Source organism: Streptomyces sp. AC1-42W, from assembly GCF_003248355.1.
Lineage (GTDB): Bacteria > Actinomycetota > Actinomycetes > Streptomycetales > Streptomycetaceae > Streptomyces.
The window spans coordinates 2405840-2516871 of sequence record NZ_QKWY01000001.1 but is presented as its reverse complement, the minus strand read 5'-3'; the positions used below and the strand labels follow the sequence as shown (position 1 = coordinate 2516871).

The window sequence follows — 111032 nt, the reverse complement described above, 5'->3', positions numbered from 1 at the left end:
TCGTAGAGGATGTCCTTCGCCCGCCGCATCTCCAGCAGCCGGGTCCGCAAGGGTGGCTGGGCCGCGAGGGGCTGCACGGCCCGCTCGATGAGGTCGCGCACCGCGTGCTCGGGGTCACGGCCGGCTCGCTCGGCGGCCTCCCGGACTTCCAGCTGCCGATCCGCTGAGACGGCTTCGACCATTCCACGGACGATCTTCGTCAGCTCCTGCCCGCCGCTCAGGCGCTGGATCTCGGCCCGCTCCTCGTCCGTCATCTGGATATCGAGTTTCGCGAGGCGGGCCGCGAGGGTGGAGACCTCTTCCTCCTCGATGGTGTTCGCGGCGGTTTTGCGCAGCAGCTTCTCCAAGCTGATCTGTTTGTCGCTGTGGCGTTCCAGCGGTGCCGCGTCGACCTTCGGCTTCTTCGTCACACCGACCGCGTCAACGATGACGAAGCGGGTCTTCGGGCCCACACCGGGAGTGACCTTCTCGAATTCCGTGAGGGACAGAGTCCGGGCACCGCGCCCCTTCATCTGCTCGAAATAAGCCCAGCTCTTGACGTCCCGCAGGAAAAGCAGGCATTCCAGCGGCTTGACGTCCGTACCGGTGGCGATCATGTCGACGGTGACCGCGATACGCAGATCGGGCAGATTGCGGAAGGCGGCGAGGCGCTCAGCGGCGTTGCGGGCCGCGCTGGTGATCTTCGCGCAGAAGTCGTTGCCCTTGCCGAAGACGTCGCGGACGACCTCGACGATCTCCTCCGCGTGGTTGTCGTTCTTTGCGAAGATCAGCGTCTTGGGCACGTACATCTCGTCCCAGGCCAGGGCGTCCGTGGCCGGGTCGCGTTTGGCCCGCTCGGGAAAGATCTCCGTGAACAGTCGGTCGTGGAAGGTCTGGACGACCGTACGCAACTGGTCCTTGCTGATGACTCCGACCCCGACCTGCTTCGCGCCGTACTCGATGTCCTCGTCGATGTCCTCGTAGCGCTGGCGGCGCGTGCGGCGGTCGCGGACCGGGATGGTGCCCTGTGCGATGACCCCGCCCTCGGCGGTTATCCGCGTCTCGATCTCGTAGACGGAGAAGTCGACGTTGACCCGGTCGGCCACGGCTTCCTGGTACGAGTACTCGCTGACGAGGTTGCCGTTGAAGTAGCCGAAGGTCTGGGCGACGGGGGTGGCGGTGAGACCGACGATGGGAGCGTCGAAGTATTCGAGGACGGAACGCCACTTGCCGTAGATGGAACGGTGGCACTCGTCGACGACGATCAGGTCGAATGCCTCCGGCGGGATGTCCGCGTTGTAGCCGACCTCTACGCCGCCGGGCACGTCGACGTCGTACGCGATCTCCCCGTCGCCTTGTTCGGTCCCCGGCAGACTCGCTCCCGTGAGCTCCATGTAGAGGCGCTGCACAGTGGAGATGACGACCTTGGAGGAAGCGAACATGCCTTCCGCGCCGAGCCGCTGAACGTTGTAGAGGTCGGCGAACTTCCGGTCGGTGTCCGGAGTCTTGAAGTTCTCGAATTCGGCGAATGCCTGTGCGCCGAGGTTGTTGCGGTCGACGAGGAACAGGACGCGTTCCGCGCGGGCGTCCTTGAGAAACCGGTACGAGAACGTGACAGCGGTGAAGGTCTTGCCGGCGCCGGTGGCCATCTGAACGAGGGCCCGGGACTGGCCCATGCCCTGTTGCCCTCTGCCATGGGCGAGCGACTTCTCCACTCCTCGCACGGCCGCGATCTGCGCGGGCCGCAGAGGGCGCTCGTCGAGGTCCGACATGCGGCTTCGCAACCGGGCACGGTAGCTGGGGGCCTGCTCGTCCTCCTCGGCCTGACGGACCCAGCGGGCCAGTGTGCGCGGCTGGTGGAAGGAGAAGATGCGGCGGGTCCGGGAGTCCGGGTCGAGCACGGACCGGAATCGGGTCTCGCCGCCGTCGCTGACATAACGGAAGGGAAGCGGGGTGCGCCAGGCGCTGAAGCGCTGCTGGGCGTCGGTGGGATGGTCGGCGTATCGATCCGCCTGGGCCTCCGCGGCGGACAGGTCGGCGCCCTCTCGTTTGGCCTCGATGACGCCGACGAGCTTGCGGTCGACGTACAGGGCGTAGTCCGCCCGGCCCTGAGCAGTGGTGACCTCGCGAACGGCGATGCCGTTGCCCCGCCAGTCTCCCAGAACATGAAGGTTGAGGTCGGCGCCCCCGTCCTGGACATCCCAGCCCGCCGCCACGAGCATGGCGTCGAGTCGCTTGCGAACCTGTACTTCTGTGAGGGGTTCGCGGGACGCCTGCTCCGCGTTGTCGAGGAGGCGAGCGCGCTCGGCGACTGCGGCCGATGCGGCGGCGCGGTCGGTGGCGGCGGTGTGACGGCGGTCGAGCTGGGCCGCCTCGGCCGCGGCCTGCAACTCCTTGAGCTGGTGCTGCATGGCGGCAACCGCTCGGGCCATGTCCGCGCGCTCGGCCTGGACCTGGGCCAACTCACGCTCGACGGTGCTCCGGGCGATCTGTTCCGCCTGCGCGTGGGACGCCTGGTCGTGGTAGCTGAGACGGGCTTCCTCCAGCTCTTTTCGTGCCTGTGCGACGTCCTGGAGCAGGCGCTCGTTCTCGGCGGCCGGGGTCCGGTCGGGGCTGGGCGGTACGAACGGCAGTTGCTCGCGTGAACCGGTGAGCAGCCGGTGGTACCAGGTGCCGAGACGGAAGCAGGTGCGCAGGGCACGGAAAGCGTCGTCGGCGCTGTCGAGCCCCGAGTGGTTCGCTTCGTTGCCGAGGGTGCGGACCTCGTGGAAGGCGGTTCCCACATCACCGTGGAGGTAGCCCTCACGGTCCAGGGCTCGTAGGCGGTCGAACTGGGTGGTGCCCTCCACACGAACCCTGGCCCGGCTGATCAGGTCCGCCGCCAGGGCCTCCGCGAACTGACGGGACTTGATCAAGGACGTGTTCGGGTCGCTGAAGGCATGGCTCTCGGCAGCGGTTCCATAAGCGACGAGCAGCGGAAGGTGCGGGAGCAGGAAGCCGAAGTTGCGGGACTGCTCGGCCAGGCGTACAAGTTGGGGGTCAGACGCCTGGGGCATGTCGTCGGCGCTGCTCATGGATAGGTGTGCCGCCTTTCCGAACGTACGAGGGTCGCCTCCGCTCGTACCATGTGATCACCCGTCGAGCCTAACCGGCGGCCCGGCCCTGCCGCTGGGACTTTCACCCGGGAAAAGCCGCGCCCCATCCGTTGGTGCATGATTCACTCACCCGGACCGCGCCGTGACTGTATGGGGAGGCTGCACATGGCCAATGAGATCGATCCGTCGTTCCTGGCGCTTCCGCTACGGGCCCTCGCCGACGCGGCGCTGGCGCGGGCGCGGGCCCTCGGGGCGGTGCACGCCGATTTCCGCTTCGAGCGGGTGCGCAGCGCGACCTGGCGGCTGCGGGACGCCCGGCCGGCCGGGGGCTCCGACACCACGGACCTCGGTTACGCGGTCCGGGTCGTGCACGGCGGGGCCTGGGGGTTCGCCTCCGGGGTCGATCTGACGATGGACGCGGCGGCGCGGGTGGCCTCGCAGGCCGTCGCGATGGCCAAGCTGTCGGCGAAGGTGATCGCGGCCGCGGGCTCCGACGAGCGGGTGGAGCTGGCGGAGGAGCCGTCGCACGGCGAGCGCACCTGGGTCTCGTCGTACGAGGTCGACCCCTTCGACGTACCGGCGGAGGAGAAGGCGGGGCTGCTCGCCGACTGGAGCGCCCGGCTGCTGGCGGCCGAGGGCGTGGCGCATGTGGACGCCTCGCTGATGGCCGTCCACGAGAACAAGTTCTACGCGGACACGGCGGGCACGGTGACCACGCAGCAGCGGGTCCGGCTGCACCCGCAGTTCACCGCCGTCGCGGTGGACTCGGCGACCGGCGAGTTCGACTCGATGCGCACCATCGCGCCGCCGGTGGGCCGCGGCTGGGAGTACCTGACCGGGACCGGCTGGGACTGGGACGCGGAGCTGGAGCGCATCCCCGGGCTGCTGGCCGAGAAGATGCGGGCGCCGAGCGTGGAGGCGGGGACGTACGACCTGGTCGTCGACCCGTCCAACCTGTGGCTGACCATCCACGAGTCCATCGGGCACGCCACGGAGCTGGACCGGGCCCTCGGTTACGAGGCGGCGTACGCCGGGACCTCGTTCGCCACGTTCGACCAGCTGGGCAAGCTGGCGTACGGCTCGCCGGTGATGAACGTGACGGGCGACCGCACCGCCGAGCACGGGCTGGCGACCATCGGCTACGACGACGAGGGCGTCGAGGCGCAGTCCTGGGACCTGGTGAAGGACGGGACGCTGGTGGGCTACCAGACGGACCGCCGGATCGCGAAGCTCACGGGCCTGGGCCGGTCCAACGGGTGCGCCTACGCGGACTCCCCCGGCCATGTGCCGGTGCAGCGCATGGCGAACGTGTCGTTGCAGCCGGACCCGGGCGGGCTCTCCACGGAGGACCTGATCGGCGGGGTGGAGCGCGGGATCTACGTGGTCGGGGACCGGTCGTGGTCCATCGACATGCAGCGGTACAACTTCCAGTTCACCGGGCAGCGGTTCTTCCGCATCGAGAACGGCCGGCTGGCCGGGCAGCTGCGCGATGTCGCCTACCAGGCGACGACGACGGACTTCTGGGGCTCGATGGAGAAGGTCGGCGGCCCGCAGACGTACGTGCTGGGCGGCGCCTTCAACTGCGGCAAGGCCCAGCCGGGCCAGGTCGCGGCCGTCTCCCACGGCTGCCCCTCCGCCCTGTTCCGGGGCGTGAACATTCTGAATACGACGCAGGAGGCCGGGCGATGAGCGGCGACCACGGAACCGGCTGGGGGTCCGGGGGTCGTCCCCCGGGCAGGCACAGTCTCAATACGACGCAGGAGGCCGGGCGATGAGCCGCGTCAGCAAGCCGTACGAGATCGTCGAGCGCGCGCTCGAACTGTCCACCGCCGACGGCTGTGTGGTCATCGCCGACGAGGAGTCCTCGGCCAATCTGCGCTGGGCCGGCAACGCGCTCACCACCAACGGGGTGACCCGGGGCCGGACCGTGACCGTCGTCGCCACGGTGGACGGCGCCGAGGGTGCCGCGTCCGGGGTCGTCTCCCGGGCCGCCGTCACCGCGGACGACCTGGAGCCGCTGGTCCGGGCCGCCGAGGCCGCCGCGCGCGCCGCCGGCCCCGCGGAGGACGCGCAGCCGCTGGTCACCGGGGTGCCCGCGTCGCCGGACTTCACGGACGCGCCGGCCGAGACGGACTCGGAGGTGTTCGCCGCGTTCGCCCCGGCCCTCGGGGACGCCTTCGCGCGGGCCCGTGCCGGGGGGCGCGAGCTGTACGGCTTCGCCCACCACCAGATGACGTCCAGCTACCTCGGTACGTCCACGGGGCTGCGGCTGCGCCACGACCAGCCGAACGGCACGCTGGAGCTGAACGCCAAGTCGCCCGACCGCACCCGTTCTGCCTGGGCCGGCCGCTCCACGCGTGACTTCAAGGACGTGGACCCGGCGGCGATGGACGCGGAGCTGGCGCGGCGGCTCGGCTGGGCGGAGCGCCGGATCGAGCTGCCCGCCGGGCGGTACGAGACGCTGCTGCCGCCGACCGCGGTCGCGGACCTGCTGATCTACCAGCTGTGGTCGTCCACGGCGCGGGACGCGGCCGAGGGCCGGACGGTGTTCTCCAAGCCGGGTGGCGGCACCCGGCTCGGCGAGTCGCTGTCCCCGCTGCCGCTGACCCTGCACAGCGATCCGCACGCCCCGGGTCTGGAGTCGGCCCCGTTCGTCCTCGCGCACTCCTCCGGGGACGGCGAGTCGGTGTTCGACAACGGGCTGCCGCTGTCCCGGACCGACTGGGTGGCCGACGGCCGCCTGGACCGGCTGACGACGACCCGGCACACCGCCGCCCTGACCGGGCTGCCGCTCGCCCCGGCGATCGACAACCTGATCCTGGAGGGCGGGGGCGAACGGTCGCTGGACGAGATGGTGGCCGCGACGACCGGCCGGGCGCTGCTGCTGACCTGCCTCTGGTACATCCGGGAGGTGGACCCGGCGACGCTGCTGCTGACCGGGCTGACCCGCGACGGCGTCTACCTGGTCGAGGACGGTGAGGTGGTGGGCGAGGTGAACAACTTCCGGTTCAACGAGTCCCCGGTCGACCTGCTGTCCCGCGCCACGGAGGCGGGCCGCACGGAGAAGACGCTGCCGCGCGAGTGGGGCGACTGGTTCACCCGGGCCGCGATGCCGCCGCTGCGTATCCCGGACTTCAACATGAGCTCGGTCAGCCAGGGCGTGTGACCGGCCTAGACTGGCCCGTACAACTCACTGCGTAAGGAGCACCGGAACCGTGACGGACATCGTCGACGAGCTGAAGTGGCGCGGGCTGTTCGCCCAGTCCACCGACGAGGACGCATTGCGCAAGGCTCTCGCGGACGGTCCCGTCACGTTCTATTGCGGCTACGACCCCACCGCGGCCAGTCTGCACGTCGGCCATCTGGTGCAGGTGCTCACGATGCGCCGGCTCCAGCGGGCCGGGCTGCGGCCGCTCGCCCTGGTCGGCGGGGCCACCGGTCAGATCGGTGACCCCCGCCCGACCGCCGAGCGCACGCTGAACGACCCGGAGACGGTCGCCCAGTGGGTGAACCGGCTGCGCGCGCAGATCGAGCCGTTCCTGTCCTTCGAGGGCGAGAACGCCGCGGTCATGGTCAACAACCTGGACTGGACCGCGGGCATGTCCGCGATCGAGTTCCTGCGGGACATCGGCAAGCACTTCCGGGTCAACAAGATGCTGACCAAGGAGTCGATCGCCCGCCGGCTGGAGTCCGACGAGGGCATCAGCTACACCGAGTTCAGCTACCAGCTGCTGCAGAGCATGGACTTCCTGGAGCTGTACCGGCGCTACGGCTGCACCTTCCAGCAGGGCGGCAGCGACCAGTGGGGCAACCTCACGGCCGGTCTGGACCTGATCCACCGCCTGGAGCCGGGCGCCGAGGTGCACGCGCTGGCGACCCCGCTGATGACGAAGGCGGACGGCACCAAGTTCGGCAAGTCGGAGGGCGGGGCCGTCTGGCTCGACGCCTCGATGACCACGCCGTACGCGTTCTACCAGTTCTGGCTGAACGTGGACGACCGGGACGTCTCGCGCTACATGCGCATCCTCAGCTTCCGGACCCCGGCCGAGCTGGAGGAGCTGGAGAAGGTCACCGAGGAGCGCCCGCAGGCGCGGACGGCGCAGCGCGCGCTGGCCGAGGAGCTGACGACGCTGGTGCACGGCGCGGACCAGTGCGCCGCGGTCGTCGCCGCGTCGAAGGCCCTGTTCGGCCAGGGCGAGCTGGACGAGCTGGACGAGGCGACGCTGAGCGCCGCCCTGTCCGAGGTGCCGCACGCCCGGGTGACCGAGCTGGGCCCGCTGGTCGACCTGCTGGTGGAGGTCGGTCTGGCGCCGAGCAAGTCGGGGGCGCGGCGCACGGTGAAGGAGGGCGGCGCGTACGTGAACAACGTGAAGGCCGTCGACGGCGAGGCGGCCCCGGCCCGCGAGGAGCTGCTGCACGGGCGCTGGCTGGTGCTGCGCCGGGGCAAGAAGAACCTGGCGGCGGTCGAGGTCACGGCCGGCTGAGCGGTACGCCCGCGAGGGCGGGACGCGGGACGGCGGCCGGGCACGCGGGATGCGTGCCCGGCCGCCGTCGTAGGGCCTGTGTCGAGCCCTGCTCCGGGGCGGTTCAGGTGCGCTGTCTGGTGCCCCGCAGCGAGGCCCAGAGCATGTCGCCGACCCCGACGACCACCACGGCGCCGATGAGCTGGAGCACGTGGCGTGTCCAGTCGATGCCTCGGGTGTCGTTCACGCCGATCCAGGTGGCGACGGCGTTTCCCAGGACGCTGCCGATCATGCCGAAGATGACCGTCAGCCAGAGCGGGATCTGCTGCTTGCCCGGCAGGATCGCCTTGGCGATCAGGCCCAGCACCAGGCCCACGATGATTGCCCACAACCAGCCCATGCTGCCTCCTGGAGCGACGCGGTGGCGCGCGTCTCCCGCCCAGTCTCCGTGCCGGGGCGGCCCGCCGCACGCCGGGCGGGTCCGTACGGGAGGGTGACGGAATGTACGCATACGGCCGCCCCGGTCTCGTACGCGGGGGATGCCGGGCGTAGCGTAGGGGCGGCCGGTCCGGGTCCGGGGAAGGTTGGTGGGGCGTGGTGCGCAAGCAGGGTGAGGCGGAGATCTTCCGGATCACGGGGGCCCGTCAGGGGCTCGCCGAGGACGTGCGGGGCAGACAGCGGCGCTATGTGATCTCGATGACCGTGCGCACGGTGTCCGTGGTGGCGGCGGCGCTGCTGTGGAACGTGGAGCGGCACATCGCGTTCGTGGCGCTCGGGCTCGGTGTGCTGCTGCCGTACGTCGCTGTGGTGATCGCCAACGCGGGCCGGGAGAACACTCCGGGGCTGCCTTCGACGTTCGTGGTGCCGGCCCCCGCGACCCCGGTGCTGGAGACGGCTCCGGCGGCTGGTCCGGCCTCGGGTTCACCGCAGTCCGGACGCGGTTTCCGGTCTTCGGATGGGGCGGAGCACGCTTGAGCCCCGGATGGGCCCAAGCTCAAGAAAAGCTCAGATCAATCATGACGTTCCAGTGCACTGCGGCAGGGTGTGCGTGACATACTTCGTAGGCGCTCCGCATCCCCCGTCGGAGCGACGGACCGACGCCGGGCAGCTCCCCCCGTGGCTGCCCGGCGTCGCCATGTGTCCGGACGGGTGCGCCGCGACGGCAGGGTGATGACAGGCCCTAGGGTTGAGGCGTGAACTTCCCCGAATCCGCCGTGCCGTCCGACTCCGCCGCCCCCGTCTGCTCGGCCAAGGGCTGCCGTGCCGACGCCGTATGGGTGCTGGCCTGGAACAACCCGAAGCTGCACACGCCGGAGCGGCGCAAGACGTGGCTGGCCTGCGAGGAGCACCGGGAGCATCTGTCGCAGTTCCTCGGGGTGCGGGGCTTCCTCAAGGACGTGGTGACACTGGCGGAGTGGGAGGCCCGGTCCGCCTCGGCGTGACGGGCGGGTCAGCCGCCGATCGCGGACATGGGGCGGTCCGGCTGGAGGAAGCTGGGGTCGTCAAGGCCCGAACCGGCCTTCTTGCCCCACATGGCGAGCTTCCAGACGCGGGCGATCTCCTCGTCCGGCGCGTCCGAGCGGAGGGCGCCGCGCAGGTCGGTCTCCTCGCGGGCGAACAGGCAGGTGCGCACCTGGCCGTCGGCGGTGAGCCGGGTCCGGTCGCAGGCCCGGCAGAACGGGCGGGTGACGGAGGCGATGACGCCGACGCGGTGCGGGCCGCCGTCCACGATCCAGCGTTCGGCGGGGGCGGAGCCGCGCTCGTCGCCGCCCTCGGGGGTGAGCGCGAAGCGGGTGCGCAGGGAGGCGAGGATGTCGCCCGCGGTGATCATGCCGTCGCGCTTCCAGCCGTGCTGGGCGTCGAGCGGCATCTGCTCGATGAAGCGCAGCTCGTAGTCGTACTCGACGGCCCAGGCGAGGAGGTCGGGCGCCTCGTCGTCGTTGAGGCCGGGCATGAGGACCGTGTTGACCTTGACGGGGGTGAGTCCGGCGGCGCGGGCGGCTTCGAGGCCGGCCAGCACGTCGTGGTGGCGGTCGCGGCGGGTGAGCGTCTTGAACACCTCGGGCCGCAGGGTGTCGAGCGAGACGTTGACCCGGTCGAGGCCGGCGTCCCCGAGGGCGGCGGCGGTCCGCTGGAGGCCGATGCCGTTGGTGGTGAGGGACATCCGGGGGCGGGGTTCGAGGGCCGCGCAGCGCTGGACGATGGAGACGAGGCCGGGGCGCAGCAGCGGTTCTCCGCCGGTGAAGCGGACTTCGGTGACGCCGAGGAGGGTGACGGCGATGCGGACGAGCCGGACGATCTCGTCGTCGTCGAGGAGGTCGGGTTTGGCCAGCCACCGCAGGCCCTCTTCGGGCATGCAGTACGTGCAGCGCAGGTTGCAGCGGTCGGTGAGCGAGACGCGCAGGTCGGTGGCGACCCGGCCGTAGGTGTCGATGAGCATGGTGGGCCCCCTCCCCCGGTGACTTCCCGGTCGCGGTGTCTGTCTCTTTCGAGCCTACGCGAGACCGGTTGCGGCGGAGGGGACCGTTTGGCACGAGGTGCGGCGGGGCCGCGTCGTAGGGTCCTACGACGCGGCCCCGGCGGTACGGGTCAGTGGGCGCCGATGCCGGTGAGGGACTTGACCTCCAGCTCGGCGTACTTGCCCTTGTCGGGCTCCTCCTTGGAGAGCAGGGAGCCGATCCAGCCGAGCAGGAAGCCGAGCGGGATGGAGATCAGGCCGGGGTTCTCCAGCGGGAACCAGGCGAAGTCGACGCCCTTGAACATCGACTTCTCGCTGCCGGAGACGACGGGCGAGAACAGCACCAGGAAGACCGAGGAGGCCAGGCCGCCGTAGATCGACCACATGGCGCCCTGGGTCGTGAAGCGCTTCCAGAAGAGGCTGTAGAGGATCGTCGGCAGGTTGGCGGAGGCGGCGACGGCGAAGGCCAGGGCGACGAGGCCGGCGACGTTCATGTCGCGGGCGAAGGCGCCGAGGACGATCGCGGCGGCGCCGATGAAGACGGTGGCCCAGCGGGCGGCGCGCATCTCCTCCTTCTCGGTGGCCTGTCCCTTGCGGATGACGTTGGCGTAGATGTCGTGGGCGAAGGACGAGGAGGAGGCGAGGGTGAGGCCGGCGACGACGGCGAGGATGGTGGCGAAGGCGACGGCGGAGATGACGGCGAGCATGACCGCGCCGCCGGTGGTGCCGGTCCCGCCGAGGTATTCGGCGAGCTGCGGGGCGGCCGTGTTGCCGGGCTTCTCGATGTTGTCGGGGCCGATGAGGGCGGCGGCGCCGAAGCCGAGGGCGATGGTCATCAGGTAGAACGCGCCGATGATGGCGATGGCCCAGTTGACGGACTTGCGGGCGGCCTTGGCGGTCGGGACCGTGTAGAAGCGGATCAGGATGTGCGGCAGGCCGGCGGTGCCGAGGACCAGGGCGAGACCGAGGGAGAGGAAGTCCAGCTTCGAGGTGCCGGAGCCGCCGTACTTGAGGCCGGGCTCCAGGAACGCGGCGCCGTGGCCGCTCTTCTCGGCGGCGGTGCCCAGCAGGTCGGAGACGTTGAAGTCGAACTTCCACAGCACCATGAAGGTCATCAGGAGCGCGCCGGCGATGAGCAGGACGGCCTTGACCATCTGGACCCAGGTGGTGCCCTTCATGCCGCCGATGGTGACGTAGACGATCATCAGTACGCCGACCAGCGCGACGATGAGGATCTTTCCGCTGTCGCTGCTGATGCCGAGGAGCAGGGTCACCAGGGCGCCGGCGCCCGCCATCTGGGCCAGCAGGTAGAAGATCGAGACGACGATGGTGGAGACGCCGGCCGCGGTGCGCACCGGGCGCTGGCGCATCCGGTAGGCGAGGACGTCGCCCATGGTGTAGCGGCCCGAGTTGCGCAGGGGCTCGGCGACGAGCAGCAGCGCCACCAGCCAGGCGACGAGGAAGCCGATGGAGTAGAGGAAGCCGTCGTAGCCGAAGAGGGCGATGGCGCCGGCGATGCCGAGGAAGGACGCGGCGGACATGTAGTCGCCGGAGACCGCGAGACCGTTCTGGAAGGCGGTGAACTGACGTCCGCCCGCGTAGAAGTCGGCGGCGCTGCGGGTCTGGCGGCCGGCCCAGACGGTGATGCCGAGGGTGGCGGCCACGAAGACGGCGAACAGCGTGATGATCAGGGGCCGGTGCTCACTGGTCGACGAGGCGGCCAGGGTGACGGCGGTGTGGGCGTGGTTCGCGGCGCTCATGCGTCGGCCTCCATACGGGACTTGATGGCCTCGGCCTTCGGGTCGAGCTTCGCGTTGGCGTACCGCGCGTAGAACCAGGCGATGAGGAAGGTGGTGAGGAACTGGGCGAGGCCGAAGACGAAGGCCACGTTGATGTTGCCGAAGAGCTTGGTGCCCATGAAGCCGCCCGCGTAGTTGGAGAGCAGCACGTACAGCAGGTACCAGAGGACGAAGGCGACGGTCAGCGGGAAGGCGAAGGTGCGGTGGGAGCGGCGCAGTTCGCCGAATTCCGCGCTGCCCTGCTCCGCGAGGAACGCCTCGGTGGTGGGCAGGGCAGGGGTCTTCTCCGTACTGCCCTCGGGCGGCGGTGCATCGGTAGCCACGGATTCTCCTGACGCGGGTGCGGTGGTGGGGACGATCGGTTTCACTGTCGGACCTCGTGTTCGGGGATGGTGGTGCGCTTCCCCTGACAACGGCACGCGGCGCGCGGCGAAGCGGTTCACGTCGGTTCCCCACTCCTCCTCGTCACTCGTTCGGGCGGATCGACGCGCACACGTTCACGTCCGTCGATGGAGGTGCCGGGACGAGCGGCGACCGCTTCACTCGCCGTGTACGCGACCGGGCGCGATCCGGGTCCGGTCGGTCGCGCGGACGATGTGGAGGCCCCATGGCTCATCCGGTTCCGGGACGGGCGCGCGCGCTGGCGCTGCCGGTCGGACTGGCCCTCACCGCCTCGCTCGGCGTCCTGCCGGCGGAGGTCGCCGCGGCGGTGGCGGCGGACGGTCCCGATCTGTCGTACGTCGTGAACACGCGGGTCGGTCGCCGAAGCGTCGAGCGGGTCCGCGGGGCGGTGGAGCGGGCCGGCGGCACGGTGGTGATCGCCTACGACCGGATCGGGGTCGTCGTCGTCCGCTCGAAGAACCCGGACTTCGCCGGGACGATCCGCCGCGTCCGGGGCGTCCGGTCGGCGGGCGCCACGCGTACCCGCCCGATCGTGCCCCGGGCGACCACGGACATCGGGGTCGACGTGCCCCTGACGGCCGCCCAGGAGCGGGCGGCGGCGGCGCGGGCCGCGGCGGACCAGGACCCGATGGAGCCGCTCCAGTGGGACCTACTCGCCATCAGGGCGGACGAGGCCCACCGCAGGACGCCGGGCAGCGCGTCGGTCACGGTCGCGGTCATCGACACGGGCGTGGACGACACCCATCCGGACCTGGCGCCGAACTTCGACCGCGCGTCCTCCGCGAACTGCGTCTCCGGCGCCCCGGACACCACTCCGGGCGCCTGGCGCCCGAAGCCCGGCGAGAGCGACCACGGCACCCATGTGGCCGGAACGGTCGCGGCGGCGAAGAACGGCGTCGGCATCACGGGGGTGGCGCCGGGGGTGAAGGTCTCGGGCATCAAGGTCGGCGACCCGGACGGCTTCTTCTACACCGAGGCCGTGGTCTGCGGCTTCGTCTGGGCCGCCGACCACGGGGCGGACGTCACCAACAACAGCTATTTCACCGATCCCTGGCTGTACACCTGCGCGGACGACCCCGACCAGGGCGCCCTGGTCGAGGCCGTGCACCGGGCCGCCCGGTACGCCGAGCGCAGGGGCGTGGTCAACGTCGCCTCGGCCGGCAACGCCTCCGACGACCTGTCCGCGGACACGCTCACGGACGCGACGAGCCCGGACGACGGCACGCCGGCCGACCGGACCGTGGACCCGGGACGGTGCCCGGACATCCCGGCGATGCTGCCGGGCGTGGTGACCGTCTCGGCGACGGGCGCGAAGGGCCTGAAGGCCTCGTACTCCAACTACGGGAACGGGGTCGTCGACGTGGCCGCGCCGGGCGGTGACGCGACGGCGTACCAGCAGCCGGACGCGCCGGCGACGAGCGGGCTGATCCTCTCGACGCTGCCGGGCGGCCGGTACGGCTACAAGGCCGGTACGTCGATGGCCGCACCGCATGTCGCGGGCGTGGTGGCGCTGATCAGGTCGAAGCATCCGTACGCGTCGCCCGCCGGGGTCAAGGCGCTGCTGACGCTGGGGGCCGACGCGAAGGCGTGCGGGGCGCCGTACGACATCGACGGCGACGATGCGGTCGACGCGGTCTGCGAGGGCGACGAGCGGCGCAACGGCTTCTACGGGGCCGGGACGGTGGACGCGCTGGACGCCGTCCGCCGGTGAACCGGGGCCAGCGCGCCCAGGGTGAGCAGGAGTTGAGCGGCCACGTAGGTGAGCATCACCCAGAACCCGGGGGCCGGCGGCTCGGGCCGGCCGGCGATTCCGGCGGCGATCAGCGCGTCGGACAGCAGGAACAGGGCCCCGCCCGCGGCGGCGTACCGGCCCAGGACGCGGGAGCGGTACGCCATGGCGGTCAGCAGCAGGCTGTACCCGGCCACCGGCACCCGCAGCCCGCCCGGCAGCCCGCTCCAGAGCAGCGCCACGAGGACGGCGAGCACCAGGGCGTAGCCGAGCGCGGGCAGCGCTCCGCCGGGGGCCCGGCCGAACAGGACCAGGTAGCAGACGTGGCCCACGGCGAAGCCGGCCATCCCGACGAGGAAGGCGGCGTCGGAGTCGGCGAGCAGGAACACATCACCCGCCCAGCCGCACAGCAGTGCCGCGATCAGCAGCCGGGGCCCGCGCCGGGCGGTGGCGTACCCGGCGAGCAGCGGCATCAGCAGCGGCTTGGCGGCCAGGTGCAGGGCCTCGGGGCCGGTGAGGACGCCGGCGAGGTCGACCGCGCACGCCGCGAGGAAGGCGATCAGCAGGGGCCGGGCGAACCGCTCGCGGCCCGCCGGCACCGGTGCGGCACTCACGCGGCACGCTCCGGGGCGGGCGCGGCGGCCGAGGGGGCGGCGGGAGTAGCGGCCGGTTGCCAGCCGGGGCCCCGGAAGATCCGGCCGGCCCGCTCGCCCCAGCCGCTCGCCGCGCGGACGTCACGGGCGATGGACACGTACTCGTGGGTGGCGATCCGCAGCGGGTTGTAGGTGCGGATGTTCTTGGTGAGCCCGTAGACCGGGCGCACCGTCTCGGGGGCGAACGAGCCGAACCACCGGTCCCACACGATGAGGATGCCGCCGAAGTTGCGGTCCAGGTAGCCGCCCTGCGAGGCGTGGTGCACCCGGTGGTGCGAGGGCGTGTTGAGCACGTACTCGAAGGGCCGGGGCAGCCGGTCGACGCGCTCGGTGTGCACCCAGAACTGGTAGACGAGGTTGGCCGAGGAGCAGAAGGCGAGCGCGGCCGGGTGCACTCCGCACGCGATGAGCGGCAGATAGAACGGCCAGGAGGTCAGCGAGGTCCACGGCTGGCGCAGCGCGGTGGAGAGGTTGAACTTCTCGCTGGAGTGGTGCACGACGTGGCAGGCCCACAGGATGCGGATGACGTGGTGGCCCCGGTGGGACCAGTAGGAGAAGAAGTCCTGCGCGAGCAGCATCAGGAGCACGGTCCACCACAGGACCGGCACCCGCAGCGGCGTCAGCTCGTACACGGCCGTGTAGACGGCCACGATGGGCACTTTCCACAGCAGGTCGAAGAAGAGGCTGCCCAGCCCCATGGTGATGCTGGTGGCGGCGTCCTTCGCCTCGTAACCGGCGGCGTCCTCGTCCGGGTGGAAGTGGTGGAGCGCCATCTCCACCACGGTGAGCAGGACGAAGGCCGGTATGGACCAGAGCACTACATCGGGCAGGTTCGTCGGCATGCCTGCACCGTAGGGCCGGGGCGGAGCGGGGACCAGATGTTGTTACCAACAAGTATGTGAGACCGCCTGTCAACACTCTTTGGCACCTTCCGACAGACGGCACGCCCCCGCGCTTCGCCGTTACACCCCCGCCGCTCCCAGCAGATGGCCCGCCGCGTAGGTGACCGCCATGGCCACTGCTCCGCCGCTCATGTTGCGCAGTACGGCCGGGCGGGCCGCGGCCTCGCCCAGGCGGGCGCTCCACCAGCCCGTCACGGCCAGGACCGCGAGGACGGAGAGGACGGTCACCGGCACCCGGAGGCCGGACGGGGGCAGCACGATGGCCAGCAGGGGCAGCAGGGCGCCGACGGTGAACGCGAGGAAGCTGGCGCCCGCCGCGTGCCAGGGGTTGGTGAGGTCGTCGGGGTCGATGCCCAGCTCGACCTCCGCGTGGGCGCGCAGCGCGTCGCGTTCGGTGAGCTGGACGGCGGCCTCGCGGGCGACCTCGTGGCTGAGGCCCTTGGCCTCCAGCAGGCCGGTCAGCTCGGCGAGTTCGGCCTCCGGGGTCTCCTGGAGCTCGCGCTTCTCGGTGGCGAGGGCGGCCTTCTCGGAGTCGCGCTGGGTGGAGACCGACACGTACTCGCCCGCCGCCATGGACAGCGATCCGGCGAGCAGTCCGGCCAGTCCGGCCGTCAGGAGGGCGCCCCGGTCGTCGGTGGCGCCGGCCACGCCGACCACGAGCCCGGCGGTGGAAACCACGCCGTCGTTGGCGCCGAGGACGGCCGCGCGCAGCCAGTTCAGCCGGGCGCCCAGGCCGTTGCCGTGCGGTTCGTCGTGCGCGGGAGGTCGTGTCATCCCGGAATCGTCGCACCTGCGGCGGCCCGGCCGGGGGCCGACACCGAATACCGAATGGGACCCTGTCGGACACGGCCCGTATTCTCTGTGACCATGCTCGACGACCCGCAGACCGCAGTGCCGTGGCCGACCGCCTACCCCCAGGGGTACGCGGTCGTCGACGTGGAGACCACCGGGCTCGCCCGTGACGACCGGATAGTGTCCGCGGCCGTGTACCGCCTGGACGCGCGGGGCGAGGTCGAGGACCACTGGTACACGCTGGTCAACCCGGAGCGCGATCCGGGCCCGGTGTGGATCCACGGGTTGACGAGCGACGTCCTGGCGGGGGCCCCGCTGTTCCCCGAGATCGCCGCCGAGCTGTCCGAACGGCTCGCGGACCGGGTGCTCGTGGCGCACAACGCCGCGTTCGACTGGTCGATGCTGGCGCGGGAGTACGCGCGGGCCTCGGTGGCCGCGCCGGTCCGGCAGCGGCTGTGCACCATCGCGCTCGCCAAGGAGCTGCGGCTGCCGCTGCCCAACCACAAGCTGGCGTCGCTGGCCGCGCACTTCGGCGTGGTCCAGCAGAACGCGCACCACGCGCTGGACGACGCGCGGGTGCTGGCCGAGGCGTTCCGCCCGAGCCTGCACGCGGCGGCGCGCGGCGGGGTGCGGCTGCCGCTCCTGGAGTGCCGGCCGCTGACCGAGTGGTCGCAGTCGCCGGTGACGCCGCGGACCGGGGCGCCGTCCTCGTACGGGGGACACACGACCTGGCGCGCCTCGCGCAAGCGTCCGGCCTGCCCGTATCCGAACCCGGGGCGGTACGAGAAGGAGAAGCCGCTCATGCAGGGCATGCGGGTGGCGTTCTCCGGGGACACCTCCGTCGACCGGGAGCTGCTGGAGGACCGGGCGGTGGAGGCGGGGCTGCATGTGGCGACGAGCGTGTCGCGGCTGACCAGCCTGCTCGTCACCAACGACCCGGACTCGGCGACGTCGAAGACGGTGAAGGCGAAGGCGTACGGCACCCCGATCGTGGACGAGAGCGCGTTCACCCATCTTCTGCGGGACGTCGCCCCGGCCGTCGCGAGGGTGCCGGGGCCGACGCGGTCATCGGAGTGAACCGGGGGCGACGCGCCGCCCGCCGCCGGTGCGCCGCCGCCCGCGCGTCCCACCCTGTGGCGCATGGCACGTTGTGAGGTCTGCGGAAACGATTACGGGATGTCCTTCGAGGTCCACGCCCAGGGCGCGGTCCATGTGTTCGATTGCTTCGCCTGTGCGATCCACCGCATGGCGCCCATCTGCGAGCACTGCCGGGTCCAGGTCATCGGCCAGGGGGTCGAGGTGGACGGGCACTGGTTCTGCGGCGGGCACTGCGCCCGCGCGGAGGGGAAGGTGGGCATCGTCGACAGAGTCTGAGGACACGGGGCGGCCTCCCCTTCGGCCACCCCGTGCGCGATGCGTCCCGTATGCGGTTGTACGGTCGTGGGGTGTACCGCTTCCTGATGACCCGGCAGTGGCTGTTCCTCGCCCTCCTCTCGCTCGTCCTCATCCCCACGATGGTCGAGCTGGGTTTCTGGCAGCTGCACCGGCACGAGCACAAGGTCGCGCAGAACGCCCTGATCTCGCGGAATCTCAAGGCGGACCCGGTCCCGGTGTCCCGGCTCACCTCCCCCGGCCACACCGTCCCGCGCGCCGACTACTGGCGCACCGTGACGGCCACCGGGACGTTCGACGAGAAGCACACGGTCGTCGTGCGCCGCAGGACCGCCAACGACGGCTCCATCGGCGTGCACGTCCTGGTGCCGTTCGACCTCAAGGGCGGCGGCACCGTCATGATCAACCGCGGCTGGGTGCCGTCCGCCTCCGACCAGCACGCCTTCCCCGACGTACCGGCCGCGCCGAGGGGCGAGGTCACCGTCACCGGGCGGCTGAAGGCCGACGAGACGACCGGCGCGAGCGGCATCAAGGACCTCTCGGGCCTTCCGGACCGTCAGGTGATGCTGATCAGCAGCGCGCAGCAGGCCCGGCTGCTCGGCCGCCCGGTCCTCGGCGGCTACATCGAGCTGACCGGCCCCGCCCCGTCGAACGGCTCGCCCGAGACGATCGGGGCGCCCGACGACGGCTCCATCGGCCCGCACATGGCCTACGCGGTGCAGTGGTGGCTGTTCGCCGCCGGGGTCCCGGTGGGCTTCGTGGTCCTGGCCCGGCGCGAGAAGCGCGACCGGGTCGCGGCGGCGAAGGCGGCCGCCGAGGCCGGCGCGGCACCGGAACCCGAGCCCGCGCAGGCGTGACGGCGGCTCCGCAGGGGTGACACCCGCCTCTCCTGGCACACTCCCTGCTTAACGGGGGCCCGGTTCGGGAAGACGCCTGAACGTGACCCCACGCATCGAGGACTACGCCCTCATCGGCGATCTCCAGACCGCGGCCCTCGTCGGCAAAAACGGTTCTGTCGACTGGTTGTGCCTGCCCCGCTTCGACTCGGGCGCCTGCTTCGCCGCCCTGCTCGGCGACGAGGACAACGGCCACTGGCGGATCGCGCCCAAGGGCGCGGACGTGTGCACCCGGCGCGCCTACGCGGGCGAGTCCCTGGTCCTGGAGACGTACTGGGAGACGCGCACCGGCACCGTCAAGGTCATCGACTTCATGCCGCAGCGCGACAAGGAACCGGACGTGATGCGGATCGTCGAGGGTGTCAGCGGCACCGTCGACATGTCGTCCGTGATCCGGCTGCGCTTCGACTTCGGGTCCATCGTGCCGTGGATGCGCCGCTCGGACGGCCACCGGGTCGCCGTCGCCGGGCCGGACTCGGCCTGGCTGCGCAGCGAGCCGCCGGTCAAGACCTGGGGCCAGCAGTTCTCGACCTGCTCGTCCTTCAGCGTCTCGGCGGGCGAGAAGGTGGCCTTCGTCCTGACCTGGCACCCCTCGCACTCGCCGCGCCCCAAGCGCGTCGATCCCTTCGAGGCGCTGGAGAACACCCTGTCCGACTGGGCTCGGTGGTCCTCCCGCTGCAAGTACGAGGGGCCCTACCGGGAAGCCGTGGTCCGCTCGCTGATCACGCTCAAGGCGCTCACCTTCGGCCCGACCGGCGGCATCGTGGCGGCCCCCACCACCTCGCTGCCCGAGGAGATCGGCGGCGTACGGAACTGGGACTACCGGTTCTGCTGGCTGCGCGACTCCACGCTCACCCTGGGCGCGCTGATCTCGGCCGGCTATCTGGAGGAGGCGGCCGCCTGGCGGGACTGGCTGCTGCGCGCGGTCGCCGGCGACCCGGCGGACCTCCAGATCATGTACGGGCTGGCCGGCGAGCGCAGACTCCCCGAGTCCGAACTGCACTGGCTGCGCGGCTACGAGAACTCCGCCCCGGTCCGGATCGGCAACGCGGCGGTGCGCCAGCGCCAGCTGGATGTGTACGGGGAGGTCATCGACTCGCTCCGGCTGGCCCGCGACGCCGGTCTCGACGACAAGCCGCACGCCTGGAGCCTGCAGCTCAGCCTCCTCGGGTTCCTGGAGTCCACCTGGCGCGAGCCGGACGAGGGGCTGTGGGAGATCCGGGGGCAGCGGCGCCACTTCGTGCACTCCAAGGTGATGGCCTGGGTCGCGGCGGACCGGGCGGTGCGCAGTCTGGAGGAGGACCCCACGCTGGCCGGGGACGCCGACCGCTGGCGGGCGATGCGGGACGCCGTACACCGGGAGGTCTGCGAGAAGGGCTACGACCCGGTCCGCAACACCTTCACCCAGTCCTACGGCTCGCGGGAGCTGGACGCGGCGACGCTGCTGATCGCCCGCACCGGCTTCCTGCCGCCGGACGACCCCCGGGTGATCGGCACGGTGGACGCGGTCCGCGAGGAGCTGGGCAGCGGCGGCCTGGTGCGCCGCTACAGCACCGACGGCCGCTCCATCGACGGGCTGCCGGGCGGCGAGGGCGCCTTCCTGGCCTGCTCGTTCTGGCTGGCGGACGCGCTGCGGCTGACCGGGCGCACCGAGGAGGCCACCGAGCTGTTCGAACGGCTGCTGGCGCTGCGCAACGACGTGGGGCTGCTGGCGGAGGAGTACGACACGGCGGCCGGGCGCCAGCTCGGCAACTTCCCGCAGGCGTTCAGCCACATCGGCCTGGTCGGTACGGCGGTCGCGCTGGCGGAGGCCCGGCCGGCCGAGGAGCGGGCCGCCGAGGGCGGTGCGGAGTCCGGCACGGCAGGATAGGGCCATGGATCTCGGACTGAAGGACCGTGTGTACATCGTCACCGGCGCGACGCGCGGGCTCGGCTTCGCCACCGCGCGGGCCCTGGTCGCGGACGGCGCCAAGGTGATCATCACCGGTCGCGACGAACAGCGCGCCCGCGAGGCCGCCGGGGAGCTGGGGCCGGACGCCGTGGGGCTCGCCGCGGACAACGCCGACCCGACCGCCGCCGAACGGCTGGTGGAGGCGGCCCGCGAGGGGCTCGGCCGGCTCGACGGCATCCTCATCAGCGTCGGCGGACCGCCGCCCGGCGGCATCGCGGACAACACCGACGCGCAGTGGCGGACGGGCTTCGAGTCCGTCTTCCTGGGGGCGGTACGGCTGGCCAGGGCGGCCGCCGCGGCCCTCGGCGAGGGCGGGGTCATCGGCTTCGTGCTCTCCGGCTCCGTCCATGAGCCGATCCCCGGTCTGACCATCTCCAACGGGCTGCGCCCCGGCCTGGCCGGAGTCGCCAAGTCGATGGCCGACGAGCTGGGGCCGCGCGGCATCCGGGTGGTCGGGCTGCTGCCGGCCCGGATCGACACGGACCGGGTGCGGGAGCTGGACGCGCTCTCCGGCGACGCGGAGGCGGCGCGCACCGCGAACGAGGCGAACATCCCGCTGCGCCGCTACGGCACCCCGGAGGAGTTCGGCCGCACGGCGGCGTTCCTGCTCTCCCCCGCCGCCTCGTATCTGACGGGCATCATGGTGCCGGTCGACGGCGGCCACCGGCACGGCTTCTGAGCCCGCGCGGGGCCGGGGCGCGGGGCCGCACGCCCCGCGCCCCGGCCCGTACCGTCGTCAGCTGACGCGCGCGGCCCGGTGCTTGACCGCCTTGAGCCGGACCTCGGCAGGCAGCCGGGCCAGCCCCGCGGAGTCCCGCGCGTGTGCCAGCGCCTCGTCGCCCAGCCGGCCGAGCGCCTCCTCGGGCGCGGCGTGCGCCTCCATCAGCAGCCGTACGCGGGCGGCCGGGGCCGAGCGTTTGCCGGTCAGCGTGACCTGGGCGCGGGAGACCCCGTCCAGGGCGCCCGCCTCCCCGGCGAGCACGCTCTCCAGGGCCCGGCCGCGCAGCAGGGCGCCCTCGCCGTCGCCGCTGTCCACCAGCACCTCGGAGAGGCGGGAGCGGCGCAGCTGGGCGAGCAGCCACCACAGGGCGAGGATCACCAGGACGGCGAGGACCGCGATCACGGTCGGCCACCACCAGCCCTCGCCGCGCCAGCGGTCCCGGTCGGCGTCGCTGAGCAGTACGTCGTGTTTGCCGTACCAGGGCCACCAGGACGGTACGGAAAGTCCTGCGGCGGCGGCGAGCACGCCGCCGCCCACGCAGATCAGTACCAGTCCGGCGAGCGCCAGAAGTACCCGGTTGACGGTCCTGAGCACGCCGTTCACCCCTTCTTCGCCGGCCGGCGGACATGGACCGACAGGCGCGGCCGCCTGGCGAGTCCCAGTTCCCGGATGCCCGTGGACAGCACGGTGTCCAGGTCGGCCCGTACGTCGTCGAGTTCCCGGAAGTGCGACACGGCGCGCACCCCCACGTTGGAGCGGCCCATCCGGACCCGGACCGACTGGACGCCCGCCACCTCGACGGCCCGGTCCCGCAGGACCATGGCGGCGGCCGTACGGTCGAGCGCGGCGCGCACATCGGGGTGGGTACGGCGCATCGGCAGCAGGTCGCGCAGCCCGGGGGTGAGCGCCAGGAGCAGCAGCCAGAGTCCCAGGGCCGCGGCGACGGACGCGCCGGTCAGCACCCAGACGTCGTCGAGGCGGCGGGTCGCCAGTCCGTCCGCCAGGGAGCGGCGCCACTGCATCGCGGGGTGTCCGGCGCGGACCGCCGCCACGTCGTAGAGGAGCAGGCCGCTCGCGCCGAGGACCACCGCGGCGACGAGGCCGGCGGGGATGCGGCGGGCGGACCAGAAGCGGCCCGCGCCGCCGGCGGGCCGCTCCTCGTCCGGCGCGGGTTCGTAGTCCGCCGAGGAGGCGGACTGGTCGAGCTGGAGGACGTCGCCCTGTTCCACCGGTCCGGGGCCGGCCTGCCTCCGGGTGCCGTCGTCCGGGTCGTGGGGCCGGTTCATCGCATCCTCCCCTGTGCCGCGAGGCTCGCTCCCGCGGGGTGCAGGCGCTCGACCTGTACGGCCACTTCGGGCACCTCCATCCCCGCCAACGCCTTTACCCGCTCGGCGACCCTCCGACGCACGGCACCGCACTGGTGGCCGATGTCACCGGGATATCCCAGCTCCAGGCTCACCCGTACGCGGGCGGTCTCCCGGTGCACGGTGACCGTGGCGCGCGGGGACGCGGCCTCCTTCGGTGCCGCGTCGACCGCCTCCTTCGCCGCCTGTGCGGCGATCTTCGCGACCACCCGGTCGGCGATCCTCGTCTCTCCCCGCTGCCCGGCCTCGACCGCTCCGCTCGCCCCCGACAACGCCGTCACCTCCGCCGGTCGCCGCGCTCGCGACTCCGGAAGAAGTCACCGGGTTCGAGGTCGCCGTCGAAGAAGCGGCCGGCGACGAAGCCGACCGCTCCGAGGGCGGCCACCAGCAGGAAGGCGCCGAACCCGCCGAAATACCCGGCGAAACCGAGCGCCATGCCGGCCAACAGGCCGACCACAGCCATGCTCATCGTGTGTGCTCCTCAGCTGCTGCGGACGCCTGGACCTACTGGACGCGCGACTCCGACCCGTCGTCGTCATCGTCGTCGTCGGGCAGTTTCACGTCGCTGACGGCGATGTTGACCTCGACGACCTCCAGGCCCGTCATGCGCTCGACGGCCGCGACGACGTTCTCCCGTACGTCGCGGGCGACGTCGGCGATGGACACGCCGTAGTCGACGACGATCTCCAGGTCCAGCGCGGTCTGGGACTCGCCGACCTCGGCCTTGACGCCGCGTGTGACGGACTTGGAGCCGCCGGGGACCCGGTCGCGGACCGCGCCGAAGGTGCGGGACAGGCCGCTGCCCATCGCGTGCACCCCGACGACGTCCCGTGCCGCCATTCCGGCGATCTTCTCGACGACCCCGTCGGCGATCGTCGTGCGGCCTCGGGTGCCGGGGTCGCCGCCGCCGCGCTTGGTCAGACTGCTGCCGCCCGAGGTTCCGCTGTCGGGGTTCTCGGGCCGGTTCCGCTGTGGGGTCTCGGTCATCGCCGTTCTTCCCTTCGGGGCAGGTTTGACTTCTTTGCCCACATTAAGGGCGCTTGCCCCGACTCGCGCCGTGGATACGGCAGTCTGGTGGCCATGACGACGGCTGACGGCCCGCACAGGGCCCACGCGTGGACGGCCGCGGTACGGCAACGGCTCTCGCTGGGGCGGCTGCTCCCCCTGGGCGGTCCGGCGGACGGCGCCTGGATCGCGGAACGGGCGGCGGTCGCGGTGCTGCGCCGGGCGGTGTACGACCCGGCGGCGGGTCCGGTCCTCGGGGAGCTGCGGATCGCCGTGGCCGACCCGGATTCCGCCCCCGCCGCCCAGGTGCCCCCGCCCCCGAGCGCGCTGCCGCCGGGCCCCCTACGAATCGAGGCGACGATGACCGCGACGGCCGACCGGCCCCTGCCCGCAGCCGCCGAAGCACTGCGCGCGGCCCTTCTGTCGGCCGCCGCGCGACGGCTCGGACTGGTGGTCGCCGAAGTGGACGTCCGGGTGACGGGGCTGCTCGACGGCGCGCCCGAACGGGTGGAGCCGGAGCCGGTGGAGGTGCGCCCGGCGGCCGCGGCGGACGCCGTGGGGCGCGCCGCCGCCTCGGTGACCGGGGTGGCCGCGCTGACCGGGGTGCTGGGCCCGGCGGTGCGGACGGGCGAGGACCATGTGCGCATCGAGCTGGCGACGCGGGGCGGTCACCGCGCGCTCGACGTGGCGCGGGCGGTCCGGGAGGCGGTGGCGGGCGTCCCGGAGGGCCGGGAGCCGGTCGCGGTGCTGGTCACGGCGGTGTCCGGGGAGTCCCCCGCCGGCTGACCCGGGGGCGCAGCGGCGGGCCGGCCGGTGCGCGCCCGGGTCGGCCCGGCCCGTACATCGGTCGTGGACCGGCGTACGTCAGTCGAGGGCGCCGGCCAGGTCGCGCAGGCGGCGGCCCTGCGCGGCCCGTTCGGCGGCGCGCTGCTCCTCGTACGTACGCGAGAGGGCACCGCCCAGCAGGGCCTTGGTCTCGATGACGGCGTCGCGCGGGGCGGCGAGCAGGGCGCCGGCCAGATCGCGGGCGGCGGCCTCCAGCTCCCCGGCGGGCACGACGAGGTTGGCCAGGCCGGTGCGCTCGGCCTCGTCGGCGTGGACGAAGCGGCCGGTGGCGCAGATCTCCAGCGCGCGGGCGTAGCCCACGAGGTGGACCAGGGGGTGGGTGCCGGTGAGGTCGGGGACCAGTCCGAGGCTGGTCTCGCGCATGGCGAACTTGACGTCGTCGGCGACGATGCGCAGGTCGCAGGCGAGGGCGAGCTGGAAGCCCGCGCCGATGGCGTGCCCCTGGACGGCCGCGATCGACACGAGGTCGTTGCGGCGCCACCAGGTGAACGCCTCCTGGTACCCGGCGATCAGCGCGTCCAGCTCGGCCTCCGGGCCGCGCCCCATGTCCAGGAACGACGGCTCGCCGTCGAACCCCTCGGGGGTGAACGCCTGGCGGTCGAGTCCGGCGGAGAACGACACGCCTTCGGCACGCAGCACGACGACCCGCACACTGCCGGGCAGGGCCCGTCCGGCCTCGGTCAACGCCCGCCACAGAGCGGGAGACTGGGCGTTGCGCTTGGCCGGGTTGGTGAGGGTCACCGTGGCGACCGCGTCGTCGACGGTGAGTCGTACGCCGTCCTTGTCGAGCACGGAGTCGAGCGAGGTCATACGGAGCCTCCGGATCGGGTGCAGTCAGCACATGGAGCTAAGTGACTGAACAGTAACCACCGGATCGAGCATACGATCGACCGGGTGGCCGCACCCGGACCGGGAGCCCGCCGGGGCCGTCCCGTGACGTGCCCCGTCCGCTGCCGGCCGTCAGGCCGTCGCGGCCTTCTTGCCTCGTGTGGCGCCACCGCGTCCGCGGAGCGTCACTCCGGATTCGCTGAGCATCCGGTGGACGAACCCGTAGGAGCGGCCGGTTTCCTCGGCCAGCGCCCTGATGCTCGCACCGGAGTCGTACTTCTTCTTCAGGTCTGCCGCGAGCTTGTCGCGCGCGGCGCCGGTCACCCGGCTGCCCTTCTTCAGAGTCTCGGCCACCCGTGCCTCCTCATGGGAAGTGCGCTCTGGACTCTCATGATCACCCCTCGGGCGCTTCCTGGCCACCCATTCGGCAAGGTCGGTGCGACCGGATTCACGCCCCGGTGGTGCGCCCGCGGGCCCGGAATGCCCCATGCCGACGGCACCTGCGAACCGCCCGGCCGGGGCCCGCGGAGGAACGTCCAGGTCAGGGCCCCCAAGGGCTGGGCGCCGGAAACGACGGCGCCCGGCAGCCGTCTGCCGGGCGCCGCGCCGAGGTACGAGACGTACTCACGCAGATGATGGATTCCCGCTGGGCCGAATGATCCGGTGCGGTGGATCAGGCCAGCGCGACCAGGTCCCGGTAGTCGGCGCCCCACAGGTCCTCGATGCCGTCCGGGAGCAGGATGATGCGCTCCGGCTGGAGGGCCTCGACCGCGCCCTCGTCGTGGGTGACGAGCACGACGGCGCCCTTGTACGTGCGCAGCGCGCCGAGGATCTCCTCACGGCTGGCCGGGTCCAGGTTGTTGGTGGGCTCGTCCAGCAGGAGGACGTTGGCGGAGGAGACGACCAGCGTGGCCAGGGCGAGGCGGGTCTTCTCACCGCCGGAGAGCACCCCGGCGGGCTTGTCCACGTCGTCCCCGGAGAACAGGAACGAGCCGAGCGTCTTGCGGACGGCGACGAGGTCCAGGTCGGGTGCGGCGGAGCGCATGTTCTCCAGGACCGTGCGGTCCGGGTCCAGGGTCTCGTGCTCCTGGGCGTAGTAGCCGAGCTTGAGGCCGTGGCCCTCGACGACGCGGCCGGTGTCGGGCTGCTCGGCGCCGCCGAGCAGCCGCAGCAGCGTCGTCTTGCCGGCGCCGTTGAGGCCGAGGATGACGACGCGGGAGCCCTTGTCGATCGCCAGGTCGACGTCGGTGAAGATCTCCAGCGAGCCGTAGGACTTGGACAGGCCCTCCGCCATCAGGGGCGTCCTGCCGCAGGGCGAGGGGTCGGGGAAGCGCAGCTTGGCGACCTTGTCGGCGACCCGGACCTCCTCCAGCCCGGACAGCAGCCGGTCGGCGCGCTTGGCCATGTTCTGGGCGGCGACGGTCTTGGTGGCCTTGGCGCGCATCTTGTCGGCCTGCGCGTTGAGGGCGGCGGCCTTCTTCTCGGCGTTCTGGCGCTCGCGCTTGCGGCGCTTCTCGTCGGCCTCGCGCTGCTGCTGGTAGAGCTTCCAGCCCATGTTGTAGACGTCGATCTGCGACCGGTTGGCGTCGAGGTAGAAGACCTTGTTCACGACGGTCTCGACCAGTTCGACGTCGTGGGAGATCACCACGAAGCCGCCGCGGTAGGTCTTGAGGTAGTCGCGCAGCCAGACGATGGAGTCCGCGTCGAGGTGGTTGGTGGGCTCGTCCAGGAGCAGGGTGTCGGCGTCCGAGAAGAGGATGCGGGCCAGTTCGACGCGGCGGCGCTGACCGCCGGAGAGGGTGTGCAGCGGCTGGCCGAGCACCCGGTCGGGCAGGCTGAGCGCGGCGGCGATGGTGGCGGCCTCCGCCTCGGCGGCGTACCCGCCCTTGGTGAGGAACTCCGTCTCCAGGCGCTCGTACTTCTTCATCGCCTTCTCGCGGGTGGCGCCCTTGCCGTTCGCCATCCGGTCCTCGTTCTCCCGCATCTTGCGCAGGATCTCGTCCAGGCCGCGGGCGGACAGCACCCGGTCCCTGGCCAGTACGTCGAGGTCGCCGGTGCGGGGGTCCTGGGGGAGGTAGCCGACCTCGCCGGAGCGGGTGATGGTGCCGGCGGCGGGGGTGCCCTCGCCGGCCAGGCACTTGGTGAGCGTCGTCTTGCCGGCGCCGTTGCGGCCGACGAGGCCGATGCGGTCGCCCTTGGCGATGCGGAAGCTGGCGGATTCGATGAGGAGACGGGCGCCGGCGCGCAGCTCGATGCCGGAGGCGGTGATCACGGGGAGGTACTCCAGAGCGGAAGGAAGGGCGGAGGAACGACAGGCGGTGACGACTGAACGCCGTTACTCACGCACACGCACAAGACCGACCGGTGAAGGAAGGGCGGATGAAGGAGCGGGCCTGGGTGCGTGCGGCTGCAAGGCGGAGGATTGAGGCAACGCGGAGCGTTGTTGATTGACGACAACGCCGCAGACGTGCGTGCCCAGACCCGCGACGCCGCCCTTCATTCGCCGGTCGGTCTCAGGAGGACTGCCATAAAAGTCAGTCTACTGGCGGTGTCCAACGACTTTTCCGCGCCCGGTGCGCCGCTCCCCCACCCCGCCCCGGTCAGGAGCCCCCGGTGTGGACCTGGAACGCCGCCTTGCGGACGGCCTTGGCCAGGGCCGGGTCCGGGTGGGCGGCGGCCAGGGCGACCAGGACCTGGACGGTGCGCGGATGGCCGACGGCGCGGATCTCGTCCAGCAGGGCCGGGACCGTGCCCTGGACCGCCGAGTCGAGGTGGCGCACCAGGAGGCCGGTCTCGCCGTGGTCGGCGACGGCCGCCGCGGTGTCCACCCAGAGCCAGGTGGCCTCCTCGCGGCTGAGCACCTCCTGGGCGTCCTCCGGGTCGGTCCCGTCGTACTCGGCGAGCCAGAGCAGCGCGTACGGGCGCAGCGGCGGGTCGGCGAGGACGGCGCGGACCTCGGGTTCGGCGGGGGCGCCGACGACGCGCAGCGCCTCGAAGGCGAGCCCCCGCAGCAGGGCGTCCTCGCCGCGGGCGACGTCGAGGAGTTCGGCGACGGCGCTGCCGACCGGGCGGGCGGCCAGCCAGGCGCGGTATTCGGCGCGGGCGGGGCCGGGGGTGAGCCGGGCGCAGCCCAGGAGCATGTCGGCGGCGGCCTGCTCGATGTTGCCGGCCGGGCTCTGGGCGGCGACGCAGATCTGTTCCAGCTTGACCCAGACCGCCCAGTTGCCGAGCGGGGTGAGGGTGGCGTGGCCGTTGCCGAGGGTGAGCGCGCCCACGGCGGCGAGCCCTTCGAGGGCCCAGTCGAGCAGGAGGGCGACGAGTTCCGGGGCGTGGGCGGTGGGGGCCGGTTCGGCGGGGCCGGGCAGCGGCTCGGGGCCGTAGGGGACCTCGCAGCGCTCCTCGTGGAGTTCGGCGACGCGCTGGCCCAGCAGGTCGAGCAGGGCCGGTACGGGCACGGGTCCGGCCGAGAGCTGGAGCAGCGAGAGGACCTGGGGCACGGCTTCGACGGCCTCGGCGACGACGGTGGACTCGACGTCCAGCGGCGCGGGGTGGACGAGCGACCAGGCGTCGAAGAGGGCAACCCAGCCCCGGAGCACGGCGGAGTCGTCCCGGTCCCAGGCGCGCAGCCGCCAGCCGGGCCGCGCGGTGTCGCCGTGGAGTTCGACGAGCCCGGCCAGGCGGGCCCGGTCCCAGCCGGAGCGGACCTGCGCCGGGGAGAGTTCCAGCGCGGCGGCGACGTGTTCGAGGGCGCCCGCGGCGAGCGGCGGGCTGCCGGGGTCGCCCCCGTCGGCCGCCCAGCGGGCGATCCGTACGGCGTCGGCGAGGGCCGTCCTGGCCTGGCGCGCCAGTTCCGCCCTGGGCGGGGTGCCCTCGGGCGGGCGCGGCGCGGGCCTGGTGCGCCGGGTGGTCACTGCCTTGCGAGCGGTGGTGAGGGGTCGCGGGCGGACAAGTCGCAGCCTGGAGTCGCGCGGGGTACGGGACGTCACGGGGAGCAGTCTTGCCCCTGACGGCCCGAAAGCCCAAACGGAACGCGGTTCACCGGATCTTCGCAGGCCCGTGCGCCCGGCGGGCACCAAACGGCCGAACCGGCACATCGGCTCACATCAGGGGCGTGAGGAAGCGGCGCAGGGTCTCCTCGTAGCGGGCCGGGTCGGCGTTCCACATCGCGGCGTGCGGCGCGTGGTCCACGGTGTGCAGGGTGACGATGTCGGGGCGGCCCGCGGCGAGCCGGCGGGAGTGCTTCCAGGGGGCCAGGGTGTCGTCGGGGCCGTGGAAAATCAGGGTCGGGACGTGCAGGCTGAGCGGCAGCGAGGTGTCGAGGAGTCCGGTGCCGCCGAGCCCGGTCTGGCCCTGGGCGGCGCGCACGGCGAGCGGCAGCAGCGCGGCGGGGACACCCCGGGCTGCGGCGAGGCCGCGCAGGGTGTCGGTCCAGTCGAGCACCGGGGAGTCGAGGACGAGGCCGGCGATCCGGTCCCGGTGGGCGGAGCCGGCGCAGGCGTGCAGGGCCATGGTCGCGCCGGTGGACCAGCCGTACAGGATGACCCGCCGGGCGCCGTTGCGGACGGCGAAGCGGATGGCGGCGTCCAGATCGCGCCACTCGGACTCGCCGAGGTGGCCGAGCCCGTCCGGGGAGCGGGGGGCGCCGGGATCGCCCCGGTGGGCGATGTCGAGCACGGGGAACTGCTGGCCGTGCAGGAAGCCCAGGAGGTTCAGGGGGTGCTCGCGGGTGGTGCCGATGCCGTGGACGGTGATGACCCAGGTGGCGCGGGGTGCGGGGACGAGCCAGGCGGGCAGCGCGCCGAGTTCGCCGGGGATCTCCGCCTCGCGGAAGTCGAGGCCGAGGGCGCTGCCGGGGTCGCCGCTGTGCACCTGGGGTGTCATGCGGACCTTGTCGCCGGGGGCCAGGACGCCGTGACCGACGCGTTCCAGCCGTCGTACGACGGTGTCGGCCGCTTGGTGGGCCCGGTCGAGCACGGGGCCGATGACGGCGTGGACGTCCTTGCCCGCCAGCCCGTAGGTGCCGGGGCGCAGCGAGGTGAGGGACCGGGTCAGGGTGATCTGTCCGGCGGCCGTGGCGTGGACGGTGAGTTCGGGGTCGGCGGGGAGGGGGCGTCCGGGCGGCGTCTTCAGCGCGACGTCGCCGGCGATCCGGCCGGCCGCGACGGCTGCCGCGCCGGCGCCGATGAGTGTGGTGACGGCCGCTGCCGTCGCTGTAACCGGGCGCACACCCTCAGTGTCGGGGTCGGGGCGGCCCGATGCCAGCGGGCAGGGCCGTACGGCGGCGGGTCGTACCCGTTTCTGTGCCGCTTTCCGTGCCGCTTCCCGTGCCGCCGGGGCCGGATCGCCGCCGGGGCCGGGTACGCGGGCAGCCTCAGCGCTGTCCGTAGCCCTTGAGGGCCTGTGCCGCGGCGTTCAGCTGGTCCGGGGTGAGCAGGGTGGGGGTGCGGCCGGGCAGGGAGTTCGCGGTGAGCCAGACCCGGCAGAGCCATTCGAGCTGGGCGGTGCGCTCGTACGCCTGGTCGAGGGTGGCGCCGTGGGTGACGGTGCCGTGGTTGGCGAGCAGGCAGCCGGTGCGGTCGCGCAGGGCGGTGAGCATGTTCCGGGCGAGTTCGGGGGTGCCGTAGCGGGCGTAGGGGGCGACCCGGACGGTGCCGCCGAGCAGGGCGGCGGCGTAGTGGATCGGGGGGACCTCCGTGACCAGGGTGGAGACGGCGGTGGCGTGCACCGCGTGGGTGTGCACGACGGCGCTCGCTCCGGTGTTCCGGTAGATGGCGAGGTGGAGGGGGAGTTCGCTGGTGGGGGCCAGTTTTCCGAGGATCTGGTTGCCTTCCGGATCGACGCCGGTCAGGTCCTCGGGGCGGAGCCGGTCGTAGGGCACTCCGCTGGGGGTGACGAGCACGGTGTCGCCGATCCGCAGGGAGACGTTTCCGGAGGTTCCGACGACCAGCCCCTCGGCCGCCGTCCGGCGGGCCGCGGCGACGACCGCCGCCCAGCCCCGGGCGATCGCCCCGTCCTGCCCGCCGCTCATCCGAAGATCCTTTCCTGTTCCGGTCCGGTGATCCCGGCCGGGATCACCACAGCGCCCTGCTCAGTTCATCTTCCGTTCACTCAAGTTGCCTACGTTCCACCTGCCAATGACGTCGAACGATTGCCTGGGTAAATGGAACACATCACGCTGCTGCTCGCGATAGTGATCGTGACAGCTCTAGTGTTCGATTTCACGAACGGTTTCCACGACACCGCCAACGCGATGGCCACGACCATCTCGACCGGCGCCCTCAAACCCAAGACGGCGGTCGCGATGTCCGCCGTTCTCAATCTGGTCGGCGCGTTCCTGTCGGTGGAGGTCGCCAAGACGATCTCCGGCGGGATCGTCAATGAGGACGGCCTCAGAACCGAGGTCATCTTCGCGGCGCTCGTCGGCGCCATCCTGTGGAATCTTCTGACCTGGCTGGTCGGCCTCCCGTCCAGCTCCTCCCACGCACTGTTCGGCGGCCTCATCGGCGCCGCGGTGATGTCCGCCGGCTGGTCGTCGGTCAACGGCGGCACCGTCGTCACCAAGGTGCTGCTGCCCGCCGTCGCCGCCCCGCTCGTGGCCGGTGTGGCCGCGCTCCTGGCCACCCGGCTCACGTACCGCATCGGCGGGAAGATCCGGAACGACGCCCAGGAGAAGGCCACCGCCAAGGGCTACCGGGCCGGGCAGATCGCCTCGGCCGGGCTGGTCTCGCTCGCGCACGGCACCAACGACGCGCAGAAGACCATGGGCATCATCACGCTCGCCCTGGTCACCGGCGGCGTCCTCTCCCCCGGCTCCAACCCGCCGGTCTGGGTCATCGTCAGCGCCGGCCTGGCCATCGCGCTCGGCACCTACCTGGGCGGCTGGCGCATCATCCGCACCATGGGCAGCGGCCTGACCGACCTGAAGCCCCCGCAGGGCTTCGCCGCCCAGACCAGCGCGGCGACCGTCATCCTGGCCTCCTCGCACCTCGGCTTCTCCCTCTCCACCACCCAGTCCTGCTCCGGTGCCGTGATGGGCGCGGGCCTGGGCCGGGCCGGGGGCGTGGTCCGCTGGTCCACCGCCACCCGGATGTTCGTCGCCTGGGGTCTGACCCTGCCGGCGGCGGGTCTGGTCGGCGCGGGCGCCGAGTTCCTCACCAAGCAGGGCACCTGGGGCGTCGTGGTCGTCGCGGCGCTGCTGGTCGGCGGCTCGGGCGCGATCTGGCTGATCTCGCGCCGCAAGCCGGTCGGCCACGGCGACGTCGCGCCCGTCGCGGAGGACACGCTCCCGGCCGAGCCCGCCGGTGTGGTCACCCAGGCCATCGCGGCCGTCAGCCCGCCGCCCACCGCGGCGGCCCAGGCCCACGACCTCTCCGCCACCATCCCGGCGCCCGTCACCGCCGATCCGGCCCGACCCGCCACGGTCTGAGCGACCCGGCACTCCGGTAAAGGACACCCCGTATGAACATCGACTGGGCAGCCCTGGGCACCGTCTTCGGCGTCTCCCTCGTCACCACCGTCGCCCTGGTGGGCCTCTTCACCCTCGGCATCGTCGGCCTCTCCAAGCAGCCGGACCCGGCCGCGCAGGGCGGTACGGCGGGCACGCCGGTCCTGCTGGCCCGCGCCGGGGCGTACGTCTGCTTCGGGCTGTGCGTGGCGGCGGTCGCGTACGGCATCTATCTGATCGTCGCCTGACGCACCGCACCACCCTCGGGCCGGACGCGCCTCGTGCGCGTCCGGCCCTATGTGTGTCCGGCCCTATGTGTGTCCGGCCCGATGTGCATCCGGCCCGATGTGCGTCCTGCCACACCCTGCCGCCGCAGGTCAACGGCGAGTTGACGGGCATTCGCGGCGCGTGGTGGACTGCCGGAGCCATTACGGCGACAGCAGAGGAAGCCGGTGCGAATCCGGCGCGGTCCCGCCACTGTCACCGGGGAGCGGTCCCCCACCGCGCGTCACGGCCCTCGCGAGCGGGCTGGAAGACCGGGGGAACCGCCGATCCGGGAGCCAGGAGACTCTCGTCGCCGTCACGTCGAACCAGGGCGCGGACCCTGAGTGAGGACATATCGCCATGCCCGGCTGCCGTGCGACCGTTTCCCCGCTGCCCCCGGCGGCGGCTTTCCGTACAAGGTCCCGCCGAGGCGCGACGGCCGGCTGAGCGGTGCGTGCCGATCGCGTCTTCGCGTACGGCGCCACGGCCGGGCTGATCGGCGACCTGCTGCTCGGTGACCCCCGCAGGGGGCACCCGGTGGCCGCCTTCGGGCGGGCCGCCGCAGCCGTCGAGCACCGGCTCTGGCGCGACCACCGGGGCTGGGGCGCCCTGCACACCCTGATCTGCGCCGGCGGCGCGGCCGGGGGTGCCGCGCTGGCCGCCCGCGCCCTGCGCCCCCGGCCCGCCGCCTCCGTCGCCCTGACCGCCGCCGCCACCTGGTCCGTCGTCGGCGGCACGTCGCTGGGGCGCGAGGCGCGGGCCATCGGCGACGCCCTCGCCGCCGGGGACGTCGAGGGGGCGCGGGAGCGGCTGCCGCATCTGTGCGGCCGCGACCCGCAGTCCCTGGACGCCGCGGGCATCGCCCGCGCCGTCGTCGAGTCCGTCGCCGAGAACACCTCGGACGCCGTGGTCGGCGCCCTCGTCTGGGGCGCCCTGGCCGGGGTCCCCGGGCTCGTCGGCTTCCGCGCCGCCAACACGCTGGACGCGATGGTCGGCCACAAGTCGCCCCGCCACCTGCGCTACGGCTGGGCCTCGGCCCGGCTCGACGACGTCGCCGGCTGGCCGGGCGCACGGCTCACCGCCCTGCTCGCCGCGGCCGCGGGCGACCGGCCCCGGCAGGCGGTACGGGCCTGGCGGGCGGATGCCGCGAAGCACCCCAGCCCCAACGCGGGGCCGGTGGAGGCCGCGTTCGCCGGGGCGCTCGGCGTACGGCTGGGCGGCACCCTCGCGTACGGCGGCCGTGTCGAACACCGGCCGGTGCTCAACGGGGCCGCGGGCCGGGCGGTGGAGACCGCCGACATCGAGCGGGCCGTGCGGCTGTCGCGCCGGGTGGGCGTGCTCGCCCTCGGCGTCGGCGTCGCGGCCCGGCTGGGCGCGGCGGCGGCCGCGCGCCGGATCGCGGGCAGGGGACGCGGCCGGGCACACCTTTCCGGACGGAGGACCGTATGAGCGGCGGACTGCTGGTCGCCGGGACCACATCGGACGCGGGCAAGAGCGTCGTCACCGCGGGCATCTGCCGCTGGCTGGTGCGCCGGGGGGTGAAGGTCGCCCCGTTCAAGGCGCAGAACATGTCGCTGAACTCCTTCGTCACCCGCGAGGGCGCCGAGATCGGCCGCGCCCAGGCGATGCAGGCGCAGGCCGCCCGCGTCGAGCCGACCGCCCTGATGAACCCGGTGCTGCTCAAGCCCGGCGGCGACCGCTCCAGCCAGGTCGTCCTGATGGGGCGGCCGGTCGGCGAGATGAGCGCCCGCGGCTACCACGGCGGACGGCAGGAGCAGCTGCTGTCCACCGTCACGGACTGCCTGGCGGAGCTGCGGAGCACGTACGACGCGGTGATCTGCGAGGGCGCCGGGTCGCCGGCCGAGATCAATCTGCGGCGCACGGACATCGTGAACATGGGCATCGCCCGCGCCGCGCGGTTCCCCGTCGTGGTCGTCGGGGACATCGACCGGGGCGGCGTCTTCGCCTCGTTCTTCGGCACGACGGCGCTGCTCGCGCCCGAGGACCAGGAGCTGATCGCCGGCTATCTGGTCAACAAGTTCCGCGGCGACGTCTCGCTGCTCGAACCGGGGCTCGACATGCTGTACGGGCTGACGGGCCGCCCCTCCTACGGGGTGCTGCCCTTCGCGCACGGGCTGGGCATCGACGAGGAGGACGGCCTGCGCGTTTCGCTGCGCGGTGCGGTGCGGGAGTCGGTGGTCGCCCCGCCGCACGGCGAGGACGTCCTGCGCGTCGCCGTGTGCGCGCTGCCGCTGATGTCCAACTTCACCGATGTGGACGCGCTGGCCGCCGAACCCGGCGTCGTCGTGCGGTTCGTGGACCGGGCGGAGGAGCTGGCCGACGCCGATCTCGTCGTCGTGCCCGGCACCCGGGGCACCGTGAAGGCGCTCGCCTGGCTGCGCGAACGCGGGCTCGCCGGCGCGCTGGCGCGGCGCGCGGCCGAGGGCCGTCCGGTGCTCGGGGTCTGCGGCGGCTACCAGATCCTCGGCGAGCGGATCGAGGACGAGGTCGAGTCGCGGGCCGGCCGGGTCGACGCGCTCGGGCTGCTGCCGGTGCGGGTGCGCTTCGACCGCGAGAAGACCCTCGCCCGGCCGTCCGGCGAGGCGCTCGGCGCGCCCGTCGAGGGCTACGAGATCCACCACGGCGTGGCCGAGGTGACCGGCGGGGAGCCGTTCCTGACGGACGGCCGGGGCGCTCCGCTGGACGGCTGCCGTTCGGGCGCGGTGTGGGGGACGCACTGGCACGGTTCGCTGGAGAGCGACGCGTTCCGCCGCCGGTTCCTGACCGAGGTGGCCCGGATCGCGGGCCGCCGCTTCGTGCCCGCCCCCGACACCTGCTTCGCCGCGCTGCGCGAGGAGCAGCTCGACCGCCTCGGCGACCTGATCGAGGAACACGCGGACACGGACGCGCTGTGGCGGCTCATCGAATCGGGCGCCCCGCCCGGCCTGCCGTTCATCCCGCCGGGAGCGCCCGCAACCCCCGTCAAGGAGGTCATGTGAGTACGCCTTACCCCTTCACCGCTCTCGTCGGCCAGGACGACCTGCGGCTCGGACTGCTGCTGAACGCGGTGAGCCCGGCCGTGGGCGGAGTCCTCGTCCGGGGCGAGAAGGGCACCGCCAAGAGCACCGCCGTACGCGCGCTGGCCGCGCTGATGCCGGAGGTCCCGGTCGTGCCGGGCTGCCGGTTCTCGTGCGACCCGGCGGCACCCGACCCGGCGTGTCCGGACGGGCCGCACGAGGGCGCCTCCGGCGTGTCGCGGCCGGCGCGGACCGTGGAGCTGCCGGTCGGCGCGTCCGAGGACCGGCTCGTCGGGGCGCTCGACATCGAACGGGCCCTGTCCGAGGGCGTGAAGGCGTTCGAGCCGGGGCTGCTCGCGGACGCGCACCGCGGAATCCTGTACGTGGACGAGGTCAACCTGCTCCACGACCATCTGGTCGACCTGTTGCTGGACGCGGCGGCCATGGGTGCCTCGTACGTGGAGCGCGAGGGCGTCTCCGTGCGGCATGCGGCGCGGTTCCTGCTCGTGGGGACGATGAATCCCGAGGAAGGCGAATTGCGGCCCCAACTGCTCGACCGGTTCGGGCTGACCGTCGAGGTGGCCGCGTCGCGGGAGACCGACGAGCGGGTGGAGGTGGTGCGGCGGCGGCTCGCCTACGAGGACGACCCGGCCGCCTTCGCCGCGCGCTGGGCCGGCGAGGAGGCGGAGCTGCGGGACCGGATCACGGCCGCGCGGGCGCTGCTGCCCGAGGTGGTGCTCGGTGACGGGGCGCTCCGTCAGATCGCGGCGACCTGCGCGGCGTTCGAGGTGGACGGGATGCGCGCGGACATCGTGATGGCCCGGACCGCCACCGCGCTGGCCGCGTGGGCGGGGCGTACCGACGTACGCGCCGAGGACGTCCGGCAGGCGGCGCTGCTCGCGCTCCCCCACCGGCGCCGGCGCAACCCGTTCGACGCGCCGGGGCTCGACGAGGACAAGCTCGACGACACGCTGGAGCGCAACGGCGGCGGGGACGACGAGCCGGAGCCGGACGGGCCCGGTGACGGCGGCGGGGACGGCGGCGGCGGAGGTCTGCCGCCGCAGGGCGACGGGCCCGACACGCCGCCCCGGCCCGAGGGCGGGGCGGACGACACGCCCGAGCGGCCGGAGTCCGGCGCGCCGGTGCCGGGCCAGGGCGGTGAGCAGCGTCCCGTACGGGCCGGTGAGCCGTTCCGTACGAAGATGCTGAGCGTGCCCGGTCTCGGCGAGGGGGCGGCGGGGCGGCGCTCCCGTGCGCGCACCGAGCACGGCCGGACGACCGGCGCGCGGCGGCCCGAGGGGGCGCTGACCCGGCTGCATCTGGCCGCGACGGTTCAGGCGGCCGCCCCGCACCAGCGGGCGCGCGGCCGGTCCGGGCGCGGCCTGGTGGTGCGGCGGGACGATCTGCGGCAGGCGACGCGGGAGGGCCGCGAGGGCAATCTCGTGCTGTTCGTCGTGGACGCGTCCGGGTCGATGGCGGCCCGGCAGCGCATGGGCGCCGTCAAGGGCGCGGTGCTGTCCCTGCTGCTGGACGCCTATCAGCGGCGCGACAAGGTCGGGCTGGTCACCTTCCGGGGCCGAGACGCCGAGCTGGCGCTGCCGCCGACGTCGTCGGTGGACGCGGCGGCGGCCCGCCTGGAGTCGCTGCCGACCGGGGGGCGCACCCCGGTGGCCGCCGGGCTGCTGAAGGCGCACGACGTGCTGCGGGTGGAGCGGCTGCGCGATCCGTCCCGGCGGGCGCTGCTGGTCGTGGTGACGGACGGGCGGGCGACCGGCGGGCCGCAGCCGGTGGAGCTGGCCGCGCGGGCGGCCCGGCTGCACGCCGCCGACGGCGTCGCGTCGGTCGTCGTGGACTGCGAGGCGGGGCCGGTGCGGCTGGGGCTCGCGGCGGCGCTCGCGGGCGATCTGGGCGGCACCGCCGTCACGCTCGACGAGCTGCGCGCCGAGTCGATCGCCGGGCTGGTCAGGGACGTCCGGGGCGGGGGCCGCTCCGGGAACGGCGACAGGAGGGCCGCGTAATGCCGCAGGGACAGCCGGTGAGCGTGCCGGACGACGGACTGACCACCCGGCAGCGGCGCAACCGCCCGCTGCTGATGGTGCACACCGGCGTCGGCAAGGGGAAGTCGACGGCGGCCTTCGGGCTCGCGCTGCGCGCCTGGAACCAGGGCTGGCCGATCGGGGTGTTCCAGTTCGTGAAGTCCGCGAAGTGGAAGGTCGGCGAGGAGAACGCGCTCAAGGTGCTCGGCGCGAGCGGCGAGGGCGGGTCCGTCGCCTGGCACAAGATGGGCGAGGGCTGGTCCTGGGTCCAGCGCGGCCTGCACGGCGACAACGTGGACAACGAGGCGAAGGCCCGTGAGGGCTGGGAGCAGGTCAAGCGCGATCTGGCCGCCGAGACGTACCGGCTGTACGTGCTGGACGAGTTCGCCTATCCGCTGCACTGGGGCTGGATCGACACCGACGAGGTGGTCGAGGTGCTGCGCGCCCGGCCCGGCACCCAGCACGTCGTGATCACCGGCCGCAACGCGCCCGCCGCGCTGCTGGACGCGGCGGACCTGGTGACGGACATGTCGAAGGTCAAGCACCCGATGGACGCCGGGCAGAAGGGCCAGAGGGGCATCGAATGGTGAACGTCCCCCGTCTGGTCGTGGCCGCGCCGGCGTCCGGGAGCGGCAAGACCACCGTCGCGACGGGCCTGATGGCCGCGTTCGCCGCGCGCGGGCTCGCCGTCTCCGGGCACAAGGTGGGCCCCGACTACATCGACCCCGGTTTCCACACGCTGGCCACCGGGCGGCCCGGCCGCAACCTCGACGCGTACATGTGCGGGCCGGAGCTGATCGCCCCGCTGTTCGCGCACGGGGCGCGGGGGTGCGGCCTTGCGGTCGTCGAGGGCGTGATGGGGCTGTACGACGGGGCGTCCGGGCTCGGCGAGCTGGCGTCGACCGCGCATGTGGCGAAGCTGCTGCGGGCGCCGGTGGTGCTGGTGGTGGACGCGTCGTCGCAGTCGCGGTCGGTGGCGGCGCTGGTGCACGGGTTCGCGTCCTGGGACACCGGGGTGCGGATCGGCGGGGTGATCCTGAACAAGGTGGGCTCCGACCGGCACGAGGCGCTGTTGCGGGAGGCGCTGGAGGAGTCGGGGGTGCCGGTGCTGGGCGCTCTGCGGCGGGCGGAGGGGGTGTCGGTGCCGTCGCGGCATCTGGGGCTCGTGCCGGTGGTGGAGCGGCGGGCCGAGGCGGTGGCCGCCGTCGCGGCGATGGCGGGGCAGGTGGCGGCCGGGTGCGATCTGGACGGGTTGCTGGCGCTGGCGCGGTCGGCACCCGCGGTGCCGGGGGGTGCGGTGTGGGACGCGGAGGACGCCGTGCGCCCGGCGGCCGGGAACGGCGCGAAGCCGGTGGTCGCGGTCGCCGGCGGGGCCGCGTTCTCGTTCTCGTACGCGGAGAACTCCGAGTTGCTCGCCGCTGCCGGGGCCGAGGTCGTGGTGTTCGATCCGTTGCGGGACGAGGCGCTGCCGGAGGGGACGGCGGGCGTGGTGATCGGGGGCGGGTTTCCCGAGGTGTACGCGCCGGAGCTGTCGGCCAACGAGCCGTTGCGCAAGGCCGTGGCGGAGCTGGCGCGGAGCGGGGCGCCGGTGGCCGCCGAGTGCGCCGGGCTGCTGTATCTGGCGCGGTCGCTGGACGGGCTGCCGATGTGCGGGGTGCTCGACGCCGACGCGCGGATGTCGAAGCGGCTGACGCTCGGCTACCGGGACGCCGTGGCGCTCACCGACAACGTCCTGGCACCGGCCGGGGCGCGGATGCGGGGGCACGAGTTCCACCGCTCCGTGATCGAGCCGGGCGCGGGCGAGGAACCCGCCTGGGGCATGCGCCTGCCGGAGCGCCGCGTGGAGGGGTTCGTGCGGGGCGGCGTGCACGCCAGCTATCTGCACACCCACTGGGCCGCGTCGCCCGGTACGGCGCTGCGGTTCGTCGAGCGGTGCCGGGCTTGACGACGGCGCCGGGGTCACTGCGCGAGGCCCACCACCAGCCAGATGAAGCCCACTCCGGCCACCGTGCACAGCAGGGTGGAGCGGGCCGGGTGGTCGTGGTGCGCCTCGGGCAGGATCTCGGCTGCGGCGAGGTAGAGGAGCGCGCCGCCGAAGAAGCCGAGATAGCAGCCGAGGAGTTCCTCCGGCAGGGTGAACAGCAGGGTCGTCGCCGCCCCGACGACGGGCGCCGCCGCGTCCGCGAACAGCATCGTCAGGGCCTTGCGGCGGGCGTTGCCGTACAGGCTGGTGAGCGTGTACGTGTTGAAGCCGTCCGCGAAGTCGTGGGTGATCACGGCGAGCGCGACGGCGGCCCCCATGCCGCCGCCGACCTGGAACGCGGCGCCGAGCGCGATGCCGTCCATCAGGCTGTGGCCGACCATCGCGGCCGCCGCCGTCAGCCCGACCTGCGGTACGCGCTCGTCGGCCGCGCCGTGCGCCGCCTGGCGCACCGCGAGCAGCCGCTCCACCAGGTGGGCGACGAGGAAGCCGCCGACGAACAGCAGCAGGGCCGCCGGGACGCCGAAGACGAGGCCGCCGGCCGCCTCCATCGCCTCGGGCAGCAGGTCCAGGCCGACCACGCCGAGCATCAGCCCGCCGGCCAGTCCGAGGACGAGATGGCGGCGGTCGCTGACGCGCTGGGCGACCCAGCCGCCGGCCAGGGTCATCAGGAACGCGCCGAGCGCGACGAACACCGCCATGGCCTCTTGCTAGCCGATGCACCCCGGTCCGCGCATCTCGGCCGGCCGGCCGGGCCCGGCGTGCTCGTCGTCGGGGTCGGCGCGTCCCGGGGCGTGTCCGGGGACGAGGTGACCGGACTCGTCCTGGCGGTCCTGCGGGAGGCCGGGCTCCCGGTGTGCGAGGTCGCCGAGTTGGTGACCGTCGAGGCGAAGGGCGGTGAGCCGGGCATCGTGGCCGCCGCCGCCCGGCTCGGGATTCCGCTGCGTACGCACCCCGCCCGGGTGCTCGCGCGGGTCGCCGTTCCGCATCCCTCCCCGGCCGCCCTCGCCGCCCTCGGCACCCCCTCGGTGGCCGAGGCGGCGGCCCTGGCCGGCGGCGGTCAACTCCTCGTACCCAAAAGCGTTTCGCACCCTTCGGGCGGCCGTCGTTCGATGGCAACCTGCGCGGTCGCGCGCAGGCCCGTCGGGACCGTTGCGTGAAACCGGGTGCGGGGCGCATAGTCATCCTGCCGGAGTCCACCCAGGCGACGGCGCACACCCCCACACCACACCCCCACCACGGCGGTCATGCACACTCCCACTGAGAGTCCCGACGCGACAGGCGCGGGCACGCACGATCTGCGTCACCACGGAGACGCGGAAGTACGCGGACGGGACCGGGATCTGACCGATCTCGCCGTCAACGTACGGGCCGGCACCCCGCCGGCCTGGCTGAAGGAGCGGATAGCCGGCTCGCTCGGCACGCTCGCCGCGTATCCGGACGGGCGCGAGGCGCGGGCGGCGGTCGCCGCACGCCATGAACTCCCGCCCGAGCGGGTCCTGCTGACGGCGGGTGCGGCGGAGGCGTTCGTGCTGATCGCGCGTGCGCTGCCCGCCCGGCGGCCGTACGTGGTGCACCCGCAGTTCACCGAGCCGGAGGCCGCGCTGCGCGCGGCCGGGCACGAGGTGGGCCGGGTGCTGCTGCGCCCCGAGGACGACTTCCGGCTCGATCCGGCGGACGTGCCGGACGAGGCGGACCTGGTCGTCGTCGGCAACCCGACCAATCCGACGTCCGTGCTCCATCCCGCGTCCGTGCTGGAGCGGCTGGCGCGGCCCGGACGGACGCTGGTGGTCGACGAGGCGTTCATGGACGCCGTACCGGGCGAGCGTGAGGCCCTGTGCGGGCGGACGGACGTCCCCGGGCTCGTCGTCCTGCGCAGCCTCACCAAGACCTGGGGGCTCGCCGGACTGCGTATCGGTTACGTGGCCGCCGCCCCGGAGACGATCCGCACCCTGGCCGAGGCGCAGCCGCTGTGGCCGGTGTCCTCGCCCGCGCTGGCGGCGGCGGAGGCGTGCGTGGAGCCGCGCGCGCTGGCGGAGGCCGCCGACGCGGCGGACCGGATCGTCGTGGACCGGGCCCATCTGGTCGCCGGGCTGCGGGAGTTCTCCGAGATCCGGGTGGTGGAGCCGGCCGCGGGTCCGTTCGTGCTTGTGCGCCTCGACGGGGCGGCCGAGATCCGGGACCGGCTGCGGATGCTGGGCTTCGCCGCCCGGCGAGGAGATACGTTTCCCGGCCTCGGCGACGGCTGGCTCCGGCTGGCGGTCCGGGACCGGACGACGACCAATCGTTTCCTCCAGGCCCTGGATCTGGCCCTCCAGGCGCTGACGGTGGCCGGCCGGTAGGGCTTCCCGGCGGGGCGGCGCTCCCTTCCGGAGCCGCCGCTCCGCCGTCCCCCTCCCCGGTGGGTCAGGCGATCACGCGGCCGTTGAGGACGACCCGGCGCGGCCCGGCCAGCACCCGGACGTCGCGACGGGGGTCCTCGTCGTACACCACGAGGTCGGCCGGGGCCCCCTCCTCCAGGCCCGGCCTGCCCAGCCAGGCCCTCGCCCCCCAGGTCGTCGCGGAGAGCGCCTCCAGCGGCGGGATGCCCGCCCTGACCAGCTCCGCCACCTCGTCGGCCACCAGGCCGTGCGCGAGCACCCCGCCCGCGTCGGTGCCGACGAAGACCGGCACCCCGGCGTCGTGGGCGGCGCGCACGGTGTCGTAGCGGCGCTCGTGCAGCCGGCGCATATGGGCGGACCAGCGCGGGAACTTCGCCTCGCCGCTCTGCGCGAGCGAGGGGAAGGTGGCGATGTTGACCAGGGTCGGCACGATCGCGACGCCGCGCTCCGCGAAGAGCGGGATGGTGTCCTCGGTCAGCCCGGTGGCGTGCTCGACGCAGTCGATCCCGGCCTCCACCAGATCGCGCAGCGAGTCCTCCGCGAAGCAGTGCGCGGTGACGCGGGCGCCCAGCCGGTGCGCCTCGGCGATGGCCGCCTCCACCGCCTCGCGCGGCCACAGCGCGGTCAGGTCGCCCACCTCGCGGTCGATCCAGTCACCGACGAGCTTCACCCAGCCGTCGCCCCGGCGGGCCTCCCGGGCGACGTAGGCGACGAGTTCGTCCGGCTCGACCTCATGGGCGTAGTTGCGGGTGTAGCGGCGCGGCCTGGCGATGTGGCGGCCGGCCCTGATGATCTTCGGCAGGTCCTCGCGGTCGTCGATCCACCGGGTGTCGGCGGGCGATCCGGCGTCGCGCAGCAGGAGCGCCCCGGCCTCCCGGTCGTCGAGCGCCTGCTTCTCGCTGGTCGCCGCGTCCACGGCGCCGTGGTGGTCGAGCCCGACGTGGCAGTGGGCGTCGACCAGTCCGGGCAGGGCCCAGCCGGTGACGGTGACGGCAGCGTCCGCGCCGGGCGGCCGTTCGAAGGTGACCCGGCCGCCGACGGCCCAGAGCTCGTCCCTGACGTCGTCGGGCCCGACGAGCACCCGCCCCTTCACATGCAGCACCCGTGATGCGTCCTGATCACTCATGCACAGCACTGTACGAGGGGCCGTCGCGGGCGCAACGCCCTGTGCCGGGCCGCCCGGCTCCCCCTGGGTAGGCTCGATGGCCCGACCGGCCGGCAGGCCGGCGCCGGCCGATCCGAACCCGAAGAGAGCACCGCCGTGACGCACCCCTTCCTCGACCTGACCCCGCTGACCGCCGCGCATTTCGCGGCCATCGAGCGGCGGGTGGCCGGGCTGCTGGCCACCGAGCAGGACGTCGTCATCATGCAGGGCGAGGCGCTGCTGCCGCTGGAGGGCTGCATCCGGGGCGGCGCCCGGCCCGGTTCGACCGCGCTGAACGTGGTGACCGGCCCCTACGGGCAGACCTTCGGCAACTGGCTGCGCGACTGCGGGGCCGAGGTCGTCGACCTGGCGGTGCCGTTCCACACGGCGGTCACCGCCGGGCAGGTCGCCGAGGCGCTGGCCGCGCGCCCGGAGATCGACTTCGTCTCGCTGGTGCACGCCGAGGCGGCGACCGGGAACACCAACCCGGTCGCGGAGATCGGTGAGGTGGTCCGGGCGCACGGGGCGCTGTTCATGCTGGACGCGGTCGCGTCGGTGGGCGCGGAGCCGCTGCTGCCGGACGCCTGGGGCGTGGACCTGTGCGTGATCGGGGCGCAGAAGGCGATGGGCGGGCCGGCCGGGGTGTCGGCGGTGTCGGTGAGCGGGCGGGCCTGGGAGCGGATCGCCGCCAACCCGCAGGCGCCGCGCCGCTCGTACCTGTCGCTGCTGGACTGGCGGGAGCGCTGGATCGACGGTGGCCGCAAGGCGCTGCCGCACGCCCCGGCCCAGCTGGAGATGCTGGCCCTGGAGGCGTGTGTGGAGCGGATCGAGGCGGAGGGGCTCGACGCGGTGATGGCCCGTCACGCGGCGGCCGCCGCTGCCACGCGGGCAGGTGCGGTGGCGCTGGGCGGCGGGCTGACCCCGTATGTGCACGAGGCGCGGGACGCGGCTCCGGTGGCCACCACGCTGCGTACGCCGGCGGGTGTGGACGCGTCCGGACTGGTGGCGCGGGCGCTGGCGGGCGAGCCGTCGCTGCCGCTGATCGCGGGCGGGGGCGCGCTGTCCGGGGAGATGATCCGGGTCAACCACTACGGGGTGGACGCGACGCGCGGCGCGGTGCTCTCCTCGCTCGCGGCCCTGGGGTCGGCACTGGCCGACGCGGGCCGGCCGGTCGATCTGGAGGCTGCCCGGAAGGCCGTTTCGGAAACCTGGCCGAGCGCGTAAATCACGGGCTTGTCGAAGAATGCGGGGAGCTGCTTAATTCAGAGCAGCTCCCCGCATTCTTGTTCCCGCATCTTCCCAGCCTAAACACCCTGGTTTTCAGGTCGTGTCCGCAGCGCATTCCGCGCCCTTGTGGAGAGAGAGTTACGGTCTTGTGACCGACTCCACACAGGCAGAGATTTGCCCGAATAATCCGGGTGGAATCGGAAGAAAACGCCGAGAACTCGCGCCGGTGCGCGCACCCGCCTGATAACACAGCGGGCCGCCCCACCCAACCCCTTGCGTCGATGCAATTTCGAAATTTGCTGGGTAAATTCAATTGCCATGACCGCCGCACCAGCAGATATTGCCCGTGCCCGAAGCGAATTCCTTACGATCGACACGCCACGAGTGGAGGACGGGGCCGCGATCTGGCGCATCGCCCGCGACTCCGAGGTCCTGGACCTCAACTCCTCGTACAGCTACCTGCTGTGGTGTCGTGACTTCGCGGCGACCTCCGTGGTCGCCCGTGACGAGACCGGCGCCCCGGTCGCCTTCGTGACGGGGTACATCCGGCCCGACCGCCCCGAGACGCTCGTCGTCTGGCAGGTGGCCGTCGACCACGGCCATCGCGGGACCGGTCTGGCGGCGAAGCTGCTGGACTCCCTGACCGCGCGCGTCGCCGCCGAGCAGGGCCTGAACCGGGTGGAGACGACCGTCACCCCGGACAACACCGCATCGGACCGCCTGTTCACCTCCTACGCGCGGCGCCACGACGTGGCCCTGGAGCGCGAGGTGCTCTTCGACGGCGGCCTGTTCCCCGAAGGCACCCACCTGCCGGAAGTGCTCTACCGCATCGGCCCGTTCCACGCCTGAGCGCGCGCTTCCCCCGCCGGGCCGCCGGCCCGCCGCAGCTTCCTTCAACGCCGCCCGTCACACCACCTCACGCAGGAGACCCGCTGTGACCATCACCCCGCCCGCCCGCCCGTCTCCCACCACCACCCTCAACGGCCAGGCCTACGGCCTGACACCTGCCGACCTCAGTGTCTTCGAAACCCTGGAATCCGAGGTCCGGAGCTACTGCCGCGGCTGGCCCGCCGTCTTCGACCGCGCCCAGGGCGCCCGTCTTACCGACGAGGACGGCCACTCCTACCTCGACTTCTTCGCCGGCGCGGGCTCGCTCAACTACGGCCACAACAACCCGGTGCTCAAGCGCGCGCTGATCGACTACATCGAACGCGACGGCATCACACACGGCCTCGACATGGCGACCACCGCCAAACGGGCCTTCCTGGACACCTTCCAGAACGTCGTGCTGCGCCCGCGCGACCTGCCGTACAAGGTGATGTTCCCCGGCCCGACCGGCACCAACGCCGTCGAGTCGGCGCTGAAGCTGGCTCGCAAGGTCAAGGGCCGCGAGTCCGTCGTCTCGTTCACCAACGCCTTCCACGGGATGTCGCTCGGCTCGCTGGCCGTCACCGGCAACGCGTTCAAGCGGGCCGGCGCCGGCATCCCGCTGGTGCACGGCACGCCGATGCCGTTCGACAACTACTTCGACGGCCAGGTCCCGGACTTCCTCTGGTTCGAGCGGCTCCTGGAGGACCAGGGCTCCGGGCTGAACCACCCGGCCGCCGTGATCGTGGAGACCGTGCAGGGCGAGGGCGGCATCAACGTGGCCCGCGCCGAGTGGCTGCGCGCCCTCCAGGACCTGTGCCACCGCCAGGACATGCTGCTGATCGTCGACGACATCCAGATGGGCTGCGGCCGCACCGGCGGCTTCTTCTCCTTCGAGGAGGCCGGCATCACGCCGGACATCGTGACGCTGTCCAAGTCCATCAGCGGCTACGGACTGCCCATGTCGCTCTGCCTGTTCAAGCCGGAGCTGGACGTCTGGGAGCCGGGCGAGCACAACGGCACCTTCCGGGGCAACAACCCGGCGTTCGTCACCGCCGCCGCCGCGCTCGACGCCTACTGGGCGGACGGCCAGATGGAGAAGCAGACGCTGGCCCGCGGCCACCAGGTGGAGCAGACGATGCTGGCCATCTGCGGCGAGCACGACAGCGCCCGCTTCCGGGGCCGCGGCCTGGTCTGGGGCCTGGAGTTCGACGACCCGGCGCGCGCCACCGCCGTCTGCGCCCGCGCCTTCGAGCTGGGGATGCTCCTTGAGACCTCCGGCCCGCAGAGCGAGGTCGTCAAGCTCCTCCCGCCGCTCACCATCACCCCCGAGGAGCTGGACGAGGGGCTGCGCACGCTGGCCCGCGCCGTCCGCGAGACCGCCTGAACCGCACGACACCCGACGACCCCACCGTCGTAGAGAGAAAGGCACCCCACCACTGTGATCGTCCGATCGTTCGCCGACATCGAGAACACCGACCGGCATGTGAAGGCCGCCTCGGGCACCTGGGAGAGCAAGCGCATCGTGCTCGCCCGGGAGAAGGTCGGCTTCTCGCTCCACGAGACCACGATGTACGCGGGTACCGAGACGTCGATGTGGTACGCGAACCACATCGAGGCGGTCCTGTGCGTCGAGGGCGAGGCCGAGCTGACCAACGACGAGACCGGTGAGAAGCACTGGATCACGCCGGGCACGATGTACCTGCTCGACGGCCACGAGCGCCACACGATGCGACCCAAGACGGACTTCCGCTGCGTCTGCGTCTTCAACCCGCCGGTCACCGGACGGGAGGAGCACGACGAGAACGGTGTCTATCCCCTGCTGACCGAGGAGGGCTGAACCCATGACCACCGACGTACGCACCGATCTGTATCCCTCGCGCGGCGCCGCCGAGATGATCACCCCGCGCCAGGACCCGGTCATCTGGTCCGCGCCGGGCACGCCGGGCCCGATCACCGCCAGGGAACTCCAGGACTACGAGCACGACGGCTTCCTGACCGTCGACCAGCTCATCGCCCCGGACGAGGTGGCCGGCTACTACGCGGAGCTGGAGCGGCTGATCGCCGACCCGGCCGTCCGCGCCGACGAGCGCTCGATCATCGAGCCGAAGTCGCAGTCCGTACGGTCGGTCTTCGAGGTCCACCGCATCAGCGAGGTCTTCGCCCGGCTGGTCGCCGACGAGCGGGTGGTGGGCCGGGCCCGCCAGATCCTCGGCTCGGACGTCTACGTCCACCAGTCGCGGATCAACGTCAAGCCCGGCTTCGGCGCCTCCGGGTTCTACTGGCACTCGGACTTCGAGACCTGGCACGCCGAGGACGGCCTGCCGAACATGCGGACCGTGTCCGTGTCGATCGCGCTGACCGAGAACCACGACACCAACGGCGGGCTGATGATCATGCCCGGTTCGCACAAGTCGTTCCTCGGCTGCGCGGGCGAGACGCCGAAGGACAACTACAAGAAGTCGCTCCAGATGCAGGACGCCGGCACCCCGTCCGACGAGGCGCTGACGAAGATGGCCGACCGGCACGGCATCAAGCTGTTCACCGGCCGGCCCGGTTCGGCGACCTGGTTCGACTGCAACGCGATGCACGGCTCGGGCGACAACATCACCCCGTACCCGCGCAGCAACGTGTTCATCGTGTTCAACAGCGTGGAGAACGCCGCGCAGGAGCCGTTCGCGGCGCCGGTGCGGCGCCCGGAGTTCATCGGGGCGCGCGACTTCACCCCGGTGAAGTAGGCCGCGCCGCACGGGCCTTGTCAGGGGGCGGAACGGCCGGGCCGTTCCGCCCCCTGCGGCGTATCTCGGTGGACCGGAGGGCAACGAGTTCTGCGTGGAGCTCGGCGCGGCGGAGCGGGCGGCGCTCCTGGCCCGGCTCTTCCCCGGCGCCCCGGACGACGCTGACCGGTGGACCGTGCTGCTCTGGTCCACCGGCCGCGCCGAACTGCCGGGCCGCGAGCGCGTCACCTCGTGGAAGTGGCACAGCGCGCCCTTGGCCTGACCCCGTCCGCTACCGGTCTGCCGGTGGGAGAACCGGTTCGGCTACCGGTGGGAGAACCGGTTCTCCGCCGGCCGCAGCTTCTGGTCGTGGCCGAACAGCGCCTGGTTCTCCCAGGCGCTGCCGGAGGACGGGTCGGCCGCCGCCGACATGGGCCGACTTCCCGCATGAGCCGTTCGACCCGTTTACGGACTACTCGGGAATGTCACCGGTGGCGATCAGGAAAGAAATACCGTCACGCACCACCGCGTCCGACTCTCCCCTGCCGGAGGCCCCTTCGATCCCTCCTGCCCGTAGTTCCCAGCCCGCAGGTGCGCTTTGAGCGCGGCGCAGGCGAACGGCTCCCCCTCCGAGGACGGTCTTTCGCGCTGTCGTCCAAATCCCACCCTCCGTCCTGCCCGCTTCGGCGCTTCGGACGGGACCTAACATGGCTGTCATGAACATCTCCGCTGCCCGCCGGGCTCTCGAATGCGCGGACGCTTCGGCGCGGTCGGCCTTCGTCCGCAGAGCTCTCGGTCACTTGTTGAACAACCCCGAAGTGGACCGTGCGGCGGCTGCCGACCTCGACATCTCCGCACGATCCGCGCTACGCGATCTCCGCGTTGAGGCGGCATCCGCCGTTCCCGATCCCGGCTCTGTGGGTCGTCTGCTGTCCGTCATCGACGCCGGAACTCTGGCAGATGGCGACATGGGGGCGGAATTGCTCCATGCCCTCCTGGCCGCCGAGGCATGGCACGCCTATCTCCTCGACGGTGCGGTGCGCCAGCTGGTGGACCTTGCCCAGATCTGTTGCGACGCAGCGGACTTCCAGCAGTCCCCCCTTGATGCAGAATGGACATCCCTGGAGCTCGGAGAGGGCAGCACCGGCGGAAGCCGCTGACCCCGGGGCTCGGCCCGCCGTTATGTCGCATAGTGGCATACGGCGCTGCGCTACGGCCTCCGGTCCCGCGCGGGGTTGCCCAGCTCCGCGACCCCGGTGCGGAAGCGGTCGGCGAGCTTGATCGCATGGTCGTGCAGCGCCTCGACGCCGACCCCGGTGAGCAGGCCGAGGGACTGGGCCGCGCCATGGTACGAGAGGTAGGCGGGCGACTCGCCGAAGCGGCGGGCATCGTCGGCGGCCGGGCCACCGGTCCGTGGGTGTTGCCCGGCTTTGCGGCGGCGGCCCCGCTCGCGTGGACCGGGATCAAGCGGTCCTGCGCCTGCGGGGCGACGTCGAGAAACAAGGCGCCGCGCGGGCACAGCAGGTACGTCAACTACCCGGCTCTGAGGGGCCGGGCTTGGAGGTAGAGCCCGACTGGCTGCTGGGTGGTCTCCTCCGTCCAGCACCCTATGAGGGTGCGGGGGCGTGTGACTCCGCCCCGCTTCGCCACAGCTTCCACGCTCGTGCGCGGATGTTGCGGGAGGCATTGTGGTCGGCGTGATCAACGAATCCGCACGACCGGCACGCGAACCGTCCCTGAGAGACACGGTTCAGCTTGTCCGTGTACCCGCACTCCGCGCACATGCGGGAGGTGTGGACGGGGTCGACGAACAGCACGGGTACCCCGGCGCGACGCGCCTTGTATTCCACGAACTGTCCGAGCTGGGCGAAGGCCCAGGAGTGCAGCGCGACCCGTTGGGGCTTTCTCAGCCGTACCCGTTGGCGGATACCGGCAAGGTCTTCCATGCCGATCCCGCGCCCGGTGCGTTCGGCCTCGGTCACGATGCGCTTGGCGATGATGTGGTTGGCCTCGGTCGCCTTGCGCCGCTCCTTGCGGCACTGCCGCTTGAGGACCCGCTTGGCCGACTCGGTGCCCTTCTTCTGGAGCTTGGCCCGCAGCGCGAGCTGACGCTTGCGGTAGCGGTTCAGCTCACGTCCGGCGTGGATCTTCCCGTCGGATGTGGTGGCGATGTTGACGATGCCGAGGTCCACACCGAGGAAGTCGGTCGGCTCGTACCGCTCGGCCTCGGGGATCTCGCACGTGGCGATGAGGAACCACACGCCGTCGCGGTGCACGAGATCGGATTCGCCCTTGCGGTGCTCGGCCAGGAGCTTGCGGGCCTGCCCGGAACAGGCGAACCGCACCCCGCGCACGCGCCCGGACGTGGTCCAGATGGACACGGTCTGCTCGTCCACCTGCCAGGACAGACACCGGTCGTCGTACGGCTGCGCGGCACCGGGCCGGAAGACGACCTGCTTCGATTCGGCCCCGGCCCGGCGCTTCGACCCCGGCTTGCCGAGATTCCCCGCCCGGATGTTCGCCCGCAGGGCACTGTAGGCATCGGCGACCTTCCGCAGCACGTGCAGCGCGGGCTGAGCCGACAGGCCCCGCGTCTTGAGGTCGTGGTAGGCGAAGCCCTGCAACGCCTTACGCGAGGTCTCGCCCCGCCGGTGCGCCTCACCGGAAAGCCAGTTCGCCGCATCGTTCGCCGTGCGCAGGGTCACCTCAAGCGCCGACGCCACCTCCGGCGACGGCATGAGCCTGACCTGCACCACGACCTTCACACGGATCACCGTAGCAGCGTGTCTATGTCACCGAGATGGGAATCAAACCCGGACATCCGCAAGGGTCGTAGTGTCGTCTGCACTCTCCATGCGCATCTGGTCTTCATATCCAAGCTCGTTCTTCAACCTCCGGTGTCGAAGTGGTCGAGGCTTCTCCATATGAGGTGTCGTGCGTCAGGCGAGACGTTCCAGGACGTTGCGGGCCCGATCCACCTCGTAGTCCACCAGGTCATCGGCTTCGTCCAGTGATTCGGCCAAACCCACGGCCTCGCGCAGTACGTGTCGAGCCGAGGTGGGGTCACGGTCAGAGGCCAGTAAGTCGCCAAGGACGACCAGAGTTCGCACCTTCAGTGATGAAGCCTCAAGGTGGTCTGCCAGGTCACGCAAGGTAGCCTTCGCGGCCTCGCCATCACCGCGGTCGGCCTGCATCAGTGCTTTGCGGAACCTCAGTTCACCATCCACGTCTCGATCATAGGTTTGTTCTTTTGCCGTCCGAGGCCGAAATGCGTCTCGAACCAGGCCGCACCCCCGGCCGAGCCGGGTCAGGCGTTTCCGGCCGCGCTCGGGACCTCGCAGGCACCGTCGGCGTCGCAGGCCGCCGCGTCCCCGGCGGCGGTCACCGGGCGGTCCTTCCACGCCTGCTCCAGGGCCTGGGTGAAGACCTCGGCGGGCTGGCCGCCGGAGATGCCGTAGCGCCGGTCGAACACGAAGAACGGCACGGCGTTGGCGCCGAGCGCGGACGCCTCCTCCTCGTCGGCGCGCACCTCGGCGGCGTACGCGTCGGGGTCCGCGAGCACGGCACGCGCCTCGCCGGCGTCGAGCCCCGCCTCCACGGCCAGCTCCAGCAGCACGGTGTCGTCGAAGACGGACCGCTCCTCGGCGAAGTTGGCGCGGTAGGCGAGGGTCAGCAGCTCGTCCTGGCGGCCCCGCGCCTTGGCCAGGTGGAGCAGCCGGTGGATGTCGAAGGTGTTGCCGTGGTCGCGGCCCTCGGTGCGGTAGCCGAGCCCCTCGGCCTGCGCGTTGGCCGCGACGTTGGCCTCCATCGCGCGGGCCTCCTCGGGGGTGCGCCCGTACTTGCGCGCGAGCATGCCGATGACCTGCTCGGTGTCGCCCTTGGCGCGGGTGGGGTCGAGTTCGAAGGACCGGTGCACCACCTCGACGTCGTCGCGGTGGGCGAAGTCCGCCAGCCCCTTCTCGAAGCGTGCCTTGCCGATGTAGCACCAGGGGCAGGCGATGTCGCTCCAGATCTCGACGCGCATGACTCTTCTTCTCTCCATACTCTTCGGTGACTGCGGCAGGGCGCGGAGGCACCCTCCGCTCCCCCGCCCAACGCATGACGGGCCCGCGCCATTCCCGAGCCGCCTCCCCTGGTGCTCAGCCTCTCGCGGACGCCTCCGGCACCGCGAGGCGCAGCACCAGATGGTCGTCGTTCCGGGGTGTCTCCGGGTCGGCGACCCAGCCGCATGCCGAGTAGAACGCCTGTGCCCGCCGGTTGGGCTCGAAGACCTCCAGTCGGGCCCGCGTCACGCCGCGCCGCTGCCAGTCGGCGACGCACGCGAGGTGCAGGGCGCTGCCGATGCCCTCGCGCCAGTGGGCCGGGGAGACGTGGAGCTGGGTGAGGTACGTCCACCCGTCGTGCACCGAGTGGGCGGCGATGCCGACGAGGGCGCCGTCCTGCTCGGCGACGAGCACCGTGGGGTCCTCCCGGTCCACCGCGCGGGCCCAGCCGTCCCGGCTCCGGCTCACCTCGGCCGGGCCCTGGGGCCGGAAGGCGATCCGGTCGAAGGTCACCTCGCAGCCCTCGCCCGTGGGTGACTGGGCGAGGAAGCCGATGGCGGCGGTGGCCGCCTGCTCCGCGGTGCCGAGGGTGAAGACGCGGACGAAGGTCCACCGCTCGCCGTCGGCCGAGGCGTGGAAGGCGAAGGCGCTGCCCGTACGGCTGAGGCGCAGCCAGTGGGTGTCGCCGTCCACGACGGAGGAGTTGACGTCGTCCGAGTGGCCGCGGGTGACCACCGTGCAGATGGTCGGGCGGTCCGGGGAGAGTTCCAGGCAGAGCTTGGCCCATTCCCGCTCGCCGGTGTGGAGGTAGAGCACCCCGGCGTCGAAGGCGGCGGCGAAGCCGACGCGCACCCGTGCGATCAGCTGGAAGTCGCCGGCCGGGGCGGTGCCGAGGAGCCGGGGCGCGTCGCTCGCCGGGTCCAGGCTGTCGCCGCCCGGCGGGACGAACCGGTCCTGGCGGGCGCCGGCCCGGCCGGTGAGCGCGCCGTTCTCGTACGTCCAGCCGCCCTCGGGGCCGTACGGCCGGAGCGGGAAGGGGAGTTCGGGGAGGTTCACACCGGTCGTCCGTCCACGCGGCGGGGCAGGCCCAGCGGGTTGTCCTCGCGCAGCTCCGGCGGGAGGAGGGCGTCGGGGGTGGTCTGGTAGCTGACCGGGCGCAGCCAGCGCTCGATGGCGGTGGCGCCGACCGAGGTGGAGGTGGAGGTGGTGGCCGGGTAGGGGCCGCCGTGGTGCTGGGCGGGGGCGACGGCGACGCCGGTGGGCCAGCCGTTGACGAGGACGCGTCCGGCGAGCGGGGTGAGGGCGGCCAGGAGGCCGGCGGCGGCGCCCCGGGCCTCGTCGTCGGCGATGTGGAGGGTGGCGGTGAGGTTGCCGGGGAGCCGGGACAGGACGGCGGTGATCTCGTCGTCGGAGGCGTAGCGGGCGATGACGGTGACCGGGCCGAAGCACTCCTCCAGGAGCGCGTCGTGCGGGCCCTCGGTGGTGAGGAGGCGGGCCGGGACGGTCAGGAATCCGGCGGCCACGGTGTGCGCGTCGCCCGCGCCGGGGGCGACGGGGGCGGCCACGTCCGGCAGGGCGGTCCGCGCGGTGACCCCGGCGAGGAAGGCGTCGCGCATCCGGTGGTCGAGCAGGACCCCGGCGCCGGTGCCGGCGACCGCGTCGGTGAGGGACTTGAGCAGGCGGTCGCCGCCCTCGCCCTCGGGGACCAGGACGAACCCGGGCTTGGTGCAGAACTGGCCGGCGCCCATGGTCATCGAGCCGGCCAGGCCCGCGCCGATCTCCTCGCCGCGCTCGCCGGCCGCCGCGGCGGTGACGACGACGGGGTTGAGGGAGCCGAGTTCGCCGTGGAAGGGGATGGGGACGGGCCGGGCGGCCGCCGCGTCGAACAGGGCGCGTCCGCCGCGTACCGAGCCGGTGAACCCGGCGGCGGCGACCAGCGGGTGCCGGACGAGGGCGACCCCGGCGTCGAAGCCGTGCACAAGGGTGACGACGTCCTCGGGCAGTCCGCTCTTCACGGCGGCCTCGCGCAGCAGGGCGGCGCACAGTTCGGAGGTGGCCGGGTGGTCGGGGTGCGCCTTGACGACGACGGGGCAGCCGGCCGCGAGGGCGCTGGCGGTGTCGCCGCCGGGCACGGAGAAGGCGAGCGGGAAGTTGCTGGCGGCGTAGACGGCGACGACGCCGAGCGGGATCTTGTAGCGGCGCAGGTCGGGCCAGGGCGGGGTGCGGGTCGCGTCCGCGTGGTCGATGTGGATGTCGAGGTAGGCGCCCTCCTCGACGACCTCCGCGAAGGCGCGCAACTGAGCGGCGGTGCGGGCGAGTTCGCCGTTCAGCCGGGCCGGGCCGAGGGCCGTCTCGGCGTCGGCGGCCGCCACGACACGGTCGGCCGCCGCGGCCAGGTGCTCGGCGGCGGTGCGCAGGAACGCGGCGCGCGTGGCACGGTCGGCGAGGGAGTCGCGTACCGCGTGGGCGGCGCGGACCGCGCGGTCGACGTCCGCGGCTGTGGCCTCCGCCGCAACCTGCTCGCGCGGGTTCCCGCTGCGGGGGTCGACGCTCCAGACTGGTGCTGCTGCCACCGTGTTTCCTTCCGCTCCACTGCCGCACATCAGAAGTCGTCCGGTATAAGCTGTTCGGTATTCTGAACAGCGTTCCTGAACGTGAATGTGAAGCGACTCTATTTCCGGGCGTTCGGTGTTGGCAAGAAGTCGCAGGGTTTCGTCGGCGGGCTGAAAGGGGCACAGGGCGATGTCGGTTCCCGAGTCGGGTGGGGCACAGGTCAAGTCCGCGGTACGGACGGTGGAGCTGCTGGAGTACTTCGCCGGGCGGCCCGGCATGCACTCGCTCGCCGCGGTCCAGGAGGCCGTCGGCTACCCCAAGTCCAGCCTCTACATGCTGCTGCGCACCCTGGTCGAGCTGGGCTGGGTGGAGACGGACGCCACGGGCACGCGGTACGGGATCGGCGTACGGGCGCTGCTGGTCGGCACCTCCTACATCGACGGCGATGAGGTGGTCGCCGCGGCCCGCCCCACGCTCGACCGGCTCTCCGACGACACCACGGAGACCATCCACCTCGCCCGGCTCGACGGGACGAACGTGGTCTACCTGGCCACCCGCCAGTCCCAGCACCATCTGCGCCCCTTCACCCGCGTCGGCCGCCGGCTCCCCGCGCACTCCACCTCGCTCGGCAAGGCGCTGCTGGCCACCCACAGCGACGAGCAGGTCCGCAAGATGCTCCCCGAGACGCTGCCCGCGCTGACCGAGCACACCCTGACCGACCGCGAGAAGCTCATCGAGGAGCTGCACCGCGTCCGCGAGCAGGGGTACGCGGTGGACCGCGAGGAGAACACGCTGGGGCTGCGCTGCTTCGGCGTCGCCGTCCCGTACCGCACCCCGGCCCGCGACGCCATCAGCTGCTCCGTCCCGGTCGCCCGGCTCACGCCCGCGCACGAACAGCTCGTCAAGGACGCCCTGTTCGACGCGCGCGACCGGCTGACGCTGGCCACCCGCAGGCTCTGACCGGGTACGTCCCGCCGGTCCGTCTCCGCCGCGCGGCGGAGACGGATCATCGCCCGGCAGGACGTGCCGGAGCGCGCCGCCCGGCAGCGTGGGGGCCATGACGCAGACCTCCGCCGCACCGCCCGCGCCCGCACCCTCCGCCCGCTCCCCGCGCGCCCTGCTGCGCGCCGTCGCCATCGCCTCCTGCCTGCCGTACATGGCGCTCAAGGCGGCCTGGGTGGCGGGCAGCCGGATCGGCGTCCCGGACGGCAGCGTGCTGCTCGACCACCCCACCACCATGGCCGTGGCCAACGCCGGAACGCTGCTGATGGACGGCGCGGTCGTGGTCCTCGCCCTGCTGCTGACCCGGCCCCGGGGGACGCGGGTGCCCGCCTGGCTGCTCGCGCGGCCGATGTGGACGGCGACCGGGCTGCTGCTGCCGATCATGGCCGGCTACCCGCTGCAACTGCTGGTCGGGGCCCTGGGCGGCGAGACCGCCGGCGGGGGCGGGGCGAGCCGGCCGTTCCTGGACGAGTGGGTCTTCGGCGTCGTCTACACCGGCTTCATCGTCCAGGGCCTGGCTCTGGGCACCCTCTTCGCGCTGTACACCCGCGACCGCTGGGGCCACCTCTGGCAGGGCACCCTGCGCGACCTGCCGGACAGCCCCACCGCACCCGCGCTGCGGGCCGGGGCGGTCGCCGCCTCACTGCTCGCGCTGGTGCCCGGCCTTCTCCATGTGCTGTGGGCGTGCGGGGTGACGGCGGGGCTGAGCCAGGACCGGATCGCGGAGCGCACCAGCGGTTTCCACGTCCTCGAAGGGGTCTACGCGCTGTTCGTGGCGGTCGGGGTCGCCGGGGTGCTGCTCCTCGCCTTCCGCCGGTCCGCGCTGCCGCTGTGGATACCGCTCGCGCTGGGCTGGGGCGGCTCGGGGGCGACGGCCTGCTGGGGCGGCTGGATGAGCGTCGGCGCGCTGGCCGGCAACGACGACCTCGGCCAACAGCCCACCACCGCCATGGTGTTGATCTACGCTGTCCAGATGCTCGTCGGCACACTGATGGTGACCGCGGGCGCGTACTTCCTGACGGAGCGCGCGGCCGGGACACGGGGCGCCCCCGCATGAGGGCGCTCATCGGCCGGCGCGCCCGTCTGCGCTGGCTGCACCTGATCATCGGCGGCGCGCTGCTGATGCCGTACTTCCTGGTCGGCACGGTCGTCGTCGGCCTGTACGCACCCGGGACCAACACCTTCGCCTCGCTCCCCGCGACCTTCTCCGCCTTCGGCTACGCCCTGCCGATGGCCGCCGTCACCGCGCTGCTGCCCACCGCCCGGCCGCTGTCGGTGGCCGCCGCGCGCGCCCTGTGCGATCCGGCCCCGGACCGGCCGCTGGCGGACGGGCCCGGCCGCTCCCGGCAGGCCCGGGTGCGTACGGCGGCCTGGTTCACCCTGCACGTCGGGCTCGGCGGCGTCATCAGCGGCATGACGCCGGCGCTCGTCCCCTTCGCCCTGTGCGTCATGGCGCTGCCGCTGTTCCCGGCCCTGCGCGCGTCCGACGACTGGAACTTCGACGCCGTCCGGGACCAGCCCTGGCTGCTGGCCCTCGCTCCCCCGGCCGGGGCGGCCATGCTCGTCGCGCTGGCGTGCTGCGCGGCGGCGGCCGGGGCGCTGCTGGCCGGCCGGGCCCCGGTGCTGCTCGGGCCCACCCCGGACGACCGGCTGGCCGCCGCCGAACGCCGGGCCGCCGAGCTGGCCGTGCGCAACCGCCTCGCCCGCGAGCTGCACGACTCGGTCGGCCACGCGCTGAGCGCCGTCACGCTGCAGGCGGGCGCCGCCCGCCGGGTGCTGGACAGCGACCCCGAGTTCGCCCGGCAGGCGCTCACCGCGATCGAGGAGACCACCCGCCGCACCGTGGGCGAACTCGACGCCGTCCTCGGCCTGTTGCGGCAGGGCGCGGACGGCCCGGACGCCCTCGCGGGCCCCGGCCTGGACGCGCTCGGCGACCTGCTGGCCCGGTGCGGAGTGCCCGTACGGTACGCGGCGGACGGCGACCCCGGCGCGGTGCCGGGGCCGGTGTCCGCCGAGGCGTACCGGATCGTGCAGGAGGGGCTCAGCAACGCCCTGCGGCACGGCGCCGCCGGCGCGCCGGCCCGGCTGCGGATCGCCATCGGCCCCCGCGAGCTGACGATCGTCCTGGACAGCGCGCTGCCCCCGTACGCCCCGGCCACGCGCCCCGGCGGCGGACACGGCCTGACCGGTGTCACCGAGCGCGCCCTGCTGCTCGGCGGCACCACCGGGGCCGGTCCGCGCGACGACGGCGTATGGCGGCTGTCCGCCCGGCTGCCCCTGTCCCACCCCGCGAAGGAGCGACGATGAGCACCCCGGTCCGCATAGTCCTGGCCGACGACGAACGGATGGTGCGCACCGCGCTGCGGGCCATCCTGGACGCGGAGGACGGCCTGGAGGTCGTCGGCGAGGCGGCGACCGGCGCCGAGGCGGTGTCCGTGGTGCGGGCGCTGCGGCCCGACGTGGTGCTGATGGATGTGCGGATGCCCGAGACGGACGGCATCCGGGCCACCGAGCAGATCCTGGCCGGCCTCGACCCGGCGCCGCGCGTCGTCGTCGTCACCACCTTCGAGCACGACGCCTATGTGTACGAGGCGCTGCGGGCCGGGGCCGCGGGCTTCCTGCTGAAGCGGGTGGCGGCGGAGGAGCTGGTGCAGGCGGTACGGCTGGTGGCCTGCGGCGACTCGCTGCTCTTCCCGTCCGCCGTACGGCAGCTCGCCGCCTCCTACGGCCCGGCCCGGCAGGCCCCCGCCCCGCCGTGGGCCGCCCGGCTCACCGAGCGGGAGGCGCAGGTGCTGCGGTTGATGGCGGCCGGGCTGACCAACGCGGAGATCGCCGGCCGGCTCGCGGTGGGTTCGGCGACGGCCAAGTCGCATGTGGCGGCGGTCCTCGCGAAGACCGGCGCCCGCGACCGCACCCAGGCGGTCATCGCGGCGTACGAGTCGGGGTTCATCACCCCCGGCTGAGCGTGCGGCCGTCCCCGTCGCGCACCCCCCGTGTCGAAGCGCTTGCGGAACGCGGTACGCTCACGCCCCGCCCCGCCCGCGAGGGACGTGGGGGCGGGGACGTACCCGGACGGTCCGGGCGGGCGAGCGCGAGGGACGAGGTAGCTGTGGGCACAGCCGTCGACGATGCCGCCGCCGCCGAGTTCCACGCGTTCTTCGAGGCCCATTACGCCGAGCTGGCCCGCCTCGCCCATCTGCTGACCGGCGAGGCCGACGCGGCCGACGATCTGGCGGCGGACGCGCTGCTCGCGCTCTGGCACCGCTGGGACCGGGTCCGCGAGGCCGGGCATCCGGTGGCGTACGCGCGGGGTGTGGTGGCGAACCTGGCCAGGACCCGTATCCGCAGCGCGGTCCGCGAGCGGCGCCGGATCGCGCTGTTCTGGGGGCCGCGCGGCGGCGCGGACGACGCGGCGACCGAGGGACCGGACGTGCCGGCGGTGATGGATGTGCGGGAGGCGCTGCGGCGGCTGCCGTTCCGCAAGCGCGCCTGTGTGGTGCTGCGGCACGCCTTCGACCTGTCGGAGCGGGACACCTCGCTGGCGCTGGGGATCTCGGTGGGTACGGTCAAGAGCCAGACCTCGCGCGCCGTCGCGGAACTGCAGCGGCTGCTGGGGCCTGTCGTCATATTCCCGTCGTCCGCCCGGAGGGCGGGCCGGGCGGCGTCAGGTGCGTGCTCCCGGCGTGCCGGCCCCAGGCCCCTGTACTGGATGTACTGGGGTCTGGGGCCGGTGCGGCGAGAGTGCGTGCATGGCGTCGCCCGGCAGACGGGAATATGACGACAGGCCCCAAGGCCCGAGACGCCCGCCGCTCAGGTGCGGGTGGCCGTCGCGGCGCAGCGCAGCGGAGGAGAGCGGTGAGGGACGAGGAACTGTCCGGGCTGCTGCGGGAGGCCGCCGAGGCCCACCGCCCCGACCGGGCCCGGATGCTGGCCCGCGTCGAGCGCGGGATCGCCGGGGAGCGCCCGGCGACGAGAGCGGTGCGCCCGCCGCGCGCCGTGCGTCCGTGGCTGCGGGTCGCCGGGGCGACGGCGGCGGTGTGCGGGGTGCTGGCGGCGGGCGCGTTCGCGGTCACCTCGGCGGGCGACGACGGCGGGGCGCGCGGCGACCGGGTCGCGGCGGCGCCCTCCGGCCCGCCGGTCTCCCCCTCCCCCGCTGCTTCGGCGGCGCGGCGGGGCCCGGCCGGGCTCGACGGGCTGCGGCCGGAGAACGGGCCGCTGTGGACGGGCGGGGTGATCGACCCGCACTCCAACCCGTACTGGGCGCAGAGCAATGTGACGCTGCGGACCACCGAGCCGCTGTCGGCGCTCACGGTGGAGCTGCGGGTCGCGCAGACCGGCGGGGTGAACACCACGGGCTCCTGGCGCTCGCTGCCCGAGACGGACTTCGCCGTGTCGGTGAACGAGAGCGGCGGCTATCTGGTCTACCGGTGGACGCTGCGGACCGGGCGGAAGGTCCCGGCCGGTACGCACACGTTCGCCGGGCAGTACAACCACGCCGAGGGCGACCGGGACGCGCGCGGCGACTATGTGACCGCGCACGCCGTCCGGGTCTCGGGGCAGAAGGCCGCGGTGGGCGACCGCTTCCGCCGCGACGGCTGACCCGTCGGTCACCCCCGGCGGTCACCCCTGCGGGCGCCAGTCGCCGAGCCAGGCGGCCGGGGTGTGCAGGCGTGCCTCGGCCGGGGTGAGCCGGGGGCGGTTGACGGGGACGGTGACGCGGGCGCCGGGGCCCTTGTTGCGGTACTCGGCGAAGCGCTGTTCCTGCCAGGGGTACCCGGCCGACATGGTGCCGTAGGGCTCGTCGGTGTCGATGCCGGCGCCGAGGTGGCTGTCGCGGACGGTCAGCATGGGGTGGGCGGTGGGGTCGGAGGACGGCACCCAGGGCCGGGCCAGCTTGAAGTATCCGGTGGGGGCGGTGCTGGTGACGCGGGAGCGCAGGACCAGGAAGCCGTGCGGGTTCGTGCCCGCGGTGCTGGGCGCGAAGACGAAGCCGTGCGGCGGGGCGGCCAGGTCGGGGCGGGCCAGGGTGCGGAAGTGGCAGCGGTCCAGGACGGCGGAGGCGCGGCCGAAGACGAAGTCGACGTCCCCCTCCACGTAGCAGTCGCGGTAGTACTGCCGGGCGAAGACGGCGAGGGACGGGGAGTCGGCGTAGAGGGTGTCCTGGTGACCCAGGAAGCGGCAGTCGAGGAACGCCGAGCGGTCACCGGTCGCCTTGACGGCCACGGCCTGGGTGCCGGTCCAGTCGGGGTGGTCGGCGCGCAGCCAGTCGTTGGCGAAGGTCAGCCGGCGGGCGGTGAGTCCGGCGGGCCGGGCGGTGACGGTGGCGGAGCCGCTGGTGCCGTGGGTGCCCGAGCCGTCGGGGCGCGGGGTGCCGTTGGCGTTGTCGTACACGATGACGGTGTCGCGCGGGTCGTCGCCGGCGCCGATGAGGGTGAGCCCGGTCCGGTCGGCCGGGATGTCCACGGTCTCCCGGTAGGTGCCGGGGGCGATGACCAGGGTGCGGCCGCTGCCGGTGGCGGCGTCCACGGCGGCCTGGACGGTGCGGTGGTCGCCCCGGCCGCGCGCGTCCACGTAGAGGAAGGAGGGGTCGGGTCGGCGGTCGGGCGAGCCGTGCCGGCCGAACGGGCGGCCGTGGGCCTGTGCGGGGGCGGTGCCGAGGGCGAGGGCGGTGGCGGAGCCGGCGAGGAGGGCCAGGGCGGTGCGGCGGGTGGGCATGGGGTGCTCCAACTTCCGTGCGCGGGGGCGGAGAAGGGGCCCCGCCGGCGCCGCTGCGGCGCCGGCGGGGTTTGCGGGGGCGGGGCCGGGATCAGGCGCCGGGCAGTCGGCCGGAGCCCGCGCCGAGGCCCACGACCAGGGGCACGAGGAGCGGGTGGTCGATCCGGTTGCGCAGGGTCGGCGTCCAGCCGGCCCCCGGGGTGAGCTGCTCCTCGGGTACGCCCGCGTTGTGGACGGCGATCAGGTCGGTGCGGCGGCCGTTGACCCAGTTGTCGGCGGCGGTCAGCGAGGATTCGGACCACTTCTTGAGGATCTTGGCCTTGTCGAACTCGCGGCTGAGGGTGAAGGCGTTGTGCTCCGCGACGAGTTGGGACTCGGCGCCGATGCCGTAGGAGTAGCCGTAGACGCTGCCCTTCGTGGCGACGAAGTGGTTGTTGTACGAGTCGACCCGACCGAAGCGGACGCGGGGCGCGCGCTCGTTGACGTCCTTGAACAGGTTGTGGTGCAGGGTGACGCGGAGCTTGCCCCGGTCGGTGGCCCCGGCCTTGTCGCTGTTGCCGAGGAGCATCGTCTTGTCGTGGTCCTTGAGGACGTTCCAGGAGACGGTGACCAGGTCGGCGCCCTTGACGATGTCGAAGAGGCCGTCGTGCTGCTGGTACAGCTCGCCGAAGTAGCGGGGCTGCTCGGCGTCGGGGCGGTCGCCGTCGCTGAAGGTGTTGTGGTCGACCCAGACGTGGTCGGAGCCGTACACGACGAGGTTGTCGTACTCGGAGTTCCAGTGTCCGGTGTCGCCGTCGGTCGGGTCCCACTGCGGGAAGCAGTCGTAGGTGTCCTGGAAGTCGATGTTGCGGACGATGACGTTGGAGACGTTCTGGATCTGGATCGAGGCGCCGATGATCTCGGCGTCCCGGCCGACGCCGATCAGCGTGGTGTTGGACGGCACGTAGACGTTGACGGCGGCCTTCTGGAGCTTGGCGGAGGCCAGCCGGGCGTCCTCCATCGGCCCGGCGGGCACCTCGTCGCGGCCCCAGGTGGCGGGGTCGTAGGCGGCGAGGTACTTGTCCAGCGTGTATCCGTCCGTCTGGTACGCCTCGCAGTCGATGGGGTTGCCCTCGGCGTCGGCGTTGCCGTGGATCGTGCCGGCGACCCGGACGATCTTCGGCGCGTCACCGGCGTCCTCGAACGCGGCGATGAGTTCGGCGCGGTTGCGGACGGTGTAGACGTGGTCGGGGGTGGCGGCGGCGCCGCCGGTGGTGGAGCCCTCGGCGGAGGCCCAGCCGTCGCCGTCGGCGAGCACGGCGCGTTCGGCGCCCTTCTTGCCGTGGGAGTGGGAGTGGGAGTTGGCGGAGGACGCCTGCGCGGGGACGCTCAGGGCGAGCGCCAGCGAGGCGCAGCCCATCGCGACGGCGATGGCACGGGCGTGCGTTCTGCGTGCGGACATGACAAATCCTCGGTTCTGGTGCGGGACCGGTGGGAAAGGAGGGAAGGGGGGTGACGGGCGGGGTGGGGCGCGGGGTCAGGCCGGCGGCCGGCCGATCCGCGACTCCGGGATGCGGGCGCCGAGGCGGCGCAGTTCGTGCGGGGCGAGGACCCGTGCGCCGAGCAGGGCGCGGGCCGTCATCCGGGCCACCTCGATGGCGCCGGCGGGCCGGAAGTGGGTGTTGTCCTGGCGGCCGTCCGGGTAGTTCGGGGACTCGCCGGGTTCCAGGTGGTTGAAGTACGCCTCGGTGCCCTCGGGGCCGAGTTCCTGCCAGCGGGCGAGGGTGCGGGCCTGCAGGTCGAGGAGCGGCACCCGTTCCTCGGCGGCCAGGGCGCGCATGGCGGCCGGGTACTCACCGTGGGTGGGCTTCGCCGTGCCGTCCGCGGCGAACCTGCGGCGCTCGACGGGGGTGAGCAGGACGGGCCGGGCGTGCCGGGCGCGGGCCCCGGCGATGTACTGCCGCAGACAGTCCTGGTAGGTGGTGTACGGGTCGGTGCCGCGCGCCGGGTCCGTCGTCTTCTCGTCGTTGTGGCCGAACTGGATCAGCAGGAGGTCGCCCGCGCGGACCCGCTCCAGCAGGGCGGCGAGCAGTCCCTCGTCGATGAAGCTCTTGGAACTGCGGCCGTTCATGGCGTGGTTGGCGGCGGTGAGGCCGTGTCCGAGGAAGAACGGCAGGGCCATGCCCCAGCCGGTCTCGGGTGCGGCGTCGGCGTACTTCCGGGCGGCCGTGGAGTCGCCCGCGATGTGCACGGTGCGGGTGCGGCGGGCGGGGCCGTGCGCCGCCGCGGGGGTGGCGGCGAGCGCCAGGGGCAGGGCGGCGAGGGCGGCCGCGGTCTGCCTGCGGGTGAGTGACACGGGGGTACTGCCTCTCTCTCGGGTGCGTTGCGCGGGAGGGCAGGAGCGGCGGGGCGGGGCGGGCCGTCCGCACGACGGTCCCGCCGCCGGCCCCGCGCCGGCGGGCGCCGGATCAGCCGTTGCCCAGCGCCTGCCACTCCTTCTGGGCCTCGTTCAGCTCGTCGGCCATCTTGTCCAGGAAGTCCTTGGCCGTGATCTTGCCGAGCAGCAGCTTCTGGAACTCGGGCTCGTTGTCGGCCTTGCTGATGTTGTTCCAGTCGGGCAGGTAGTACGGCAGCTGCACGATCTTGGTGGAGCCGTCGGTGAGGGCCTTGGCGGCCAGTTCGGTCGGCGCGGCCGCGCTGATCCACGGGTCCTTGGCGGCCTCGGTGTTGGCGGGGATGGCGCCGGCCGACTCGTTCCACTTGCTGTTCGACTCGTGCGAGGCGGCGAACTCGATGAACTTCCAGGCGGCCGTCTTGTTCTTGCTCGACCGGAACAGGCCGAGTCCGTCGACCGGGTTGGAGACCTGGACGCGGGTGCCGCTGTCACCGATCGGGTTGGGGATGCCGGCGAACTTGTCCTTGCCGAGGGCCTTGAGGTGGTCCTGGTAGGAGCCGAGGTTGTGGCTCAGCATGCCGATGGTGCCGGTGTCGAACTGGGCGACCATCTTGGTGAAGTCGTTGTTGACGTCGGCGGAGGGCGTGACCTTCTTGAACAGCGCGGCGTACTTCTCCAGCGCGGCCACGTTCTTCGGGTCGTTGAGGGTGGTCTTGTCGCCGTTCCAGAACTCCGTGATGCCGGACTGGCCGTACGCGGCGTCGATGGCCTGGGCGATGGAGCCGGCGCCGCCGCGGATGGTGTAGCCGAACTTGTTGTGCTCGGCGTCGGTGAGCTTCTCGGCCGCCTGGTAGAACTTGGCCCAGGTGCTGGGCGCGTCCAGGCCGGCCGCCTCGAACAGGTCGGTGCGGTACCAGAGCGCGCCGTTGTTCGCGGAGGTCGGCACGGTGTACATCTCGTCGCCCCGGCCGGCGGCGTCCTTGACGCTCTCGACCATGCCCTCGACGAGCTTGCCGTTGAGCGCGGAGCCCTCGATGCGGTCGTTCAGCGGCTCCAGGGCCTCCTGGGAGACCATGTTGGCCAGGTAGGCGGTGCCGACGCCGCCGACGTCCGGCAGCCCGCCGCCCGCGATGGCGGTGTCGTACTTGGACTGCACGTCCGCGATCGGGATCGGCACGTACTTGACCTTGATGTCCGGGTTCTTCTTCTCGAAGTCCGAGATGATCTCCTTCCAGACGGCGGTGCGCGGCCCGCCGTTGTTGTCCCAGAAGGTGATCTCGCCCTTGCCGCTGCCCTCGTTGCCGCTGCCGCTGCCGTCGTCGCCGCACGCGGTCGCGGTCAGGGCGAGCACCGCCGCGAGGGAAACGGCGGCCGCGGCGCGCCCCCGCTGCGTCTTCGAGATGTTCATGATCGGCTCTTCTCTCTCGTTCTTTCGGTTCGTACGGGTGTGACGGTGAAGCGGGTGAAGCGGGCGGTCCCGGCCGGGCCCGTCCCGGACGGCGCGGTGGCGAACAGTCCGAGCAGGGCGCCGACCCAGCGCCACGGGGTCGCGGCGAAGACCTGTCCGGAGGGCCGGAACCCGGCCCCGTCCCCGGTGTCGGCGAGGAAGCGGCAGCGGGCGCCGGGCGCGACCTCGATCCGCAGCCGGGCCGCTCCGGCGGGCGCCGGTCTGCCGTGCCCGGCGTCGCGCTCCTCGGTGGCGGTGGCCTCGGCGAAGCGGTGCACGAGCCGCGCCCCGCCCCGCGCCGTGCGCTCCAGGCCGATCCAGGCGTAGGCGTCGCCGAGCACGGCGAGTCCGGCCCGCGCCCCGGCCGGCCCGTTGTCGAGGGTCAGCTCCACCTCGGCGGTGAAGGTCTCGGCGGGCAGCCGCTGGACCAGTACGTGGGGCAGGGTGCGCAGGTCGTGCGCGGGCTCCGCGGCCCCGCAGCTCAGCAGCAGCCCGTCCCCGGCGTGCTCCACCGTCCGGCCGGGGCGCGGGTTCGCCGTCCACTGCCACTGCCGGCCGTACCGGCCGCCGGGGAAGCTGTCGTCGCAGGCCGGCGCCTCGGCGGGCTGGGCGGGCAGGGCGGGCTTGCGGTGCACGGCGACGGGTTCGCCGTCGTCCCCGATGACCGGCCAGCCGTCGTCGTCCCAGCGCATCGGCTGGAGGTGCACGACCCTGCCGTACGCCCCGCGTTCCTGGAAGTGCAGGAACCAGTCCTCGCCGGCCGGGGTGGTCACCCAGCCGCCCTGGTGCGGGCCGTTGACGTCGGTGGACCCCTGGGCGAGGACGACGCGTTCCTCGTAGGGGCCGCAGAAGTCACGGGAGCGGAAGGCGCCCTGCCAGCCCGTCGCGACCCCGCCCGCCGGGGCGAGTATCCAGAACTCCCCGCCGCGCCGGTAGAGCTTGGGGCCCTCCAGGGTGAACCAGCCGGGCAGCCGGTCGGCGTCGATCAGGACCGTGCCCCCGTCGAGCAGTTCGCGCCCGTCGGGGCTCATCCGGTGGCCGGTGATCCGGTTCTTGATCCCGGAGCGGGACTTGGCCCAGGCGTGCACGAGGTACGCCTCGCCGGTCTCCTCGTCCCACAGCGGGCAGGGGTCGATCAGTCCGCGGCCCGCCTTGAGCAGGTGGGGCGCGGTCCACGGGCCCCGGACGTCCTCGGCGCTGATCTGCTGGATGCCGTGGTCCGGGTCGCCCCAGAAGATCCAGAACCGTCCGTCGTGGTGCCGCAGCGACGGCGCCCACACCCCGCAGTCGTGGCGGGGCGCCGCGAAGTCGGCGGCGGGCTCCAGCCGGTCCAGGGCGTGCCCGGTGAGCGTCCAGTTGACCAGGTCGCGCGAGTGCAGGATCGGCAGCCCGGGGGCGCGGCCGAAGCTGGAGGCGGTGAGGTAGAAGTCGTCGCCGACGCGGATCACGTCGGGGTCGGACCAGTCGGCGTTCAGGACCGGGTTGCGGTAGGTGCCGTCCCCGGCGTCGGCGGTCCAGGGGTGTCCCGTGCTCATGTGGTCACCGCCCGGCGGGCGAGGGCGGCGGCGCCGGCCCGGTCGAGCCGGCCGTCCGCGACGACGGTGACGACGCGGCGGACGACGGTGGCGCCGGCGGGCACGGGCAACCGTGCGGTCGCGGCGAGCGAGGAGCCGACGCCGGGGTACTCGCGGGTGCGCACGAACCACGGGTCGCGGCGGGTCTCCCCGGTCGCCCCGGCGAAGACCAGCGACCAGCCGTCGCCGCACAGGGCGAGCCAGTCGGCGGCCCGGCCGTGCACGGCCTCCTCGCCGTCCGCCGTGTCGCTGAACACGGCGGGCGGGGACGGTTCCTTGGGGGCGCGCCAGAAGAAGCCGCCGTAACCGGCGCCGGGGCGGCCGTTGGTGGCCGGGCTGCCGATCGACAGGTCGTGCTCGCCGGTGTTGGTGAGGGAGAAGGAGAGGTCCAGCGCCCAGGCGGTGGCGGAGAGCGGGACGGCGGCCACCGTGCGGTGCTCGCGCAGCAGTTCGGCGCCGCCGGCCTCCCAGCCCAGCTCCTGCACGAAGCCGTCCGGGTCGCACAGCTTCCAGCCGAGGTGGCGCTGGACGCCGTGGTTGTCGAGGACGGTGGGCCCCCGGCCCCGGACGAAGGTGCGTCCGCCCCAGAAGTTGTGCCCGGCCACGTCCGGGACGGCGACCGACGCGCCCAGGTGATGGAGGTGGTCGGCCGGGCGTTCCTCGGTGACGGTGAGTCCGGCGAGGGTGGTGACGGGGTGCAGGTAGGGGCGGCCGGCGGTGCCGGGGAGGTGGCTGTAGCGGCCGACGGTACGGCCGGCGCAGCTGAGCCGGGCGGTGGTCGTCATGAGGAGCTCACCTCGGTGGTCGCGGCCCAGGGGGCACCGAGTTCGGAGAAGAGGGAGAGGGTTTCGGCGCCGGAGGCGACCAGGGCGTCGATGCCGCGCACCACCCGGCGGGTGGCGCCGGTGCCGGGCACGGTGACGGTGTGCCAGGCGCCGGACGGCAGCGGGCGCGGTTCGGGGGCGGTGCGTACGGCCTCGACGACCTCCATGAACGCGGCGGTGCGCTCCGGCGGTACGAGGAGCGGGGTGCCCTCGGCCAGGTGGGCGACCAGGTTCTCCAGGAGGTCGGTGCGCCCGTGGACGGTCTCCAGGGGGCCGTGGCCGGCGCGCTGGACCAGGACGCGGTCCTGTTTGTACCAGAAGGTGACGCGGCCGCGGTCGCCGTGGACGATGACGTAGGGCTCGCCGGCCTGTTCCGCGCAGAGGGTGACGGCCGCGGTGACGGGCGGGCCGGAGACCGGGGTGACGCGGACACAGGAGGTGTCGTCGGCCTCGATGTCGTGGGCGCGGAAGAGTTCCGCGGTGATGTCCGCGATGTCCCGTGCGGCGGTGGTGCCGGCGAGTTCGAGGGCGGTGGCGACGGCGTGGGCGAGCGGGTTGGTCAGGACGCCGTCGACGACGTCGGTGTCCCCGATGCGGCGCCGCCCGGCCCAGGGGGCCCGCCGGTAGTAGGCGTCGTCGCGGACCCAGGCGCCCGCCGCCGCGTACCCCCGGACGGTGCCGATGGCGCCGGATGCGACGAGTTCCCGGATGGCGGGGACGGCGTGGGAACCGAAGGACTGGAAGCCGATCTGACAGGCGACCCCGCTCTCGCGCACCCCGGCGAGGATGCGGTCGAAGTCGGCGCGGGTGGCGGCGGGCGGCTTCTCCAGCAGGAGATGGACGCCGCGCCGGGCTGCGGTCAGGGCGAGGGCGGTGTGGGTCTGGATGGGGGTGCAGATGACGGCGGCGCGGGCCCCGGTGGAGTCCAGGAGGGCGCCGAGGTCGGCGGACTGCTCGGGGGGTTCGTCCGCGAAGGCGTCGAGTTCGGCGGCGTCGAGCGGGGTGAGTTCGCAGATGCCGGCGAGCCGGACGAGGCCCCGGTGCTGGAGGCGGCGGATGTTGGCGAGGTGCCAGCGGCCGTGGCCGCGGGCTCCGGCGAGGACGATCGGGACGGGCGGGGCGGTGGGGGTCGGCGAGGTCATGCGGGTCACCCCTTCACGGCGCCGGCGCTGAAGCCGGTGATCAGCCACTTCTGGATGAAGGCGAAGACGATCACCACGGGCACCGCGGCGATCACCCCGCCCGCGGCGAGCGCGCCCAGGTCGACGCTGTCCGCGCCGATCAGGGTGTTCAGGCCGACCGGGATCGTCTGCTTGTCCTGCTCGCTGAGGAACATCAGCGCGAACAGGAAGTGGTTCCAGCTGTGCACGAAGGCGAAGGAGCCGACGGCGATGAGGCCGGGGCGCAGCAGCGGCAGCACGACGGCGCAGAAGGCCCGGAAGCGCGAGCAGCCGTCCACCCAGGCGGCCTCCTCCAGCGAGGGGGGCACGTTCTTGATGAAGCCGCTGATCAGGATGATGGAGAGCGGCAGCTGGAAGACGGTCTCGGCGATGACCACGCTCCCCAGGGAGTTGATCATTTGGAGGTTCTTGAAGATCTCGAAGAGCGGGACGAGCATCAGCGCGCCGGGGATGAACTGCGAGCAGAGCAGCGCCAGCATGAAGCCGTTCTTGATCCTGAAGTCGAACCGGGCGAGCGCGTAGCCGCCGGCCAGGGCCACGAGGGTGGTGGCGATCAGGGTGCAGACCCCGACGATCATGCTGTTCTGGAAGAAGACGGCGAAGCTGCGCTCGTTCCAGACCTTGGAGAAGTGCTCCCCGGTCATCGGCCAGGGCACCAGCGAGGTGGAGCCGGCGGGCCGGACGGCGAAGAGGAACATCCAGTAGAAGGGGACGAGCGTGAAGACGAGGTAGATGCCGAGCGGTACGTAGATCTGCCAGCGCGGTACGTCGTCGAAGGCGCGTTCCCGGCCGGCCTTGCGGCGGGGTGCGGCGGGCGGCGGGCCCTGGGGGGGCGGCCGGTGGTGCGGAGCGGGTGCCGTTCTTCTCGGCGAGGGCGGCAGTCACTTGTGGTCGCCTCCGAACTTGCTCAGGCGCAGATAGACGATCGAGCAGAAGAGGAGGATCACGAAGGCGACGGTGGTGAGCGCGGAGGCGTAGCCGAAGTCGTGGCCCTCGATGCCTGTGTTGGCGACGTAGAGCGGCAGGGTGGTGGTCTCGCCGGCCGGTCCGCCGCCGGTGAGGGTGTAGAGGAGGTCGACGTTGTTGAACTCCCAGACGCCGCGCAGCAGCGTGGACAGGATGATCGCGTCGCGCAGGTGGGGCAGGGTGATGTGGAAGAACTGCCGCATCCGTCCGGCGCCGTCCACGGCGGCCGCCTCGTACAGCTCCTTGGAGACGGACTGGAGGTCGGCGAGGATGAGGATGGCGAAGAAGGGGACGCCGCGCCAGAGTTCGGAGACGGTGGCGGCCCAGAAGACGGTTCCGGTGTCGGAGAGGACCGAGGTGCCGTAGTCGCCGATCCCGGCGTCCGCGAGGTAGCGGCTGAAGCCGGTCGAGGAGTTGTAGAGCAGAATCCAGATGGTGCTGGTCAGCACGCCGGAGACGGCCCACGGCGAGAAGACCATGGCGCGGGAGATGCCGCGTCCGACGAAGGTCTGGTTGACGATCAGGGCGAGGGCGAGCCCCAGGGTGAGCTGGAGCGCCACCTGGACGAAGACCCACTTGGCGCTGAAGCCGAGCGTCGTCCAGAACTGGTCGTCCTCGGTGAAGATGCGGACGAAGTTGTCGAAGCCGGCGAAGCCGTTCCGCCACGGTTTGGTGACGTTGTAGTTCTGCAGGCTGTAGTAGAAGACGCTGACCACCGGGTAGGCGATGAAGCCGAGCATCAGCAGCCCCGCGGGGGCGATGAGCAGATACGGCAGCCGGCGGGGGCTCGCGGAGCGGCGCCGGGGCACCTTGGGCGGTGTGGCCGCGGCGGAGGCTTGGGCCATGACACGTCTCCGATCTCTCTGTACGGGGGTGTGCGCAAGCGCTTCCCAAATGGCGTTCGATATACCGAACATGTGGGGCGCGGGAATTCTCGGGGGGAGGCGGGCCGGTCAGCCGGCGTAGGGGTCGGGCACTTCTCCCGGCCGGGCCAGGAAGGCGAAGTCGCAGCCGGTGTCGGCCTGGGTGATCTGGTCCTGGTAGAGCGCCTGGTAGCCGCGCTCGTACCGGACGGGCGGCGGGGTCCATTCGGCCCGGCGGCGGGCCAGTTCCCCGTCGGACACCTCCAGGCGGAGCAGCCGCGCCTTGACGTCCAGGGTGATGAGGTCGCCGGTGCGGACGAGGGCGAGGGGCCCGCCGACATAGGACTCGGGCGCGATGTGCAGGACGCACGCCCCGTAGCTGGTGCCGCTCATCCGGGCGTCGGAGAGCCGGACCATGTCCCGTACGCCCTGCTTCAGCAGGTAGTCGGGGAGGGGCAGCATGCCGTACTCGGGCATGCCGGGGCCGCCCTTGGGTCCGGCGTTGCGCAGGACCAGTACGTGGTCGGGGGTCAGCGCGAGCGCCGGGTCGTTGATGGTGCGCTGCATCTCCCGGTAGTCGTCGAAGACGACCGCGGGTCCGGTGTGGCGCAGCAGGTGGGGTTCGGCGGCGATGTGCTTGATGACGGCGCCGTCCGGGCAGAGGTTGCCGCGCAGTACGGCCACGCCGCCCTCGTCGGCGAGCGCGTTGGAGCGCTCCCGTATGACGTCGTCGTTGTGCACGAGCGCGCCGTCGAGCTGTTCGCGCAGGGTGTCGTGGGCGACGGTGGGCCGGTCCAGGTGGAGGACGTCGGTGATCCGGGCGAGGAAGCCGGGGAGCCCGCCGGCGAAGTGGAAGTCCTCCATCAGGTACCTGCCGCCGGGGCGCAGGTCGGCCAGGACCGGCACGGTGCGGGCGATGCGGTCGAAGTCGTCCAGGGTGAGCCTGATCCCGGAGCGGCCGGCCATGGCGATGAGGTGGATGACGGCGTTGGTGGAGCCGCCGAGCGCGAGGACGGTGGCGACGGCGTCCTCGTACGCCTCGGCGGTGAGGATCTGGGACAGCTTCCGCTGCTGCCACACCAGTTCGACGATGCGCAGTCCGGAGGCGGCGGCCATCCGGTCGTGGCCGGAGTCGACGGCGGGGATGGAGGAGGCGCCGGGGACGGTGACGCCGAGCGCCTCGGCGGCGGCGGTGAGGGTGGAGGCGGTGCCCATGGTCATGCAGTGGCCGGGCGAGCGGGCGAGGCCGTTCTCCAGTTCGCCCATCTCGCAGTCGCCGATGAGTCCGGCGCGCTTGTCGTCCCAGTACTTCCACATGTCGGTGCCGGAGCCCAGGACCTCGTTGCGCCAGTGCCCCGGCAGCATCGGCCCGGCCGGTACGAAGACGGTGGGCAGGTCCACGGAGGCGGCGCCCATCAGCAGCGCGGGCGTCGACTTGTCGCAGCCGCCCAGCAGCACCGCGCCGTCCACCGGGTAGGAGCGCAGCAGCTCCTCGGTCTCCATGGCCAGCATGTTGCGGTAGAGCATCGGGGTCGGCTTCTGGAAGGTCTCCGAGAGGGTGGAGACAGGGAACTCCAGCGGGAAGCCGCCCGCCTGCCAGACCCCGCGCTTGACGGCCTGCGCCCGGTCGCGCAGGTGTACGTGGCAGGGGTTGATGTCCGACCAGGTGTTGAGGATCGCGACGACCGGCTTGCCCAGGTGCTCCTCGGGGAGGTAGCCGAGCTGGCGGGTGCGGGCGCGGTGGCTGAAGGAGCGCAGTCCGTCGGTGCCGTACCACTGGTGGCTGCGCAGCTCCTCGGGGGCGATGCGGCCGGTCATATGGACCACCCGGCGATCTGGTCGGCGACCTCGGCGCGCCGCTCCTCGGGGAGCACCCGGCTGGGCGGGCGCACCGCCCGGTCGCACAGCCCGAGGGCGGCCAGCGCCTCCTTGACGACGGTGACGTTGTTGGCGGACTGGCGGTCGGCGCGCAGTTCCTCGAAGCGGCGGATCTGCTCCCAGACCTTCATGGCGGCCGGGTGATCACCGGCCCGCAGCGCCTCCAGCATGGCGAGCGAGACGCCGGGCGCTACGTTGACCAGCCCGGAGGTGAAGCCGGTGGCGCCGGCGGAGAAGTAGGAGGGGGCGTACAACTCGGCGAGTCCGGCGACCCAGACGAAGCGCTCCAGCCCGGCGTCGCGGGCGAAGGCGGCGAAGCGGGCGGCGTCCGGGACGGAGTACTTGACGCCGATGACGTTGGGGCAGCTGTCCGCGAGGGCGGCGAGACCGGCGCCCTGGAGGTTCGGGTTGCGGATGTAGGGGACGACCCCGAGTCCGGGGACGGCCTCGGCGATGGCCCGGTGGTAGTCGATCCAGCCGTCCTGCGAGACGTAGGGGTGGACGGGCTGGTGGACCATCACCATCTCGGCGCCGGCGTCACGGGCGTGCTCGGCGGCGGCGACGGCGGTCGGCACGTCGTGCCCGACCCCGACCAGGACGGTGGCGCGGCCGCCGGCCTCCTCGATGGTCAGCTCGGTGACCGTGCGCCGCTCCTCGGGGGTGAGCGCGTAGAACTCCCCGGTGTTGCCGTTGGGGGTGACGATGCGTACGCCGCCGTCGAGCAGTCTCCGCAGCAGGGCGCGGTGCGCCGTGGTGTCGATCGTCCCGTCCCCGGCGAACGGGGTCACCGGGATCGCCACGACGTCTGCGAGGGCCGCCTTCAGCGGTGTGAGGTCCATGCGGACAGGCCTTTCGTCTGTGTGCGGGTTCACGCCGCGTCGCCCCCGTCTTCGTCGTCGGGGAAGGCGCGGCGGACGAACGACGCGATGTGGTCGTGCAGTGCCCCGGCCGCCGCGTCCGCGTCGTCGGCGAGCGCGAGCCGCAGGATCTCCCGGTGCTCGGCCGCCTCCCGCTCCCAGGACGGGACGGTCGACCAGGCGACGGTGGAGACCAGGGCCGCCTGGTCGCGGACCTCGTCGAGCATCCGCGCCAGCAGCGGGTTGCCGCAGGGCAGGTAGAGCGCGCGGTGGAAGTCCCGGTTGGCGAGCGAGCGGTCGGCCTTGTCGCCCGCCGAGTCCGCCCGCTCCAGGGCCTCCTGCGCCGCGTCGAGCGACGCCTTGCGGGTGATGGAACGGCGCAGCGCCTCCGGTTCGAGCAGGAGTCGTACGTCGTACACCTCGCGGGCCATGGCCGCGTCCACGAGCCGCACGGTGGCGCCCTTGTACTGGCTCATGACGACGAGGCCGGTGCCGGCCAGGGTTTTGAGCGCCTCGCGGACCGGGGTCTTGGAGACCCCGAACTGTGCGGCGAGCTCGGTCTCCACGAGCGCCTGCCCCGGCCTCAGTTGTGCCGTGAGGATCGCGTGCTTGACCGCCTCCAGCACGTACTGGGTGCGGGACGGAATCGGGGTGGGCGCAAAGGTCATGGGTGCCGGGCTCTCACATCTCGCGTATCGCGTCTCATATATGACGTACGGAGTACGACGCGATGAAGCTAGAGGCGCGGCGAATGTTTCGTCAACGCCTCTGACAAAAGAACTTCGCGGAACCCGGACATGTGTCGTACACGGATTCCGCTCCGCCGCACGGGAGTTGTCCGGTACGGGGCATGTGTCCGGGGCCGGTCCGGCGGGAACCCGCGGCGCCCGCCGGACCGGCCCGGTTCAGCCGAGGCGGGACAGCGCCGCGGTGACCGCCGCCAGGTCCGGGTCGGAGGCCAGGCCCGCGTGGTACAGGCGCAGTTGGTTCGCGCCGAGCGACGCGGCGTGCGCGGCGTCCCGCTCCAGCGTGTCCGGGCTGCCGCCCATCCCCCGGACCACGGTGAGGTTGGCGGCCAGCACGGCGTCCGCGGGGGCGCCCGCGAACGGCCCGAGCACGGCCTCCCGCGCCGCGTCCGTACCGGTGCAGGGCAGCACCACGCCGTCCGCCGCCGCCAGGACGCGGCCGGGGTCGACGCCCGGGTTCGCCCCGCAGCGGTACGGGGCGGGGTCGGCGTGCAGCAGCACCCGGAACCCCGGCGCGGCGGCGGCCCGCACCGCGCCGGTCACCGCCTCCTGGAGCTCCCCCGCGACCCCGGTGCGCCATCGCAGCGTGGCCTCCGCGCGGTCGGCGCCGAGGAGCGCGCCGACCGCGTCCCAGCCGGCCGCCGCCGCCCCGGACCCGGCCCAGACCGGTTCCAGGGCGCGGCGCACGGCCGCGCCCAGCTCCCCGGGGTCCAGCCCCCGGGCGGCGTAACCGGCCCGGCAGACGGTGCAGAAGCAGAGCGACATCAGATACTGCGCCGCGTCCCCGAGCCCGACGCCGGCCACCTTGTCGTGGGCGTGCGGGTGGGCGAAGCCGTACCAGCCGCAGGACTCCAGTTCGGTGCCGGCGGCCCCGTCGCGCACTGCGGCCTCGGCCGCCAGGTCCACCAGATAGGAGCGCACCTCGGGCCGGGCGACGCAGGGCGCCCACGGGTAGCGGTCGCCGTAGGCGTTGACCACCGAGGTGCCGGGGTGTTCGGCGCCCAGCCGGGAGTTGTGCGCCAGGACCACCCAGCTGTGCACGTCGAGCCCGGCCCCGGCCAGCGCGTCGGCCGCCTCGGCGAAGGGGTCGTCCGAGGCGATCCAGGTCTGCCGGTAGGGGCGCAGGGTCCGCCCCGCCCAGCGCCGCTCGTCCGGCGGGTACAGCACGGCGGCGTGCTCGGCGGTGACGACGCGGCGGGCGGGGTGGCGCGGGGTGAGCGCGCGGGTCGAGTGGTAGGCGGAGGCGAGCGTGACCTGCCGGACGCCGAGGTCCGCGATGCGGGCGGGCGCGCCGGGGTCGCCGATCACGTCCCAGGGGTAGAGGAAGGCGGAGGTCCTCATCCGTGCCCCTCGGCCCGCGGTTCGACGAGCGGCCGGCAGAAGGTGTCGAGCGGCCCGGCGACGGCGGTGAGTCGGGCGGCAAGCGGGTCTGGGCTCACGGGCCCCTCCTGATGCGTGCGCATTTATGATTAGCGTCCATATCTATGAACGATGCCCAAGCTAGGCCCGCCGTGCCGCCCGGTCAAGGCGACTTCGTCCGCTCCCGGACAGCCGAAACCCGACCCCCCTTGACGCCTCCGGACCCCCCACATACCTTGTCCACGCATGTGAACCTGATCCAAGAGGAGACCCCGCATGCCCGCCGCAACGCCCCGCACCGTCCTGCTCACCGGCGCCGCCGGCGGACTCGGCACCCTGATGCGCGAGCTGCTGCCCGCCCACGGCTACACGCTGCGCCTGTTCGACCTGGTGCCGATCGAGGGCGAACCGGACGCGATCACCGCCGACCTCGGCGACCCGGAGGCACTGCGCCGGGCCGTGGCGGGGGTCGATGCGATCATCCACCTCGCGGGCATCTCGCTGGAAGCCTCCTTCGACAAGATCCTCCGGGCGAACATCCAGGGCACGTACAACCTCTACGAGGCCGCGCGCGAGGCCGGCGTCCGGCGGATCGTGTTCGCCTCCTCCAACCACGCGGTGGGATTCACCCCGCGCCCGCTGGCGGGCGACCCGCTGATCCCGGTGGACACCCCGCACCGCCCGGACACCTTCTACGGCCTCTCCAAGTCGTTCGGCGAGGACCTCGCCCAGCTGTACTGGGACCGGCACGGCATGGAGACGGTGTCCGTGCGCATCGGCTCCTGCTTCCCCGAGCCCACCTCCGTGCGGATGCTGTCGGTGTGGATGAGCCCGGCGGACGGCGCCCGGCTGTTCGACGCCGCGCTCACCGCCGAGAACGTGGGCCACACCGTCGTCAACGGCTCGTCGGACAACACCCGCCTCTGGTGGGACCTGTCCTCCGCCCGCGCCCTGGGCTACGAACCGCGGGACGACTCGGAGCCGTACGCCGCGAAGCTCCTCGCGGAACAGGGCGAGCTGGACCCCGGCAACCCGGACCACGCCCACCTCGGCGGCCACTTCTGCACCCACCCGCCGCTCTGGCCGCACTGAGCCGGAGCGCGCCGCACCATGGCTTGCGCCGTCCGGGCGAACCCGCCGAAAGGTAAGGGAACGGCAAAGCCGGGTCGTTCGTTCTCCCGGACATGACCGCTATGACACCTGGCTCGAATCTTCCGCTCACCGCCGTCCGCGTGTCGGTGGACGTCGCCGCGCCCGTGCGGCTCGACGTGTCGGGCCTGCTGCTCACCGCCGGGGGCAAGGTGCGCTCCGACGACGACTTCATCTTCTACAACCAGCCCTCGGGCCCCGGCGTCACCTACCGCTCCGGCAACGGCAGCGCGCCGGACGCCGTCGTGGTGGACACCGCCGCCGTTCCGGCCGGCATCGAGAAGATCGTCGTCACGGCGAGCCCGGACGGCGCCGGTCAGACGTTCCAGGGCGTCGAGCCGACCGCCACCGTGCGCAACGCGGACGACGGCAGCGTGCTGGCCTCCTTCACCCCGCCCCGGCTGGGCGCCGAGACCGCCCTCGTGGTCATGGAGGTCTACCGGCGCGCCGGGGCGTGGAAGGTCCGCGCGGTCGGCCAGGGCTATGCGAACGGGCTGGCGGGCATCGCCACGGACTTCGGTGTGACGGTCGACGAGGCCCCGGCCGCCCCGGCTCCGGTCACCGCCCCCACGCCCCCGGCTCCCGTCGCCGCGCCAATGGACCCGCGCCTCGCCCCGCCCCCGCCGGCCGCGCCCCCGGCCGCTCCCCCCGCGCCTGCGGCGCCGCCCGCTCCGGGCCGGATCAATCTGGACAAGGGCCGGGTCAGCCTGCGGAAGAACGAGACCGTGTCGCTGGTCAAGGCCGGCCGGCCGCTGCTCTCGCGGGTCAAGATGGGGCTGGGCTGGGAGCCCGCCTACCGGGGCAAGGACATCGACCTGGACGCGTCGGTCATCGCGTACGGCCCGCAGCGCAACCATCTGGACAGCTGCTACTTCGGCAAGCTGTCGATCCTCAACGGCGCGATCAAGCACTCCGGGGACAACCTCACCGGCGAGGGCGAGGGCGACGACGAGGTGATCGTCGTCGATCTGGGCCAGATCCCCGCGGAGGCGACGGGCCTGGTCTTCACGGTCAACTCGTTCACCGGGCAGAAGTTCACCGAGGTGGCCAAGGCGTACTGCCGGCTGGTGGACGCGGCCACCGACGAGGAGCTGGTCCGCTTCGACCTGACCGGGGCCGAGCCGCAGACCGGCGTGATGATGGCCAAGCTGATCAAGCAGTTCTCGGGCGAGTGGGAGATGACCGCCATGGGTGACTTCGTGAAGTCGCGGACCGTGCGCGGCATGGTCAAGCCCGCCGCCCAGGCCCTCTAGCGGGCATACCGAAGGGCCGCCCGTGTGGAGGCGGGCGGCCCGGACGAGCGCCTCAGAGCTTCGTCAGCTTCGAGTACGGGCTCAGGATTCTCCCCTGACGGCCCGCGAAGTCGATGATCACCGCGTCGTTGTCGCCTTCGACGGCGAGGACGCGGCCGAGGCCGAACTGGTCGTGCGATACCCGGTCGCCCAGGGCGAATGACTCGACCGGTGGGGCCGCCTGGGCCGGGCGGTTGAAGGGACTGGACGGCAGGTGGCGCCGGGAGCCGGCTGACTGTTTCATTGCTTCGAGTATGCGCCTCGCGGGCTCCCGGCGCCATGCCCTGCCGTCAACGCTTGGGCTGGCGCTTCCACGGACCGGTGATCGCCACCATGATTCCCGGCGTCTGGATGTTGGCGAACAGCGTCCGGCCGTCCGGCGAGAAGGTGACCCCGGTGAACTCGCTGAACTCCGGCTCCTCCTCGCTGCCGATGTTCAGGTCGTTGCGCGCGATCGGGTAGGTGCGGCCGCTCTCGGTCGCCCCGAAGAGGTGCTGGACGCCGTCGCCGTCCTCGGCGATGACCAGGCCGCCGTACGGCGAGACGGTGATGTTGTCCGGGCCGTCGAACGCGCCGTCCTTCGACGGGTCGGGGTTGACGCCGAGAAGCACCTTCAGGGTCAGCGTGCGGCGCTTCGGGTCGTAGAACCAGACCTGGCCGTCGTGCTGCTCGGGGCTCTCACCGCGGGCGAAGGAGGAGACGACGTACGCGCCGCCGTCCGCCCACCACATGCCCTCCAGCTTGCGGGCGCGGGTGACGGCACCGTCCGCGAACTGCTTGCGCACCGAGACCGACCGGGCGTCGCGGTCCGGGACGTCCACCCAGTCCACGCCGTAGACCGTGCCGGTCTTGGTGGCGCGCGAGAGGTCGTCGACGAACTTGCCGTGCCGGTCGAAGCACTTGAATGCCTGGAGGACCCCGGCGTCGTCGGCGAGGGTGCGCAGCTTGCCGCGGCCGTGCCGGAAGCCGTGCGGCGGAACCCAGCGGTAGAGCAGGCCGTTGGGGCCGGAGGCGTCCTCGGTCAGGTAGGCGTGGCCCTGCTTGGGGTCGATGACGACCGCCTCGTGCGCGTACCGGCCGAACGCCTTGATCGGGCGCGGCGAGCGGTTGGCGCGCTTGTCGTACGGGTCCACCTCGAAGACGTAGCCGTGGTCCTTGAGCAGGCCCTTCTTGCCGGCCTTGTCCTCGGTCTCCTCGCAGGTGAGCCAGGTGCCCCACGGGGTGGAGCCGCCCGCGCAGTTGGTGGAGGTGCCGGCGATGCCGACCCACTCGGCGGTGCGGCCGTCGCGGCGGGTCTCGACGACGGTGCAGCCGCCGGCCGCGACCGGGTCGTAGACGAGGCCCTCGGTGAGGGGCACCGGGTGCTCCCAGCCGGCCCGCGTGCCGCTCAGCTCGTGATTGTTGACCAGCAGCGTCACTCCGCGCGGGCCCTCGAAGGCGGCCGTGCCGTCGTGGTTGGAGGGCGTGTACTCGCCGGTCTCCAGCTTGGTGACGCCGCAGTGCGTGATGATCCGGTACGAGAACCCGGCGGGCAGCGCGAGTATGCCCTTGGGGTCGGGGCGCAGCGGTCCGTAGCCGGGTTCGCGGTGGTGGCCGTGTCCGTGGCCGTGTCCGTGGCCGTGGCCCCCGTGGCCGTGTCCGTGTCCGTCGTGACCGTGGCCGTGGCCGTTTCCGTGCTTGGGTCCCCCGGCGGCGAGGGCGCCGGGCGCGGTGGCCAGCGCGGCGACGGTTCCGGTGAGGGCGATGCCGGCGCCGGTGAGGGCGGACTGTGTGGTGAATTCCCTGCGCGTGAAGGCCATCACGTACTCCTGGTGCAGCGGGGGTGTGTTGTTGACGGGCTCACCGTTCCGCCCGTTCCCCAACATCAGTTGAACCGGTGACGTCTTCGGGGCGCACCTTTCGGTGAACATCGACGTCGGGCGGGCGGCCCGCACCCGGCCGCCCGCCCGTCACCCTGCCGCGTTACGCCTGCTCAGTCGGTGGCACCGGCGCGCGAGCGGGCCTTGAAGGCGGCCTTGCGGGCGTCCTTGGCCTGCTTCTTGTCGCTGTGCAGCCGCCCCATCGCCTCCAGGACCTCCGCGGTCGCCGGGTGGTCCACCCGCCAGGCCTCCTCGAAGAAGCCGCTGTGCTGCCCGGACAGGCCCTCGACCAGGGCCTGGAGTTCGTCGAGGTCGCCGTCGGCCTCCAGCTGGGCGGCGATCGTGTCGACGGCGAGCCAGAAGATCATCGTCTCGGAGGGGGCGGGGACGTCCTGCGCGCCCCGTTCGGCCAGCCAGACACGGGCCAGGCCGCCCAGCTCCGGGTCGCCCAGGACGTCGCGCACGGCGGGTTCGGCCTCGGCGCCGACCAGGGCGAGCGCCTGCTGGCAGTGGAGCCGGCGCAGCGGGGCCGGCGGGTCGGTGCCCCGTGCGGCGTCCAGGAGTTCGGCGGCGGCGCCGTCCGTGCCCCGGCGTTCGAGCCAGCCCTCGATCTCGGCGCGGGCGGCGGCCTCGGGGTAGTGGGCGATGCCGCCGAGGAGCGCGTCGGCGCCCTTGTCCACCAGGTCGCCGACGGCCGGGGCGTCCACGCCGGCCTCCAGCATCCGGGCGCGGATGCCGTACAGGCCGAGCGGGGTCAGCCGGACCATGCCGTAGCGGGTGACGTCCTCCTCGTCGGCGGCGGACACGGTCTCCTCGCCCTCCTCCACGAGCAGCGCCTCGTCCACCGGGTGGTACTCCACGATGCCGATGGGTTCGAGCACCCGGAACTGGTCGTCCAGGCGCATCATCGCGTCCGAGACCTGCTCCAGGACGTCGTCGGTGGGCTCGCCCATGTCGTCGGGGACGATCATCGACGCGGCGAGCGCGGGCAGCGGCACGGGCGCCCCGTCCGCCCCCTCGCCCACGGTGAGCAGGTAGAGGTTGCCCAGGACCCCGTCCAGGAACTCCGCCTCGGCCTCCGGGTCCCAGTCGAGCGCGTCGAAGTCGATGGAGCCGTCCTCGCCGACGAGGTCCGCGAAGTCGTCGAAGACGGGCGCGGTGGCGTCGGCGTACGCGGCCTCCAGGCCGTCCAGCCAGATCGCCAGCACGTCCGCGGGTGAACCGCCGGTCAGCAGCACGAGGTTCTCGCCGGCCGTGACGGTGCCGGACGCGTCGTCGCCGGTCTCCTCGTCGTCCTCGTCGAGGCCGTCGTCCGGGTCGCCGGGGTCGGTGGCGGGGTCCTCGATGTCGACGAGTCCGGTGTCGACGGCGAGCCGCCACGCCTCGCTGGCCTCCGCCGCGCCGTCCTCGTCGGGGGTGAGGCCCAGGTGTGCGGCGGCGGCGGGAAGCTGGGCCTCGGCCAGTTCGCCGCCGGCCCCGACCCTGGTGTCCGGGCCGGCCCAGCGGGCGAGCCGTGCGGCGCGGGCGAGCAGCGGCGCGGCAAGCGCGTCCCGTGCCAGCTCGGCCTCGGTGTGCAGCCGGGCCGGCGGCAGGGTCGGGCGCTCTGCGGACATCAAGGGGTCTCCTCGGAACGTACGGGGTGGGGGGCCGCCGGGCGGCTCAGGACGTGTGACGCGGGGCCTTGCCGTCCGCCCGGCGCCTGCGGCGCGGCGGACGGGGCATCCGGAACACGCCCTAAGCCTAGACGCATTTCGCCGCGTGCCGACCGGAATGCGGGCAAGGCCCCCGGTACCCCGGCCCGAGGGTCCCGGACCCCGGAAACCCTTGAGCATCGCTACACGGTCGATGGCAGCAAATCTAAGTGGACCTTCACCGTTCGGCGTCCGAGACTGCCGGTATGACGCCTTCCGCACCCTTGCGCCCGCGCCCCTTCGGCCGCGCCCTCTGCGCCATGATCACCCCGTTCACCACCGGTGGCGCCCTGGACCGGGAGGCGGCGGCCGCGCATGCCGCCGCCCTGGTCGCGGGCGGCTGCGACGGGCTGGTGCTCAGCGGCACGACCGGCGAGTCCCCGACCACCTCCGACGCGGAGAAGACGGACCTGCTGCGCGCGGTCCGGGAGGCGGTCGGCCCGGACGTGCCGCTGGTGGCGGGCGTCGGCACCTCGGACACCCTGCACACCCTGGAGCTGGCCCGCCGGGCCGAACAGGCGGGCGCGGACGGGCTGCTGGTGGTGACGCCGTACTACAGCCGGCCCCCGCAGGCGGCGGTGGAGGCGCACTTCCGCCGGGTCGCCGACGCGGCGGGGCTGCCGCTGATGCTGTACGACATCCCCGGCCGCACCGGCACCCGGATCGAGCCGGAGACACTGCTTCGGCTGGCGGAGCACCCGCGCATCGTGGCGGTGAAGGACTGTTCGCGCGATCTGCTGGCGGCGACCCGGGTGATCGCGGCGGGCGGGCTCGCCTACTACTCCGGCTGCGAGGAGCTGAACCTGCCGCTGTACGCGCTGGGCGGGGCGGGCTATGTCAGCACGGTCGCCAATGTGGTGCCGGGGCGGCTGCGGGCGGTGCTGGACGCCTTCGACGCCGGGGACACCGCGGGGGCGGCCCGGCTGAACGGGCGGCTGGCGGCGCTGACCGCGCTGATGATGGAGTCCGGGCTGCCGGGCACGGTGACCGCGAAGGCGCTGCTGGCGGCGGGTCCGGTGCGCGAACCGCTGCAGCCCGCCGGGCGCGAGGCGTCCGACGGGCTGCGTGCGGCGTACGAGGAACTCCTCGCGGCCGTCTAGGACCGTTCGGCCTTTCGGCCTTTTGGCTGGTCCCGTGACCTCTGGTCTCAGTTGTTGCTGTGCAGGACGTCGTTGAGGCCGTCCCAGACCGCGTTGTTCGGGCGGGCCTCGACGGTTCCGGTGACCGAGTTGCGGCGGAAGAGGATGTTCGAGGCGCCGGAGAGCTCGCGGGCCTTGACCACCTGGCCGTCCGGCATGGTGACGCGGGTGCCGGCGGTGACGTAGAGGCCGGCCTCCACGACGCACTCGTCGCCGAGCGCGATGCCGACCCCGGCCTCCGCGCCGACCAGGCAGCGCTCGCCGATGACGATGCGCTCCTTGCCGCCGCCGGAGAGCATGCCCATGGTGGAGGCGCCGCCGCCGATGTCCGAGCCGTCGCCGATGACGACACCGGCGGAGATGCGGCCCTCGACCATGGAGGTGCCGAGCGTGCCGGCGTTGAAGTTGACGAAGCCCTCGTGCATGACGGTGGTGCCGGAGGCGAGGTGCGCGCCGAGGCGGACCCGGTCGGCGTCCGCGATGCGTACGCCCTTGGGCGCCACGTAGTCCGTCATCCGGGGGAACTTGTCGACGGAGGTCACCTGGAGGTGCAGCCCGTCGGCGCGGGCGTTGAGCCGGACCTTCTCCAGGTCGTCCACGGCGACCGGGCCGAGCGAGGTCCAGGCGACGTTGGCGAGGAAGCCGAAGATGCCGTCCAGGTTCTGGCCGTGCGGGCGGACCAGGCGGTGCGAGAGCAGGTGCAGGCGCAGGTAGACGTCGTGGGCGTCGAGCGGTTTGTCGTCGAGCGAGGCGATGACCGTGCGCACGGCGACGACCTCGACCCCGCGGCGGGCGTCCACGCCGATAGCCTTGGCGGCGCCCTCGCCGAGCAGGTTGACGGCCCGGTCGGGGTCGAGCCGCTCGGTTCCGGCGGGGCCCGGCTCGGCGGTGAGCTCGGGCGCGGGGAACCAGGTGTCGAGGACGGAGCCGTCGCCGGCGATGGTGGCGAGGCCGGCGGCGACGGCGCCGGTGGGCCGGGTGGAAGTCGTGTCGGTCATGACCAGAAACCTAACCGGACCGCCCCCGCCCGGGCGAACCGGTCTCACCGTCCGGGCGAGGCTCCGCGCCCCGTCCCAGCACCCGGCCCAGCATTTCGCGGGCGTACGCCTCGTCGTACTCGCCGCCGGTCAGCAGGACCTGGAGGCAGATGCCGTCCACCAGGGCGACCAGGGCCCGGGCGGTCGCCGGGTCGGTGCACGGCTGGAGCAGGGCGGCGGTGGCGTCGGTCCACTCGGCGGCGACCGGGCGCAGCGCGGGGCGGCGCAGGGCGGCGAGGTACAGCTCGTACTCCAGCTCCGCCCGGCCGCGCCCGGCGGCGAAGTACCGCCCGAGCAGCCGGGCGAGTTCGGCCGCGAGGTCGGCGTCCGGGTCCGCGAGGGCGGTGCTCCCGCGCATGACGGCGGCGAAGTTCTCGTTGGTCCGGCGCAGGGCGGCGGTCAGCAGCTCGTCCAGCGAGGCGAAGTGGTACGTCGTCGAGCCCAGCGGCACGCCGGCCTCGGCGGCGACGGAGCGGTGGCTCAGCCCGGCGATGCCCCGCTCGCCGACCACCCGGATCGCCGCGTCGATGATCCGGGAGCGCCGCTCGGGGTCGTACCGCCGTGCCATCAGTGCGCTCCCCCCAGGTTGAGCACGACGACCCCCGCGATGACCAGCAGGACACCGGCCAGCTTGGCCGCACTGGCGGACTCGCCCAGGAAGACCATGCCGATGACGGCCACGGCGGCGGTGCCGACGCCCGCCCAGATCGCGTAGGCCGTGCCCACGGACAGGGTCTTGAGGGTCTGGGCCAGCAGGGAGAAGGCGAGCAGATAGCCGGCGACGGTGATCAGCGAGGGCCACAGCCGGGTGAATCCCTCGCTGTACTTCATGGCGGTCGTTCCCGCCACCTCCGCGGCGATGGCCGCGGCGAGCAGTCCGTATCCCATGTGTACAAGTGTACGCAACGGCTGCCCGCAGACGGCCTCGATGGCCGGAATCCGGGGGCGCTACCGTGGTTCGTCCAGTACATGACGCACGGACCGACGGAGCAGCAGTGGCGCAGGACGCAGGGTGGGGCGGCGGTGCCTACGGGGGCACGCCGTACGGGGGAGCTCAGGGACCGTCCGGGTGGGGCGGCTGGGGCGGTGGCTGGATGGCGCCCAAGCCGGGGGTGATACCCCTGGGTCCGTTGCGGCTCGGGGACATATTCAACGGCGCGTTCGGCACGCTGGGCCGCTACGGCAAGCAGCTCTTCGCGGTGGGCGCGGCGCTCTACGGCGGGGCGCTGGTCGTGGTGGTCGCGGCGGCGGCCGTGGCGTACGCGGTGGTTTCGAGCCATCTGGACCGGCTGTTCGACCTGGCCGAGCACGAGGACCCCGCCGGGCGGGACCTGGGCCCGGTGTTCACCGCGTTCATCGTGGTCGGACTGGTCGGCCTCCTGGCGACGGTGATCGCGTCGGCCGTGGTCTACGCGGCGGTGCCGGCGGTCCTCCAGGAGGCGGTGCTGGGCCGGCCGACGACGTTCTCGGCGGTCTGGCGGCGGGCGTGGGCCCGGATGCCCGCGGTGCTGGGCACGCTCCTGCTGACGGCGCTGATCGCGATGGTGCCGTCGCTGCTGGCCGTGGCCGCGCTCGTCGTGGGCGTCTTCGGCGCGGTCGCCACGGACGGCGGCGGGGCGTGGGTGACGCTGATCGTCGCGGGCGCGGTCTGCTTCCTGGCCCTCATCCCGCTGACGGCCTGGCTCTGGATCAAGTTCTCGCTGGCCCCCTCGGCGGCCGTCTTCGAGAACCAGGGCCCGGTGGCCTCGCTCCGCCGTTCGGCCAGGCTGGTGCGCGGCGACTGGTGGCGGATCTTCGGGATCACGCTGCTGGGGGGCGCGCTGGCCGCTGCGGCGAGCTACCTCATCCAGCTGCCGTTCAACTTCGTGGGCATGTTCACCAGCTCGATGGGCACGGCCGGCCTGGACGAGAACTCGAACCCGGCCGCGATCATCTCCGTGCTGGCCGGCTATGTGGTGCTCGGGGCGATCGGCCAGCTGGTGAGCCAGCTGATCGTCTCGGTGTTCCCTCCGCTGGTGACCGGCCTGCTGTACGTGGACCGGCGCATCCGCACCGAGAACCTGGCCCCGGTGCTCGCCGAGGCGGCCGCCGTACCACCGCAGTTCACGGAGTAGCGGCGGCCGCGGCGGCTCAGTCGGTGAGTGTCTTCCTCGGGCGCAGGACGCAGAACTCGTTGCCCTCGGGGTCGGTCATCACCACCCAGGTCACATCCGCCGCCTGCCCGACCTCGGCGCGCCGGGCGCCGAGCGCGGTCAGCCGCTCGACCTCGGCGGCCTGGTCGTCGGGCGCCAGGTCGATGTGCAGCCGGTTCTTGACCGCCTTGTCCTCGGGCACGGGCAGGAAGCAGATGCCCGGCCTCGTGTTCTCGTCGGCACCGATGACGATCTCGTCCTCGTCCTCGTAGAGCACCCGCCAGTCCAGCGCGGCACACCAGAACCGTGCCTGGGCGGACAGATCGTGGGCGTCCACGGCGATTTGATGGAATCGAAGAGCCATGCCCCCAGTCTGCCCCTCGGCGTCCCCGCCGCGCGGCCGCGACATCCGGCGCGAGCCGCCAACCGCATGTGGCGCAAAGCCGCTTGATTGCATGTGGGAATCGGGAATGATGGCACGCGTGTACGGGCTCGGACAACCCGGAGGCGGGGCCGGGCCCTTGGGGGCAGGGGACACACGGGGAGGGCGCAGTGACGTCTACGCATATGCAGTTGAACCACGTTCCGGCCGATGGCCCGGGGGGTGGGCCCGCGGGTGGTCCGGCGGGGCCGGGCACATCGGCGGATCTGAGGTCCAGCAAGCGGGCATGGGTCCAGGCGGGCGACGGCACGAAGGATCTCGCCACGCCGATCGGTTCGGCGCTGACGAAGCTCGGGGACGGGCAGGCGGAACTGGGCGACGCGCCCGGCTGCCGGAGCGCGGCGGCCCAGCGGGAGCTGTACACCTCCTGGCACGCGTATGTGGAGAAGGTGCGCAAACGCTGCACGTCCCTGGGCGGGCTTCTCGCCTCTTCAGGGCATGATCTGGCCAAGCCCGACGCGTCGCTGAAGGCCGAACTGGACGCGATGAAGGGCACGTACGAGGACACCCCGGCCGTCGGCGGTCGGTCGAAAGGGGCGTGATCCGGGCGTATGGATCTTGCGACGCTGAAGGCGCTCAAGCCCGCGGAGTTCGAGAACGCCGCGGACGGGTACCGGGCGACGGCCGCGATGGCCGACGCGGCGAAGGACACCGTCGACAACCGGATCGCCGCGGGGATACGCAACCAGTTGGCGGGCGCGACGGTCCGGGCCGCCCTGCGCGAACTGACCGCGGTGTCGAGGAACTTCCAGTACGTGCAGACCGAGTGCGGGCTCGTGAGCACCGCGCTGAACGGCTTCGCCTTCGACATGGCTTCGGCCAAACGGAAGCTGGAGGCGGCGATCGAGGACGCGCGGGCGGACCACTGCACGGTGCACGCGGACGGTTCGGTCGGCTACCCGGCGGGCCGGAAGCCGGGCGCGGAGAAGGACACCCCGGGCGGCACCGTCACCGGCAGCGCCGGAGGCGACCCGACCGCCGACGCCCTGGAACGCCAGGCCGCGAACATCCACCCGAACCCGTACTACGGCGTGGCCGTCGAGTACGCCGGCCGGATAGCGGACGCCCTGCGGGAAGCCACCGAGGCCGACGCGAAGTGGGAGCCGAAGCTCCGCGCCTTACGCGCCGACGACGACCTCGTGGTCTCGGACCGGGACTGGACCGACGTGACCTCCGACCGGGGCGGGGTGGCCGACGCCGCCGACACGTACCTGGACAGCATCGAGCCCCCGCCGAAGGAAGCCACCCCCGAGGAGAGCGCGGCGTGGTGGAAGGGCCTCACCCCGGAGCAGCGGGCCGACTATCTGGCCGTCCATCCGAACGCCGTCGGAGCGATGAACGGCCTCCCGTCCGACATCCGCGACGACGCGAACAGAATGGTGCTGGACGAGACGAGGGCCAAGTACCAGTTGGACCTCAACACCATCCCGCAGGAGCCGGTCAAGTACGCCCCCAACACCAACGGCGGCTATCCCGCCGCGGTCATCACCGCGGAGTGGCGGCAGTGGAACGACAAGTACGGAGCGAAGAAGGACAGGCTGGAAGGCGCGCTCAAGGGAATGGCCGCCATCCAGGACCGCTTCGACCGCACGGGCGAGAAAGGACTTCCCGAGGCGTATCCGCTCGGCTTCGACCCCACCGGCCTCGGAGACGGAAGAATCATTCTCGCCAACGGGAATCCCGACACGGCGGACCACGTGGGCGTCTGGGTCCCCGGCACGAAGGCGAGCCTGGAATCCAGCGGTGGGGACATCGGCCGCGCCGAGAAGCTCTGGAACGCGAGTCACCAATTGAATCCCGACCAGAAGATCTCCACCGTCCTGTGGCTCGACTACAACGCGCCGGACCATGCCATTTTTCAGGCGCCGAGCGGAAAGTACGCAGAAGAAGGCGGCCCACGACTCCACGATTTCCTGGAGGGCAACAGAGTCGCGCAGCAGACCGCCGACGGCACCCGCTCCCACACGACCGTTGTCGGGCACAGCTACGGGAGCACGGTCGCCGGCGTCTCGGCCCAGTCGGGAACCTGGCACGACGCCAAGGCCGTCGACGACTACGTCTTCGCGGGCAGCCCCGGTGTCCAGGCCGACCATGCGGGAGACCTGGGCGTCCCGGGCAATCATGTCTGGGCCATGGGTGCCGATTCCCTGGACGACGGGCTGGTTCGATGGGGCGGCCGACTCGTGGGGCTCGGTGACAACGCGGCCATTCCCACCGACGAATCCTTCGGCGGAAACATCATGAAAAGCGATGCCGAGGGCCACACGGGGTTCTACGACGAGGACTCCCTCAGCCTTTTCAACCAGGCAGCCGTCATCGCCGGCCGATACTCCAAGGTGAGCCTTGAACAGTAGATTTTCTGCGCTGGGAATCAGTATCACGCTGTGCGTGCTCGCGGTGGCGTGTTCCGGAAAGGAAACGGCGATGGAGACACGAGGCAAGGAAGCCGCGATGACAGACGTCGAGCAGGCGTCCAGCCGCATCCTCGAAATCATCGACGTCAAAGGGAAAGCCACAGAGCCGGGGGCGATGACCTCGCCCTGCTCGGACGACTACCGCCAGGAAGACCCCTACCACGCACTCCACCTCTGGAGTCTCTACAAAGCACCCTACGCCGAACTCGAAAAAGGCATGGACCGCCTGCGCGACGAGCTTCCGAAGGACGGCTGGAAGATCACGAAGGACGGCAGGGACGGCACCGTCGGCAACAGCCCGCAGCTCATCGCCGAATCCGAGGCACGCGGAGTCAAGGCCGACATCAGGCTGGACAAGGAGGTCAAGGCCGAGAAGGCGCCCGCCATGCTGAGGGTCACCGTCCAATCGCGCTGCTACCACCTGCCGGCCACCCCGGAGGAACAGTCACCCGGCATGTGGCACCCGTAAACGCCGAACGGCCCCCGGCAGCAGACTGTGCCGGGGGCCGTTTCGTGCGGTCGTGCGGACGCTCAGACGTTGAAGCCCAGCGCGCGCAGCTGTTCGCGGCCGTCGTCCGTGATCTTGTCCGGGCCCCACGGGGGCATCCAGACCCAGTTGATCCGGAGTTCGTTGACGATGCCGTCCGTCGCGGACTTCGCCTGGTCCTCGATGACATCGGTCAGCGGACAGGCCGCGGACGTCAGGGTCATGTCGAGGGTGGCGATGTTGGCGTCGTCGATGTGGATGCCGTAGATCAGCCCCAGGTTGACGACGTCGATGCCCAGCTCCGGGTCGACCACGTCGTACAGCGCTTCGCGGACCTCCTCCTCGGAGGCCGGCTTGGTCGTCACGGTCTCGTTGTCGCTCATGTGGTCTTCCCTTCGGACAGCGCCTGCGCCGTCGCGTCCTTCCACGCCATCCAGCTCAGCAGCGCGCACTTCACCCGCGCCGGGTACTTGGAGACACCGGCGAACGCGACCGCGTCCTCCAGCAACTCCTCCATCGCGTCGTCGGGCTCCAGCTGCCCCTTCGACTGCATCAGCTCCAGGAACGCCTCCTGGACCTTCCGCGCCTCGGACAGCTCCTTGCCGACCAGCAGCTCGTTCAGCACGGAGGCGCTGGCCTGGCTGATGGAACAGCCCTGGCCCTCGTAGCTCACGTCGGCGATGGTCTCGCCGTCGTACCGTACCCGCAGAGTGATCTCGTCACCGCACGTCGGATTGACGTGGTGCACCTCGGCGTCGCCGTCCCGCAGGCCGCGCCCGTGGGGGTGCTTGTAGTGGTCCAGGATCACTTCCTGGTACATGGAATCCAGCTTCACGAGTTCAATCCCCAGCCGCGTCTAGGCGAAAAAGTTCCGGACGTGTTCCAGGCCGTCCACCAGGGCGTCCACCTCGGCGGGCGTGGAGTACAGATAGAACGACGCTCGCGTCGTCGCAGGAATTCCGTACCGCAGGCAGACCGGGCGGGCGCAGTGGTGGCCGACCCGGACCGCGATGCCCTGTTCGTCGAGCACCTGGCCCACGTCGTGGGGGTGGATGTCGCCGAGGGTGAAGGAGATCGTCGCGCCCCGGTCCTCCGCGGTGGCGGGGCCGATGATCCGCAGGTCCGGCACCTCCAGGAGCCGCTTCACCGCGTACTCGGTGATGGCCTGCTCATGGCGGTGGATGTTCTCCATGCCGATCGCCGAGAGGTAGTCCACGGCCGCGCCGAGGCCGACGGCCTGGGCGATCGGGGGCGTACCGGCCTCGAACTTGTGCGGCGCGGGGGCGTAGGTGGACGAGTGCATCGAGACGGTCTCGATCATCTCGCCGCCGCCCAGGAACGGCGGCAGGTCCTCCAGGAGTTCCTGCCGTCCCCAGAGCACGCCGATACCGGTCGGGCCGACCATCTTGTGGCCGGTGAAGGCCACGAAGTCGGCCTGGAGCGCCTGGACGTCCACCACCATGTGCGGGGCCGCCTGGGAGGCGTCCACGCAGACGAGCGCACCGACCTCCTGGGCACGCCGGACGATCTTCTCGACCGGGTTGTGGGTGCCCATGATGTTCGACACCAGCGTGAAGGTGACGATCTTCGTCTTCTCGGTGATGACGTCATTGATGTTCGACAGGTCGAGCCGGCCGTCGTCGGTGATGCCGAACCACTTCAGCTTCGCGCCCGTGCGCTGCGCGAGCAGCTGCCAGGGCACGATGTTGGAGTGGTGCTCCATCTCCGTGGTGACGATCTCGGTCTCGTGGTCCACCCGGTAGGGCTCGTCGGCCCAGCCGAGCATGTTGGCCACGAGGTTCAGCGACTCGGAGGCGTTCTTGGTGAAGATGACCTCGTCGCGGCTGGGCGCGTTGATGAAGGCGGCGACCTTGTCACGCGCGCCCTCGTAGAGCGCCGTGGCCTCCTCCGCGATCGTGTACACGCCCCGGTGCACATTGGCGTTGTGCTGCTCGTAGTACTGGTTGAGGGCGTCGAGAACCTGGCGCGGCTTCTGGGAGGTCGCTGCGCTGTCCAGGTAGACGATCTTCTTCCCGTCGTGGATGGTGCGGTCCAGCAGGGGGAAGTCCTTGCGGATCGCCTCGGTGTCGAGGAGGCCCGGCAGATATGTCACGCGGCTGCGCCACCCTTCACGTACGCCTCGTAGCCCTCGTTCTCCAGCTTGTCGGCCAGCTCGGCGCCGCCGGACTCGGCGATGCGGCCGTTGGCGAACACGTGCACGAAGTCGGGCTTGATGTACCGGAGAATCCGGGTGTAGTGCGTGATCAGCAGGGTGCCGACCTCGCCGGTCCCGCGGACCCGGTTGACGCCTTCGGAGACGATCCGCAGCGCGTCGACGTCCAGGCCGGAGTCGGTCTCGTCGAGGATGGCGACCTTCGGCTTGAGGAGCTCCAGCTGAAGGATCTCGTGGCGCTTCTTCTCGCCGCCGGAGAAGCCCTCGTTGACGTTGCGCTCGGCGAAGGCGGGGTCCATCTGGAGCTCGGCCATCGCCTCCTTGACCTCCTTCACCCAGGTGCGCAGCTTGGGCGCCTCGCCGCGGACGGCGGTGGCGGAGGTGCGCAGGAAGTTGGAGACCGAGACGCCGGGGATCTCGACCGGGTACTGCATGGCGAGGAACAGGCCGGCGCGGGCCCGCTCGTCCACGGACATCTCCAGGACGTCCTCGCCGTCCAGGGTCACCGTGCCGCTGGTGACGGTGTACTTGGGGTGACCGGCCAGCGAGTAGGCGAGGGTGGACTTGCCGGACCCGTTGGGGCCCATGATGGCGTGGGTCTCGCCCTGCTTCACGGTCAGGTCGACGCCCTTGAGGATCTCCTTCGTGGCGTTGTCGGCCTCGACGGTGACGTGCAGGTCGCGGATTTCAAGCGTTGCCATGGGTGACTCAGGACTCCTGGGTGACGGAGACGAGCACATCGTCCCCTTCGATCTTGACGGGGTATACGGGGACGGGGCGCGTCGCGGGAAGGCCGGACGGCTTGCCGGTGCGCAGGTCGAAGCTCGATCCGTGCAGCCAGCACTCGATCATGCAGTCCTCGACCTCGCCCTCGGACAGCGAGACGTTCGCGTGCGAGCAGATGTCGTTGATCGCGAACACCTCGCCCTCGGTGCGGACGACGGAGACCGGCGTGCCGTCGAGTTCCACCCGCTTGGGGGTGTCGTCGGCCAGCTCGCTCAGCGCGCACGCTCTGACAAAGGCCATCAGACCGCCGCCTCCAGCTCGGCCTCGATCTTGTCGAGGAGCCGGGCCTCGACGTCCGGCAGCCCGATCTGCTGGACCAGTTCGGCGAAGAAGCCGCGCACGACCAGGCGGCGGGCCTCCTCGGCGGGGATGCCGCGCGACTGGAGGTAGAACAGCTGCTCGTCGTCGAAGCGGCCGGTCGCGGAGGCGTGGCCGGCGCCGACGATCTCGCCGGTCTCGATCTCCAGGTTCGGCACGGAGTCGACCCGGGCGCCGTCCGTGAGGACCAGGTTGCGGTTCATCTCGTAGCTGTCGGTGCCCTCGGCTGCGGCCCGGATGAGCACGTCGCCGATCCACACCGCGTGCGCGTCGTCGCCCTGGAGCGCGCCCTTGTAGGCCACGTTGGACTTGCAGTGCGGGGTGTTGTGGTCGACCAGGAGGCGGTGCTCCTGGTGCTGGCCCCGGTCGGTGAAGTACAGGCCGAACAGCTCGGCCTCGCCGCCCGGGCCCGCGTACGCGACCCGGGGGTGCAGCCGGACGACGTCGCCGCCGAAGGTGACGACGACCGACTTGAACGTGGCGTCCCGGCCGACCAGCGCGTTGTGCTGGGCGACGTGGACGGCGCGCTCGTCCCAGTCCTGCACGGAGACGACGGTCAGCTTGGCGCCGTCGCCCAGGACGTAGTCGACGTTGGCGGCGAGCACCGCGTCACCGGTGTGGTCGATGACGACGACGGCCTCGGCGAAGGCGCCCAGCTCCACGACCAGCTGGCCGTAGGCGACGCCGCCCTCGCCGTGCACGGCGACCCGGATCGGCTCGGTGAGCACGGCCTCCTTGGCGACCGTGACGACGTGGGCCTGCTCGAAGGAGGAGTACGCCTGGGCGGCCACCCGGTCCACCGGCTTTCCGGCCCTGCCCAGCCGCGCGTCGTCGCGGCCGACGGTCTCGACCGTGACGCCGCCGGGGGCCTCGACGGCGACCTTGACACCGCCGCCGCCGGCGGTGGCGGTGCCGTCGTGCAGCCCGCGCAGCCGCTCCAGCGGGGTGAACCGCCACTCCTCCTCGCGGCCGTGCGGGACGGGGAAGTCCGCTACGTCGTAGGACGGGGGCGCGCTCATGCGCGTCGCGACGGTCGACTCCGCGGCCACCGCGATGGAACCGGCGGTGGTGGACCCCGCGGGGATGTTCTGAGCCTCAGCCATGGCTGTCGTAGTGCTCGCTTTCTCAGTCAAGAACTCTTCAGGACGCGTTCGGCGGCGTACTAGCCGACCGAACCCTCCATCTGGAGCTCGATCAGCCGGTTGAGCTCCAGGGCGTACTCCATCGGGAGCTCCTTGGCGATCGGCTCGACGAAGCCGCGCACGATCATCGCCATGGCCTCGAACTCCGTCATGCCGCGGCTCATCAGGTAGAACAGCTGGTCCTCGGAGACCTTGGAGACGGTCGCCTCGTGGCCCATCGACACGTCGTCCTCGCGGACGTCCACGTACGGGTAGGTGTCGGAGCGGGAGATCGTGTCGACCAGCAGCGCGTCGCACAGGACGTTGGACTTCGCGCCCGGCGCGCCCTCGCCGATCTCGATCAGACCGCGGTACGAGGTGCGGCCGCCGCCTCGCGCCACCGACTTGGAGACGATGTTGGACGAGGTGTTCGGGGCCATGTGGACCATCTTGGCGCCGGCGTCCTGGTGCTGGCCCTCGCCCGCGAAGGCGATGGACAGGGTCTCGCCCTTGGCGTGCTCGCCCATCAGGTAGACGGCCGGGTACTTCATGGTGACCTTGGAGCCGATGTTGCCGTCGACCCACTCCATCGTCGCGCCCTCGTAGGCCACGGCGCGCTTGGTCACCAGGTTGTAGACGTTGTTCGACCAGTTCTGGATCGTCGTGTAGCGGCAGCGGCCGCCCTTCTTGACGATGATCTCGACGACCGCGGAGTGCAGCGAGTCGGAGGAGTAGATCGGCGCCGTGCAGCCCTCGACGTAGTGGACGTAGGCGTCCTCGTCGACGATGATCAGCGTCCGCTCGAACTGGCCCATGTTCTCCGTGTTGATACGGAAGTAGGCCTGGAGCGGGATGTCCACGTGGACACCCTTGGGCACGTAGATGAAGGAACCGCCCGACCACACGGCCGTGTTCAGCGAGGCGAACTTGTTGTCGCCGACCGGGATGACGGTGCCGAAGTACTCCTTGAAGAGTTCCTCGTGCTCCTTCAGCGCGGTGTCGGTGTCGACGAAGATGACGCCCTGCTCCTCCAGGTCCTCGCGGATCTGGTGGTAGACGACCTCGGACTCGTACTGCGCGGCGACACCGGCGACCAGGCGCTGCTTCTCCGCCTCCGGGATGCCGAGCTTGTCGTAGGTGTTCTTGATGTCCTCGGGCAGGTCGTCCCAGGAGGCGGCCTGCTTCTCCGTGGACCGCACGAAGTACTTGATGTTGTCGAAGTCGATGCCCGACAGGTCCGAGCCCCAGTTGGGCATCGGCTTCTTGTCGAAGAGGCGGAGGCCCTTGAGCCGCAGCTTCAGCATCCACTCCGGCTCGTTCTTCTTCTCCGAGATGTCGCGGACGACTGCCTCGGAGAGGCCGCGCTTGGCCGCCGCGCCTGCCTCGTCGGAGTCGGCCCAGCCGAATTCGTACGTGCCCAGGCCCTCGAGCTCAGGGTGGGCAATCTCCGTAGGGAGCGTCATGCGGGGTTCCTCCCGGCCGTGCTTGCAGATGCTGAATCGGTGGTCTGTGGGGTGGGGTGTCCGCTGCGCGGAATGTACGTCGTGCACACCCCGTCGCCGTGGGCGATGGTGGCCAGACGCTGCACATGGGTCCCCAGGAGGCTGGAGAAGATCTCCGTCTCCGCCTCGCACAGCTGCGGGTACTGCTCGGCGACATGGGCGACCGGGCAGTGGTGCTGGCACAGCTGCTCACCCTGCTGCGGGCCCGGCGCGCTGCGCGCCGTAGCAGCGTACCCGTCGGCGGACAGCGCCCTGGCCAAGGCTTCCGTGCGCGCCTCGGGGTCCGCGGCCTCGATCGCCGCGCGGTAGGACGCCGACTGCTCGGCGGTCCGGGCACGGGCGAAGGCCATGACGGCCTCGTCGCCGGCGGTCTCGGCGATCCAGCGCAGGGCGTCCGCGGCGAGCGCGTCGTAGGACTGGTCGAAGGCGTCCCGGCCGCAGTCGGTGAGGGCGAACACCTTGGCCGGGCGGCCGCGCGTCCGCGCCCCGTACACCCGCTTCTCGCGGGCCTCGACGACGCCGTCGCAGGCGAGGGCGTCGAGATGGCGGCGGACCGCCGCCTGGGTGAGGCCCAAGCGCTTCGCCAGCTCCGCGACCGTGGACGGGCCGTGGTCCAGGATGGAGCGCGCGACACGGTTGCGCGTCGAGCGCTCACCGGTCGCGAGTTCCTCCTGCGGAGCCTCGCCCACGTATTTCACAACGCCATTGTTGCGTAATTCCTCCGGCCGTGACAACCACGGTCCGAAACGATCAACGGTGCTTTCCATCACTTAGGGTTACCTAATCAAGCCCCGCGGCCGGAGCGGGCGCGGCGGCTGCCTAGACTCATTCGCCATGAACAGCGAGCCCGCCCCACCCCCCTCGGGACCCTTCTCCGGCCCGGCCGTCCGGATCAGCGGTCTGGTGAAGCGGTACGGCGACAAGACCGCGGTGGACGGCCTCGACCTGGAGATCCCGGCCGGCGCGGTCACCGCCGTACTCGGCCCCAACGGCGCCGGCAAGACCACCACCGTCGAGACCTGCGAGGGCTACCGCCGCCCCGACGGCGGGACGGTCCGGGTGCTGGGCCTCGACCCCGTCGCCGACGCCGCGCGGCTGCGCCCCAGGATCGGCGTGATGCTCCAGTCCGGCGGGATCTACTCCGGCGCCCGCGCCGACGAGATGCTCCGGCACATGGCGAAGCTGCACGCCCACCCGCTCGACGTGGACGCCCTCATCGAGCGCCTCGGCCTCGGCTCCTGCGGCCGCACCGCCTACCGCAGGCTCTCCGGCGGCCAGCAGCAGCGGCTCGCCCTGGCCATGGCGGTCGTCGGCCGGCCCGAACTGGTCTTCCTGGACGAGCCGACCGCCGGACTCGACCCGCAGGCCCGCCGCTCCACCTGGGACCTCGTCCGGGAGCTGCGCGCCGACGGGGTGACCACCGTGCTCACCACCCACTTCATGGACGAGGCCGAGGAGCTGGCCGACGAGGTCGCCGTCATCGACGCCGGCCGGATCGTCGCCCACGGCACCCCCGAGGCCCTGTGCCGGGGCGGCGCCGAGAACACCCTGCGCTTCACCGGCCGCCCCGGGCTCGACCTCGGCTCGCTGCTCAAGGCCCTGCCGGACGGCACCGAGGCCGCCGAGCCGGCCGCCGGCACCTACCGCATCACCGGTGACATCGACCCGCAGCTGCTGGCCACCGTCACCTCCTGGTGCGCGCAGCACGGCGTGATGCCCTCCGGCATCGCCGTGGAGCGCCACACCCTGGAGGACGTCTTCCTCGAACTGACCGGCAAGGAGCTGCGCGCATGAGCGCCGGTACGTACACCCCCCGGCCGGGCGCCGCCCCGCTGCCGCGCATGATCGCCGCGCAGACCGCGCTGGAGACGCGGATGCTGCTGCGCAACGGCGAACAGCTGCTGCTGACGGTGGTCATCCCGACGCTGCTGCTGGTGCTGTTCAGCGCGGTGGACATCGTGGACACCGGGGCGGGCGAGCCGGTCGACTTCCTGACGCCCGGCGTGCTGGCGCTGGCCGTGATGTCGACGGCCTTCACCGGGCAGGCCATCGCCACCGGCTTCGAGCGCCGCTACGGGGTGCTCAAGCGGCTGGGCGCCTCCCCGCTGCCCCGCTGGGCGCTGATGACCGCGAAGACCCTGGCGGTGCTGGTCACCGAGGTGTTCCAGGTGGTGTTGCTCACGGTGATCGCCTTCGCGCTGGGCTGGTCGCCGCAGGGCGGCCCGCTCCCGGTGCTGCTGCTCCTGGTGCTGGGCACGGCCGCCTTCTCGGGGCTCGGGCTGCTGATGGCCGGGACGCTGAAGGCGGAGGCGACGCTCGCCGCCGCCAACCTGGTCTTCCTGCTGCTCCTGGTGGGCGGCGGGGTGATCGTGCCGCTGGAGAAGTTCCCGGACGCGGTGCAGTCGGTGCTCGGGCTGCTGCCGATCGCGGCCCTCTCGGACGGGCTGCGGGACGTCCTCCAGCACGGCGCCGCGATGCCCTGGGGCGATCTGGGCATCCTCGCGGTCTGGGCGGTGCTCGGCCTCGGCGCGGCGGCCCGCTTCTTCCGCTGGGAGTGAGGCCGCGAGCGCGTTCCGTCGCCGTTACGCGTAACTCGTCCCCCTCGTGAAAGCTTGCACAAGCGGCGTCCTACGATGGTGCGCGTGCCCAAGCTGACCCGAGCCGAAGTCGCTCAAGCCCTGCGCAACCCGCTGCTGTACATCGCCGAGCGCTGGACGCCCCGGCCCCGGACGGTGAGCCGTGCGGCCATGTCGGCGGTCGTGATGTCCGTCGTGCTCGTCGTGACCGGCGGCGCCGTCCGGCTGACCGGCTCCGGCCTCGGCTGCCCGACCTGGCCCAAGTGCACCGACGAGAGCCTGACCTCGACGCACGAGATGGGCCTGCACGGCGTCATCGAGTTCGGCAACCGCATGCTGACCTACGTGCTGTGCGCGGCGGTGGCCTGGGCGATCATCGCGGCCCGCTCCGCGAAGCCCTGGCGCCGCAGCCTCACCCGGCTCGGCTGGCTCCAGTTCTGGGTGGTGATGGGCAACGCCGTCCTGGGTGGCGTCGTCGTGCTCGTCGGCCTCAACCCGTACACCGTCGCCGCGCACTTCCTGCTGACCACCGCGCTGCTCACGGTGGCCCTGGTGACCTGGCAGCGGGTCCGCGAGGGCGACGAGGCGCCGCGCCCGCTGGTCGGCAAGGCGGTCTCCCAGCTGGCCTGGCTACTGGCCGTGGCGGCGGGGCTGCTGATCGCCGTGGGCACGGTGGTCACGGGCGCCGGGAAGCACGCGGGCGACTCCAGCGACGTGCCCCGCATCCCGGTCGACTGGAAGATGGTCGCCCAGCTGCACGCCGACCTGGCGTGGGTGGTGGTGGCCCTGACGGTGGCGCTCTGGTTCGTCCTGAAGGCCGTGGACGCGCCGATCGGCCCGCGCCGCCGGGCCCGCGACCTGTTCCTCGTCGTGATGAGCCAGGGGGTCGTCGGCTATGTGCAGTACTTCACCGACGTGCCGGAGATCCTGGTCGGCGTGCACATGTTCGGCTCGTGCCTGGTGTGGATCGGGGTCGTCCGCGTCCTGCTGTCGCTGCGGGAGCGGCCGCTGACCGCCGTACGGGTGCCGGAGCCGGCGGACGGGCGTCCGGAGCCCGCCACGGCCGGCTGACGCCGCGCGGAGCGTACGTACGAGGAGGGGGGACCGGGGCGCGCGCCCCGGTCCCCCCTCCTCGTACGTGTACGGGGCTCAGCCCTTGTCGGACGGGCCGCCGACCTGGATGCCGGCCATCCGGGTCCACTCGTACGGGCCGGTGCGGACCTTCGCCGCGAACTCGCCGTCGAAGGACTCGTGCAGCGTGATCCCGGACCTGCGCGCCGCGCTCTCGGCGACCGCGTAGGAGGGGGCGACCAGATCGCCCCAGCCGCCGTCCTCGCCCACCAGGACGATGCGGGCGCCCTTCTGGCCGAGGTAGGCGATCTGTCCCTCGGCGCCGCCGTGGGCCTTCGCGAAGGCACCGATCTGCTTGGCGAGCCGGGCCGCCCTGCGCTCCGCGCGCGCCGCCTGCCTGCCGTCCACCTGCTGGGTCTCTGCCGTCTCAGCCGTTTCTGCCATGAACAGGATGCTACCGATGGGTAGATCAACTGGCGACGGGCGGGGAGCGTGGCCTCTGCCACGCTCCCCGCCCGTCGGACGGAGCTGAGGGGTTCTACCGCAGGAAGGGGTCCACCGCGACCGCGACGAACAGCAGCGACACATAGGTGATCGACCAGTGGAACAGCCGCATCTCCTTGAGCTTGGCGCCCGTCACCCCGGCCTTGGCCCTGCCGTGCAGCGCGTGCGCCTCCCAGAGCCAGAAGCCGCCGCTGAGCAGCGCCACCGCGGTGTAGAACCAGCCGGTGTAGCCCAGCGGGGTGAGCAGCAGCGAGACGGCGACCATCACCCAGCTGTACGCGACGATCTGGCGCGCGACCACCCGGTTGGACGCGATGACCGGCAGCATCGGGACGCCGACGCGCGCGTAGTCCTCCTTGACCTTCATGGAGAGCGGCCAGTAGTGCGGCGGCGTCCAGAAGAAGATGACGGCGAAGAGGATGACCGCGGCCCAGGACATCTCGTTGGTCACGGCCGACCAGCCGATGAGGACCGGCATGCAGCCCGCGATGCCGCCCCAGACGATGTTCTGCGCGGTGCGGCGCTTCAGCAGCATCGTGTAGATCACGACGTAGAAGAGCAGCGCGCCCAGCGACAGGGCCGCCGACAGCCAGTTGACCAGCAGCCCGAACCAGACCGTCGAGACCACCGCGAGGGTGATGCCGAAGGCCAGGCACTCGCGCGGGCTCACCATGCCGGTGACCAGCGGGCGCTGCGACGTACGGTCCATCAGCGCGTCGATGTCCCGGTCGATGTACATGTTCAGCGCGTTGGCACCGCCGGCGGACAGGTAGCCGCCGATGGTGGTGGCGAGCACGAGCCACAGATCGGGCACACCCTTGGCGGCGAGGAACATCACCGGCACAGTGGTGATCAGCAACAGCTCGATGATCCGAGGCTTGGTCAGCGCCACGAATGCCTTGACACGGGCTCCGAGCGGGCGTTGGCCCCCCGGACTCGGAGTCAAGGCGACCCCTGCGGGTCGGGACTCGACGGCCGTCACGCACACCCCTGACAGAGAAATCCCAGCAAGCTCCGGGCCGTGAGGGCCCGGTAAAGACTTGCGCGAACCCGACCACTGTAGACGTTGGGGACAGGCCGCCCTTCGCGGGGGTGGGGTCGTGTTGATGTGGCGCGGACCCCCGCCGCGACCCGGCCCCGGAACGGCTCGTACATACGAGTGACGCACAGCTGTGGCAGGGGTGGCACGGAGTGTTCCCCGGGTGCCCGCAAGCGAGCTCGAAAGCGCTCGTCGGAGCGCCCGGAAGTGGCTCGGCGCGCTCATCGGAGAAGCCCATCGGTGAGCCCTTCCGCTCATACGGGAGGCGGATTCCGCGGGGTGCCCGCACCCTGGTAGGAGCCGGAAAACGCGGGTACCGGCGGGGGTAGGCTCGACCACATCCGGTGCGGTCACAGTCACCGGCCCACAACAGTTGGAGAGGAGCCCTGACTCAGGGTGAGCACCAAGCCGACCACAGACCTCCAGTGGACCGAATGGGACCAGCGTGCCGTGGACACCGTCCGCGTCCTGGCGGCGGACGCCGTACAGAAAGTCGGAAACGGGCACCCGGGTACGGCCATGAGCCTGGCTCCCGCCGCGTACACCATCTTCCAGAAGGTGATGCGCCACGACCCCGCGGACGCGCAGTGGACCGGCCGCGACCGGTTCGTGCTCTCGGCCGGGCACAGCAGCCTGACCTTGTACATCCAGCTCTACCTGGCCGGCTACGGCCTGGAGCTGGACGACCTCAAGTCGTTCCGCACCTGGGGCTCCAAGACCCCGGGGCACCCGGAGTACGGCCACACCACCGGTGTGGAGACCACGACCGGCCCGCTGGGCCAGGGCGTCGCCAACGCGGTCGGCATGGCCATGGCCGCCCGCTACGAGCGCGGCCTGTTCGACCCGGAGGCGGCCCCCGGCACCTCCCCGTTCGACCACATGGTGTGGGTCGTCGCCGGTGACGGCTGCCTCCAGGAGGGCATCTCGGCCGAGGCGTCCTCGCTGGCCGGGCACCAGAAGCTGGGCAACCTGGTCCTCCTGTGGGACGACAACCACATCTCCATCGAGGGCGACACGGAGACCGCGGTCTCCGAGGACACCGTCAAGCGCTACGAGTCGTACGGCTGGCACGTCCAGCGCGTCGACCAGCTGCCCAACGGCGACCTGGACCCGCAGGGCCTGTACGACGCGCTGCTGGCCGCCAAGGCGGAGACGGAGCGCCCGTCGTTCATCGCGGCCCGCTCGATCATCGCCTGGCCCGCCCCGCACGCCCAGAACACCGAGGCGTCGCACGGCTCGGCCCTCGGCGACGACGAGGTCGCCGCGACCAAGAAGGTGCTCGGCTTCGACCCGGAGAAGACCTTCGAGGTCTCCGACGAGGTCATCGCCCACACCCGGCGTGCCCTGGACCGGGGCCGCGAGGCCAAGGCGGAGTGGCAGAAGGGCTTCGACGCCTGGCGCGCCGCCGACCCGGAGCGCGCCGCCGAGTTCGACCGGATCAGCGCGGGCGAGCTGCCCAAGGGCTGGGAGGACAGCCTGCCGGTCTTCGAGACGGGCAAGGCGGTCGCCACCCGCGCCGCGTCCGGCAAGGTGCTCCAGGCGCTCGGCGGGATCGTCCCCGAGCTGTGGGGCGGCTCCGCCGACCTGGCCGGCTCGAACAACACCACGATCGACAAGACGTCGTCGTTCCTCCCGGCGGGCAACCCGCTGCCGGAGGCCGACCCGTACGGGCGCACGATCCACTTCGGCATCCGCGAGCACGCCATGGCCGCCGCCATGAACGGCATCGCGCTGCACGGCAACACCCGGATCTACGGCGGCACCTTCCTGGTGTTCTCCGACTACATGCGCAACGCCGTGCGGCTGTCCGCGCTGATGCACCTGCCGGTGACCTACGTGTGGACGCACGACTCGATCGGCCTCGGCGAGGACGGCCCGACCCACCAGCCGGTGGAGCACCTGGCCTCGCTGCGCGCCATCCCGGGCCTGAACATCGTGCGCCCGGCGGACGCCAACGAGACCGCGATCGCCTGGCGCGAGATCCTGCGCCGCTACACCAAGGTGTTCGGCGAGGGCACCCCGCACGGTCTGGCGCTCACCCGCCAGGGCGTGCCGACGTACGAGGCGAACGAGGACGCGGCCAAGGGCGGCTACGTGCTGTTCGACGCCGAGACGGCGGACGGGCAGGGCGCCGAGCCGCAGATCGTGCTGATCGGTACCGGCTCCGAGGTCCAGCTCGCCGTGGAGGCCCGCCAGGAGCTCCAGGCGGCCGGTATTCCCACCCGTGTGGTGTCGATGCCGTGTGTCGAGTGGTTCGAAGAGCAGGACCAGGGTTACAAGGACAGCGTGCTGCCGCCGTCGGTCCGCGCGCGCGTGGCCGTCGAGGCGGGCATCGGGCTGACCTGGTACCGGTACGTCGGGGACGCCGGCCGGATCGTCTCGCTGGAGCACTTCGGCGCCTCGGCGGACGCCAAGGTCCTGTTCCGCGAGTTCGGCTTCACCGGTGAGAACGTCGCCGCGGTCGCCCGGGAATCCCTCGCCGCCGCCACGCGCTGACGCCTTTAGACGACTAGTAGGAGATGCAACTCTCATGACAGACGCACTCAAGCGCCTCTCCGACGAGGGCGTGGCGATCTGGCTCGACGACCTCTCGCGCAAGCGGATCACGTCGGGCAACCTCGCGGAGCTGATCGACCAGAGCCACGTCGTGGGTGTCACGACGAACCCGTCGATCTTCCAGAAGGCCATCTCGCAGGGCGACGGCTACGACCAGCAGCTCGCCGACCTCGCCGCCCGCCGGGTGACCGTGGAGGAGGCGATCCGCATGATCACCACCGCGGACGTCCGCGACGCGGCCGACATCCTGCGCCCGGTCTTCGACGCGACGGAGGGCCAGGACGGCCGGGTCTCCATCGAGGTCGACCCGCGGCTGGCGCACAACACGGCGGCCACGGTCGCCGAGGCCAAGCAGCTGGCCTGGCTGGTGGACCGGCCGAACACGCTCATCAAGATCCCGGCCACCAAGGCGGGTCTGCCGGCCATCACCGAGACGATCGGCCGGGGCATCAGCGTCAACGTGACGCTGATCTTCTCGCTGGAGCGCTACCGCGCGGTGATGGACGCCTACCTGGCGGGCCTGGAGAAGGCGAAGGCCGCGGGCCTGGACCTCTCGAAGATCCACTCGGTGGCGTCGTTCTTCGTGTCCCGCGTGGACACCGAGATCGACAAGCGCCTGGACGCCGTCGGCTCCGACGAGGCGAAGGCCGCGAAGGGCAAGTCCGCCCTGGCCAACGCGCGCCTGGCCTACGAGGCGTACGAGGAGGTGTTCGCCGGTGAGCGCTGGGCCGCGCTGGACAAGGCGCACGCCAACAAGCAGCGCCCGCTGTGGGCCTCGACCGGTGTGAAGGACCCGGCCCTCAAGGACACCCTGTACGTCGTGGACCTCGTCGCGCCGAACACGGTCAACACCATGCCGGAGGCGACTCTGGACGCGGTGGCCGACCACGGCGAGATCACCGGCAACACCGTCACCGGTTCGTACGACCGGGCCCGTGCCGACCTCGACGCCGTCAAGAAGCTCGGCGTCGACTACGACGACGTCGTCCAGCTCCTGGAGGACGAGGGCGTCGAGAAGTTCGAGGCGGCCTGGAACGACCTGCTGAACTCGACCGAGGCGGAGCTCAAGCGCCTCGCCCCTTCGGAGGGCTGACCACTTTGTCTGGTGTTCCCGGAGCCAACCCGCTCCGTGACGCCCAGGACCGACGGCTCCCGCGCATCGCGGGGCCGTCGGGCCTGGTCATCTTTGGCGTCACGGGCGATTTGTCCCGTAAAAAGCTGATGCCCGCCGTCTACGACCTGGCCAACCGCGGCCTGCTGCCACCGGGCTTCTCGCTCATCGGCTTCGCGCGCCGCGACTGGGAGGACGAGGACTTCGCCCAGGTCGTGCACGACGCCGTCAAGGAGCATGCCCGGACCCCCTTCCGCGAGGAGGTCTGGCAGCAGCTCAGCCAGGGCATGCGGTTCGTCCAGGGCAACTTCGACGACGACGTCGCCTTCGAGACCCTGCGCGCCACGATCGAGGAGCTGGACAAGGCGCAGGGTACGGGCGGCAACTTCGCCTTCTACCTGTCCGTGCCGCCCAAGTTCTTCCCCAAGGTCGTCCAGCAGCTCAAGAAGCACGGGCTGGCCGACCAGAAGGAGGGCAGCTGGCGCCGCGCGGTCATCGAGAAGCCGTTCGGCCACGACCTGAAGAGCGCGCAGGAGCTCAACCAGATCGTGCACGACGTCTTCCCGCCGAACGAGGTCTTCCGGATCGACCACTACCTCGGCAAGGAGACCGTCCAGAACATCCTGGCGCTGCGCTTCGCCAACACGATGTTCGAGCCGATCTGGAACCGCAGCTACGTCGACCACGTGCAGATCACGATGGCCGAGGACATCGGCATCGGCGGCCGGGCCGGCTACTACGACGGCATCGGCGCCGCCCGCGACGTCATCCAGAACCACCTCCTCCAGCTCCTGGCGCTCACCGCGATGGAGGAGCCCGGCTCCTTCCACCCCAAGGCCCTGGTCGCCGAGAAGCTCAAGGTGCTCACGGCCGTGGAGCTGCCCGACGACCTGGGCAAGCACACCGTGCGCGGCCAGTACACGCACGCCTGGCAGGGCGGCGAGGAGGCCGTCGGCTATCTGGAGGAGGACGGGATCGACCCCAAGTCGAAGACCGACACCTTCGCCGCGATCAAGCTGACGATCAACAACCGCCGCTGGGCGGGCGTCCCGTTCTATCTGCGCACCGGCAAGCGGCTGGGCCGCCGGGTCACCGAGATCGCGGTCGTCTTCAAGCGCGCCCCGTACCTGCCGTTCGAGTCCGGCGCCACCGAGGAGCTGGGCGGCAACGCCCTGGTCATCCGGGTGCAGCCGGACGAGGGCGTCACCGTGCGGTTCGGCTCCAAGGTGCCCGGCACCTCGATGGAGGTCCGGGACGTCACGATGGACTTCGCCTACGGCGAGTCCTTCACGGAGTCCAGCCCGGAGGCGTACGAGCGGCTCATCCTGGACGTGCTGCTCGGCGACGCCAATCTGTTCCCGCGCCACCAGGAGGTCGAGCTCTCCTGGAACATCCTCGACCCGATCGAGGAGTACTGGGACAAGCACGGCAAGCCCGCCCAGTACCCGGCCGGCACCTGGGGTCCGGCCGAGGCGGACGAGATGCTCGCACGCGACGGACGGAGCTGGCGCCGGCCATGAAGATCGATCTCACGGAAACCACGTCCAGCAAGATCAACCAGGCGCTCATCTCGGCCCGGCGCGCGGTCGGCGCCCCGGCGATCGGGATGGTGCTCACCCTCGTCGTCGTCACCGACGAGGAGAACGCCTACGACGCGCTGAAGGCGGCCAGCGACTCCTCGCGGGAGCACCCCTCGCGGATCATCGCCGTCATCAAGCGGCTCAGCCGTTCGCCGCGCACCCGCCGCGACGCCCGGCTGGACGCCGAGATCCGGGTCGGTTCCGACTCGGGCTCCGGCGAGACGGTGGTGCTGCGGCTCCACGGCGAGCTGGCCAACCACGCCCAGTCCGTCGTCCTGCCGCTGCTGCTGCCGGACGCCCCGGTGGTCGTGTGGTGGCCGCAGGACTCCCCGGCCGACCCGGCGAAGGACGCGCTCGGCGCGCTGGCCCAGCGCCGGATCACCGACACCTACTCGGCGGAACACCCGCTGGAGGAGCTGGAGGTCCGCGCGCGGTCCTACCGGCCCGGTGACACGGACCTGGCCTGGACGCGCATCACGCCGTGGCGCTCGATGCTGGCGGCCGCGCTCGACCAGCAGCCGGCCCAGGTCGTCTCCGCCACGGTCGAGGGCGAGTCGGACAACCCGAGCTGCGAGCTGCTGGCCATGTGGCTCGCGGACCGGCTGGGCGTCCCGGTGCAGCGCACCACGTCGGGCGGCCCCGGTCTGACGGCCGTCCGGATGGCGACGAAGAACGGCGACATCGTCCTGGACCGGGCCGACGGCTCGCTGGCCACGCTCTGCATGGTGGGCCAGCCGGACCGCGCGGTGGCGCTCAAGCGCCGTGAGACGGCGGAGCTGCTCGCGGAGGAGCTGCGCCGCCTGGACCCGGACAACATCTACGAGTCGACGGTGAAGTTCGGCGTGGACCGGCTGGAGCAGGCGGGGTCGGGCGCCCCGGCGAAGGCCCCCGCCAAGGCCGCGTCCGAGGCCCCGGCCGCCGCGAAGAAGACGGCTCCGGCGAAGAAGGCGGCGGCGAAGTGAGCGGAGTCCCGCAGCTCGTCGTGCACCGCGACAAGGAGCTGATGGCGCAGGCCGCGGCGGCCCGGCTGATCACGAAGATCGTGGACGCCCAGGCCGCGCGCGGCACCGCCTCGATCGTCCTCACGGGCGGGCGCAACGGCAACGGCCTGCTGGCCGCGCTCGCCGCCGCGCCCGCCCGGGACGCGGTCGACTGGTCGCGTCTTGACCTGTGGTGGGGCGACGAGCGGTTCCTGCCGGAGGGCGATCCGGAGCGCAATGTCAGCCAGGCGCGCGAGGCCCTGCTGGACTCCGTCCCGCTGGACCCCTCGCGGGTGCATGTGATGCCGGCGTCGGACGGCCCGTACGGCCAGGACGCCGACGCCGCGGCCGCCGGGTACGCGGCGGAGCTGGCCGCGGCCGCCGCGCCGCAGGACCACGGCCCGGTGCCGGAGTTCGACGTGCTGATGCTGGGCGTCGGCCCGGACACGCACGTCGCCTCGCTCTTCCCGGAGCTGCCCGCGGTGCGGGAGACCGAGCGCACCGTCGTCGGGGTGCACGGCGCGCCCAAGCCGCCGCCGGTGCGCGTCTCGCTGACGCTGCCCGCCATCCGGTCGGCGCGTGAGGTGTGGCTGCTGGCGGCCGGCGAGGACAAGGCGGAGGCGGTGGCCATCGCGCTGTCCGGGGCCGGGGAGATCCAGGCCCCGGCGGCCGGTGCGTACGGCCGCGCGCGCACGCTGTGGCTGCTGGACGCGGCGGCGGCCTCCCGGCTACCGCGCTCCCTGTACCCGCCGGCGTCCGCCTGACAGGGCGCCGGCGGCCTTCCGGCAGAGGCCCGGCCCGCTCCTCCTCGGAGCGGACCGGGCCTCTGTGCGTACGGGGCCTCTGTGCCTACGGGCGGGGCTCAGCGCCCGCGCAGCTCGCGGTAGGCGGAGACCAGCGCGGCGGTCGAGCTGTCCAGCCTCTCGCCGCCCTCGCCGCCGGTCAGCACGGGCTCGATCTTCTTGGCCAGGACCTTGCCCAGCTCGACGCCCCACTGGTCGAAGGAGTCGATGTTCCAGATCGCGCCCTGGACGAAGACCTTGTGCTCGTACAGCGCGATGAGCTGGCCCAGCACGGACGGCGTGAGCCGGTCGGCGAGGATCGTCGTCGTCGGGTGGTTGCCCCGGAACGTCTTGTGCGCCACCAACTCGTCCGGGACGCCCTCCGCGCGGACCTCTTCGGGCGTCTTGCCGAAGGCCAGGGCCTGCGTCTGCGCGAAGAAGTTGGCCATCAGCAGGTCGTGCTGGGCGACCAGGCCGGGCAGCAGGTCCTCGACGGGCCGCGCGAAGCCGATGAAGTCGGCCGGGATGACCTTGGTGCCCTGGTGGATCAACTGGTAGTAGGCGTGCTGCCCGTTGGTGCCGGGGGTGCCCCAGACGACCGGGCCGGTCTGCCAGTCGACGGGGTGGCCGTCGCGGTCCACGGACTTGCCGTTGGACTCCATGTCCAGCTGCTGGAGGTACGCGGTGAACTTGGACAGGTAGTGGCTGTAGGGCAGCACGGCGTGCGACTGGGCGTCGAAGAACGCGCCGTACCAGACGCCCAGCAGGCCCAGCAGCAGCGGGGCGTTCTCCTCGGCGGGGGCGGTGCGGAAGTGCTCGTCGACGAGGTGGAAGCCGTCGAGCATCTCGCGGAACCGGTCCGGGCCGATGGCGATCATCAGCGAGAGGCCGATGGCGGAGTCGTACGAGTAGCGGCCGCCGACCCAGTCCCAGAACTCGAACATGTTGGCCGTGTCGATGCCGAAGTCCGCGACCTTCCCGGCGTTGGTGGAGAGCGCCACGAAGTGCTTGGCGACGGCCTCCTGACCGGCCCTCAGCTCCGTCAGCAGCCAGTCGCGGGCGGAGGTGGCGTTGGTGATCGTCTCGATCGTGGTGAAGGTCTTCGAGGCGATGACGAACAGCGTCTCGGCCGGGTCCAGGTCGCGCACGGCCTCGTGCAGGTCCGCGCCGTCCACGTTGGAGACGAAGCGGAAGGTCAGCGAGCGGTCCGTGAAGGAGCGCAGCACCTCGTACGCCATGGCGGGGCCCAGGTCGGAGCCGCCGATGCCGATGTTGACGACGTTCTTGATCGGCCTGCCGGTGTGGCCGGTCCACTCCCCCGACCTGATCCGGTCCGAGAAGGCCGCCATCCTGTCGAGCACCGCGTGCACCGCGGGCACCACGTTCTCGCCGTCGACCTCGATCACGGCGTCGCGCGGGGCGCGGAGCGCGGTGTGCAGGACGGCACGGTCCTCGGTGGTGTTGATCTTCTCGCCGCGGAACATGGCGTCGCGCAGCCCGGCGACGTCGGTGGCGGCGGCCAGCTCGCGCAGCAGCGCCAGCGTCTCGTCGGTGACCAGGTGCTTGGAGTAGTCGAGGCGCAGATCGCCGACCCGCAGGGTGTACCCGGTGCCGCGCTCCGGGTCGTCCGCGAACAGTTCGCGCAGATGGATCGATCCGAGCTGCTCACGGTGCTTGCCCAGCGCCGCCCATTCCGGCGTCTGGTTGAGCCTGGTACGGCTAGTTGCGTTCATCCCGGACATCAGCCCACTTCTCTCGTAACCGCAGTTCCCCGCTGCCCCTCCAACCTAATTGATCAGGCGGCCGGACGTGGCAACGGAGCGCTGCGCCACGGCACAAGCGCTCCGGCCGGGCACCAGGAAGGTGTCCGGCCGGTGGAGGTGGCTAGTGCCGTGACCGGCAATGTTTGCCCCGTGAGGAGCGTTGTCCAGTGCGTGCGATCGCAAGGCGGCCGGAAGTCCTTGTAGCGGAGCTACCAGGGCTTTTGGCCAACGCGGCGAGCGTGCGTGCTGGGCGGCGCGACGGGGCAAAGCTTGCCGGGAGGGGCACTAGATCTCGCCGCGGAGCTTCGCGAGGGCCTCGGCGAGGATGGCTTCGCCGTCCGCGTCGCTGCGCCGCTCACGTACGTACGCGAGGTGCGTCTTGTACGGTTCGGTGCGCGGCGGGTCCGGCGGGCTCTCCGGGTCCTGGCCGGCCGGGAATCCGCAGCGCGGGCAGTCCCAGGTGTCCGGCACCTGCGCGTCGTGGGCGAAGCTGGGCTGCGTCTCGTGCCCGTTCGAGCACCAGAAGGAGATGCGGAGCCGTGGCGCGGACTCGCCGCGCTCGGCCTCCCCCATCGGCCCCGCTCCGACCCGGCTTCCCCGGATCGCGTTGCCACTTGCCACGGTCGTAACTCCCTGCGTGATGGTGCTCGAGGATGCCCCAGTCTACGTAAGGCCCAACGCGCGTCCAGTGAAAGGAGTTACACCCTCACCGGGAATCGCGTACGCCGGGTCAGTCCAGCTTGATGAGCAGACCGAGCACCACGATGCACACGAACCAGCCAAGGCCGACCACGACCGTGATGCGGTCGAGGTTGCGCTCGGCGACCGAGGAACCGCCGACGGAGGACTGCATGCCGCCACCGAACATGTCGGAGAGGCCGCCTCCCTTGCCCTTGTGCATCAGCACCAGCAGCATCAGCAGGAGGCTGAAGACGATCAGGGCGATCTCGAACCCCAAAACCACGGCTGGTCCCTACTTTCCGGAAATCTGACTGCTTAGGCGAACCACGGGGGCCGGAAGGTCGCCCTCCTCGGCCCCCGCAAGGGTACGACGGATCGGCGCTACCGCATACTCACTGGTCGCGGAAGCGGACGATCTTGACGAACTCGTCGGCGTCCAGCGCCGCGCCGCCGATCAGGGCGCCGTCGACGTCGGGCTGGGCCATGATCGCGGCCACGTTGCCGGACTTCACCGAGCCGCCGTACTGGATGCGGACCGCGTCGGCCAGCTCCTGCGAGTACAGCTCGGCCAGGCGGGCGCGGATGGCACCGCAGACCTCCTGGGCGTCCTCGGGGGTGGCGACCTCGCCGGTGCCGATGGCCCAGACGGGCTCGTAGGCGACCACGATGGACGCGGCCTGCTCGGCCGGGACGTCCTTGAGGGCGCCGTCGAGCTGCGCGAGGGTGTGCGCGACCTGGTCGCCGGCCTTGCGGACGTCCAGGCCCTCGCCGACGCACAGGATCGGGGTCAGGCCGTGCTTGTAGGCGGCCTTCACCTTGGCGTTGCAGATCTCGTCGGTCTCGCCGTGGTACTGGCGGCGCTCGCTGTGGCCGATGGCGACGAAGGTGCACTTCAGCTTGGCGAGCATCGGGCCGGAGATCTCACCGGTGTACGCGCCGGAGTCGTGCGCCGAGATGTCCTGGGCGCCGTACTTGATCTTCAGCTTGTCGCCGTCGACCAGCGTCTGCACGGAGCGCAGGTCGGTGAAGGGCGGCAGGACGGCGACCTCGACGGCGTCGTAGTCCTTGTCGGCCAGGGCGAAGGCGAGCTTCTGGACGTGGGCGATGGCCTC

General features: G+C 72.3%; 107 protein-coding genes, 4 pseudogenes and 1 riboswitch (2 of these 112 running past the window's edge). Of the genes and pseudogenes, 50 read left to right on the top strand and 61 right to left on the bottom strand.

What is annotated here, in order from left to right; translation table 11 throughout:
• Window positions 1-3053: the 5' portion of a DEAD/DEAH box helicase family protein gene (locus DNK56_RS11575; RefSeq protein WP_241989841.1), read on the bottom strand. It extends 643 nt beyond the left edge of the window; 3053 of the gene's 3696 nt are visible here — the first part of the coding sequence; its start codon is at window positions 3051-3053; its stop codon lies beyond the left edge, outside the window.
• Between the two features lie 186 nt (window positions 3054-3239).
• Between DNK56_RS11575 and DNK56_RS11570 the strand changes: the two genes are divergently transcribed.
• The 3 genes from DNK56_RS11570 (at window position 3240) to tyrS (ending at window position 7558) form a co-directional block, all read left to right on the top strand.
• Window positions 3240-4763, top strand: a complete 1524-nt coding sequence (locus tag DNK56_RS11570) for a TldD/PmbA family protein (RefSeq protein ID WP_111333242.1) — start codon at window positions 3240-3242, stop codon at window positions 4761-4763.
• 82 nt (window positions 4764-4845) lie between these two features.
• Entirely contained in the window at window positions 4846-6240 is a 1395-nt protein-coding gene (locus DNK56_RS11565) for a metallopeptidase TldD-related protein (protein WP_111333240.1), read from the top strand.
• Between the two features lie 49 nt (window positions 6241-6289).
• Window positions 6290-7558 carry a tyrosine--tRNA ligase gene (gene tyrS, locus DNK56_RS11560; RefSeq protein WP_111333238.1) on the top strand — a complete coding sequence of 423 codons (1269 nt, stop codon included), beginning with the start codon at window positions 6290-6292 and terminating at the stop codon, window positions 7556-7558.
• Window positions 7559-7661: 103 nt separating this feature from the next.
• On the opposite strand, the gene DNK56_RS11555 is transcribed toward tyrS, so the two are convergent.
• Entirely contained in the window at window positions 7662-7937 is a 276-nt protein-coding gene (locus DNK56_RS11555) for a GlsB/YeaQ/YmgE family stress response membrane protein (RefSeq protein WP_111333236.1), read from the bottom strand.
• A gap of 194 nt (window positions 7938-8131) precedes the next feature.
• Here DNK56_RS11555 and DNK56_RS11550 point away from each other — a divergent pair, with 194 nt between their 5' ends.
• Together DNK56_RS11550 and DNK56_RS11545 are read left to right on the top strand one after the other, a co-directional pair.
• Window positions 8132-8512: a DUF3099 domain-containing protein gene (locus tag DNK56_RS11550; protein ID WP_111333234.1), complete on the top strand. Its 381-nt coding sequence runs from the start codon at window positions 8132-8134 to the stop codon at window positions 8510-8512.
• A 218-nt stretch (window positions 8513-8730) separates the two neighbouring features.
• Window positions 8731-8979 (top strand): hypothetical protein, encoded by a 249-nt coding sequence (locus DNK56_RS11545; protein WP_111333232.1) that lies wholly within the window; start codon window positions 8731-8733, stop codon window positions 8977-8979.
• Between the two features lie 8 nt (window positions 8980-8987).
• Here the strand turns inward: DNK56_RS11545 and moaA are convergent, their stop codons facing one another.
• From moaA to DNK56_RS11530, 3 genes are all read right to left on the bottom strand, one after another.
• Window positions 8988-9977: a GTP 3',8-cyclase MoaA gene (gene moaA / locus DNK56_RS11540; protein WP_111333225.1), complete on the bottom strand. Its 990-nt coding sequence runs from the start codon at window positions 9975-9977 to the stop codon at window positions 8988-8990.
• Between the two features lie 149 nt (window positions 9978-10126).
• Window positions 10127-11755 (bottom strand): solute symporter family protein, encoded by a 1629-nt coding sequence (locus tag DNK56_RS11535; RefSeq protein WP_111333223.1) that lies wholly within the window; start codon window positions 11753-11755, stop codon window positions 10127-10129.
• Complete coding sequence (locus DNK56_RS11530) at window positions 11752-12117, bottom strand: DUF485 domain-containing protein (protein ID WP_111333221.1); 366 nt, start codon at window positions 12115-12117, stop codon at window positions 11752-11754. The genes DNK56_RS11535 and DNK56_RS11530 overlap by 4 nt, the downstream gene beginning before the upstream one ends.
• Window positions 12118-12401: 284 nt before the next feature.
• Here DNK56_RS11530 and DNK56_RS11525 point away from each other — a divergent pair, with 284 nt between their 5' ends.
• Window positions 12402-13907 (top strand): S8 family peptidase, encoded by a 1506-nt coding sequence (locus tag DNK56_RS11525; RefSeq protein WP_111333219.1) that lies wholly within the window; start codon window positions 12402-12404, stop codon window positions 13905-13907.
• On the opposite strand, the gene DNK56_RS11520 is transcribed toward DNK56_RS11525, so the two are convergent.
• The 3 genes from DNK56_RS11520 to DNK56_RS11510 form a co-directional block, all read right to left on the bottom strand.
• Window positions 13862-14539 (bottom strand): lysoplasmalogenase, encoded by a 678-nt coding sequence (locus tag DNK56_RS11520; protein ID WP_199563785.1) that lies wholly within the window; start codon window positions 14537-14539, stop codon window positions 13862-13864. The genes DNK56_RS11525 and DNK56_RS11520 overlap by 46 nt on opposite strands.
• The gene (locus DNK56_RS11515; RefSeq protein ID WP_111333217.1) at window positions 14536-15420 is read right to left on the bottom strand and encodes a sterol desaturase family protein; all 885 of its coding nucleotides are present in this window, start codon (window positions 15418-15420) and stop codon (window positions 14536-14538) included. The genes DNK56_RS11520 and DNK56_RS11515 overlap by 4 nt, the downstream gene beginning before the upstream one ends.
• A gap of 120 nt (window positions 15421-15540) precedes the next feature.
• Window positions 15541-16254, bottom strand: coding sequence for a VIT1/CCC1 transporter family protein (locus DNK56_RS11510; protein WP_111333215.1), 714 nt, complete (start codon window positions 16252-16254; stop codon window positions 15541-15543).
• An 87-nt stretch (window positions 16255-16341) separates the two neighbouring features.
• Between DNK56_RS11510 and DNK56_RS11505 the strand changes: the two genes are divergently transcribed.
• The 5 genes from DNK56_RS11505 (at window position 16342) to DNK56_RS11485 (ending at window position 21190) form a co-directional block, all read left to right on the top strand.
• Window positions 16342-17349, top strand: a complete 1008-nt coding sequence (locus DNK56_RS11505; RefSeq protein ID WP_111333213.1) for a DEDDh family exonuclease — start codon at window positions 16342-16344, stop codon at window positions 17347-17349.
• Between the two features lie 63 nt (window positions 17350-17412).
• A complete protein-coding gene (locus DNK56_RS11500; protein WP_026171732.1) occupies window positions 17413-17646 on the top strand; it encodes a hypothetical protein in 234 nt (77 codons plus the stop codon).
• A gap of 71 nt (window positions 17647-17717) precedes the next feature.
• Window positions 17718-18521: an SURF1 family cytochrome oxidase biogenesis protein gene (locus tag DNK56_RS11495; RefSeq protein ID WP_111333211.1), complete on the top strand. Its 804-nt coding sequence runs from the start codon at window positions 17718-17720 to the stop codon at window positions 18519-18521.
• An 82-nt stretch (window positions 18522-18603) separates the two neighbouring features.
• Window positions 18604-20430: a glycoside hydrolase family 15 protein gene (locus DNK56_RS11490; RefSeq protein WP_111333209.1), complete on the top strand. Its 1827-nt coding sequence runs from the start codon at window positions 18604-18606 to the stop codon at window positions 20428-20430.
• Between the two features lie 4 nt (window positions 20431-20434).
• Window positions 20435-21190 (top strand): SDR family oxidoreductase, encoded by a 756-nt coding sequence (locus tag DNK56_RS11485; RefSeq protein ID WP_111333207.1) that lies wholly within the window; start codon window positions 20435-20437, stop codon window positions 21188-21190.
• 57 nt (window positions 21191-21247) lie between these two features.
• On the opposite strand, the gene amaP is transcribed toward DNK56_RS11485, so the two are convergent.
• From amaP to DNK56_RS11460, 5 genes are read right to left on the bottom strand one after another with little or no spacing between them, the layout of a single operon-like run.
• Window positions 21248-21835: an alkaline shock response membrane anchor protein AmaP gene (gene amaP, locus DNK56_RS11480; RefSeq protein ID WP_111333205.1), complete on the bottom strand. Its 588-nt coding sequence runs from the start codon at window positions 21833-21835 to the stop codon at window positions 21248-21250.
• The gene (locus DNK56_RS11475) at window positions 21832-22518 is read right to left on the bottom strand and encodes a DUF6286 domain-containing protein (protein ID WP_111333203.1); all 687 of its coding nucleotides are present in this window, start codon (window positions 22516-22518) and stop codon (window positions 21832-21834) included. The genes amaP and DNK56_RS11475 overlap by 4 nt, the downstream gene beginning before the upstream one ends.
• Window positions 22515-22877, bottom strand: coding sequence for an Asp23/Gls24 family envelope stress response protein (locus tag DNK56_RS11470; protein WP_111333201.1), 363 nt, complete (start codon window positions 22875-22877; stop codon window positions 22515-22517). Before DNK56_RS11470 ends, DNK56_RS11475 begins: the two co-directional genes overlap by 4 nt.
• On the bottom strand, window positions 22874-23065 hold the full coding sequence (locus tag DNK56_RS11465; protein ID WP_111333199.1) for a hypothetical protein: 192 nt from the start codon (window positions 23063-23065) through the stop codon (window positions 22874-22876). Before DNK56_RS11465 ends, DNK56_RS11470 begins: the two co-directional genes overlap by 4 nt.
• 35 nt (window positions 23066-23100) lie before the next feature.
• Complete coding sequence (locus DNK56_RS11460; protein WP_111333197.1) at window positions 23101-23583, bottom strand: Asp23/Gls24 family envelope stress response protein; 483 nt, start codon at window positions 23581-23583, stop codon at window positions 23101-23103.
• A gap of 93 nt (window positions 23584-23676) precedes the next feature.
• Here DNK56_RS11460 and DNK56_RS11455 point away from each other — a divergent pair, with 93 nt between their 5' ends.
• Window positions 23677-24387, top strand: a complete 711-nt coding sequence (locus DNK56_RS11455; RefSeq protein ID WP_111335694.1) for a hypothetical protein — start codon at window positions 23677-23679, stop codon at window positions 24385-24387.
• Window positions 24388-24465: 78 nt separating this feature from the next.
• Here DNK56_RS11455 and DNK56_RS11450 read toward each other — a convergent pair whose 3' ends face one another.
• From DNK56_RS11450 to DNK56_RS11425, 6 genes are all read right to left on the bottom strand, one after another.
• On the bottom strand, window positions 24466-25257 hold the full coding sequence (locus tag DNK56_RS11450; RefSeq protein WP_111333195.1) for an enoyl-CoA hydratase/isomerase family protein: 792 nt from the start codon (window positions 25255-25257) through the stop codon (window positions 24466-24468).
• Window positions 25258-25407: 150 nt separating this feature from the next.
• Window positions 25408-25629 (bottom strand): helix-turn-helix domain-containing protein, encoded by a 222-nt coding sequence (locus DNK56_RS11445; RefSeq protein WP_018518904.1) that lies wholly within the window; start codon window positions 25627-25629, stop codon window positions 25408-25410.
• A gap of 319 nt (window positions 25630-25948) precedes the next feature.
• Window positions 25949-27547: an ABC-F family ATP-binding cassette domain-containing protein gene (locus DNK56_RS11440; RefSeq protein WP_111333193.1), complete on the bottom strand. Its 1599-nt coding sequence runs from the start codon at window positions 27545-27547 to the stop codon at window positions 25949-25951.
• 328 nt (window positions 27548-27875) lie between these two features.
• A complete protein-coding gene (locus tag DNK56_RS11435; RefSeq protein ID WP_111333191.1) occupies window positions 27876-29186 on the bottom strand; it encodes a hypothetical protein in 1311 nt (436 codons plus the stop codon).
• Between the two features lie 187 nt (window positions 29187-29373).
• Window positions 29374-30501, bottom strand: a complete 1128-nt coding sequence (locus DNK56_RS11430; RefSeq protein WP_111333189.1) for an alpha/beta hydrolase family protein — start codon at window positions 30499-30501, stop codon at window positions 29374-29376.
• A 145-nt stretch (window positions 30502-30646) separates the two neighbouring features.
• Window positions 30647-31303, bottom strand: a complete 657-nt coding sequence (locus tag DNK56_RS11425) for a class II aldolase/adducin family protein (RefSeq protein ID WP_111333187.1) — start codon at window positions 31301-31303, stop codon at window positions 30647-30649.
• A 132-nt stretch (window positions 31304-31435) separates the two neighbouring features.
• On the opposite strand from DNK56_RS11425, the gene DNK56_RS11420 reads away from it, so the two are divergent.
• The 7 genes from DNK56_RS11420 to DNK56_RS11390 all read left to right on the top strand — a co-directional run bounded on the left by DNK56_RS11420 (window position 31436) and on the right by DNK56_RS11390 (window position 39981).
• Window positions 31436-32701, top strand: coding sequence for an inorganic phosphate transporter (locus DNK56_RS11420; RefSeq protein ID WP_111333185.1), 1266 nt, complete (start codon window positions 31436-31438; stop codon window positions 32699-32701).
• Between the two features lie 32 nt (window positions 32702-32733).
• Window positions 32734-32967, top strand: a complete 234-nt coding sequence (locus tag DNK56_RS11415) for a hypothetical protein (protein WP_111333183.1) — start codon at window positions 32734-32736, stop codon at window positions 32965-32967.
• 195 nt (window positions 32968-33162) lie between these two features.
• Window positions 33163-33289, top strand: a riboswitch (cobalamin riboswitch).
• Window positions 33290-33433: 144 nt separating this feature from the next.
• Window positions 33434-34432 (top strand): cobalamin biosynthesis protein, encoded by a 999-nt coding sequence (locus DNK56_RS11410; protein WP_111333181.1) that lies wholly within the window; start codon window positions 33434-33436, stop codon window positions 34430-34432.
• The gene (locus DNK56_RS11405; RefSeq protein ID WP_111333179.1) at window positions 34429-35982 is read left to right on the top strand and encodes a cobyric acid synthase; all 1554 of its coding nucleotides are present in this window, start codon (window positions 34429-34431) and stop codon (window positions 35980-35982) included. The genes DNK56_RS11410 and DNK56_RS11405 overlap by 4 nt, the downstream gene beginning before the upstream one ends.
• Window positions 35979-38018 carry a putative cobaltochelatase gene (locus DNK56_RS11400; protein ID WP_111333177.1) on the top strand — a complete coding sequence of 680 codons (2040 nt, stop codon included), beginning with the start codon at window positions 35979-35981 and terminating at the stop codon, window positions 38016-38018. The genes DNK56_RS11405 and DNK56_RS11400 overlap by 4 nt, the downstream gene beginning before the upstream one ends.
• Complete coding sequence (cobO, locus tag DNK56_RS11395) at window positions 38018-38626, top strand: cob(I)yrinic acid a,c-diamide adenosyltransferase (RefSeq protein ID WP_111333175.1); 609 nt, start codon at window positions 38018-38020, stop codon at window positions 38624-38626. The genes DNK56_RS11400 and cobO overlap by 1 nt, the downstream gene beginning before the upstream one ends.
• Window positions 38620-39981 carry a cobyrinate a,c-diamide synthase gene (locus DNK56_RS11390; protein WP_111333173.1) on the top strand — a complete coding sequence of 454 codons (1362 nt, stop codon included), beginning with the start codon at window positions 38620-38622 and terminating at the stop codon, window positions 39979-39981. The genes cobO and DNK56_RS11390 overlap by 7 nt, the downstream gene beginning before the upstream one ends.
• Before the next feature lie 14 nt (window positions 39982-39995).
• Here DNK56_RS11390 and DNK56_RS11385 read toward each other — a convergent pair whose 3' ends face one another.
• On the bottom strand, window positions 39996-40718 hold the full coding sequence (locus DNK56_RS11385; protein WP_111333171.1) for a ZIP family metal transporter: 723 nt from the start codon (window positions 40716-40718) through the stop codon (window positions 39996-39998).
• A 6-nt stretch (window positions 40719-40724) separates the two neighbouring features.
• On the opposite strand from DNK56_RS11385, the pseudogene cobC reads away from it, so the two are divergent.
• Window positions 40725-42359 (top strand): annotated as a pseudogene (cobC, locus tag DNK56_RS11380) (Rv2231c family pyridoxal phosphate-dependent protein CobC).
• A 64-nt stretch (window positions 42360-42423) separates the two neighbouring features.
• Here the strand turns inward: cobC and DNK56_RS11375 are convergent.
• On the bottom strand, window positions 42424-43524 hold the full coding sequence (locus tag DNK56_RS11375; RefSeq protein WP_111333169.1) for an amidohydrolase family protein: 1101 nt from the start codon (window positions 43522-43524) through the stop codon (window positions 42424-42426).
• A gap of 135 nt (window positions 43525-43659) precedes the next feature.
• Between DNK56_RS11375 and DNK56_RS11370 the strand changes: the two genes are divergently transcribed.
• The 8 genes and pseudogenes from DNK56_RS11370 to DNK56_RS11335 all read left to right on the top strand — a co-directional run bounded on the left by DNK56_RS11370 (window position 43660) and on the right by DNK56_RS11335 (window position 49920).
• Window positions 43660-44766 carry a pyridoxal-phosphate-dependent aminotransferase family protein gene (locus DNK56_RS11370; RefSeq protein WP_111333167.1) on the top strand — a complete coding sequence of 369 codons (1107 nt, stop codon included), beginning with the start codon at window positions 43660-43662 and terminating at the stop codon, window positions 44764-44766.
• A 387-nt stretch (window positions 44767-45153) separates the two neighbouring features.
• Window positions 45154-45618 carry a diaminobutyrate acetyltransferase gene (gene ectA / locus DNK56_RS11365; protein ID WP_111333165.1) on the top strand — a complete coding sequence of 155 codons (465 nt, stop codon included), beginning with the start codon at window positions 45154-45156 and terminating at the stop codon, window positions 45616-45618.
• 148 nt (window positions 45619-45766) lie between these two features.
• Complete coding sequence (gene ectB, locus DNK56_RS11360; RefSeq protein WP_111335692.1) at window positions 45767-47023, top strand: diaminobutyrate--2-oxoglutarate transaminase; 1257 nt, start codon at window positions 45767-45769, stop codon at window positions 47021-47023.
• 54 nt (window positions 47024-47077) lie between these two features.
• Window positions 47078-47476, top strand: a complete 399-nt coding sequence (locus DNK56_RS11355; protein WP_111333163.1) for an ectoine synthase — start codon at window positions 47078-47080, stop codon at window positions 47474-47476.
• A 4-nt stretch (window positions 47477-47480) separates the two neighbouring features.
• A complete protein-coding gene (gene thpD, locus DNK56_RS11350; RefSeq protein WP_111333161.1) occupies window positions 47481-48374 on the top strand; it encodes an ectoine hydroxylase in 894 nt (297 codons plus the stop codon).
• A 124-nt stretch (window positions 48375-48498) separates the two neighbouring features.
• Window positions 48499-48636, top strand: a pseudogene (locus tag DNK56_RS11345) (VOC family protein); the annotation flags it as partial.
• A gap of 433 nt (window positions 48637-49069) precedes the next feature.
• The gene (locus DNK56_RS11340) at window positions 49070-49513 is read left to right on the top strand and encodes a hypothetical protein (protein WP_146610498.1); all 444 of its coding nucleotides are present in this window, start codon (window positions 49070-49072) and stop codon (window positions 49511-49513) included.
• A 125-nt stretch (window positions 49514-49638) separates the two neighbouring features.
• Complete coding sequence (locus DNK56_RS11335; RefSeq protein WP_111333157.1) at window positions 49639-49920, top strand: hypothetical protein; 282 nt, start codon at window positions 49639-49641, stop codon at window positions 49918-49920.
• A 40-nt stretch (window positions 49921-49960) separates the two neighbouring features.
• Here the strand turns inward: DNK56_RS11335 and DNK56_RS11330 are convergent, their stop codons facing one another.
• Window positions 49961-51118 (bottom strand): RNA-guided endonuclease InsQ/TnpB family protein, encoded by a 1158-nt coding sequence (locus DNK56_RS11330; protein WP_111333155.1) that lies wholly within the window; start codon window positions 51116-51118, stop codon window positions 49961-49963.
• A gap of 24 nt (window positions 51119-51142) precedes the next feature.
• On the opposite strand from DNK56_RS11330, the pseudogene DNK56_RS36680 reads away from it, so the two are divergent.
• Window positions 51143-51232: pseudogene (locus DNK56_RS36680) on the top strand (IS200/IS605 family transposase); the annotation flags it as partial.
• A 60-nt stretch (window positions 51233-51292) separates the two neighbouring features.
• Here the strand turns inward: DNK56_RS36680 and DNK56_RS34690 are convergent.
• The 5 genes and pseudogenes from DNK56_RS34690 to DNK56_RS11310 form a co-directional block, all read right to left on the bottom strand.
• Window positions 51293-51580: a hypothetical protein gene (locus DNK56_RS34690; protein ID WP_146615257.1), complete on the bottom strand. Its 288-nt coding sequence runs from the start codon at window positions 51578-51580 to the stop codon at window positions 51293-51295.
• An 80-nt stretch (window positions 51581-51660) separates the two neighbouring features.
• Window positions 51661-52377, bottom strand: coding sequence for a DsbA family oxidoreductase (locus DNK56_RS11320; RefSeq protein ID WP_111333153.1), 717 nt, complete (start codon window positions 52375-52377; stop codon window positions 51661-51663).
• 115 nt (window positions 52378-52492) lie between these two features.
• Window positions 52493-52864 carry a GNAT family N-acetyltransferase gene (locus DNK56_RS36565; protein ID WP_241990532.1) on the bottom strand — a complete coding sequence of 124 codons (372 nt, stop codon included), beginning with the start codon at window positions 52862-52864 and terminating at the stop codon, window positions 52493-52495.
• Window positions 52844-53452 (bottom strand): annotated as a pseudogene (locus DNK56_RS36560) (DUF1349 domain-containing protein); the annotation flags it as partial. The gene DNK56_RS36565 and the pseudogene DNK56_RS36560, both read right to left, overlap by 21 nt.
• Window positions 53449-54969 carry an aldehyde dehydrogenase (NADP(+)) gene (locus tag DNK56_RS11310; protein ID WP_111333149.1) on the bottom strand — a complete coding sequence of 507 codons (1521 nt, stop codon included), beginning with the start codon at window positions 54967-54969 and terminating at the stop codon, window positions 53449-53451. The gene DNK56_RS11310 and the pseudogene DNK56_RS36560, both read right to left, overlap by 4 nt.
• 169 nt (window positions 54970-55138) lie before the next feature.
• Here DNK56_RS11310 and DNK56_RS11305 point away from each other — a divergent pair, with 169 nt between their 5' ends.
• The 6 genes from DNK56_RS11305 to DNK56_RS11270 all read left to right on the top strand — a co-directional run bounded on the left by DNK56_RS11305 (window position 55139) and on the right by DNK56_RS11270 (window position 60550).
• Window positions 55139-55909 (top strand): IclR family transcriptional regulator, encoded by a 771-nt coding sequence (locus DNK56_RS11305; RefSeq protein WP_111333147.1) that lies wholly within the window; start codon window positions 55139-55141, stop codon window positions 55907-55909.
• Between the two features lie 97 nt (window positions 55910-56006).
• Window positions 56007-57008 carry a hypothetical protein gene (locus tag DNK56_RS11300; RefSeq protein WP_111333145.1) on the top strand — a complete coding sequence of 334 codons (1002 nt, stop codon included), beginning with the start codon at window positions 56007-56009 and terminating at the stop codon, window positions 57006-57008.
• Complete coding sequence (locus DNK56_RS11295; RefSeq protein ID WP_111333143.1) at window positions 57005-58258, top strand: sensor histidine kinase; 1254 nt, start codon at window positions 57005-57007, stop codon at window positions 58256-58258. Before DNK56_RS11300 ends, DNK56_RS11295 begins: the two co-directional genes overlap by 4 nt.
• Window positions 58255-58914, top strand: coding sequence for a response regulator transcription factor (locus tag DNK56_RS11290; RefSeq protein WP_111333141.1), 660 nt, complete (start codon window positions 58255-58257; stop codon window positions 58912-58914). The genes DNK56_RS11295 and DNK56_RS11290 overlap by 4 nt, the downstream gene beginning before the upstream one ends.
• A 146-nt stretch (window positions 58915-59060) precedes the next feature.
• Window positions 59061-59729, top strand: coding sequence for a SigE family RNA polymerase sigma factor (locus DNK56_RS11285; RefSeq protein WP_241989840.1), 669 nt, complete (start codon window positions 59061-59063; stop codon window positions 59727-59729).
• Window positions 59730-59806: 77 nt separating this feature from the next.
• Window positions 59807-60550 (top strand): hypothetical protein, encoded by a 744-nt coding sequence (locus DNK56_RS11270; RefSeq protein WP_111333139.1) that lies wholly within the window; start codon window positions 59807-59809, stop codon window positions 60548-60550.
• Window positions 60551-60571: 21 nt separating this feature from the next.
• Here the strand turns inward: DNK56_RS11270 and DNK56_RS11265 are convergent, their stop codons facing one another.
• From DNK56_RS11265 to DNK56_RS11205, 13 genes are all read right to left on the bottom strand, one after another.
• Entirely contained in the window at window positions 60572-61666 is a 1095-nt protein-coding gene (locus DNK56_RS11265) for a pectinesterase family protein (protein ID WP_111333137.1), read from the bottom strand.
• Window positions 61667-61757: 91 nt separating this feature from the next.
• Window positions 61758-63107 carry a pectate lyase family protein gene (locus tag DNK56_RS11260; protein ID WP_111333135.1) on the bottom strand — a complete coding sequence of 450 codons (1350 nt, stop codon included), beginning with the start codon at window positions 63105-63107 and terminating at the stop codon, window positions 61758-61760.
• A 75-nt stretch (window positions 63108-63182) separates the two neighbouring features.
• Window positions 63183-64001: a rhamnogalacturonan acetylesterase gene (locus DNK56_RS11255; RefSeq protein WP_111333133.1), complete on the bottom strand. Its 819-nt coding sequence runs from the start codon at window positions 63999-64001 to the stop codon at window positions 63183-63185.
• Between the two features lie 112 nt (window positions 64002-64113).
• A complete protein-coding gene (locus DNK56_RS11250) occupies window positions 64114-65448 on the bottom strand; it encodes an ABC transporter substrate-binding protein (RefSeq protein WP_111333131.1) in 1335 nt (444 codons plus the stop codon).
• Window positions 65445-67022, bottom strand: coding sequence for a glycoside hydrolase family 43 protein (locus DNK56_RS11245; RefSeq protein ID WP_111333129.1), 1578 nt, complete (start codon window positions 67020-67022; stop codon window positions 65445-65447). Before DNK56_RS11245 ends, DNK56_RS11250 begins: the two co-directional genes overlap by 4 nt.
• Window positions 67019-67846, bottom strand: a complete 828-nt coding sequence (locus DNK56_RS11240; protein ID WP_111333127.1) for a DUF6807 domain-containing protein — start codon at window positions 67844-67846, stop codon at window positions 67019-67021. Before DNK56_RS11240 ends, DNK56_RS11245 begins: the two co-directional genes overlap by 4 nt.
• Window positions 67843-69027: a Gfo/Idh/MocA family protein gene (locus DNK56_RS11235; protein WP_199563788.1), complete on the bottom strand. Its 1185-nt coding sequence runs from the start codon at window positions 69025-69027 to the stop codon at window positions 67843-67845. The genes DNK56_RS11240 and DNK56_RS11235 overlap by 4 nt, the downstream gene beginning before the upstream one ends.
• 5 nt (window positions 69028-69032) lie before the next feature.
• Window positions 69033-69947 carry a carbohydrate ABC transporter permease gene (locus tag DNK56_RS11230; protein ID WP_111333123.1) on the bottom strand — a complete coding sequence of 305 codons (915 nt, stop codon included), beginning with the start codon at window positions 69945-69947 and terminating at the stop codon, window positions 69033-69035.
• Complete coding sequence (locus tag DNK56_RS11225) at window positions 69948-70877, bottom strand: carbohydrate ABC transporter permease (RefSeq protein ID WP_111333121.1); 930 nt, start codon at window positions 70875-70877, stop codon at window positions 69948-69950.
• Between the two features lie 108 nt (window positions 70878-70985).
• Window positions 70986-72713 (bottom strand): L-arabinonate dehydratase, encoded by a 1728-nt coding sequence (gene araD, locus DNK56_RS11220; RefSeq protein ID WP_111333119.1) that lies wholly within the window; start codon window positions 72711-72713, stop codon window positions 70986-70988.
• On the bottom strand, window positions 72710-73612 hold the full coding sequence (locus DNK56_RS11215; protein ID WP_111333117.1) for a dihydrodipicolinate synthase family protein: 903 nt from the start codon (window positions 73610-73612) through the stop codon (window positions 72710-72712). Before DNK56_RS11215 ends, araD begins: the two co-directional genes overlap by 4 nt.
• A gap of 29 nt (window positions 73613-73641) precedes the next feature.
• The gene (locus DNK56_RS11210; protein WP_111333114.1) at window positions 73642-74298 is read right to left on the bottom strand and encodes a GntR family transcriptional regulator; all 657 of its coding nucleotides are present in this window, start codon (window positions 74296-74298) and stop codon (window positions 73642-73644) included.
• A 237-nt stretch (window positions 74299-74535) separates the two neighbouring features.
• Window positions 74536-75717 (bottom strand): hypothetical protein, encoded by a 1182-nt coding sequence (locus DNK56_RS11205; RefSeq protein WP_111333112.1) that lies wholly within the window; start codon window positions 75715-75717, stop codon window positions 74536-74538.
• A 294-nt stretch (window positions 75718-76011) separates the two neighbouring features.
• Between DNK56_RS11205 and DNK56_RS11200 the strand changes: the two genes are divergently transcribed.
• Both DNK56_RS11200 and DNK56_RS11195 read left to right on the top strand, forming a co-directional pair.
• Window positions 76012-76827 carry an NAD-dependent epimerase/dehydratase family protein gene (locus DNK56_RS11200; RefSeq protein WP_111333109.1) on the top strand — a complete coding sequence of 272 codons (816 nt, stop codon included), beginning with the start codon at window positions 76012-76014 and terminating at the stop codon, window positions 76825-76827.
• Between the two features lie 92 nt (window positions 76828-76919).
• Window positions 76920-78137, top strand: a complete 1218-nt coding sequence (locus DNK56_RS11195; protein WP_199563789.1) for a TerD family protein — start codon at window positions 76920-76922, stop codon at window positions 78135-78137.
• Between the two features lie 52 nt (window positions 78138-78189).
• Here the strand turns inward: DNK56_RS11195 and DNK56_RS11190 are convergent, their stop codons facing one another.
• The 3 genes from DNK56_RS11190 to DNK56_RS11180 all read right to left on the bottom strand — a co-directional run bounded on the left by DNK56_RS11190 (window position 78190) and on the right by DNK56_RS11180 (window position 81648).
• The gene (locus DNK56_RS11190; RefSeq protein WP_111333103.1) at window positions 78190-78420 is read right to left on the bottom strand and encodes a hypothetical protein; all 231 of its coding nucleotides are present in this window, start codon (window positions 78418-78420) and stop codon (window positions 78190-78192) included.
• 46 nt (window positions 78421-78466) lie between these two features.
• The gene (locus DNK56_RS11185; RefSeq protein ID WP_111335690.1) at window positions 78467-79975 is read right to left on the bottom strand and encodes an alkaline phosphatase PhoX; all 1509 of its coding nucleotides are present in this window, start codon (window positions 79973-79975) and stop codon (window positions 78467-78469) included.
• A 173-nt stretch (window positions 79976-80148) separates the two neighbouring features.
• Window positions 80149-81648 (bottom strand): hypothetical protein, encoded by a 1500-nt coding sequence (locus DNK56_RS11180; RefSeq protein WP_111333101.1) that lies wholly within the window; start codon window positions 81646-81648, stop codon window positions 80149-80151.
• 284 nt (window positions 81649-81932) lie between these two features.
• Here DNK56_RS11180 and dapA point away from each other — a divergent pair, with 284 nt between their 5' ends.
• On the top strand, window positions 81933-82826 hold the full coding sequence (dapA, locus tag DNK56_RS11175; protein ID WP_111333099.1) for a 4-hydroxy-tetrahydrodipicolinate synthase: 894 nt from the start codon (window positions 81933-81935) through the stop codon (window positions 82824-82826).
• A 47-nt stretch (window positions 82827-82873) separates the two neighbouring features.
• Here dapA and dapD read toward each other — a convergent pair whose 3' ends face one another.
• The 3 genes from dapD to DNK56_RS11160 are packed head-to-tail and all read right to left on the bottom strand — an operon-like array spanning window position 82874 to window position 84790.
• Complete coding sequence (gene dapD, locus DNK56_RS11170) at window positions 82874-83863, bottom strand: 2,3,4,5-tetrahydropyridine-2,6-dicarboxylate N-succinyltransferase (protein ID WP_111333097.1); 990 nt, start codon at window positions 83861-83863, stop codon at window positions 82874-82876.
• Window positions 83864-83873: 10 nt separating this feature from the next.
• Window positions 83874-84470 carry a TetR/AcrR family transcriptional regulator gene (locus DNK56_RS11165; RefSeq protein ID WP_111333095.1) on the bottom strand — a complete coding sequence of 199 codons (597 nt, stop codon included), beginning with the start codon at window positions 84468-84470 and terminating at the stop codon, window positions 83874-83876.
• A complete protein-coding gene (locus DNK56_RS11160; protein WP_111333093.1) occupies window positions 84470-84790 on the bottom strand; it encodes a DMT family transporter in 321 nt (106 codons plus the stop codon). The genes DNK56_RS11165 and DNK56_RS11160 overlap by 1 nt, the downstream gene beginning before the upstream one ends.
• A gap of 107 nt (window positions 84791-84897) precedes the next feature.
• Between DNK56_RS11160 and DNK56_RS11155 the strand changes: the two genes are divergently transcribed.
• Window positions 84898-86016 carry a DUF7847 domain-containing protein gene (locus DNK56_RS11155; RefSeq protein ID WP_446750431.1) on the top strand — a complete coding sequence of 373 codons (1119 nt, stop codon included), beginning with the start codon at window positions 84898-84900 and terminating at the stop codon, window positions 86014-86016.
• A 16-nt stretch (window positions 86017-86032) separates the two neighbouring features.
• Here the strand turns inward: DNK56_RS11155 and DNK56_RS11150 are convergent, their stop codons facing one another.
• A complete protein-coding gene (locus DNK56_RS11150) occupies window positions 86033-86398 on the bottom strand; it encodes a VOC family protein (protein ID WP_111333088.1) in 366 nt (121 codons plus the stop codon).
• Between the two features lie 188 nt (window positions 86399-86586).
• Here DNK56_RS11150 and DNK56_RS11145 point away from each other — a divergent pair, with 188 nt between their 5' ends.
• The 3 genes from DNK56_RS11145 (at window position 86587) to DNK56_RS11135 (ending at window position 89359) form a co-directional block, all read left to right on the top strand.
• A complete protein-coding gene (locus DNK56_RS11145) occupies window positions 86587-87018 on the top strand; it encodes a hypothetical protein (RefSeq protein WP_111333086.1) in 432 nt (143 codons plus the stop codon).
• Between the two features lie 9 nt (window positions 87019-87027).
• Window positions 87028-88830 (top strand): alpha/beta hydrolase, encoded by a 1803-nt coding sequence (locus tag DNK56_RS11140; protein ID WP_111333084.1) that lies wholly within the window; start codon window positions 87028-87030, stop codon window positions 88828-88830.
• A 97-nt stretch (window positions 88831-88927) separates the two neighbouring features.
• Complete coding sequence (locus DNK56_RS11135; RefSeq protein WP_111335688.1) at window positions 88928-89359, top strand: hypothetical protein; 432 nt, start codon at window positions 88928-88930, stop codon at window positions 89357-89359.
• 62 nt (window positions 89360-89421) lie between these two features.
• Here DNK56_RS11135 and DNK56_RS11130 read toward each other — a convergent pair whose 3' ends face one another.
• From DNK56_RS11130 to DNK56_RS11095, 8 genes are read right to left on the bottom strand one after another with little or no spacing between them, the layout of a single operon-like run.
• On the bottom strand, window positions 89422-89760 hold the full coding sequence (locus tag DNK56_RS11130) for a metal-sulfur cluster assembly factor (protein ID WP_018104628.1): 339 nt from the start codon (window positions 89758-89760) through the stop codon (window positions 89422-89424).
• Complete coding sequence (gene sufU, locus DNK56_RS11125) at window positions 89757-90212, bottom strand: Fe-S cluster assembly sulfur transfer protein SufU (protein WP_274543572.1); 456 nt, start codon at window positions 90210-90212, stop codon at window positions 89757-89759. Before sufU ends, DNK56_RS11130 begins: the two co-directional genes overlap by 4 nt.
• A 21-nt stretch (window positions 90213-90233) precedes the next feature.
• Complete coding sequence (locus DNK56_RS11120; RefSeq protein ID WP_111333082.1) at window positions 90234-91490, bottom strand: cysteine desulfurase; 1257 nt, start codon at window positions 91488-91490, stop codon at window positions 90234-90236.
• Complete coding sequence (gene sufC, locus DNK56_RS11115; protein ID WP_111333080.1) at window positions 91487-92251, bottom strand: Fe-S cluster assembly ATPase SufC; 765 nt, start codon at window positions 92249-92251, stop codon at window positions 91487-91489. The genes DNK56_RS11120 and sufC overlap by 4 nt, the downstream gene beginning before the upstream one ends.
• A gap of 7 nt (window positions 92252-92258) precedes the next feature.
• Window positions 92259-92576, bottom strand: a complete 318-nt coding sequence (locus DNK56_RS11110) for a bifunctional 3-phenylpropionate/cinnamic acid dioxygenase ferredoxin subunit (RefSeq protein ID WP_111333078.1) — start codon at window positions 92574-92576, stop codon at window positions 92259-92261.
• Window positions 92576-93757, bottom strand: coding sequence for a Fe-S cluster assembly protein SufD (gene sufD, locus DNK56_RS11105; RefSeq protein ID WP_111333076.1), 1182 nt, complete (start codon window positions 93755-93757; stop codon window positions 92576-92578). The genes DNK56_RS11110 and sufD overlap by 1 nt, the downstream gene beginning before the upstream one ends.
• A gap of 59 nt (window positions 93758-93816) precedes the next feature.
• Entirely contained in the window at window positions 93817-95238 is a 1422-nt protein-coding gene (gene sufB, locus DNK56_RS11100) for a Fe-S cluster assembly protein SufB (protein WP_111333074.1), read from the bottom strand.
• A complete protein-coding gene (locus DNK56_RS11095) occupies window positions 95235-95975 on the bottom strand; it encodes a helix-turn-helix transcriptional regulator (RefSeq protein WP_111333072.1) in 741 nt (246 codons plus the stop codon). The genes sufB and DNK56_RS11095 overlap by 4 nt, the downstream gene beginning before the upstream one ends.
• Before the next feature lie 136 nt (window positions 95976-96111).
• Between DNK56_RS11095 and DNK56_RS11090 the strand changes: the two genes are divergently transcribed.
• From DNK56_RS11090 to DNK56_RS11080, 3 genes are all read left to right on the top strand, one after another.
• On the top strand, window positions 96112-97071 hold the full coding sequence (locus DNK56_RS11090) for an ABC transporter ATP-binding protein (RefSeq protein ID WP_111333069.1): 960 nt from the start codon (window positions 96112-96114) through the stop codon (window positions 97069-97071).
• Window positions 97068-97835, top strand: a complete 768-nt coding sequence (locus tag DNK56_RS11085) for an ABC transporter permease (RefSeq protein WP_111333067.1) — start codon at window positions 97068-97070, stop codon at window positions 97833-97835. The genes DNK56_RS11090 and DNK56_RS11085 overlap by 4 nt, the downstream gene beginning before the upstream one ends.
• Before the next feature lie 75 nt (window positions 97836-97910).
• Window positions 97911-98924 carry a COX15/CtaA family protein gene (locus tag DNK56_RS11080; RefSeq protein WP_111333065.1) on the top strand — a complete coding sequence of 338 codons (1014 nt, stop codon included), beginning with the start codon at window positions 97911-97913 and terminating at the stop codon, window positions 98922-98924.
• A 78-nt stretch (window positions 98925-99002) separates the two neighbouring features.
• On the opposite strand, the gene DNK56_RS11075 is transcribed toward DNK56_RS11080, so the two are convergent.
• A complete protein-coding gene (locus DNK56_RS11075) occupies window positions 99003-99368 on the bottom strand; it encodes a hypothetical protein (protein WP_111333063.1) in 366 nt (121 codons plus the stop codon).
• A 94-nt stretch (window positions 99369-99462) separates the two neighbouring features.
• Window positions 99463-100416, bottom strand: coding sequence for a heme o synthase (locus DNK56_RS11070; protein WP_199563791.1), 954 nt, complete (start codon window positions 100414-100416; stop codon window positions 99463-99465).
• A gap of 447 nt (window positions 100417-100863) precedes the next feature.
• On the opposite strand from DNK56_RS11070, the gene tkt reads away from it, so the two are divergent.
• The 5 genes from tkt to pgl are packed head-to-tail and all read left to right on the top strand — an operon-like array spanning window position 100864 to window position 107458.
• On the top strand, window positions 100864-102963 hold the full coding sequence (tkt, locus tag DNK56_RS11065; protein WP_111333061.1) for a transketolase: 2100 nt from the start codon (window positions 100864-100866) through the stop codon (window positions 102961-102963).
• 34 nt (window positions 102964-102997) lie between these two features.
• Window positions 102998-104116: a transaldolase gene (tal, locus tag DNK56_RS11060; protein WP_111333059.1), complete on the top strand. Its 1119-nt coding sequence runs from the start codon at window positions 102998-103000 to the stop codon at window positions 104114-104116.
• 5 nt (window positions 104117-104121) lie between these two features.
• Window positions 104122-105654, top strand: coding sequence for a glucose-6-phosphate dehydrogenase (gene zwf / locus DNK56_RS11055; protein WP_111333056.1), 1533 nt, complete (start codon window positions 104122-104124; stop codon window positions 105652-105654).
• Window positions 105651-106676: a glucose-6-phosphate dehydrogenase assembly protein OpcA gene (gene opcA / locus DNK56_RS11050; RefSeq protein ID WP_111333054.1), complete on the top strand. Its 1026-nt coding sequence runs from the start codon at window positions 105651-105653 to the stop codon at window positions 106674-106676. Before zwf ends, opcA begins: the two co-directional genes overlap by 4 nt.
• Window positions 106673-107458 (top strand): 6-phosphogluconolactonase, encoded by a 786-nt coding sequence (gene pgl, locus DNK56_RS11045; protein ID WP_111333051.1) that lies wholly within the window; start codon window positions 106673-106675, stop codon window positions 107456-107458. Before opcA ends, pgl begins: the two co-directional genes overlap by 4 nt.
• A gap of 98 nt (window positions 107459-107556) precedes the next feature.
• Here pgl and pgi read toward each other — a convergent pair whose 3' ends face one another.
• From pgi to tpiA, 4 genes are all read right to left on the bottom strand, one after another.
• Entirely contained in the window at window positions 107557-109209 is a 1653-nt protein-coding gene (gene pgi / locus DNK56_RS11040) for a glucose-6-phosphate isomerase (protein ID WP_111335681.1), read from the bottom strand.
• Window positions 109210-109524: 315 nt separating this feature from the next.
• Window positions 109525-109860 carry an RNA polymerase-binding protein RbpA gene (locus DNK56_RS11035; RefSeq protein ID WP_073864697.1) on the bottom strand — a complete coding sequence of 112 codons (336 nt, stop codon included), beginning with the start codon at window positions 109858-109860 and terminating at the stop codon, window positions 109525-109527.
• Between the two features lie 109 nt (window positions 109861-109969).
• On the bottom strand, window positions 109970-110203 hold the full coding sequence (secG, locus tag DNK56_RS11030) for a preprotein translocase subunit SecG (RefSeq protein WP_199563792.1): 234 nt from the start codon (window positions 110201-110203) through the stop codon (window positions 109970-109972).
• 109 nt (window positions 110204-110312) lie between these two features.
• On the bottom strand, window positions 110313-111032 hold the 3' portion of the coding sequence (gene tpiA, locus DNK56_RS11025; RefSeq protein ID WP_111333046.1) for a triose-phosphate isomerase. 57 nt of this gene lie beyond the right edge of the window; 720 of the gene's 777 nt are visible here — the last part of the coding sequence; its start codon lies beyond the right edge, outside the window; its stop codon occupies window positions 110313-110315.

What these genes read in the sequence shown, in the direction of transcription:
- DNK56_RS11570 (WP_111333242.1), top strand. Translation starts at nt 3,240, where the DNA reads ATGGCCAATGAGATCGATCCGTCGTTCCTGGCGCTTCCGCTACGGGCC.
- DNK56_RS11565 (WP_111333240.1), top strand. Translation starts at nt 4,846, where the DNA reads ATGAGCCGCGTCAGCAAGCCGTACGAGATCGTCGAGCGCGCGCTCGAA.
- DNK56_RS11555 (WP_111333236.1), bottom strand. Translation starts at nt 7,937, where the DNA reads ATGGGCTGGTTGTGGGCAATCATCGTGGGCCTGGTGCTGGGCCTGATC.
- moaA (WP_111333225.1), bottom strand. Translation starts at nt 9,977, where the DNA reads ATGCTCATCGACACCTACGGCCGGGTCGCCACCGACCTGCGCGTCTCG.
- DNK56_RS11535 (WP_111333223.1), bottom strand. Translation starts at nt 11,755, where the DNA reads ATGAGCGCCGCGAACCACGCCCACACCGCCGTCACCCTGGCCGCCTCG.
- DNK56_RS11525 (WP_111333219.1), top strand. Translation starts at nt 12,402, where the DNA reads ATGGCTCATCCGGTTCCGGGACGGGCGCGCGCGCTGGCGCTGCCGGTC.
- DNK56_RS11515 (WP_111333217.1), bottom strand. Translation starts at nt 15,420, where the DNA reads ATGCCGACGAACCTGCCCGATGTAGTGCTCTGGTCCATACCGGCCTTC.
- DNK56_RS11510 (WP_111333215.1), bottom strand. Translation starts at nt 16,254, where the DNA reads ATGACACGACCTCCCGCGCACGACGAACCGCACGGCAACGGCCTGGGC.
- DNK56_RS11500 (WP_026171732.1), top strand. Translation starts at nt 17,413, where the DNA reads ATGGCACGTTGTGAGGTCTGCGGAAACGATTACGGGATGTCCTTCGAG.
- DNK56_RS11485 (WP_111333207.1), top strand. Translation starts at nt 20,435, where the DNA reads ATGGATCTCGGACTGAAGGACCGTGTGTACATCGTCACCGGCGCGACG.
- DNK56_RS11475 (WP_111333203.1), bottom strand. Translation starts at nt 22,518, where the DNA reads ATGAACCGGCCCCACGACCCGGACGACGGCACCCGGAGGCAGGCCGGC.
- DNK56_RS11465 (WP_111333199.1), bottom strand. Translation starts at nt 23,065, where the DNA reads ATGAGCATGGCTGTGGTCGGCCTGTTGGCCGGCATGGCGCTCGGTTTC.
- DNK56_RS11460 (WP_111333197.1), bottom strand. Translation starts at nt 23,583, where the DNA reads ATGACCGAGACCCCACAGCGGAACCGGCCCGAGAACCCCGACAGCGGA.
- DNK56_RS11455 (WP_111335694.1), top strand. Translation starts at nt 23,677, where the DNA reads ATGACGACGGCTGACGGCCCGCACAGGGCCCACGCGTGGACGGCCGCG.
- DNK56_RS11450 (WP_111333195.1), bottom strand. Translation starts at nt 25,257, where the DNA reads ATGACCTCGCTCGACTCCGTGCTCGACAAGGACGGCGTACGACTCACC.
- DNK56_RS11425 (WP_111333187.1), bottom strand. Translation starts at nt 31,303, where the DNA reads ATGAGCGGCGGGCAGGACGGGGCGATCGCCCGGGGCTGGGCGGCGGTC.
- DNK56_RS11420 (WP_111333185.1), top strand. Translation starts at nt 31,436, where the DNA reads ATGGAACACATCACGCTGCTGCTCGCGATAGTGATCGTGACAGCTCTA.
- DNK56_RS11415 (WP_111333183.1), top strand. Translation starts at nt 32,734, where the DNA reads ATGAACATCGACTGGGCAGCCCTGGGCACCGTCTTCGGCGTCTCCCTC.
- DNK56_RS11405 (WP_111333179.1), top strand. Translation starts at nt 34,429, where the DNA reads ATGAGCGGCGGACTGCTGGTCGCCGGGACCACATCGGACGCGGGCAAG.
- cobO (WP_111333175.1), top strand. Translation starts at nt 38,018, where the DNA reads ATGCCGCAGGGACAGCCGGTGAGCGTGCCGGACGACGGACTGACCACC.
- DNK56_RS11390 (WP_111333173.1), top strand. Translation starts at nt 38,620, where the DNA reads ATGGTGAACGTCCCCCGTCTGGTCGTGGCCGCGCCGGCGTCCGGGAGC.
- DNK56_RS11385 (WP_111333171.1), bottom strand. Translation starts at nt 40,718, where the DNA reads ATGGCGGTGTTCGTCGCGCTCGGCGCGTTCCTGATGACCCTGGCCGGC.
- DNK56_RS11375 (WP_111333169.1), bottom strand. Translation starts at nt 43,524, where the DNA reads ATGAGTGATCAGGACGCATCACGGGTGCTGCATGTGAAGGGGCGGGTG.
- thpD (WP_111333161.1), top strand. Translation starts at nt 47,481, where the DNA reads ATGACCACCGACGTACGCACCGATCTGTATCCCTCGCGCGGCGCCGCC.
- DNK56_RS11340 (WP_146610498.1), top strand. Translation starts at nt 49,070, where the DNA reads ATGAACATCTCCGCTGCCCGCCGGGCTCTCGAATGCGCGGACGCTTCG.
- DNK56_RS11335 (WP_111333157.1), top strand. Translation starts at nt 49,639, where the DNA reads ATGGTCGTGCAGCGCCTCGACGCCGACCCCGGTGAGCAGGCCGAGGGA.
- DNK56_RS11320 (WP_111333153.1), bottom strand. Translation starts at nt 52,377, where the DNA reads ATGCGCGTCGAGATCTGGAGCGACATCGCCTGCCCCTGGTGCTACATC.
- DNK56_RS11305 (WP_111333147.1), top strand. Translation starts at nt 55,139, where the DNA reads ATGTCGGTTCCCGAGTCGGGTGGGGCACAGGTCAAGTCCGCGGTACGG.
- DNK56_RS11300 (WP_111333145.1), top strand. Translation starts at nt 56,007, where the DNA reads ATGACGCAGACCTCCGCCGCACCGCCCGCGCCCGCACCCTCCGCCCGC.
- DNK56_RS11295 (WP_111333143.1), top strand. Translation starts at nt 57,005, where the DNA reads ATGAGGGCGCTCATCGGCCGGCGCGCCCGTCTGCGCTGGCTGCACCTG.
- DNK56_RS11290 (WP_111333141.1), top strand. Translation starts at nt 58,255, where the DNA reads ATGAGCACCCCGGTCCGCATAGTCCTGGCCGACGACGAACGGATGGTG.
- DNK56_RS11265 (WP_111333137.1), bottom strand. Translation starts at nt 61,666, where the DNA reads ATGCCCACCCGCCGCACCGCCCTGGCCCTCCTCGCCGGCTCCGCCACC.
- DNK56_RS11260 (WP_111333135.1), bottom strand. Translation starts at nt 63,107, where the DNA reads ATGTCCGCACGCAGAACGCACGCCCGTGCCATCGCCGTCGCGATGGGC.
- DNK56_RS11250 (WP_111333131.1), bottom strand. Translation starts at nt 65,448, where the DNA reads ATGAACATCTCGAAGACGCAGCGGGGGCGCGCCGCGGCCGCCGTTTCC.
- DNK56_RS11245 (WP_111333129.1), bottom strand. Translation starts at nt 67,022, where the DNA reads ATGAGCACGGGACACCCCTGGACCGCCGACGCCGGGGACGGCACCTAC.
- DNK56_RS11240 (WP_111333127.1), bottom strand. Translation starts at nt 67,846, where the DNA reads ATGACGACCACCGCCCGGCTCAGCTGCGCCGGCCGTACCGTCGGCCGC.
- DNK56_RS11235 (WP_199563788.1), bottom strand. Translation starts at nt 69,027, where the DNA reads ATGACCTCGCCGACCCCCACCGCCCCGCCCGTCCCGATCGTCCTCGCC.
- DNK56_RS11225 (WP_111333121.1), bottom strand. Translation starts at nt 70,877, where the DNA reads ATGGCCCAAGCCTCCGCCGCGGCCACACCGCCCAAGGTGCCCCGGCGC.
- araD (WP_111333119.1), bottom strand. Translation starts at nt 72,713, where the DNA reads ATGACCGGCCGCATCGCCCCCGAGGAGCTGCGCAGCCACCAGTGGTAC.
- DNK56_RS11215 (WP_111333117.1), bottom strand. Translation starts at nt 73,612, where the DNA reads ATGGACCTCACACCGCTGAAGGCGGCCCTCGCAGACGTCGTGGCGATC.
- DNK56_RS11210 (WP_111333114.1), bottom strand. Translation starts at nt 74,298, where the DNA reads ATGACCTTTGCGCCCACCCCGATTCCGTCCCGCACCCAGTACGTGCTG.
- DNK56_RS11205 (WP_111333112.1), bottom strand. Translation starts at nt 75,717, where the DNA reads ATGAGGACCTCCGCCTTCCTCTACCCCTGGGACGTGATCGGCGACCCC.
- DNK56_RS11200 (WP_111333109.1), top strand. Translation starts at nt 76,012, where the DNA reads ATGCCCGCCGCAACGCCCCGCACCGTCCTGCTCACCGGCGCCGCCGGC.
- DNK56_RS11195 (WP_199563789.1), top strand. Translation starts at nt 76,920, where the DNA reads ATGACCGCTATGACACCTGGCTCGAATCTTCCGCTCACCGCCGTCCGC.
- DNK56_RS11190 (WP_111333103.1), bottom strand. Translation starts at nt 78,420, where the DNA reads ATGAAACAGTCAGCCGGCTCCCGGCGCCACCTGCCGTCCAGTCCCTTC.
- DNK56_RS11185 (WP_111335690.1), bottom strand. Translation starts at nt 79,975, where the DNA reads ATGGCCTTCACGCGCAGGGAATTCACCACACAGTCCGCCCTCACCGGC.
- DNK56_RS11180 (WP_111333101.1), bottom strand. Translation starts at nt 81,648, where the DNA reads ATGTCCGCAGAGCGCCCGACCCTGCCGCCGGCCCGGCTGCACACCGAG.
- dapA (WP_111333099.1), top strand. Translation starts at nt 81,933, where the DNA reads ATGACGCCTTCCGCACCCTTGCGCCCGCGCCCCTTCGGCCGCGCCCTC.
- dapD (WP_111333097.1), bottom strand. Translation starts at nt 83,863, where the DNA reads ATGACCGACACGACTTCCACCCGGCCCACCGGCGCCGTCGCCGCCGGC.
- DNK56_RS11165 (WP_111333095.1), bottom strand. Translation starts at nt 84,470, where the DNA reads ATGGCACGGCGGTACGACCCCGAGCGGCGCTCCCGGATCATCGACGCG.
- DNK56_RS11160 (WP_111333093.1), bottom strand. Translation starts at nt 84,790, where the DNA reads ATGGGATACGGACTGCTCGCCGCGGCCATCGCCGCGGAGGTGGCGGGA.
- DNK56_RS11150 (WP_111333088.1), bottom strand. Translation starts at nt 86,398, where the DNA reads ATGGCTCTTCGATTCCATCAAATCGCCGTGGACGCCCACGATCTGTCC.
- DNK56_RS11140 (WP_111333084.1), top strand. Translation starts at nt 87,028, where the DNA reads ATGGATCTTGCGACGCTGAAGGCGCTCAAGCCCGCGGAGTTCGAGAAC.
- DNK56_RS11135 (WP_111335688.1), top strand. Translation starts at nt 88,928, where the DNA reads ATGACAGACGTCGAGCAGGCGTCCAGCCGCATCCTCGAAATCATCGAC.
- DNK56_RS11130 (WP_018104628.1), bottom strand. Translation starts at nt 89,760, where the DNA reads ATGAGCGACAACGAGACCGTGACGACCAAGCCGGCCTCCGAGGAGGAG.
- sufC (WP_111333080.1), bottom strand. Translation starts at nt 92,251, where the DNA reads ATGGCAACGCTTGAAATCCGCGACCTGCACGTCACCGTCGAGGCCGAC.
- DNK56_RS11110 (WP_111333078.1), bottom strand. Translation starts at nt 92,576, where the DNA reads ATGGCCTTTGTCAGAGCGTGCGCGCTGAGCGAGCTGGCCGACGACACC.
- sufD (WP_111333076.1), bottom strand. Translation starts at nt 93,757, where the DNA reads ATGGCTGAGGCTCAGAACATCCCCGCGGGGTCCACCACCGCCGGTTCC.
- sufB (WP_111333074.1), bottom strand. Translation starts at nt 95,238, where the DNA reads ATGACGCTCCCTACGGAGATTGCCCACCCTGAGCTCGAGGGCCTGGGC.
- DNK56_RS11090 (WP_111333069.1), top strand. Translation starts at nt 96,112, where the DNA reads ATGAACAGCGAGCCCGCCCCACCCCCCTCGGGACCCTTCTCCGGCCCG.
- DNK56_RS11085 (WP_111333067.1), top strand. Translation starts at nt 97,068, where the DNA reads ATGAGCGCCGGTACGTACACCCCCCGGCCGGGCGCCGCCCCGCTGCCG.
- DNK56_RS11080 (WP_111333065.1), top strand. Translation starts at nt 97,911, where the DNA reads ATGGTGCGCGTGCCCAAGCTGACCCGAGCCGAAGTCGCTCAAGCCCTG.
- DNK56_RS11075 (WP_111333063.1), bottom strand. Translation starts at nt 99,368, where the DNA reads ATGGCAGAAACGGCTGAGACGGCAGAGACCCAGCAGGTGGACGGCAGG.
- tal (WP_111333059.1), top strand. Translation starts at nt 102,998, where the DNA reads ATGACAGACGCACTCAAGCGCCTCTCCGACGAGGGCGTGGCGATCTGG.
- opcA (WP_111333054.1), top strand. Translation starts at nt 105,651, where the DNA reads ATGAAGATCGATCTCACGGAAACCACGTCCAGCAAGATCAACCAGGCG.
- pgi (WP_111335681.1), bottom strand. Translation starts at nt 109,209, where the DNA reads ATGAACGCAACTAGCCGTACCAGGCTCAACCAGACGCCGGAATGGGCG.